This is a genomic window from Acidovorax carolinensis (assembly GCF_002157145.1).
GTDB classification, from domain to species: Bacteria; Pseudomonadota; Gammaproteobacteria; order Burkholderiales; family Burkholderiaceae_C; genus Acidovorax; species Acidovorax carolinensis.
In genome coordinates, this window is sequence record NZ_CP021361.1 from 1,528,630 (window position 1) to 1,642,508 (window position 113,879).

The window sequence follows — 113,879 nt, forward strand, 5'->3', positions numbered from 1 at the left end:
CGCAACGTCAGCCAAATTGAAAGCCGGCCAATGCGCTCCCTGCCAATGGAAATCCAGGAAGTCGACTACAGCCCCTCGCAACAGTCGGTCCACTGCATTACCCAGCGCCCCACCTAAGATTAGGCAATAACCAACGCCTTCCCATTTCGACACGCCCTGACGCAACAGGCGGATCAGCCAGAGCGAGACTCCCAGCGCTAGCGCGGCAAATCCGAAGCGCGCCCAGTCGCCTGCACCAGCCAGCAGGCTGAAAGCGGCACCGTTATTCCTGAAATGGACGAGATTGAAGAAGGAGGTTACAGCGACTTGGTCGCCATAACCGTAAAGGAGCGAGACGACGGCCTTTGCGAATTGATCGCCGAGTAGCACTGCGGCAGCCAAGCCATACCAGATGCCGGCCGCTCGAAGAACCGTCAACCTCCCTGCAACCGGCAGCATCGTCAGCAGCGAGCCAGCAAACACCAGGCTACCGGAGGCAATCCCCCAGCCGGCCAACACATCAGCCGGAAAGTGCATGCCCGCTGCAATGCGCGACCAGCCGACCAGAACGACATAAGCAACTAATACCATTCGCTGGCGAACACCGGCCAGCGGCCACAACGCCCCGACAACAAGTGCGGCGTAGGTGGAGTGACCGCTCGGTAGGCTATAGTGCGCCTCCACCGTGCCAAGCACGTGATCCAACTGACCAAATACCGCCGCCGGTCGCGGAAAATCGAGCCAGAGCTTCAAGATGGAGGTGATCGCAAATGCGATGCCGAAGCTGATCACGAATTGAAGAAGCTGCCGCCGAATCGCCAAGGCGCGCCCCGTCACCACCGTTGATCTTGACCATGCCCACAGTGTGAGCAGGACCAAAGGCGCAGTCCAGTAGTTGCCCAGGACGTTGCTGAAGAGCCAGGCCAGTGGCATCAAAATCGGCGGCGTGGCCTCGTTGATGAACTGAAACAAGGCGCCATTCAAGCCACCCCAATCATAGAGAACGGACTTCCAGCTCATCGGCGCAGGAGCCTCAAGCCGTTGCCGACCACCAGTAGACTGGCCCCCATGTCGGCAAACACCGCCATCCACATCGTCGCGCTGCCGAATACGGCCAACACCAGGAACACTGCCTTGATGCCCAAGGCCAGCGCAATGTTCTGCCACAGCACCGCATGGGTCTTGCGCGAGAGACGGATGGTGCTCGCCAGACGCCGCAGATCGTCATTCATGATGATGACATCGGCCGCCTCCATGGCGATGTCGGTGCCAGCGCCGCCCATCGCAAATCCGATGTCGGCCTGCGCCAATGACGGCGCGTCGTTGATGCCGTCGCCCACCATGGCGGTCATGCCATGCGCGCGCTGCAATTCGCCGATGGCGGCTTGTTTGTCCTGTGGCAGCAGGTCGCCTCGGGCGTCGGCAATACCGGCCTGAGCTGCGATGGCACGCGCCGTGGCAGGGTTGTCGCCGGTCAACATGACGGTTTTGACGCCCATCGCGTTGAGTTCAGCAACCGCTTGGGTTGAAGAGTCCTTCAAGGTATCCGCCACGGCGAACAATGCCAGCACCCGGTCTTCGGCGGCGAGCAGCGTGATCGTGCGACCGAGAGCCTCATGCTCTGCCAACTTGGCTTCGAGTTCGGCGCTGCACAGGCCCTGGTCATGAATCAGGCGGTGGTTGCCCAGCACGAAGCGCTGGCCTTGCAGGCTGCCTTGCACGCCTTTGCCGACCAAGGCCTCGAAGGCTTCCACATCCAGCCGCTCGCCAGCCAGCGATTCCGCTATGGCTTTCGATACCGGATGGTCGGAGCGTGCTGCCAAGCTTGCGCCGACTACCGCAGGGTCGAGATCCCCGGCGGACCAAGGCAGGGCTTCCCAGTGCACCAGACGCGGCTTGCCTTGCGTGATCGTGCCGGTCTTGTCCAGCGCCACGGCCTTGATCTGCCGGGCTTGCTCCAGATAGATGCCGCCCTTGATCAAGATGCCTTTGCGCACGGCGGCGGCAAGCCCACTGACCACCGTGACCGGCGTCGAAATCACCAAGGCGCACGGGCAGGCAATGACCAGCAGCACCAGGGCCTTGTAAGCCGCCTGCATCCAGGTCAGATCGGCCAGCAAAGGCATCAGCACCGCCACGGCCAACGCAATCCCGAACACGGCCGGCGTATAGATTGCCGCGAAACGGTCGACAAAGCGCTGCGTTGGGGCACGGATCCCTTGAGCCTGCTCCACCGCGTGGATGATGCGAGCCAGCGTCGAGTCGTTCGCTGCGGCGGTCACGCGGATCTCCAACGCACCAGTCTGGTTGATGGTGCCAGCGAACACCGGGTCACCCACGGCCTTGTCAACGGGAATGCTCTCGCCAGTGACGCTGGCTTGGTCCACGGCACTGTTGCCTGATGTCACCAAGCCATCCAGGGGCACCCGCTCGCCCGGTTTGATGCGTACGGTGGCGTCGATCGCAATCGACTTCGAGGCCTGGGCCTGCCAACTGCCGTCGGGCTGCTTCACCTCGGCTTCAGTCGGTGCAAGCGCCATCAGGCCCTTGATGGCGTTACGTGCCCGATCCACCGCACGCGCTTCAATCAGCTCCGCGATGGCGTATAGCGCCATCACCATTGCCGCTTCCGGCCATTGCCCGATCACGAAAGCACCGGTGACAGCCACGGTCATCAGCGCGTTGATGTTGAGCCGGCCCTGGCGCAACGCCTTGAGACCCTTGGTGTAAGTATCCAGCCCAGCCAACCAAATCGCGATAGCTGCGACGGCCATGCCGGCCAGTTTCCAGATCAGTAGATCCGGCGCGAAGAAAGACACAGCTTCCGCTGCGATGGCCATCCCCAGCGCAGCGCCCATCCGCCCAATGCCCACTTCGAAACCATGATCGTGGTCATGAGCGCCTTCGCCTGCATCCCCGTGCTCAGCCGTCGGGGTCAAAGGCTTGGGATCGAAACCGGCCTTGCGGATCGCTTCCAGCGCTTGAGGCAAGTCTTTCGGATTGGCGTCGATAGTCAGGGTGCGGGCGCCAAGTTGGAAGCTCAGGCGGCGGATGCCCGCCAAGGGCTCAAGGGCCCGGCGGATCTCACCCTCCTCGGAGGCGCAGTCCATGGTCGCGATCCGAAAAGTCGTAATCCCAGCCGCTTGCGCCGCAGGTGGAACCGGTGCAGCCATGGTCACATCGCTAGCGCAATGTGAACAGACAGATCCGCCGCACGATGCGATTTCAGATGTGGGCTTGGCAATAGTGTTCATGGAGGGCATTTGAAACCCTGTACCTGCTTCAGAGTCAAGTGCCTACAATGAAATTCTTGTTCTCGGCCCACCCACGGAAGTTGTCATGAAGATTGGTCAGTTGTCGGAAGTCGCGCGTACGCAGGTCGAGACGATCCGCTTCTACGAGCGCGAAGGGCTCTTGGCGGAGCCGAAGCGCACGGCGGGGAACTACCGCATCTACGATCAGACGCATCTGGATCGTCTCTTGTTCATTCGCCATTGCCGTGCCTTGGACATGACGCTGGACGAGATCCGGGTGCTGCTGCGTTTCCTGGACGCCCCCACCGAGAACTGCTCTGCGGTGAATGCTCTGATTGACGCACATCTTGGCCATGTGGCCGCGCGCGTCAAGGAGTTGCACCTGCTGGAAATCCAACTCAGATCGCTTCAGCAACGCTGCCAAGCGGGGCACGTTGTCAGTGAATGTGGAATTCTCAACGAGTTGACGCAGCAATCTCGAATTGGCCAGTCGGGGGCGCCTGAGTTGCTCGGACGGGGGCGTGGACTCTAAAAACGAGGTGAGGGGCGTGTCCGGAATTTTGTGTAAACGGTTCGGACTTCAATTAACGGAGAAGCGGTCTCCAAACTGAATGGTAAAGCGCGTCAGCGCAGCCTTCCAATCGCGGATGGGCATGGTCCACTTCTGACTGATGTTGCGCAGGGCCAGGTAGAACAGCTTGGTCAGCGCCTCATCGCTGGGGAATGAGCCTCGGTTTTTGGTCAGCTTCCTCAGCCCCATGTTCACCGACTCGATGGCATTGGTAACCGGCATGATGCGCTTTGGCGCCCCAGCGTCCCCGCCGATTCCAGCATATGGTGAGCCCATCCGGGACAGGGGCACCGGGAAGCATGAAACGTGGGCAGGCCGTTTTATACGATGAGCCGAGAGCTCGAGTTAGTAGCTGGCCGCCCCTGCGACCCGCCCGGTTGCGCTGCGCGCGCGAATCCGTAGTTGTCGTGCTGCCCACAGCTTCCATGGTGAGGTGTTCCAACCCACGCAAGGAGGTTGACCATGAGAGTGATTGGACTGGACGTCTCGCGCACCTTTGGCGAGATTGCCTACCTGGAGAATGGCCTGCTGCGCCCTGGCGGGCGAGTGGTGCTGCAACACGCCGAGCTCGAGCGCTTCGCACAGAGCTTGCGGGCCAGCGACGAAGTGGTTCTTGAAGCCACCGGCAATACGGCTGCCATCGTGACGGCTCTGAAGCCGCACGTGGCCAAAGTGGTGATCGCCAATCCGCTGCAGGTCCGGCTGATCGCAGAAGCCCGGGTCAAGACGGACAAGATCGACGCGGCGATCCTGGCGCAGTTGTACGCCAGCGGCTTTTTGCCGCAGGTGTGGATGCCCGACGAGCGAACGCTGACGCTGCGCCGTCAGGTGGCGCGCCGCTCGCAAATCGTCAGGCACCGGACACGGCTGAAGAATGAGATTCATGGCGTGCTGGCTTCTCACCTGATTCCCCATTGTCCCGCAACCGACCTGTTCGGCAACAAAGGCCGCGCCTGGCTTGGCCAGCAGCCGCTTCCGATGGATGAACGCCTGGCTGTGGAGCAGCGCCTGCGTGAACTCGATCGGCTGCAGGAGGACCTGGCAGCGATCGAGAACCTGCTGTGCAAATCCGTTTTGCAAGAGGAGCAAGTCAAACGGCTGCTGACCATCACGGGTGTGAACTGTATTGTGGCCATCGGCCTGCTGGCTGCGATTGGCGACATCGGCCGCTTTGCAAGCGCCGCCAAGCTGGTGAGCTACTTCGGGCTCAACCCGCGGGTGCGCCAGTCTGGCTTGCAGCCGGCCCAGCACGGACACATCAGCAAGGTCGGGCGCGCCCACGCCCGCGCGATGCTGGTGGAAGCCGCATGGTCGGCCGCCAACGCGCCTGGCCCGCTGCGCGCGTTCTTCCTTCGAATCCGGGGCAGGCGTGGCCAGCAAATCGCCGCTGTCGCAACAGCGCGCAAACTGGCGGTGATCGCCTGGCATGTGCTCACCGGGCAGGAGGACTTTGCGTGGACCCGTCCAGCGCTGGCAGCCAGGAAGCGTCGTGAACTTGAGCTGCGTGCCGGGCTGCCAGTCAAGAAAGGGCATCGCGGCCCGGCGGCCGACTACAACGGCAAGGAAATACGTGAACGCGAACACGCTGCAGCGCAGCTCGCCGAGCAAGCCTACACGCGCTTCGTCGCCAACTGGCAACCCAGAAACAAGTCTTCGCCACCCCCTTTGACCCCGTTGGGAAGATGACTTCTCCAAAAAGGTTGTCAATTTCATCCGTGGTGTAGATGACCTTGCGGATGTCGGGCGGGTAATCAAAGAACGGGGTCAGCCGAGCCCAGTTCCTGCGCCAGGACTGGCCAATGGGCAGGTACTCCTGGTCCCATTTTTCTTCAAACTCCCCGAGCATCAGTTCGGCCTCCTCCAGGGTGGCGGCGGCGTAAATGCAGCGCAGGTCAGCGGCCACCTCTTTCCTGCGTTTCCACGACACGTAGTTCAGGCTGTGGCGCACCATGTGCACGATGCACAGCTGCACCACCGCCTTGGGGAACACGGCCTCGATGGCTTCGGGGAAGCCCTTGAGCCCGTCAACGCAGGCAATGAAGATGTCCTGCACGCCCCGGTTGCGCAGTTCCGTCACGACCTGCAGCCAGAACTTGGCGCCCTCGGTCTGGGCCAGCCACAGGCCCAGCACCTCCTTGTTGCCTTCCATGGTGATGCCGATGGCCAGGTACACCGCCTTGACCCGCACCGCCCCTTCGCGCACCTTCACGTGGATGCAGTCCATGTAAACAATGGGGTAGATGGCGTCCAGCGGACGGGACTGCCAGGCCTTGACCTCCTCGCTGACAGCGTCCGTCGCCGATGAAATCAGGCTGGGCGAGACTTCAGCGCCGTACATCTCCTGCAGGTGGCTTTGAATCTCGCGCACCGTCATGCCGCGGGCGTACAGCGAGATGATTTTGTCGTCGAAGCCGTTCCAGCGGGTCTGGTGCTTGGGGATGAGCTGGGGCTCGAAGCTGCCATGGCGGTCGCGGGGCACCTCGATGGGCAATTCGCCGAAATCGCCCTTGAGGGTCTTCCTGCTCTTGCCGTTGCGGGTGTTGCCAGCTTCGTTGGCCACCGTTTCATGCCGGTCGTGGCCCAGGTGCTCGGTCAGTTCGGCGTCCAGCGCCTTCTCCACCAGCAGCTTGGTCAGCTGCTTGAGCAGGCCGTTCTCGCCGATGAGGTCTTCGGGCTTCTTGTAGTTGGCCAGCAGGCCAGACAGCAGTTCTTTGGGTACGTCGTGTTTCTTGGTGCTCATGGTGCTTACGGACAGGCCGGCTTGCGCCGGCAGTGGATTGTCCGTTTACACAAAATTTTGCACACCCTCGAGGTGAGCTCCATGGGCGCGTCTCGAGCGGAGCATTTTGGGGAGTTCCGGCTCACGCCTGCTCGTTGCCCACCCCGCAGCAGCGAGTCCGGGCCTCCTTTGCGCTACTTCAGGATGAAGCGGACAGACGCAACGGAGTTACCCGCCTTTGAGACTGCGATAACAGCTTTGGTACCCGCTGGGACTTTGAAACTGCCCGAGCTTTCCAGTTTGCCGTCACCAGCCTGAAGTTGGATGTCCTGCTTGTCGCTACCAGACAAAAGCGTGACCTTTGCGGTCATCCCCGCGACGGCAACGGGCTTGCCGTGGTCGCGCATATAGAGCTGCAACTTGTCCGCTGTGGCGACAAATTCGTATTCGACATCCTTTGCTTCAGCAACAGCGCCTCCGTGCATGGGCTTTGCATCGTGACCATGATTGTCAGCCGCGAAGGCCATGCCCGAGATCGACACCGCCAGGGTGAGAATGAGTTGGGAGAGTTTCATGGGATTACCTTTGGAAAGAGGTTTCAGGGAAGGAAAGGTCCCGCGATCAGCGGGACCTTCTACAGCTACACGGGAGTGGAAGCGACCGGGTGAGAAGGTTCGGCCGAAACATCCTCCTCTTCCTCATCGGGCCTGTGGGCCAGACGGTAAAGAATCGGCAGAACGAGCAACGTGAGCAGTGTGGAAGAAAGAATTCCACCGATCACGACGGTTGCCAAAGGACGCTGGACTTCAGCGCCGGTGCCAGTAGCGATTGCCATGGGAATGAAGCCCAGGGAGGCCACGAGCGCCGTCATGAGAACGGGGCGCAATCGTGTCAGAGCGCCTTCGCGGATTGCATCGTCAAGCCCAACACCTTCTTCCCTCAAGCTGCGAATGTAGGAAATCATCACCAGCCCGTTGAGCACGGCGACCCCTGAAAGCGCGATGAACCCAACGGCAGCTGAGATGGACATCGGAATGTCGCGAAGCCAAAGCGCCAGGATGCCCCCCGTCAAAGCGAATGGGATGCCGGTGAAGACCAGCAATCCGTCCTTGGCGTTTCCGAACATCGCGAACAGCAGTACAAAGACCAGCAGCAGGGACACTGGCACAACGATCTGCAGGCGCTTAGTGGCCGATTGCAGGTTCTCAAAGGTTCCGCCCCAGCTCGTCCAGTAGCCCGTAGGAATCTTGATCTGAGCCAAGCCTTGCTCGGCCTCCGCTACAAAGGAACCCACATCGCGTCCCCGCACGTTGGTGCTCACCACGATACGTCGCTTGCCGTTCTCGCGGCTGACCTGGTTGGGGCCGGGCGCAAGTTCGAATGTGGCGACTTCACCCAGTGGGATGAAATTCGTCCTGGCTTCCGCAGAACGCGGCAGCGGTATGGGCAGCCGCTTCATGCCTTCCAGGTCATTGCGCAGGGCCTCAGGGAGGCGAACAAGAATGTCGAATCGACGGTCTCCCTCGAACATGGTGCCGGCCTCGCGCCCGCCAATGGCAGTAGCCACGGTGTCCTGGATGTCAGCAACGTTCAATCCATAGCGCGCGGCCTTCTGCCGGTCTATGTTCACAGTGAGCATCGGCAGGCCCGTCGTCTGCTCGACCTTCACCTCGGATGAGCCCTGGATCTTCTGCAGCATTGCAGACACTTCTTCAGCAGACTTGTTCAACACTTCCATGTCGTCACCGAAGATTTTTACTGCCACGTCACTGCGCACACCCGAGATCAGCTCGTTGAAGCGCAGCTGAATGGGTTGAGAAAACTCATAGTTGTTGCCGGGAATTTTCCCAAGGATCTCCTGGATCGCCGCGAGCAGTTCGTCCCTGGTCTTGCGAGGCTCCGGCCATTCGTCCATCGGCTTGAGCATGATGTACCCGTCTGAGATGTTCGGCGGCATGGGGTCCGAGGCAATCTCCGCAGTTCCGGTCCTGGCGAAGATTCGTTCGATCTCGGGGAACTTCGCTTTCAAGGTGCTTTCGATCTGCTGCTGCATTGCAACCGACTGGGATAGGCTGGTGCCCGGAATGCGCAGTGCCTGAATTGCAAAGTCACCTTCATTGAGATTGGGAACAAACTCGCTGCCCATGCGGGTCGCGATCACTCCACACAAGATCACCGCGACGGCGGCGATGGTGAGAACGAGCGCTTTGGCGGACATTACGCGATCGAGCATGGGCGCATAGAGGCGCTTGGCATGGCCCAGGAGAAAATTCTCCTTTTCGCTAACCCGATTGCCGATGAAGAGCGCTACGGCTGCAGGGATGAACGTCACGGACAAAATCATCGCGCCCACCAGGGCGGCGACAACGGTGAATGCCATCGGGTGAAACATCTTTCCCTCAACGCCCGTGAGCGCGAAGATGGGCAGATACACCACCATGATGATCAGCTGTCCGAACAGCAAGGGACGGCGCGACTCCTGGGATGCCAGGAACACTTCATGGAAGCGCTCTGCTCGCGTCAGCGGTCGGCCGTGATGCGCCTGCGCATGGGCCAGACGCCGCACGCAGTTCTCCACGATCACGACAGCACCGTCAATGATGATGCCGAAGTCCAGGGCTCCTAGGCTCATCAGGTTGGCGCTCACCTTGTACTGGACCATGCCTGTGAACGTGAAGAGCATCGACAAGGGGATGACCATTGCCGTGATGATCGCTGCACGGATGTTCCCCAGAAAAAGGAACAGGATCACGATCACGAGAACGGCACCTTCTAACAGGTTCTTCTTCACCGTACTGATGGCCTTGTCGACGAGCACGGTACGGTCGTAGACCGTCACCGCGTGGACTCCTTCGGGAAGGCTCTTGTTGACCTCGACCATCTTCTTGCTCACGGCCTGCGAGACGGTCCGGCTGTTTTCGCCGATCAGCATGAACACGGTACCGAGAACCACTTCTCGCCCGTTGTCCGTTGCGGCGCCCGTTCGCAGCTCCCGGCCAATACCCACTTCAGCCACGTCCCGGATGCGCACGGGCACGCCGTTGGCACTACTAAGGATCACGTCGCCAATGTCTTCCAAGGACTTCACCTGTCCTGGTGCTCGAATGAGGTACTGTTCACCGCGCTTTTCGATGTAGCCCGCGCCCACGTTTCCGTTGTTGCGGTCCAGAGCGGTGACCACATCCTGCAGCGTCACGCCTAGTGAAGCCAGGCGCTCGGGGATTGGCGCTATCTGATACTCCTTGGCGAAGCCACCAATGGAGTTGATTTCCGTCACGCCAGGAACATTTCGCAGTTGCGGCTTGATGATCCAATCCTGGATCTCTCGCAGGTCCGTAGCGGTGTAGGGACTCCCATCAGGTTTCTTCGCGCCGTCTTTTGTTTCTACTGTCCAGAGATAGATTTCTCCCAGCCCGGTCGAGATGGGCCCCAGGGCCGGTGTGATGCCTGCAGGCAATTTGTCCCGAGCCTCCTGGATACGCTCGTTCACAAGCTGGCGTGCGAAATAGATGTCGGTACCGTCCTTGAAAATGACGGTTACCTGCGACAGTCCATACCGTGAAAGCGACCTGGTTTGTTCCAGGTTCGGCAAGCCGGCCATGACCGTCTCGATAGGGTAGGTGACCCGCTGCTCCGTCTCCAGCGGCGAGTAACCCGGTGCCTGCGTGTTGATCTGAACCTGTACGTTCGTGATGTCAGGGACAGCGTCGATGGGCAGCTTTTGATAGCTGAAAACGCCGAGCGCAGCCATGGCAAGGGCCGCAAGTAGCACCAACCATCGTTGTTCGATTGAAAATCGAATGAGTTTTTCAAACATGTATGGGCTCCGTGATCAGTGCGTGTGTTCGGCAGATCCCTTGCCGAGCTCGGATTTCACGACGAAGCTCCCCGATGAGGCGTAGGGCATGCCGGCCTTGAGGCCCTGAAGGACCTCGACCCGCTTGCCGTCGCTGCGACCAAGTTTCACTGGCTGGGTAATGAAGCCGCCGTTGACCTTGAGGAAGACAACGGGCTTGTCTCCAACGTTCTGCACGGCGTCAGCCGAGATCGTCACGGGCGCCGCCGTTTCTTCGGACACAACTTCAACGTTCACGAACAGGCCGGGTCGCCAAGCGCCCTTGGGATTTTCAAGAACCACGCGGGCTTTTGCTGTGCGGGTTTGCTCGCCGATCAGCGCCCCCACAAATGCGACGGTGCCAGTGGCGGAGGCGTCAAACGCCGTGGCCTTGATGGTGACCTTCTCGCCCACCCGCACCGACGGCAGGTCTTTTGCCGGAACGTTGATCTCCGCCCAGACCTGGGTGAGGTCCGAGATGGTGAACACGGCTGCATCTTCCTTCACGGCTTCGCCGAGACTCAGGTGCTTCTCGATGACGATGCCGTTGAAAGGTGCCCGCAGTTCGATGCGATTCAAACCGGACATCGACGAGGTGGACAGGCCCAGTGCACTCAGTTTCTGATTGGCGTTAGCCACAGCCACCTCCGCTTCGCTCAAGGCCTGCTTGGCCTGCAGATAGTCCTGCTCAGCCGAGACCTTCTGCTCCCACAGCTTCTTCTCCCGCTCGTAAGTGGTCTTGGCCAGCGCCAATCGCTTTTGAGCGGTCTGCAACTCGCTGCGCTGCTCTGAGGCGGTCGGGCTTGCAATGGCGGCCAGCACCTGCCCTTTCTTGACGACTTGGCCAAGGTTGGCGCTGACACTTTCCACCACTCCCGCAAGACGGGGGACAACGTGCGAAGTGCGGTCTTCGTTCAGCCGGATCTCGCCGGGCAAAAGCAGTGCCGTCTTGATGTTGGCTGCCGACGCGGTGTCCACACTGATCGATGCCGCCTTTATCTGGGCATCGGTCAGTTCGATCTTTCCTTCTTCCTTGCTCATCACGAACATGAAGGGCTCGGTGGTAGTCTGCGCAATGATCTCGATGTCGAACGCATGGGGTTCGGCAACGATCTCGCGACTGACCAGGTTGTCTTTTTCCGCAGCAAATGTCAGCTTTTGCTTTTCGTCCGTCGGGCGGGTCACTGTTGCCGTGACCGTTGCCGCGTTCAGGGTTAGCGCCTTGTCTTTGTCGAACAGCCAGATCCGCAGCCTAGGCTCGCCGCCGTCCTCTGAAAGCAGTGCCTCCAAGCTGAAATCCCCCTCTTTGAAGACGGTGCCGCCGTGGGCGCCCTTGGCTTCGCTCTTTTCGTGGTGTTCGCCGTCAGCATGGCCCTTGTCATCGTCGTGGCCCTTTTCACCGCCTTGGCCATGGTGCTCTCCGTCACCATGCCCCTTGGCCTCGGTGTGGCCTCCGTGACCGTGGCCATCGCCCTCGGCGGCCGCCGCTTTCGGCTTGCCTCCGCCCTGCAAGATGAAGGCTCCTGCCCCGACTCCCAATGCCAGGACGACGGCAATGGCGATCAAGTGCTTTTTGCTGATGGTGGATTTGATGGTGTTCATGGTCATTCTCAGTTCTGCGGTGCGGTCAGGCGGGGGGCGTGGGGGCCGCCGAGCAGGCGATCAACATCGGCTGCTGCACGATGTGCCTCGCCAAGTGCTTTGAGATATTGGGATTTGGCGGTGAAGTAGGTGCGCTGCGCATCGAGCACCTCCAGGAAATTGAACTTGCCGTTCTCAAAGCCAATGGTGGCTGCGTCATAAGCGGACTTCGCCCCCGGAAGCACGTCCTGCTGCAGAGACTGGATCTCCGCTGCGATTGTCGTAAGTCGCTCCCAGGCCTGCGCCACTTCGCTGTGCAGGCGCACGGTGGCCCCCTGCAACTCGTCTCGGGCCTTGTCCTCCAGCTTCAGTGCTTCGAGGAGATTGCCTTGGTTGCGGTCAAACACGGGCAGAGGCACAGAGACACCGAAAAGAAGGACATTTCGTTGTGTCTCGTTACTGCGCTGCATGCCAACGCTGACGGTGACATCCGGCACTCGCTTGCTTTGTTCCAGGTCGGTCAAGGCCTTGCGCCGATCCACCTCGATCCTTGCCAGGACAATCGCTGGCGAAGAAGAAATAAGGGACTGAAGATCGGCGAGTTTCGGGACAGGGGGGAGGTTCTCGGCCTTGCCCCCCAGGAGCGTGAAAGGCGCTTCGATCCTTCCCAATAGCGCGAACAGACGAGATAGGGCCTTGCGTTGTTCGCTCGCGGCCTGGGCGAGCTCGACGCGAATGCCCGCTTCCTCAACCCGGGCCTTGGACTCTTCGACAGGTGACACTTTGCCGGCGGCCACCCGCTTGGCGACAGTGTCGGTTGAAGACTTGGCCAGCGCCACGCTGTCCTTGGCGAGCACCAGGCGTTCTTGCGCAGTCAGCACGTCGAAATAGGCGGCAGCCACGTTGGCTCGCAAGGTTGCCTTCAGCTCGTTGAGCTGGGCTTGCGCCTGCTCGCGCGATTTTTCGGCTGCCTTGGTGCGCGCGGCACGCTTTCCTCCCAATTCCACCGGAAGGTTGAGCTGCCAACTTTGCGTGCGCGTTTTGGAGCGCGCGTCTTCCAGCGAGTAGGCGAGCTCTGGATTGGGGCGTGCGCGCCCTTGCAGAACTTGCCCCTCGGTTGCCTCCAACTGGCGCGTAGCCGCTGCCACCTCGGGATTTCCCTCCAAAGCCAATTCGATTGCCTTGGTTAGCGACAGTGGCGTAGCGGATGCTGTTACGGCAGTCTGAAGTGCTTCCTCGCCACCGACGGGCCGTTGTGACACGCCCTGCGAAAAGGCGCTACTGGAAGCGGCCAGCAATATGGCCGCCGCGCTAGCTGCGAGCCTGACTTTCTTGTGGCCGCGCCATGCGTCCGGCTTTCTTTGAAGGTAAATACCCTTGAACATCCGATTCTCCAGTGATTTCAAAACACGAAGGAATCGGCGGAGTGGCAACCGTGCAGCTGCCTGGCAACTCGTCACTCATCACAGCCGCGACACGCGCAACTACATCCGCCGGTGGGGCGGACACGAATGACTGAAGGAAGGAGAGATGCCCCGCCGATTAGGCGAGGACGGACCACTGAGGGCGGTCAGGGGGAGTGGGCGTTACAGCAGCCAACCGCTCGTTCGGCTGGGCACCCACACTACTGTCGTGAGAGGCGCCTTGCTTGGCATAGGAAAAGTTGAGGGCGCCGATGCCGGCGCCATGGCAAACCCAGCAATCGACATCAAACTGGTCGGCGCTTTGCCCATTCTTATCTGCTTGATCGATCACGCTCTTGGCCTCATGCTTGTGCTCATGATGCCCCACGTGTTGTGTCTGAGCCGTAGCGCGTTCATGCATGCAATAGGTAGCAACCGCAGACCAGCTGAACTGGAATGGTAGCAATGCAAGCATAAAAACAGCTATCAAGCGGCGCATTATTTGAGTCTAGCACGCGACCATGAAGTCTTCGTGTGGGGTACGGATGGACTCTGGATAGAGGCTATGCATTGAAGAATCAGCCACCCGATCCGTACAGTTCCTGGATACGCTGTTTTTCAGCGGCAGACATGTTCAGGTATTCCTGTTGCACCTGCTCACGGGTCTTGGAGGGGCCCGTTGCCTTGACAGGCAGAGCACCGCCGCGCGCGAGGATCGCCAGCGTGCCGTCCTTACGGGCGACGGCCACCGCCTGAAGCACGTCAGCACGGGACATCGTGCTCTGGAAATGGTCGGGATGGGTGGTAAATCCCACTTCGCCATCTGCGGGGTGATACAGCGAGGATGCAGATGCCAGGCTTGGAGCCGCGATGGCAAGGGCGATCAGGGAAAGCGTGAGGGGTTTGCGAACAATCATGGTTTTGTCTCAGGGTTCAGGGGAGCCCTTGGCGGCTTGCCTGAGCTATGCCTTGCGACACGGGGTGAACTTTAGAAAACGGCCAGCGACAAGGAGCCAACAGTCAGATGACAAATTCGTAATATTCGAATGCCCCGCATGCTTCGAGAATGGCGTCATGAAAATCTTGCTCATTGAAGACGAAGTCAAGCTTGCCGAGTACCTGCGCAAGGGTCTCGGCGAGGTCGGCTACGTGGTGGACGTGGCCCACAACGGCGTGGATGGCCTACACATAGCCCTCGAAGGCGGGCACGACCTGCTGGTGCTGGACGCAATGCTCCCAGGGATCGACGGTTTCAGCCTCCTTACCGCTTTTCGCAAATCCCGGCAGACACCCGTTTTGATGTTGACAGCGAGGGTGAGCGTCGAGGACCGGGTGCTGGGACTGCAGACAGGTGCTGACGACTATCTGGTCAAGCCCTTCGCGTTTTCCGAACTGAACGCACGCATCCAGGTGCTCCTGAGGCGCACCCATGGCGCACGGGATGCGGCAGAACCCACGCAACTGCGCCTTGCCGATCTCGAAGTGGACTTGGTGCGGCGCAAGGCGTTCCGTAGCGGTCAGAAGTTGGAGCTGACCGCCAAGGAGTTCCTGCTTCTGACGCTGTTCCTGCGAAGGAACGGCGAGGTGCTGTCTCGCACTGAAATTGCCGAGCAGGTGTGGGACATGAATTTCGACAGCAACACCAACGTGGTAGAGGTCGCCATCCGGCGCTTGCGCAACAAGATTGACGCGCCCTTCGAGAAGGTACTGCTTCACACAGTTCGGGGTATGGGTTACATCATGGAAGAGCGCAACGAATGAAGGCACTGATCCAACATCGCTCACTGCGCCAGAGGCTGTCGTGGTGGTTGGCGTTGCAAAGCTTTGCAGGCTTGTGCCTGGTCTGCCTGGCCGTGTATCTGGTGACCGAGTTCAACTTTCGCGATCGGCAAGAGGAAACGTTGGCGCAAAAGGAAAACGTCATTCGGCATCTGCTGGCGGATGGTAAAGAGCACAGGAATTCTGAAGACCTCGCTCACAAGCTCGACGATTTCCTGGTGGGGCATGGCGATCTATCGCTTGAAGTGACCCAGGCCGATGGGGTCGTGCTCTACGCGCACGCGCGCAACCAGAATGCGAAGACGGTATGGCGCCAACGGCAGTTCGAGGTGGAGCAGGTCGCGGGCTCGGCCTCGAAGAGTTTGCGCGTCCGGCTGTCGCTGGACATCCAAACCGACAATCAGTTGCTTCACCGGCTCGCAGTCACCCTGCTGGTGGCGGCTATCGGGGGAGCCGTCGTAGTTTCGCTGGGCGGCTTCTCTCTGGTCAACCTCGGGCTTGCGCCCGTGCGAAGGCTGGCCAGCCAAACGCGCGCACTGTCGGCCGGCAACCTGCATCACCGGCTCGATGGGGGTGAGCAACCTCTTGAGCTTGTGCCGCTGATTGACCAGTTCAATGCACTCCTGGCACGCATCGAGAAGGCCTACTCACAGATGGAGGGCTTCAATGCAGATGTAGCGCACGAGTTGTGCACGCCACTGGCCACGCTCATTGCCAACAATGAACTGGCGCTAAGGCGCCCTGAACAGACGGACATGCGGGAGGTCCTCGCCTCCAACCTGGAGGAACTGCATCGCCTGACCGGCATCGTCAACGACATGCTGTTCCTATCCCAGGCGGATCGGGGCGTGGGCGCACGCCGCGCTCCCGTAGCGAGCCTTGCAGCGGTGGCTGCAGACGTGCTGGACTACCACGAGGCGGCGCTGGCCGAGGCCAGTCTCACCGCCAAAGTGGTGGGCGATGCCCATGGCGCCTTTGACGCGCCGCTGTTGCGCCGGGCCCTGTCAAACCTGCTAGGCAACGCCACCCGATACGCAAAAAATGACTCAATCGTCCAGATCACCTTCAAGCCCTCTGATGAGGACCGCGTGCTGATCAGTGTCGCTAACTACGGAGATACCATCGATCCAGAGATACTTCCGCACCTGTTTGATCGATTCTTCCGCGGCGATCCCGCTCGCAGCCATGGGCAAAGCAACCATGGCCTCGGCTTGGCCATCGTTGGCGCGATCGCTCGCATGCACCAGGGTGAGCCGGTTGCATGGTCAGAGAACGGGGTGACGATTGTCGGGATGGAAATCCGCGCTCTGTAACGGGCTCTGGTGCCGGTGATCCCACTTACGCATCCATGAGCCCGAACTGTGCTTCTTAGGGGGGCCTGGATCGATTTTCTGATTTATGAGTTCGTGTTTTCCGACTGGCTTTTCTGCAATTGGCCGAAGCGACTCCATCGCACTTACTCCAATGCAGGATATTTGCCCATGTCTTCATGGTTGGACCTTGTCACCGCGATAAGGTCAAGGTCCGCAAAAGATGACAGAAAAGTCACCATGCTGTCCTCGTTCTGTTGGGTCGGGGTTTCTACGATGAACACATCTTCTCATCGCCTGGCAAAGGCATGGGAGATGCAAGTTTTATTGACTTCTATAAGGACCTTAGCCATGACTCAACATCGCCTCTCCCTTTCTTCCATGATTGCAGCAGTGGCCGCAGTGGTCACTCTGGGTCTACCGGGGATGGCTTCGGCAGCATACGAGCATCCTGCCAACAATGAAAAGGGCATCATCGTTCACCCGGAACACTGGAAGAGCGAGAAGACGCGAGAGCAGGTTATCGCGGAAACCAAGGCTGCCATGCAGCAAGGACGCCTGTCTTATGGCGAGAGCAACTACCCAATGCCTGTGCCTAATGTGGGTCCAGGGAAAACTCGTCAAGAAGTGATCAACGAAATGCTGAACGAGTCACCTGCCGAACGCGACGCGCGCCAGCGTCTCTACTACCCGGGTTGATAGCCCCCAATTGGGGCTCCAGCAGAGCACGTTGAATCCATTCTGTGGGATCGCTGGCGTCGGCCTGACTAACCTCGGGACAGCCCAGGCCGCCGTCCAATTTCCCATGACATCCCGCCGCCGCGCACGATGGCGGAAAGCTGTTGTCCCAGCCGTTGCTCTATCACTGGCTTCCACGGCACCAGACTGAAGCCCTTGCCGTCGTCCAGCATGGCGTAGCGTCCACTGACGAGCATGACGGAGCGCCGATAGATCCCAGCCACGCGCTGGCCGTCGACCAGGGGCCGATGCTCCAGCCCGGTTTCGGCGGCAATGTCCTTGGCGGCTTGCGCCAGTTCCCGGTTGCGCAGCGTGCTCAGCAGGTTGCGCGCCAGGACCACGCGCTGGCCACGCCGCTCGGCCAGCCCCTGTTCGGTCAGGAAGTCGGCACGCTTCTGTAGTGCCTCCTTGACCTCGCTGCCAAAGCCCAAATCGCCCAGCCCCTTGTCGCCGCCGATCAACTGCTGATCCAGCCAGGTGACCCCAATCACGCGGGCCTGCCGCTCAATGGGTAGGTGCGATTTCAGCTCCACGGCCACACCGCCCAAGCGTTGCGCATCGTATTGGCGGCCACGTTCGGGCAGGTCGTCGGGCACCTTCCACAGCTCCTCGGTCACACGTTCCACGATGCCGGCCCGGCGCAGCGCTTCGAGGCGGCGGACGTGGGCCGCAACGACTTCCTGCGGATCGCGGCCGGCCTGCACCTGCCCCTGGGCCACGGCCAGGTGATAGTCGGTGCGGTACAGGCCATCGCTGGTCAGCGCGGCGATATTGCGGTCAGCGGTCCGTACTTCGGCGGAACCGCGCACCTCCACCAGCGCGCCGGTCGGATAGTTTGCGGGTTCGTCGCGGGCATTGAGCGCGACATAGTGGGCCTTGCCGTCCGTGCCGTCGATGACCAGATAGCCCCGGTCGCGCAACTCGTCGGCCAACCCCTTGGCGGTCACGCGGCCAATGATGCTGCGCCCATCGTCGCCGGGCTCGAACACCGCCAGTTCGCGCGGCTGCCCGCTCATCGCCCGCTGCATGGTGCGGATGATGTCGCCGCGCTCGCCCAGGGCGCGCAAGGTCTTCTCGGCGTCGGCATGGATGACCCAGGTGCCAGGCTGCGTCTCGTCGGCCAGGCCCAGCCGCTGCAAGTGTTGCAGGCGGCCGATCAGCAGCAGGCGCTGGCGTCGCAATTTGGGTTCGTTGAAACGTTCGATCTGCACCCGGCCATCGTCGCCAGTCTCACGTTTCAGTGTGCGATCCAGGCTCGTCCAGCGCTCCTGCTCCACCTCGCGCTGCAGGCTCTGCTGGATCTCCAGTTCGGTGCGCGGCCCCAGCCATTCGGTCGCCAGTTCGGCGGCCCGATGGCGGAAGCCATCGGCGATGTAGTCGCCCGCGATGATGAGGTCTTTGCCGGTGTCGTCGCGCCCCCGCACGATCAGGTGGGTGTGCGGGTTGTCGGTGTTCCAGTGATTGACTGCCACCCATTCCAGCCGCGTGCCCAGGTCGGCCTCCATGCGGCCCATCAGGTGGCGCGTGTACGTCCGAAGATCGTCCAGTTCAGCGCCATCCTCGGGTGAAATGATGAAGCGGAAGTGGTGCCGGTCATCCTGGCTGCGTTCCTTGAACGCATCCAGATCGGCTTCGTCCGTCTGCGGCCCATAGGTGCGGCCCGGCTCACCATCGCGGCCCGCGCCATCGCGCTCGATGTAGCGCAGGTGCTTGGCAAGCGATTGCGGGCTGGCCTGGCGCTGGTTGACCAGCAGCGTCTTGATGGTGACGCGCCGGGACAGCTGCGTGAGTTTCGCACCGGCGAAGCGCGCCGCCGTATGCCCACGCCCCAGGCGCGAGCCGGGGCGCTTTCCGGTGCCGCCAGCCGACGCCGGGCGGCGCACCGAGGACTTGCCGCCGCTGGTTTTGCCAACCTGCTTGAGCACCTTGGAGACAAAGCTCTGGCCGCGGTTCTTCGGGGCCTTCGGAGGGTTTGGACGGATGCGGAAATCGTCGTCGCGGCGGTTGCTCATCGCTGTCTCCCTGGGAAGTCGTGGCGTGTCCGGTCGTGCGAAGTACGCGGACATGCCTGCATTGGCGCGGGCCTCGCGCCCCACGCGGCACGGCGGCGAAGCCGCTGTGTGCCGCGCCACCCCCACGTGCAGACTGGCTTTGCGGGCGGCTGGGTGCCGCCCCCTTTTGTCTTGCCTTCCGCCTTTGCCTCCCGCTTTCGCTCCCGGCAGCGGCGGCCCAGTGGCGCTGCGCTGCTTGCAGCCAGCCCGCCGGTGAACGCGGTCAGGGCCGCAGCCCGGGCGCGTTCAAGGCAAGACGCCTGCACGGTGGACGGCTGCGCCGGATGCAGCGCGAAGTGCAATGCGAACGCATTTGCACCGCACGCGCGGCGACACGGCAGCAGCCACTGGAAAGACACGCCTGATGGCACGACAAGATGCACGGCAACGTGCAGCGAATCGGCGGTCATCATGGATGTGACTCCAGCCAGACCGGATGCGCCACGCCGATCACGGCAGATGCGCTGACCGGCCCGAAATACCGGCTGTCGAACGACGCCGGATTGGTCGTGCTGAGAAGGAACAGTTCGCCAGGGCGAAGCCGCCGACACTGCGGCCAGGATGGCAGCGAGCGGCCCAGACGGTCGACTCGCAGCACGGTGGCCGAAGGCACGCCGTCGATGCGGACGCTACCGCCAGTGATGCACACCTCCTGCGATGCGACCGCACCCACGCGCTTGAGCAGCGGAACCCGCGTCGGCAGGTAGCCACGCTGCGCAGCCAGAGTGGCGGCCTCGGCCGGGAGCGGAACCAGCACGATGCTGCCCACGGACAACGGACGTGGCAGCGAGTCGGTCCGGTTGCTGGATGGATCGACGCGATACCAGCCGACCGCCACGCTGTCGGACGGGTTGTAGATCAGGCGCGGCAGCGGCGACACGAAGGACGCCCAGGCCAGCGCGGCGAGGCCACAGGCGGACAGCGCAGCCAGCACGATGCGAACGCGCAGGCGCGAGCGAGGATGCGGCGCGGCTTCTGCGGAATGTACGGCGGTGGAATGAGCCGTCATGGCAGCGCCCTCCCGGCCAGCCAGGCAGCGTGCCGCTCGGCGCTGTAGCCGGGCAGTGGCAAGCGCGCCGCGAGCCGGTTGCCCAGCGTGCGCCAGTACGCGGGCGATGCGGCGGCGGGCGCGATGCCCAGCGCCTCGATGGCGTCGATGCGTTCCAGTACGGCGCGCACGGCGTTCTCGCCCTCGGCGTGCAGCAGCAGGCGCGCGCCGGGCTGCACACCGGGAATGCGCTGCGCCGCATCCAAGGGCGTGCAAGCCTGCATCACCATGAGGTGCCAGCGGATCGTGCCGTAGTCGTTGGACTGCCAGCGGATGCGGCAGAACATGGCGTTCGGCAAGAAGATGGCTACGCTGCGCCAGCGGTCGAGCCGCAGAGTGCGCGCGGGATCACCAAAGCGCAGATAGAGCTTGAAGCGGTGCTCAAGGAAGGCCAGCGAAACGCGCGTCAGCGGCGTTGAGGCAGGCTGGCCGGTGAGCGCAGCAAGTGGTGGTGACGGTGCCGCCGTGGCTGCGGTAGCAGCAGGAAAAGTAGATGCGTTCATGGCGTGTTCTCCGGGAACTCCCGCTCCAGCAGTGCGCGCAGCAGATCGGCCACCGTCACGCCTTGCGTGAAGGCCGACACCTTGATGCGCGAGCGCATGGCGGGCGTGATGTCGAGGGTCAGGCGGGCGGTGTAGAGGTCGCCTTTCTGGAGCGCATCGGCATCGCCTTGGCGAATCCACGCCTCGGCGTGCGGATTCGCAGGCGGGCGAGCGCCGATGCCGACGCGCTTGACCGTGCGTTTGCTGTTGGGTGGCGGCTTCGCCGTCATGTCGGCCACCGCAACAGCTCATCGACCAGTGCAGTGATTTCGCGTGCGGCGGCGCTGTCGGGCGCCGTCTCGCGTGCGACCCGGCCGGCGGCCACGCTGTCTGCGAAGACGATGCGCTGGTGCACTTCCGAGCGCAGCGCAGGAAGTGGCTGCTCGGCCAGCGCGCCGCGTGCTTCGCGCCCAATCACCGTGGTGCTGACGCGCCGGTTGATGACGAAGGCCGCGCGCAGCGCAGGCCGGAACACCTGCGCCTCACGGATCAGCGCCACCATTTCCGCTGATGCCCACAGGTCGTAAGGGCTGGGCTGCACCGGGATCAGCACCCGCTCAGCCGCCAGCAGCGCGGAGCGCGCCAGGGCGGCGATCCTGGGTGGCCCATCAATGACGACGTGATCGGCCCGTCTGGCGAATTCTGACGCTTCCTGATGCAGGGTTTCGCGTGCCAGGCCCACGGCGCTGAACAGCCTTGGAAGACCTTGCTGGCTTCTGCGCTGCGCCCAGTCCAGCGCGGAGCCTTGCGGATCGGCATCCAGCAGGATGACGGATTGCCCTCGTATCGCCAGCTCGCTGGCGATGTGCGTGGCGAGCGTGGTCTTGCCCACGCCGCCTTTCTGGTTGAGCAAGGCGACGATCATGGCGCGGCCCTCCAAGCTGGAATGCTGGCCTGTACTTGCCTTGCAGAACGGGGTTGGTTTGGGCTTCTGGCTTGCTGCGCTTTCTGCCTTTCGGCGGTTGTCCACCGAAACGGCGCGCTTCTACTAAAAGTTAGAGAATTTAAGTTAGGTAAGTTAAGGGAGGCCGAAACCCGCGCCAGCATTGGCTTTGCAGCCGATTGGCACGCCTGATAGCACGATAGTCCCACGCCCGATAGCACGATACCTGGCACGCCTGATAGCACGAGCCCGTCCACAGGCCGCGCACCTGTTATCCCCGTGCCGTGTACGGCACGGGCCGGAAGGTCAGCAGCTCGGCTCCGGTGTCCGGCATCCGTTCGATGCCAAGGACATAGCCGGGCAACGATTGCCGCGCCACCAGAGCGCGCAGGTCGTAGGCGAAGTCGTAGGGCTTGGCCGTGCTGCCCGATTTGCGGTGCAGGTGCCGGAAATCGAACTGCCAGCCGCCGGGCTGATGTCCCCCATGCTTGCGCACCAGCCGGTACAGCCAGCGCTCGATCCCACCCGTCAGCCGGAAATACGCCGGGTCGATGGTCAGCACCAGGGCCGCATCCAGCACGCCCGCATAGAACCAGTCCGGCAGGATCAGCTCGATGCCCAGCGGCGTGCCGCCGGCATCGGCCAGTTCCTTCCACTCGTTGATCCACGAAAACCGATGCAATCGCCGCCCGGTCGTCTCCCGGATGGAGGTTGCCACCGTGGTGGACTGCAAGCGATCCAAGGCCGCTTTGAGGCGCTGGTAGTCGCGCAGCGACGTACCGCGCCCGACGAAGCGCAGGATCTCGTAGGGCGTGGCCTGCATCAGCCGCGACGGGCGCAAGCCCGCATCGCGCGCTTCGACGATCTGGCTGGCGGCCCAGATCAGGATGTCGGCATCCCAGATCGTGGCAATGCCGTGCTCGGCCGTCCCTTCCACGCGGATCGTGATGCCGCTGGCGCGGAAGTCGATAGGCGCAACACGCCGCGACTTCGCCAGCGAGAAGAACGGAAAGGCCATCAGGTCCTGGCTGTCGCGCGGCGCCATGTCGCCCGGCAAGGCGCGGAACAGATCGAGCTGTTCGCGCTCCTGCGAAGGCTTGGACATGGCTATGGCCACCCGCGCGCCAGCGATCAGCGCGCACGGCTGTCCGCCGAGTGCTGCTCGGCGTACTCGGGATCGGACGTGCTCTCGAAGCTGCGCTCCGCGGCCCAGGCATCGAGGTCGGCTACGGCGTACATGACGCGTCGGCCGAACTTGCGGAACTTCGGACCGCCTCCGATCACGCGCTGTTTCTCCAGCGTGCGCGGCGACAAGCGCAGGTAGTCGGCGGCTTCGTCGTTGGTCAAATAGCGTTGGGGTTGCGCAGCAGCCGTCGAGGGTGTGGCAGCAGGTCGCAAGGGAGCAGGACGCATGGTGAAAACCTCCATCGGTTAAAAGGCTCCGGCGACACAACGCAACCGGATGGAGGCAGTCTCAGAAAACGCGGCTGTTCTGCTCAGGGTCGATCTGCGCTGGATGCAGAACGACCCTTCTCAAGCGGCGGCAGTTGTGCTAGGCGGCGGTAGCCGCCGCGCATCAACGCATCGCCGCGCTGCACCAGGCGGCGCACCTTGGAGCGCAGGCCGCCGTCGCTGTACCAGTCGGCCGCCGCATCGACTCCGTACAACCCTTCGGCGATCCCGCGCAAAGAGGCGCCCGCCAGGGCCGCATCGAGCGCCTGCAAGGTGTGCAGTTCCTGCAAGACAGGCAGAGACGGCCGAGCCGATGCCATGGCAGCAGGCGCGACATCAGCGGCGGTCGAGAGCTGTTGCAGCATGGCGGCCAGACCTTGCAATTGCGCGCAGGCGCGGATGGCATAGGCGAAGGCCATGCCATCGGCTAGGCCAGGCGCGATAGCCAGCCGCAGGCTGTAGCCGGGCCAGCGCAGCACCAGCATCAGTCGCTTGCCGTCATGGATCAGGCATTTTCTGCCGGGCAGACTCCAGAACGCGAAGACGATGGCGTCCATTGGCGGATCAGCGTCAGGACAGAGCTGGAGCACGCCATCGTGGTCGGGGAACCAGGCTGGATGCGCGTCACGCGAATCCAGTTCTGGGTCTTCCAGCAGGCGCAAGCCCCAACGAGGCGCCGTATCGGATCCGCGACGACGGCGCAACCAGTCGAGCCGGTAATCGGGATTGCGGCGCAGGTACTCCCAGGCCAGCGCAGGACCATCGAGGTGCAGTATGTAGAGATACGCGGCTGTCGGATACCAGGGTTCGGTGTGATGCACGGCCATAGCGCAGGCTCCTGTCGAAGATCAGGAACGTCGCCACGGCCAAACATGCGGAGCTATCGCATCAGCATCAAAACATCATCAAAATCGGGGTAAGTTAACCATTGATATTCAAGATCGATTGGCTCCGGGGGTATTGCGAAATTCGTCCGAATGCGACGACCGCACGGCCACATAGAACCGCGCAGTACATAACACCATGCTCCAGCCCGCATGAAAGATCATGACTGCTTTAGCCACGGATGCACAGGTTGGATGCAAGAGTTCAGATTCAGACCAGCCAGGTCTTGAATAAGACTGAAATAGTCTCAATGCGCCCGGCTGCGCTGGAGCGCGAACGGTTCAATCGACGATGGAACCGTTTTCCTGGGCCAGCCGCAGATACTCCGACAGTGGCCGTACCGCCTGGAAATACCGATCCCGCATGACCGGCAGCTTGTTCGGGCCGACGATGGAGGCCAGGTCGGATAGCTTGATATGACCCAGCTCGGGCATGCCCAGCCCCAAGTCGACCAAGCCATGGGCGGTGTCCCGATCCGCCGGATTGAGCGAAGCCAGCAGCCAGGTCGCATGAGCATCCGGCGTGAAAAGCCGCACCACGGGCAACGGGTCAACGTACTGACCTTCAGCGCGGTCTTGGCCGTTGGTCAGCAGTTGCACGCGCTCGTCCTCGGTGATGAGTGTGTTCATGGTGGCCATCCTTTCGTCGGTGCACGAATCCGCCAAAATGTGAAGGCGCAAAACCGCATCGGTGGAAGTCAGGAAAGACACAAATGTGATTCTGCGGTTCTGCCGGAAGACACAGATGCGGATTTACTGATTTCCGCAAAAGCACAAAAAGAGCCCTATAGATTGTAGTCCTATAGGATGCAATCGAATTTCATCTTAGGTTTTGGGGAGAAACCTGAGGTGGAGGCAAAGCACTCATTAGCAACAGCATTGAAAACAGTCCGCAAGGCGCGTGGACTGAGCCAGGAAGCATTTTCCGACGTATCCAGCCGCACGTACATGAGTTCGCTGGAGCGGGACCTCAAAAGCCCGACCCTGAACAAGCTGGCCGAGCTGTGCGAGGTCATGCAGGTGCATCCCGTCACGCTGCTGGCGCTGGCCTATGCGGGCAAGAACCCGCAGCAAGCCGACCGGCTTCTGGCGCAGGTGCGGCAGGAGTTGGAGGCGGTGTTGAAGGCTATCAACGAATCGTAGCGCACCTGGGCGCTGGCTTGGCCGATCCGGCGCAAGCCGGTTCGGCACTCTTGCAGGGGTGCCAAGCCATGTGCGGCGGGGATGGGCCTTGCGCCGATCCCCAAGAGGCAAGCGAAGCGCGCAGTGCCGCAGGCGCGAAGGCGGAAGGGATTGACGCCGCATGGCCGTGAAGACATAGAGGCGGCACGGGGCGCAGACCGAAAGCCCGGCGGCGCATTGCACCGACACTCCCGAGGCAAGCGTTCGCCACTCCTGGAAATTCTTACATTTAATGTAAAGTGATACAAATTCTAGGGGCCGGGACAAAGGCGGCACGATGCAGTTGTTTGTCAGGCAGTAAGCATGCCCTAAGCACCGCTCACCTGTGTACTAACGGAGATTGAGAAAAATCATGGCATATCGAAATGGAAACTACACCGCCTTTTACGTAAATGAGCCGTTTGATCCCAGTCCGTTGGGTGCTAACGCAACAAAAGATTTTTGCTACTACAACACCCTGCGGATGTGGAAAGGTGCTGACGCGGCGTTCCCTTTTGTTGACTCGCATGAAAAGACTTACAGCGTCCGCGACGGTAGCAATTGGGATTTGACATTGAAGCCGCGACTCAGAGAGCGCATTCGGAGCTCAAAGAATATCGTCCTTTTTCTGAGTTCGATCACTGCAAATTCTTGTGCGCTCCGAGAAGAAATTGACTATGCAATTAATGACCAGGGACTCCCGGTCATTGTGATCTACCCCGGATATGACACAAAAGAAAGCCTTCTGGCCAATGGATTTCTGAAGAAAGAGGTGAAGAATCTTTGGGAGAAGCTGCCCGTCTTTAGGGATTCGATGGGAAAGGTGCCTACTCTTCACGTTCCGATGAATAAAGAGCTCATAAAAAAATCTCTGCAGGATAGCGACTTCATGGTTGGCAGCAAGAAAGAGTCCGGAATTTATCGATACAACCCGTAATTCAACCGATATAGCAGAGAAAATAGTTTGACCAACCTATGGCAAAAGTTAGCTTCGTTGACAAGCGAATTGTAAAGAAATTCCTTGAGATCACCTCCGCTGCCAGCGGCACGGTATCGGCAGTCGTTCTATTCGTTGATATTCCTGTCGAATGGAAATTGCGAGCCGGCTGGGCTTTCTTGATTCTACTGGCGCTCACCTATTTGGTGATATGGATCTGGTCGAACAATCTAAACAGCATCGACATAAACGTTGAAGGCAGTGATGTTACGATCAAGGTGGGTGACATTTTTCAGCAATCAGGATTGAAAGCAATCGCCTTCAATGAGTATTTCGACACACAGGTGGACAACAAGATCATCAGTGAAAAATCTCTTAATGGCATCCTGATAAAAAAGCACCTCGATATTTCTACCTCTGAGCTAGATCTTTATATCGAGAACTATGCTTTCGATGGCAGCGAGGTTTTGGAAATTGAAAATGACCGAAAACAAGGAAAGAGGCAAAAATATCAAATCGGGACAATTTGTCTCTACAAAGATTATCTACTGACGGTGTTCTCCAAGTTCGACGAGAACAACAAAGCTCTTCTGACGATGCCAGAGTATCTTGAATTCCTGATTAATTTCTGGGACAGGGTAAATAATTTATATGCCCAAAAGAGTGTCTCCACTACGATTTTTGGCTCAGGAATTACTCGCATCAAAGGGCATAAGAATATCGCCGATGAGGATCTTTTGAAGATAATGTTGTGGACGTTCAGAATCAGCGAAATGCGATTCAAGTATCCTGCGAAGCTAACCATCATCATTCACAAGGACAAGATTGGCCAGATCAATCTTCTCGACATTAAATCGGTGAGAAATGGTGTGTGATTTTTGCCGTGGCGGCCATACATGGGCGCCACGCACAGCGCGGCGGAGATGGGCCTTGGGCCGATCTCCTGTGGAGGCAAGCGGAGCGCGCAGCGCCGCAAGCGCGAAGACGAGAGGGATTGAAGCCGAATGGCCGTGACGGCAAAGGCCGGCACGGGACGCAGTCCGAAAGCCCGGCGGTGCGTTGCACCGACACGTCCTGCATGTGCCTTTACAGACCCAAGCTGTTCTCCAGCTACTAGGCAATGCTTGGGCCCAAAACAAGCGGTCGACAAACGATTGGTATTGCGCAGCGCTGCATCAGCAGCACAGCGCCCCGCCGCAATGGGCGGGGCGCTGCGCGGACTTCAGGCCGCCTGTGGCTTGCTGCGCGACCAGATCAGGGTGTGCGTGCCGTCTTCTTCCTCAATCAGGCGGGCATAGACCGTCGCCGGAAACGAAGGGTCATCGAGGGTGCAGGACACGTAGGCTCGGCCGGCCTCGCTGGTCTTCTTCCACGCCGCGCCCACGTCGTAGCCGGATGCCTGGATGCGGAAGTCCGGGGCGTTCTCGTTGCCGCCCTTGTCGTTGGAAACCAGCTTGGCCTTGACGTTGAGCGTCAGGGTGCGAAGCGAGCCGGTGAAACCGTCTTTGTCTGCGGTGAAGGTGCCGATGGTTGCCATGATGAATTTCCTTTCGGTTGAACAAGGTTCGCGCCCATCGCGTCCTTGTTGTGATCCGGCCGGCGGGGGACGGGCTGGCTGCACCGCTTGCGGTCGAAACGCAGTGGAGAGCCGGGAGGCGAAAAGAATTTGTCCCGCGAGGAATGCGCTGAACGCAGTGACAAAGCAGGGGAAATTGTTTTCGATGAACGGTTGCAGCCATGAAGCCCGAGGCGCAGCCGCGCCACCGCCAGGATTCACAACGAGACAAGGACGCCTTGGGCCGATCCGCTCCGAAAGGAGTTATGGCCGACTCGGCATCCCCGCACGAAGGCTTCACCGACTCGTTCCCTGACGCGGGCCAGGTCAACGCTCCAACGACTGACCAGAAAGCCCCTGCCGCACCTTGCGGTGTCGGTCTTGAGGCGTGGCGTGGAAGTCCCATAGCTAGGCCGGGCGTTGTGTCCGTGAACTGTCCTTCGTGACGTAACGGGCGAGAACCGCCAGCGTCGAGGACGGCACGCATTCGCACAACCTGCCTCAGCAAGCCCCGGCGTATGCGCCGCATCCAACCCATCGCGGCGGGGCGCTGGCCAGGCCGATCCGGCGGAAGCCGGTTCGGCGGATTTGCAGGGGCGCCAAGCATCGCGCGGCGGGGATGGGCCTGGCGCCGATCCCCTGGAGGCAAGCGAAGCGCGCAGCGCCGCAGGCGCGAAGGCGTGAGGGATTGAAGCCGAATGGTCGTGATGGCAAAGACGGCACGGGGCGCAGCCCGCAAAGCCCGGCGGCGCATCGCGCCAGCACGCTCAAGCGTCCTGAGCACCCAACAAAAAATTCGCACATCGAGCGACGACAAAGATCACCCGTTATGCGTCCTATGCCATCATCAAGCCGGTCGTCGCATTGCAATTGAGGCAGTCACTCCGTACCAGCAATAGCTTGGATCAAATGAATAGCGGGAGATCTTTCTCTACGAGGCTTATCAACTTGGGAGCGATCTGACCACTGATCTTGACGGTGCCGTTCGCGGCAAATGCAATTTGCCCTCGCAGTCCACTCAAGACGAGTTCAAACACTGCAAGCTCGACCTTGTACTTTAAGCCCGCGAGAACCTCCATGCTCTCAACCACCATCCCCTCGTTCGACACGAACTCCATTCGAGCGACGAGATTGTCAGCGAGAACCGCACCAACGACCTTCAAACCTATGAGCTTAGAAGAATCGACGGAATTGAAAACGGAAGAGGGGCGCTCCTTGTCGAACGTCACCGGTTTCGCAGTAAAGCCCATGCCGGCCAAGGTTTCGAGCGCATTGAGGAGATCGCGAATGTTTCTTCCAGCATTCTCAATTCTCAGGAAGATCAGGTCACCCAGTTCTACAACTGCAAAATCGGTAAAGCTTACGCTGTCTATCTGCTCGTAGGTCGGTGCCCCTTCGGCATCCAGCTTGGTTACGACGACTCGTGATCGCCAAAGATACCGGTAAGAGGCACCACCACTTGGTGCTCGCGCAAACCCGTGAGCGGCTGCAGACTCGAAAGGGCAGTTGGCGACAATCGCCGCCAAATCCCGAGCGCGGGCTGGTAGTTGAATACGAAACCACCGATACCTGATCTGCATCACTCGCTCCCGGTGTCAGTATCCTGAAATTCAACTCTCAGCGCCGCAACCAGGTCTCGGGCCTTCGACTCAATGACCCGCGAAAAAGCATCAATTTCATGCTTGTATGGTTGTCGTCGTCGTGTCGAGATTTTTCCCTCTTCGACTGGGAACACGCCACTCAAGATGAATGAAAATCCCGTGCAATCCTTGAGATCAGAAAAGCCCGCCTCAATGTCGTAAACATTGCCTGCTCCCATGGTCTCGGTTGCAGTCCACCCCATCTTGATGATGTAGTAATTTTCTTCATCAAGGAGTCCATTCAGAATTTCCGATCGACTGACCCCGTTGCCGCGAAGAAAAACTCGTTCCACATGGGTCTCAGAACCCTCGGCATCCTCTTCTTCTCCGTCCTGCTCAGGCTTCGCTTTGAATACGTAGACGTCAGTCACGTCACGCCGGACAAAGCCAGGCAGTGAACTCGCCAGCTCGTGAAAGAACTTGGATCGAAGCTTTGCCCACGGAATGTCAAACAACGCAACGACAACCTTGGTCAATGGCTCCGAGGTCGATTTCTCAACCTTTGCTAATAGCGTTTCCCGGACTCCGTTGAGGTAGTCGTTCTGCGTATTTCGCACAACATACCCTGCCGGGGATTTGACGAATTCAATGGTTCCATCACGAACTTGAACTTGCGAGAACTCGCTGCGTTTGTAATCGATCTGGGAATATTGAACTCGAATGCTGAGATTGTCGCCTTCTCGCGTCACTTGCACTGTGTCGCCGCTTGCCTCCATTTCTTTCTTCAACTGCTCAACGACGCCTTGCAGTTCGTCGGTATCACTTACCCCCGATACATCCATTGACGTCGTGCGCTCACGTCTCACGACGACGCCGAGTCTGGCCGCAATCTCCTTGTGGTCGTAGTAGTCGTGCGTCAGCGTTGAGAAGTATTTCGCAAGGTCTTCTCGCGATGTCTTCTTGCTGACCACGATATTGCGGCGTTGAAACAGCCGGATGACGGTCGGTGTATCAACCTTGTGCTGATTCAATGCATCGAAGACATTTTTATCACTTGCGTAGTAAAGCGATGGGCCATGAGCCCGCTTCTTCATTCCCGCCATCCCATATCTTCCGGATTATACGTGCTGGTAACGCTTGTAATCCTTTCAATCTGGATCTTCGCGAGAATTTCCTCGCGTGCAGGATCAAACCCCCAGGCCTTTACATATTTCTTCTGGGCTGTGAGGAAGATGGATTTGAGATCATTGGGTGCGTCTGGGTCAGTGACGCGCAGCAAAATTCGCTCACCGGACTCCAGCATCTGGAACCTCGACAAGCTGTCGAGAAAGTACTCAAACTCTTCTGGGCTGGATGCAGGTGCGTTGTAGTAGATGATGTAGCCCGCACTCTGACTATCCGTTGCGGCGTGCTTGATGATGATGTATGGTGAAGTCAGCGTCTCTACAGTCGCCGGCTGCGCCCAAACATCCCCCTGTCGGCGTGACATCACCAAATCAGGGTAGTAGAACGTGTATGTTTGCGGCAGTTCACCTTCGCCTTTCAGGCGGAGAACGTCGTTCGCTATGCTGTACAGGCGCTGAATGTCTTTTGGCCCAAGGTAATGCAGCTGAGTTCCAGGTGCCACAGGAAGTGCTTGCAGATCGACCTTGTCGATGGCCTCATAAAATGGCTTGTCGTAGCCATTGTCATGATTGTGAACGAATAGCAGCCCACGAACCTCATACGCCTCTGATTCGTCAACGGAGTATTTTGACCTCCAAGAATCTGAGCCTCGCGCACAGTCAATCGTCATGCACAGTGATTTGAAGGCACTGCGCAATCTAGTAGAGTTAATTGAATCAGCGGCATAGCTCTTTAAATCGGTGTGGAGATAAACCGTCTTGCCTAAATATGGATCTTGGTACAAGAAAACAACGTCACCGGGGTGGGTAGCCTTTGGCTTTCCACCTTCGCCAAGGTGCTTTTCATTGGAGCACTCAAAGTTGTCATCCATCTTGGGATGAATTCCCCACAAGAAATGCTTCAAAATATCCTTTGAAAGCCTCGGTGCGATCTCACCAATGTTTATTGTCTCCGCCACAACTCCTCCTTCTTGTTTGGCTGCTACGGAGGCCTGGGCACCAGCTACGCCCTGCCACCAATAAGCAGGGAAATTAGAGCATATTCCACACGTGCAATTGCGCTACGAAGCCCCATTCTCTTGGGTAGAACGTGCCCGAGGCATCGCGCCGCACCGCAATGCCTTCAACGCCGCCGCTTGCCTCTGGGCGCAGGCGGCGGCGCGTGATGTTCCGGCAGCTTGGCTTCTGTACCGGGCGCGGCTACCGCCGCGCCCGGATTTTTGTATTCATCGGCCCCACGGCGAGACGCTGGGGCCGGTGCTGGGATGACGGCTATTCCTTCGTCTCGATGATCCACCATACGGCACGCGGCCAAGAGCGGCCCGTGATGGGGTGCATGTCCGTGCGGTCGGCGCGGGCCGTCCAGCCCGAAGGCAGGCGGTGGCCGCGCACCGTGCCGGGCGCATAGACCGCCGCCATGCGCGGGCGGCTGGTGTTGGTCGTGGGCATGGTCTGGCTCCTTGCAGGAAGCGCCCCGGCCGAAACCGGGGCGCTTCCTGCGGCGAGGGTCACGCGGCCAATGCCTCTGCGGGTTCATCCGCCACGGTGGCGGCTTCTTCCGCATCGTGCTGCTCCGCATCCTGCGGGCCTTCCTCGGGCGCGTCCTCCTGCGTGCCTTCGGCCTTGAAGATGGCGGGCATCCAGCCCGTGCCATCGGCCAGCCGCTCGGCTTCGCTGGCAATGTCGACCTTCTTGAGTTTCGCTAGCCGGGTGACATGCTCCGGCGCGAACTCGCCCACGGCTTGCAGGATGACGACCTTCGGCACATGCCGGAAATACCCCTCGGCGGTCGGCTGCCACCATACGGCCATGTCCAGCCCCACGGCCTGCGCCAGTCCCGCGCCCGGCTGGTGTGGTGTGGCGCGGTGCGTCACCACGTCCGCCGTGGACGCCGCGCACACGGCCAGCAGCTTCACCAGTTCGCCTTGCTCCATCACCAGCAGCGCGGCGAACAGTTCGGCGCTGTCCTTGGGCAGCTTGCCGCCCCATGCTTGCTGAATCTCGCGCAGCGCCACGGCGGCGGACGATTCCGGCCAGTCCGGCGCCATGCCTTCCAGCCGGTTCTGCACGGTCAGGCGCACACCCAGCGGTTGGTCTTGCCCGTAGGGGCGTTCCTGCAGGACGGTTTGCACCATGCCATGCGCCAGCGCGGCCAGCGCCACCTGCGGATGCCGGGCGACTTCGATTTGCAGCGCGGCAGTGCGGTGGGCGCTCAACCGTTGCGCCAACCGGTCGGACATGGCGGGTGCTTTCGCTTCGTCTGCCGTGTCGCCTTCGTCGTTGTTCTCGGCTTCCTCGCTGCCGAAACCCTGCCGTAGCCGTTCCAGCGTGCGCAGCGCCTTCGCTTCGGCCTCACGCATCAACCCGCGATGAATCACGATCTGCCCGTTGCGGTCGATGGTGACGATGGCCCCGGCTGCGGCCTTCACGCTCGTGCTGTAGCCCTGCAAGCCATCTTCCAACGCCTGCAATTGCTCGCCCAGGGCTTCGCCTTCCTCCTGCAAGGCTTCGGCCTTGTCCTCGTCGTCGGCCTCCATCGCGGCATCGAGGGCTTCGGCCACCTCCCGCATCTTGGCTTGCAGCTTCTCGATGCGCAGGGCTTCGCGCTTGCTCGGCTCGCGTCGCTCCCTCGGGGCACGCTGGAAGGCTTGCAAATCCGCATAGATGGCGGCGGGCGCAATATCCACCCATGCCCAGCCTTCGGACTTCACCTCAGCGGCGATGCCCGCCAGCCTGTCTTGCGCCAGCCGTTCCAGCAATGCGGCATCGGTCAAATACACGCCCGCGTCACCTTCTGCGAACAGGTCACGGCGAACACCGCCGCCCGCCTGTTCGTAGGTGTCCAGCCCGACGAAGCGCACCAGCGGATGCCGGTAGGCGTCTATTTCCCGTTCGGTCAGGCGTTCGCGCAGGTTGTGCGGGCTGCGCTGCCACGTTGGCGCATCGTAGAACGCGGCTTCCTGCGCGGCGTGGTCGTCGGTGATCGCAAGCGCCATCAACTGATCGAGCGTCACGGTATCGGCTCGATAGTCGGCCATCAGCCGGGGCGAAACATTCGCCAGCTTCAAGCGCCGCTGTACCACCAGCGGCGTAACGCTGAAATCCGCTGCAATGTCTTCAATCGGTCGGCCTTCGGCCACCAGCGCGGCAAAGGCTTCAAACTGGTCTGCCGGGTGCATGGCTTCGCGCTGCACGTTCTCGGTGAGGCTGGCGGTGCGCGCCGTGCCATCGGCCACCAGCAGGCAAGGCACTTCCCAATCCTTGGCGATGCGGTGCTTCTTCGCCAGCAGCTTCAACGCGGCCAGCCTGCGGCCACCGGCCACCACCTCGTAATGCTCGCCACCTTCAACATGTTGATTGGCGGGAATCACGATGAGGTTTTGCAGCAGGCCCACGCGCTGGATGCTCGCGGCCAGTTCTGGGATGGACATGCGCGGGGTCTTGCGCACGTTGCGGCCCGTGGGGCGCAGCACCAGCCGCGACAGCGGAACCAGAATCATGTTCTTGCTCGGGTCTGCGGCTTGCAGCACGTTGGCGGCAGTGACGGCGTGGGCTTCGGTGTGGTTAACGGCGTTCATGGTGTATCTCCAATCAAGTGAAACAGACAGGGAATGGAGGGGAAACCGCCCCTCCGGCGGGGGACGGATCAGGCTTTGAGTGCGCGCATGCCATCGGCCAGCAGCCATAGGGCGCGGTTCAAGCGAACGTCGGAATCAATGCCTTGCACGGGGCGGGTCTGCTGCCTGCGGCCATTGGCGCTGCGGCCATGCAATCCGCCTTTGGTCAGGTTCTCTTGCGTGCGGTTGAACACGCTCCACAGGTCCGGGCGGCGGTCATCGAAGCGGCGCGGCATCAGGATTTGGTTTTCCGTGATGGGCGCGGGCTTGTCCGGGTCGTCGTACTTCAACGCCAGCGCGGCGCGGGCGAACACTTCGGATTCGCCATCGTCCAAGGTGATGCCGCGCATCAGGTCGCGGGATTCCTTGACCCGCTCGAAGCCGCTCAACACCTCGTAAGCGCCCTCAATGACGTGCCCGGCCACGTTGCCTTTGTGGGGTGCGCGCACATCGGCCACGGTGTCACCGCACACCAGCCCATTGCTGCACACGAAACGGAACATTCCGGCCAGCATCTGATAGCTGCTGGTGCCGTCATGCGAGTTCAGCAGCACGATTTCGTTAGCTTCCGCGCCATTGATCTGGCTGGCATGGCGCAGGCGCAGCATGTGTTTCGTGTGCTCGCGCTTGCCTTCATCGCGCACGCGGGTCTGCGCCACCATGAAGGGCTGGAAGCCTTCCTTGCGAAGCTCGGTCAGCACCGCCGCCGTGGGGATGTAGCTGTACCGCTCTGAGCGGCTTTGGTGCGGGGCGTCCGCGAAGATGGACGGGGCCACCCTGCGAATCTGGTCATCCGACAGCGGGTAGTCGCTGCGAAGCGTGGGGGAATGGGAAGCGAAACGGGTTGCAAGCATGATCTTTCTCCTGACAAAGTTGGCTGTTGAAGAAAACCGCATACCGGATTCCTAGATTCGAAGCCCAGCCTTCCGGCTGTTTGGTGCGGTCGGCACGAAGAACCCGGCTGGCCTCGTTGCCACCGTCTTTCCTGAGTTCATCGCCCGCGACGGAAGGGAGCCCATGGATGGGGGCCGTCAAGGAGACAAGCGCGGGGTTGGTGCGGCCCGCAGGCGCAGCCGAGGACACGGTCCTGCGCGCCTTGACGGCACACGGCCGCGGGCTACAGTCGCGAGCAAGGTGATGGAGTCAGGAAAGATGGCTGGACAGGCAACGGCCGCCAATCTGTGCCGACCGCACGGCAAGCGAAGCGCGCAGGCCCGAAGCTGGAAGCCGGGCCGGAGACGTCAGCCGAGCGGAGCGAGGGAACGATGGAAGCCCGAATGGGGCGAGACCCCGCAGGGGGCTCGATGCGAAGCACGACAGCGCGACCGACCATCTCCCAGGTGGCCGGGGACGCCCGGACTTCAACGCTGGATGAGCAAGATGCCCAGGACAGACACCATGTCGCAGGCATCGGGAAACTGGCTCTACTGCTTTTTGCGGCAGTGGCTTTGTGGCAGAGCCGGCACAGCCGGTTCGGCGGTATCGAGGGGCGCCAAGCTGCGCGCGGCGGGGATAGCCCGCAGGGCTTTCCCCTGGAGGCAAGCGAAGCGCGCAGCGCCCCGTCAGGGGCGCGAAGGCATCAAGCCGAGTCGCCAGGGCGCAGGCTGGATTCCGAAACCGGCATCCACGGCGATGACGAGTTCAGCAGGTAGCGCGCACCGCGCGCGTACAGGCCAGAAAGCCCGGTTAGCCGGTAGAACCCGGTGACACGGTGCAGGAACTGTGCGCCAAACTCGTTGGTGTAGATCACCGCGTCGCCGATCTTGAAGCGCAAGGGCCGACCGTTCTCCGGCGCGAATGGCTTGAGCGTATCGTGCTCTGCCGTGATTTCGATGATGTAATCGTGATGGCTGCTCATGGCATTGATCTCCTTCGACAGTTGAGAAAGCACAAGGAGCGCCTGGCGGCGCTCCAAGGGCGAGATCAGACAACGATCCGCCCGGCCAGCCGCGCATCGCGCGCGTAGGCGCTCAACCGCTTCTTGGCGCGGAACGACAGGTCGCGCTCGATCGGCAGGCCCAGCCTGCCGCGCACCGTCGCCAGCTCGCCCAGGCTAACCCAGCCGATTTCCGGCATTCCCAGGCCCAGGTCGCAAAGACCAAAGGCGTGGTCATGGTCATCGGGACCAATCTCGGTCAGCAGCCAGGTCGCGCCGGCGTCCGGCGTGAACAGCTTGACCACGGGCGCCGGATCGAAGTCCGGGTTGTCCAAGGATTCGCGGCCGTTGGCCAGCAGCACGATGCGCTGCGCGGCAGTGATGAGTGCGATGTTCATGGTGAACTCCTGAAAGGTTGCCGGGCGGAATTGCCCGACCCTTCCGGGGCACGGCGCAGCGCAAGCAGTCAGGGGTCAACGACGGCCGCCAGGACGCAAGCGCCATCGGCGCGCAGCCCTTGACGGCGAGAACGCCGTGGCACGATGAAGGGAACAGCAAGACCGCATCCCTCGCAACTCCACACACCCCGGCTTTCGGCAAGTGCGCAGCACGCGCAGGCCCTCGAGGGCCGGAGTTGCATCGCTGGACGAAGCAAAAAAGGGGGCCGAAGTCCCCTCGGTTAGATCAGGCCGCGTTCGGCAAAGGACGTGATGTTGCCGCCCGCCACGATGATGTGATCCAGTGTGCGGACGTCCACCAGCACCAGCGACTCCTTGAGCCGCTGGGTCAGCGCCTTGTCGGCGCCGCTCGGCTCGGAATTGCCACTCGGATGGTTGTGCGAAACGATGACCGCCGCCGCATTGAGCCGCAGTGCCTCCTTGACCAGCTCGCGCGGATTCACCGATGCGCTGTCGATGGTGCCTCGGAACATCTCGGCGTATTCGATCAGGCGATCCTGCGTATCGAGGAACAGCACCGCGAACACTTCGTGCTCGAAGCCGGCCAGCTTGGCGCGCAGGTACTCCTTGACCGCAGTCGGCGAACTAAAAGCCGCGCGCAGGCCCAAGAGGGCCGGAGGCGTCAGGGGTCAAAGCCGGATGACAGCCATTTGTTCGATGGCGTTGACGGGCGCTAGGTCATGAGCGCATTGCGTCTTGGCTCAGAGATCGCGCAGGAGCTTGGCTTTCAGTACATCGTGACGATGAATGAAGCCGATGCCTTCAAGGAAACCATCGATGGCTTCGACCTCAACGACTATGTGCTGCCTAAACGTTTGACCGATGCCACCGAAAACGGTGGATTGTTTGGCATAAGGTTTGGATAAATAGATTGGTAGCAATTGGAATCTAGGCGTGGCGGCCGTCGCTGGCCTCCAATGGAAATAAAATGGATAAGAAGACCAAGGGATCGTGGCTGATCCATCACACCAATACCTTCGTGCTGCCATCCAGCTTGCGGTGAATCAGCGATACCAGCGTCAGGATGTCCAGCGCGTCCTGTTCGGACATGGGCCAATGCGTCTTGGGTGCATGGGCCAGCGGATTGCGCACGGCGCCGAACAGGCCGATCAGCAGGTTGGCAAAGCCTTTCTGCTCGCTCTTTTCGGACTCGGTGGTGAGTGGGCCCAAGACGAGAATGGGTTGCTGGCCCGCGAATGCCTTGTTCACCAAGTCAGCGCCATCGCCGTTCAGGCCCGACAGCAGGCGAATCCGCTCCGCAACGCCTTTCGTTGCCTCGAACACCGCATGGAAATAGTTTTCATCCAGCAGCTCGGCACGGCAATAGTTCAGCACTTCCGCGTGGACGACGCGACTTTCCAGCGCGGCCTTGAGTCGTCCCGCGCGGGCGCGCGCGGCATCGAGCGTCGTGGCCTTGTCGGCGTGCCCGACCTTGCCGTCTTCGCGCACATAGAAACCGGAGAAGGCAAGGACAACATTCAGTTCGTCACGCCGCCATGCAAACGTCGCAGGGTCGCGGGCGTAGTTCACCGGGTTCATCGCGCGATTGATGAACATGATGAGATGGTTGCCGAGCTGGTGGTGGTTCTGCGCGCCGGCCAGCGCATTGAACAGCCGCTTCCACTTGGTCATGCCGGGCGACGTGTCGGCAACCTCGATTTCTTGCAGTAGGCGATCGATCTGCGTTCCGCTCAGGCCGCGCTCGGTATCGGCGAGCACGCGGCACGCGGCTTCAAGGTGCTGTGAGCTGAAAGGGTCAATTCGGGTCGCCAATACTGTCTCCCTCGCCAGGCATCAGATGATGGCCTGCAAGCCCTTGTCGGCGATGACGTTGAGCAGTTTGAGCGCTGGCCCCGTGGGATGGGTGTCGCCTTGCTCCCACTTGCGCACAGTCGAGGCCGATGTGTGCAAATGAAGAGCGAACACCGGCTGGCTGAACTTCAAGGCTTCGCGCAGGCGTTTGATGTCAGCAGCATTGAACTCCCGCACCGGCGGCGGGCAGATCGCGTCGAACTCGCGCATCGTCACCTTGCTGATCGCTCCCGCTTCGTGGAGCGCAGACAGGTCGTCACGCAGGGATTCAATGATCTTGCTCACAATGCACCTCCAATAACACGCCCGACTGCAACGCCTTCGACAAGGCTTCGGCGGACAGTTCCAGGAACACTTTGCCGGCGAACTGCAGCGCCTTCTTTTCGTCCTGTGTGATGTTTGCCTTGTCGCTCTTGGGGAACCCATACAGGAACACGTAGCAGCTACCGAACCGGGCCGACAGCAGCGTGCGGTAGCCGCCGCTCTTGCCACCGCCGGGGCGGGCCACCCGCTTCTTGTAGAGGAAGCCGCCCAAGTCCGCGTCAATCAGACCGCTTTCCATCTCCTGAACCGCCTTGCACAAGGCGGCATCAGGCAGCTTTTCGCCCGCCTGCCACCGCGCAAAGTCCCTCCGCTTGAGGACGATGGTCATCTTGACCTCCAAACTATACCCGAAACGGGCACACTTTTCCAGTCGCCAGCGCGATGTACGGGCGGGGAGGGCAGCCGAGCCGATTGGCTTGACGGCGACACGGCAATCAGGGGCGCCATGGCGAGTTTCTGGTTACTGATCATGTGGTTACCTCTTTCGGTTCTTGGCGCGTGCTGACGACCGACTTGCGCCGGCTCGCCACCAACTCGGCCGCCTTACGCACCGGGTCGTCCTCGGTGTGGACGTAGCGCATGAACATCGCCACGGTCTTGTGCGCGGTCAGCGCCATGCCGACCTTGACGGGGATACCGGAATTGGCAATGTCGGTCGCTGAGCGGTGGCGGATACCGTGGGTGCCGACCTTCGGTACTCCGGCGCGATCAAGGATGCGCCGCCATGCCTGATAGTAAGAATGGGGGCCGAGTGGCTTGTCATGGTCGAGGATAGCCGGGCAGACGTAGGGCGACTGGTCATAGCGAGGCGCGTTCGTCAGTAGCTGGCGGACTTCCTCGCTCAACGGCTTGGACATATCGCCCGTCTTGCTGTCCGGCCAGACAACCCGGCCATTGGGCAAGTCGAGCCAATCCCACTGCAACAGCAGGATCTCCGACATTCGGGCCGCGAACTCGAATTGCAGCCGGACGGCCAGCAGATAGATCGGGTGTTCCAGTCCCTCGGCCTCGGCCTTGTCCAAGTAGGCGAACAGGCTGGCCATCTGTTCGTCGGTGATGAGCCGGGTCGAGCCTTTTTCCGGGTACTTGGGCACGTGGCGGCAGGGATTGGAGCCATCGGGCCGATAGCCCCACAGTTCGGCAAGGTTGAACATCTTTCGGACGAGCGACAGCACGCGGTTGGCCTGGGTGGGTGACTTCTCCATGCGCTTCATCAGCGCGGTGATGTCGTGGCGCGTGACCTCGTGAACCTTCTTGCTACCGAAGGCCGGGATGACAAAGCTGTCGATCTGGTACTGGTAGCCGGCCTGCGTGCTGGGCTTGTTGTGCGGCTTGGAGTGGTCGTCCATGAACCGGCCGCACAGTTCCTTGACCGTCGGCGCCTTGCGGGCTTCGGCCTTGTCGTGGCCAGGGTCGCCGCCGCGCCGGACTTCGGCCAGCCAGTCTTGCGCCAGCGATCGTGCTTGTTCGACCGTCAGCTCGCCGAATTGGCCGAGTGCCGGCTTGCGCCGCACGCCGGAGTTTGTGCGGTACTGAACCATGAATACCTTGCGCCCGGTTGGTGTAACCTTGCACAAGAAGCCCGGAACGAGCGTATCCCGGAGTTCCACGTCGCAGGTCTGCGCCTGCGCCGTGTCAACGACGGACTTTGTGAGTTTGATCTTCGCCATGAGGTGCTCCTGAAAGGCTCCGATTCCAGGGGCCGGCTAGGAGCCAAGCGTAAGGGAACCGGGGCGGATTGCATCGCGCACCGGGATATGATGGGAGTCATTGGCCTCGGGGAAAACCTGCCACAGCAAGCCTCATCCAAGCCTAGCGTTAACCCGGCGCGGATGTCATGCTCTGGCTTAAAATCCGCCGCTTTCCTGAAAAGGGGCGTGCCGGTTCGACCCCGGCTCGGGGCACCACTACGATTCAATCATGTCAAGTTACAACGCTCCCTTTGAAATCCACGTCCACGGACAGGTCCAGTTGCGTGCCGATGCCAGCTTCGACCAGCTCCAAGAGGCGCTCAAACCCCTCTGGAAATACGCCGGAGCCCGCTCGCTGGCCGATGGCGCGGCGAGCGCATACGAGGAAGAGCCTGGCATCAAGTTCGATGCGCAAGACCACATGCTGCAAATTTGCTGGACGGTGCGTGGCGACGAGGATTTTCGCCAGTCGCTCGACGAGATGTGCATGAGCCTCAACGAACTCGCTGAACTCGGTGCCGCCATCGAGGTCACGTTCTATGACGCCGATTTTGATGAAGACGAGGAAGACGATGGCACCGAGTCGCGCGACGACTTCGTGATGCTGTTCGTGGGCCCCACGCCAGCGGCCATCATGCAGGTGCAGCGTGATTTGCTGGTGCAGGATGTCGTGAACATGATGGAGCGCCACTTTGACGGCGCCGAGTTGGGCGGCGTGGTGGCCGAAATCGACAAGCTGTTCACGCAGCGTTTCGACGCCCTGGTCAATTCGCTCGAAATTGGCAAACCTCCGCGTGGCTCGGGCGGGCCTGGCGGCTCGGGTGGCGGCCACGGCGGCGGGCGCCGGCCGCGCCACCTGCACTGAGAACGCAGTTTCAGCGGCTGCGGCGCGCTACGGGTTTCATCCTGCGTGCTGCCCGGCGCAGCCTTTGCCGGTGATTTCATGAAAACCGAATTGCCCTATCTGCGCACCTACCCCGAGTCGCTGCAAGACCAGGCCCGGCAGTTGCTGGGCGAGGGGCAGCTCGGCGCTGTGCTGCTGCGCAAGTATCCCCAGCCGCATGCGGTGCGCAGCGACAAGGCCCTGTACGACTACGCTGCAGAACTGAAGGCCCGCCATCTGCGCAACGCAGGCACGGTGAACAAGGTCGTTTTTGACAGCAAGATCCATGTGGTGCGCCATGCGCTGGGCTTGCATACCTCGGTGTCGCGCGTGCAGGGCAATCGCCTGGCGGCCAAGCACGAGATCCGCGTTGCCGCCATGTTCAAGCAGGGTCCGGACGAGTTCTTGCGCATGATCGTGGTGCACGAATTGGCCCACTTGCGCGAAAAAGACCACGACAAGGCGTTCTACAAGCTGTGCGAGCACATGGAGCCGCAATATCACCAGTATGAGTTCGATGTGCGCCTGTACCTCACGCACCTGGAGCACGCGGGCGAGCGTCTGTGGGCGGTGGAATAGCTATCTATTCAATAGCTGCTCGCGCTTTATCAGTAAGCGCTGCGGGCTGATTTGACCTGAATTCAGGGAATGGCGACGGTGTCACAGCAGTCGGGGGGCAGCTGCAGCCAGCGCTCTGCTGCCGCCTGCAGGGGGCCCAGTGCCCCCGTGGTGAGCAGGCGCACGGATGCGGTCGCGTTGGTGACCGCATCCTCGGGGGCCAGCAGCGCATCCTTGTGCAGCAAACGCCGCGTCTGCCGCGCCACCGGCTCGCCGGTTTCGATCAGCCGCACCTGCGGGCCGACCAATGCACGCAGTTCGTCGGCCACAAACACATAGTGCGTGCAACCCAGCACCAGCGTGTCGATCTGGCCGGATTCGGTGCCAAATGGGCCCATGGCGCTGATATAGCGTGCGCAAAGCGCTCTTGTTTCTGTAGTTAGAGGATCGGCGGGCAAGGGCTGCGCCGTGCTGTTTTCAATGGCGCGGGCCAGGCCATCGCAGGGCTGGACCACGAACTCTGCCTGCCCCGCCACCGAGGCCAGCAGCCTGGAAAATTTGTCGCTGCTCAGCGTGCCGCGCGTACCGATGACGCCAACGCGCCCGGTCTTGCTCAGCACTGCTGCGGGTTTGAGTGCGGGCTCCAGCCCCACCGCCGGCAGGTCGGGCTGGCTGCTGCGCACTTCATGGATGGCGGCGGCCGTGGCCGTATTGCAGGCCACCACCAGTGCCTTGATGTGGTGCTGCTCGCGCAGGTAGCGTGTGATGGCATGCGTGCGGGCGCTCACGAAGGCGTCGCCCCGCGCATCGCCATAGGGCGCATTGCCGCTGTCGGCCAGATAGACAAAGCGCTCGTGGGGCAACTCGGCCCGCAGCGCCTGCAGCACGCTCAGGCCCCGATGCCACTGTCGAAAACGCCAATGGGTTGCGCAGCTCGGTTCATGGTGTCAGGGCGGATAAGAAAAAGGGGGCATGGCGGCACTCCACCCGGGGTGCGCGGATGGCGCAGCCGCGCTTTGGGCGGACCGCCATGCCCGGTGGCATCAGGCTGCTGCGACTTCGATGCCCTTGAATTCGCCCGTGGCGATGCGCTTTTGCCACTCGGCCGGGCCGGTGATGTGGGCGCTGGTACCGCCGGAATCCACTGCCACGGTCACGGGCATGTCGACCACGTCAAATTCGTAGATGGCTTCCATGCCCAGGTCTTCAAAGCCCACCACCTTGGCGGTCTTGATGGCCTTGCTGACCAGGTAAGCGGCGCCGCCCACGGCCATCAGGTAGGCGCTCTTGTGGTTCTTGATGGACTCGATGGCCACGGGGCCGCGCTCGGCCTTGCCGATCATGGCAATGAGGCCGGTCTTCTCGAGCATCATGTCGGTGAACTTGTCCATGCGCGTGGCGGTGGTGGGGCCGGCGGGGCCCACGGCTTCGTCGCGCACGGGGTCCACCGGGCCCACGTAATAAATCACGCGGTTGGTGAAGTCCACGGGCAGCTTCTCGCCCTTGGCCAGCATGTCCTGGATGCGCTTGTGCGCGGCATCGCGGCCCGTGAGCATCTTGCCGTTGAGCAGCAGGGTGTCGCCGGGCTTCCAGCTGGCCACTTCTTCCTTGGTGAGGGTGTCGAGGTTGACCTTCTTGCTCTTGTTGTAGTCGGGCGTCCAGTTGACGTTGGGCCACAGGTCCAGGCTGGGCGGCGTGAGGTAAACGGGGCCCGAGCCATCCATCACGAAGTGCGCGTGGCGCGTGGCGGCGCAGTTGGGGATCATGGCAATGGGCTTGCTGGCCGCGTGCGTCGGGTACATCTTGATCTTGACGTCGAGCACCGTGGTCAGGCCGCCCAGGCCTTGGGCGCCGATGCCCAGGGCGTTGACCTTTTCAAACAGCTCCAGGCGCAGGGCTTCGACCTTGTCGAGCGCAGGGCCACCGGTCTTGGCCGCTTCGGCCTTGGCCTGCAGCTCGTACATATCGAGGTCGTCCATCAGGCTTTCCTTGGCCATGAGCACGGCCTTTTCAGCCGTGCCGCCGATGCCGATGCCCAGCATGCCGGGCGGGCACCAGCCGGCGCCCATGGTGGGCACGGTATTCAGCACCCAGTCCACCACGCTGTCGCTGGGGTTGAGCATGTACATCTTGGATTTGTTTTCCGAACCGCCGCCCTTGGCCGCCACGGTGATGTCCACGGTGTTGCCGGGCACGATTTCGGTGAAGATCACGGCGGGCGTGTTGTCCTTGGTGTTCTTGCGGTCGAACTGCGGGTCGGCCACCACGCTGGCGCGCAGGGTGTTGTCGGGGTGGTTGTAGCCACGGCGCACGCCTTCGTTGATGGCGTCGTCCAGGCTACCGGTAAAGCCTTCCCAGCGCACGTCCATGCCCACCTTCAGGAAGACGTTGACGATGCCGGTGTCCTGGCAGATGGGGCGCTGGCCGGTGGCGCTCATCTTGCTGTTGGTGAGGATTTGCGCAATCGCATCCTTGGCCGCGGGGCTTTGTTCGCGCTCGTAGGCGCGGGCCAGGTGGGCAATGTAGTCGGCGGGGTGGTAGTAGCTGATGTACTGCAACGCGGCGGCGATGGACTCGATCAGGTCTGCTTGGCGAATGGAGGTCGTGGTCATGGCAGGTGGGGTCAGTGGGGAAAATCGCGAACCCCGAATTATCCCCCTGCCGACTTGCGCGGTGCTGTCAGGGGTTGATGGAGGGCCACGTGGGCGGCGGTCGCGGCCACGGTGGTGGCGCAGGACCGGGTTCCGTGGGTATGCTGCGCCCTGGTGTTCCGATCCCTTCACTCCATTCGCTCGCCGAGCGGCAAGGCACAACTGTGACGACATCCCGACCCGACGCGACCGCATTCCGCACCGAAAAAGACACTTTCGGCCCCATCGACGTGCCCGCCCAGCGCCTGTGGGGGGCGCAGACCCAGCGGTCGCTGCAGCATTTTGATATCTCGGGCGAGCGCATGGCGCCGGAACTGATTCGCGCCCTGGCCCAGGTCAAGCGCGCCAGCGCCTATGTGAACAACGCGCTGGAACTGCTCGATACCGCCAAGACCACAGCCATTGTGGCGGCGGCCGACGAGGTGATCGCAGGCGGCCATTTGCAGGAGTTTCCGCTGGTGGTGTGGCAGACCGGATCGGGCACGCAGACCAACATGAACATGAACGAGGTGCTGGCCAACCGCGCCAGCGAGCTGCTGGGTGGCCCGCGCGGCGAGGCGCGCCTGGTGCATCCCAACGACGATGTGAACAAGAGCCAGTCGAGCAACGACGTGTTTCCCACGGCCATGCACCTGGCCGCCGTGGATGCGCTGATGCACCGGCTGTTGCCCGCCTTGCAGCAGCTGCGCGCCACGCTGGCCGCCAAGGCGGCGGCGTTTGATGGCATTGTCAAGATTGGCCGCACCCATCTGCAGGACGCCACGCCGCTCACCCTTGGGCAGGAAATTTCAGGCTGGGTGGCGCAGCTGCAGCATGGCGAGCAGCATGTGCGCGGCGCGCTGCCCCATTTGTGCGAACTGGCCCTGGGCGGCACCGCCGTGGGAACCGGGCTTAACGCACCCGCCGGTTATGCCGCGGCGGTGGCCCGCGAACTGGCCGATCTGACGGGGCTGCCCCTGGTCACCGCGCCCAACAAGTTCGAGGCCCTGGCCAGCTGCGACGCGCTGGTGCATGGCCACGGCGCACTCAAAACCCTGGCGGCCAGCCTGATGAAGATCGCCAACGATGTGCGCTGGCTGGCCAGCGGGCCGCGCAGCGGGCTGGGTGAAATCACGATTCCCGAGAACGAGCCGGGCTCGTCCATCATGCCGGGCAAGGTCAACCCCACGCAGTGCGAGGCGCTGACCATGCTGTGCGCCCAGGTCTTGGGCAACGATGTGGCCATCAACATTGGGGGCGCGTCGGGCAACTTCGAGCTCAATGTGTTTCGCCCCCTGGTCATCCACAACTTTTTGCAGAGCGTGCGCCTGCTGGCCGATGGCATGGCCAGCTTCGACCACCATTGCGCCCAGGGCATCGAACCCCACCGCGCGCGCATGGCCGAGCTGGTGGAGCGTTCGCTGATGCTGGTGACTGCGCTCAATCCGCACATCGGCTACGACAAGGCCGCGCAGATTGCCAAGAAGGCGCATACCGAAGGCAGCAGCCTGCGCGACGCGGCCATTGCCTCGGGCCATGTCACGGCCGAGCAGTTTGATGCCTGGGTAGTGCCGCAAGACATGGTGGGCCGTTAGCCTGCATCCGCCAGCGTGCATTGCACCGCACGCCGGCAGTCATGCGGCGCTGCATTTACGCTATAAAAATATAGCTAATGGCGCTTATTGGTAAAGCGCTAGGGCCTTATTTGGCTGCGAAGTGGCGGTTTATTGCGCTGCGGCAAGCGCCTGGGTAATCCAGCCGTCAAAAGTCTTCTGGTGCGCCCTGATCCAGCCGTCGGTGTGGCGTGCCACATCGCTGGCCTTGTTTTCGCCGCGGCTCATGCGCAGGTTCTGGGCGTTGATGTCAGCCACCGGCAGCTGCATCACCTCAAACAGCCGGGCGGCCACCGGGTTCTGGTCGGCAAAAGCCTTGTTGGCCACGATGTGCTGCTGGTTCACCTTGAAGCCGTAGTTCTTGCCATTGGGCAGGCGGGTGTCGTCCTGCGCTGCGGTGGTGGGTGAATCGGGCACCTCCAGCCAGACCACATCGGTGCCCGGGCGCAGCACGGCGCTGACCCAGTAGGGCGTCCAGGTGTAATAAAGGACGGGCTGGCCTTGCTTGAAACGGGCAATGGTGTCGGCAATCAGCGCGGCATAGCTGCCCTGCCTGTGCGTGATGGCGCTATCCAGCTGATAGGCCTTGAGGTGGCGTTCGATGGCCAGCTCGCAGCCCCAGCCGGGGTTGCAGCCGGTCAGGTCGGCCTTGCCGTCGCCGTCGGTATCAAACAGCTTGGCCAGCTGGGGGCCTTTGAGCTGGGCGAGGTTGGTGATCTGGTAGCGCGCGGCGGTCTTCCTGTCGATCAGGTAGCCCTGGGCGGCGTTGCCGGAGTACACGCCCTTGCGGTAAAGCTTGGTGTCGCCGCCGCTGTTCTTGTAGAAATCGGCGTGCAGCAGGTTCCAGTGGGTGGCCATGAAGGTGGCGTCGCCGTTGGCAATGGCCAGGTGCTCGGTGGCGGGCTCCAGGTCTTTCATGGGCTGCACGTCGTAGCCCAGTTTTTCCAGGGCGCGCGCAACCAGCAGGGTCTGGAAGGCCTCTTCAGCGAGCGAGCTCTTGAGCGGCTGCACGCTTACGCCCTCGCCGGGCAGGTTTTGTGCATGGGCGGCACCCCCCAGGCCTATGGTCAGCAGGCTGGTGGCGAGGGCGGCGTGGGCGAAAAGTGGGCGGTGTGGCATGGCTGCGGACTCCTGGAATGCGGGGACGGGAAATGGATGCATGGTCGTGGTGACGCGAGCCTCAGCGCCGGGCCGGCGCTAACTGGGCCGGGGCTTCCGGTGCGCCCGAAGCGGCGGCCGGTGTGGTTCGGCGCAGCAGGCGCCACGCCAGGCCAGCCGGGCCGGTCTGCCACCAATGGCGCACGCCCCGGCGCGGCCGGCCCATGGCCTGGGTGATGCGGTCCAGCGTGACGGCCAGCAGCACAATGCCCAGGCCGCCCACGGTGGCCAAGCCCATGTCCAGGCGGCCAATGCCGCGCAGCACCATCTGGCCCAACCCGCCCACGGCGATCATCGAAGCGATGACCACCATCGACAGCGACAGCATCAGCGCCTGGTTGACGCCCGCCATGATGGAAGGCAGCGCCAGCGGCAGCTGCACCTTGACCAGCAACTGCCAGGGCGACGCGCCATAGGCCCGCGCGGCTTCGATGAGGTCGGGGCGCACCTGGCGCAGCCCCAGGTTGGTCAGGCGCACCAGTGGCGGCAGCGCGAACACGATGGTCACGATCACCCCCGGCACGTTGCCAATGCCAAACAGCATCACCACCGGCACAAGGTAAACGAAGGCGGGCGTGGTCTGCATGGCATCGAGAAACGGGCGCATCCAGCGCTGGGCGCGGTCGCTGGCCGCCAACGCAATGCCCAGCGGTAGACCGATCACGATGCAGAACGCCAGCGAGGTCAGCACCAGCGACAGTGTCACCATGGCCTCGGACCAGATGCCCAGCATGGCCACCACCAGCAGCGAGACCACGGTGCCCATGGCAACGGCGCGGCCTGCAAACTGCCACGCCAGCAGTCCCAGCAGCGCCACCATGGCCAGCGTGGGCACGCTGGTCAGCAGGCCTTCCACCCAGGTGAGCGTGCCGTCAATCGGCGCGCGCACAGTCTGAAAGAAGGGGCGAAAGTTCTGCACCACCCAGCCCAGGCCCTCGTTGATCCACGATTCGACGGGCAAAGAGCCATCCCACAGTTGCTGGATATGCCAGCCAGTGGGGGCGGCATCGGTGCCAGCCAGTTGAGCTGTCACGGCGTCTGCCGGGCGTCCAGCCAGCTGCCGGCGCTGTCGCTGGCTTCAGTGCCGGTAGGGGCCGCGCCCCAGGGGTCCGAGATCTCGGCAGGGGCTGCGGTGCTGGGTGCATCGGGCGCCGTCGCAGGCAAATCCCAGGGTGTCACGGCCGGGCTGGATTCGCTGGCCGTCGCCCACGGATCGGTATCGGCAGGTGGTGGCAACGGCGGTGACTCGGTCATGGGCAGTGCATCGTTCATGCGAGGATCCTTTCTTGTGCGAGGTTTTCCACGGACGGCGCCGAGGGAGGAACCGGTGGTGTGTCGCGGTCCAGAAATTTCAGCAAGGTGGTTTTGCTGATGGCACCCTGAAAGTGCCCTGCAGGCCCTACCACCGGCACGGCGCAGGGCGCCTGCGCCACTTGGCCGAACAGGTCGGCAACGGCCGCGTCGGCGGCAATGGGTTCCACGTCGGGCAAAAATGCGTGTTGCAGGCCCAGCGGCCCCACATGGCCGTCGAGCGCGGTGCGCAGCGAATCGGCCGACACGGTGCCCAGGTAGCGCTGCGTGGGGCTGACCACATAGGCAAAGTCGCGGTCCTGGTCTTCAAGCTGCTTGAGCGCGGCGCGCGAGCCGCGGTCGTTGTGCTCGGACACCACCGTGAAGCGCTCGCGCGCAATGTCGCCGGCCTTGAACACGGCGGCGGCATCCACGCCGCGCACGAAGCTGCGCACATAGTCATTGGCCGGGTTGCGCAAAATTTCGTCGGGCGTTCCCACCTGCACCACCTGGCCGTCTTTCATGATGGCGATGCGGTCGCCAATGCGCATCGCCTCGTCCAGGTCGTGCGAGATGAAGACGATGGTGCGTCGCCGCACCTGCTGCAGGCGCAGCAGCTCGCTTTGCATCTCGGTGCGGATGATGGGGTCGAGCGCGGAGAACGCCTCGTCCATGAGCAGGATGGACGGATCGGACGCCAGCGCGCGCGCCAGGCCCACGCGCTGCTGCATGCCGCCCGAAAGCTCGTCAGGATAGCTGGCGCCCCAGCTGGCCAGGCCCACCTGCTCCAGCGCCAGTGCGGCCTGCGTCTGGCGCTCGGCCCGGCCCACGCCCGCCAGCTCCAGCCCCAGCGCGGTGTTGTCGAGCACGTTCATGTGCGGCATCAGTGCGAAAGACTGGAACACCATGCTGATGTCCTTGCGCCGCAGGGCGCGCAATTGCCCGCTGGTCAGGCTGCTGATGTCGGTGCCGTCCACCAGAATGCGGCCCGCGGTGGGCTCGATCAGCAGGTTGAGCATGCGCACCAACGTGGATTTGCCGGATCCCGACAGGCCCATGACCACGAAGATTTCGCCTGCTTCGATGGTGAAAGTGGCGTCGAACACGCCGATCGAGTTGCCGGTGCGCTCCAGAATCTGCTGCTTGCTGAAGCCCTGGCGTACGAGTTCCAGAGCCTTGTGAGGTGCTTCGCCGAAGACTTTGAACACATGGTCGATGGTGATTTTCTTGGCCACGCTGGTGGATCTCCCTTGTTGTTGAACGGGTGGAACACAGCCCTGCCCGCCATTGGCGGACAGGTTCGAAACCCAAGCGAAGCCCTGATGCGGCGGCCTACCCTGGCTGCGATCAGCGGGGGACGGCACGAGAGAGAAGAACACTGGCATTGCCAGGTAGGCCCGAATGGCACGCAAGGTGGTGCGCAAGGGCCTGGGGGTGTGTTCCAGCAGCGGACTCAGGGAGGACGACGCTTGGGCCACGGCTGCCACCGGGCGCAGGCACGGTGGCGGGGCATCAGGGCCGAAACTTCGGCGGACTGGAGCGACCGCGAGGGCCACGCCAGTGAGACATTTCGTCCCGGGTGGGGAGAATTACCTGCGCTGCAGGTTGTGAATCAGCCCTGAAGTATATGAATTCAGTGTTTTCGAGTCAAAACACTGGTTATTCAAAAAAACGTATAGGCGCAGGTACGCGGCATCCACGCGTCGCCGCCCGCTCCCGCCGCATGGCAGGCAGTGCTCCTGTTCCTCAGTATCGTTGCTACTAAAAAAATAGCTGCTAGCGCTTTATATATATACGCTAGCAGCCAATTTGACTGAAAATCAAGGCTCAATGCTTGTCGTGGCCGCTGTTGAGCAGCTTGTCGGTGTAGGCGATGGCCAATGCGCTGGTGAGGAAGACCACATGGATGATGGTCTGCCACATCAGCACCTTCACGTCGTAATTGGCGGCGTTGATGAAGGTCTTGAGCAGGTGGATGGAACTGATGCCGATGATCGACAGGCCCAGTTTCACCTTCAGAACCGACGCATTCACATGGCCCAGCCACTCGGGCTGGTCGGGGTGGTCGTCCAGGCCCAGCCGGCTTACAAAGGTTTCATAGCCGCCCACGATCACCATGATGAGCAGGTTGGAGATCATCACCACGTCGATCAGTGCCAGCACGACCAGCATGATCACGGTTTCGTTCAGCGAGGTGATCTGCACCTCGGGCTTGTAGCCGATGCTCGTCACCAGCGCCTGCAGCGCCGTCTGGCTGCCAAAAACGGCTTCGACCAGGTGCGACAGTTCCAGCAGAAAATGCCACACATACACGGCCTGCGCCGCAATCAGCCCGAGATAAAGCGGCAACTGGAGCCAGCGGCTGGCAAATATCAGCGCGGGCAGGGGACGCAGGGGAGACGGGGCTTTGGGCGTTGGGGTGGACATGAAGGCCTGTGCAGGAAATGGAATGACGCCGGATTTTAGGTTGCGCGCGGGCGCCCACGCTGTAAGCTGAAGTCCGTCAGTGGCTTGTAAGTGGGGTGGCAGACAGTACCGCCCAGTTCCATCAGACCCAGGAGACAACACCATGAGTTCGCCCAATTCCTCTATCGAGTCCGTGCTGGTTGAAAACCGCGTGTTCCCGCCCTCGGATGCAGTGGTCAAAGCCGCCCGCATTTCGGGCATGGCCGGTTACGAAGCGCTGTGTGCCGAGGCCGACAAGGATTTCGAAGGCTTCTGGGCCCGCCTGGCGCGTGAGAACCTGCAGTGGACCAAGCCCTTCACCCGCACCCTGGATGAATCGAATGCGCCGTTCTTCCAGTGGTTTGCCGATGGCGAACTCAACGCATCGGCCAATTGCCTGGACCGCCACATCGGCACCGCCACCGAAAACAAGACGGCCATCATTTTCGAGGCCGACGATGGCGCCGTGACCCGCATCACCTACAAGGAACTGCTGGCCCGCGTGAGCCAGTTTGCCAACGCCCTCAAGGCCCATGGGGTGGAAAAGGGCGACCGCGTGCTGATCTACATGCCCATGACGATCGAGGGCGTCATCGCCATGCAGGCCTGTGCGCGCATTGGCGCCACGCACAGCGTGGTGTTTGGCGGCTTCAGTGCCAAGGCGGTGCACGAGCGCGTCATCGATGCGGGTGCCGTGGCCATCATCACGGCCAACTACCAGATGCGCGGCGGCAAGGAGCTGCCGCTCAAGGCCATCATCGACGAAGCGCTGGCCACAGGCGGCTGCGACACCGTGCGCAACGTGTTTGTGTACGAGCGCACGCCCACCGCATGCAACATGGTCGAGGGCCGCGACAAGACCTTCGCCCAGGCACTGGCCGGCCAGAGCACCGACTGCCCGCCCGTGGCCGTGGGCGCCGAGCACCCGCTGTTCATCCTCTACACCTCGGGCTCCACCGGCAAACCCAAGGGCGTGCAGCACAGCACGGGCGGCTACCTGCTGTGGGCCAAGCTCACCATGGACTGGACGTTCGACCTGCGTCCCGACGACATCTTCTGGTGCACGGCCGATATCGGCTGGATCACGGGCCACACCTATGTGACCTACGGCCCGCTGGCCGCTGGCGCCACGCAGATCATCTTTGAAGGCATTCCCACGTTCCCGAATGCCGGGCGCTTCTGGCAGATGATCGAGCGCCACAAGTGCTCCATTTTCTACACCGCCCCCACGGCCATCCGCTCGCTCATCAAGGCGGCCGAGGGCGATGCGGCAGTGCACCCCGCACGCTCCGATCTGTCGAGCCTGCGCATCCTGGGCAGCGTGGGTGAGCCCATCAACCCCGAAGCCTGGATGTGGTACTACAAACATGTGGGTGGCGAGCGTTGCCCCATCGTGGACACCTTCTGGCAAACCGAAACCGGTGGCCATGTCATCACGCCGCTGCCCGGCGCCACGCCGCTGGTACCCGGCAGCTGCACGCTGCCGCTGCCCGGCATCACCGCTGCCATCGTGGACGAAACGGGCAACGACGTGGCCAATGGCGCGGGCGGCATCCTGGTCATCAAGCGCCCCTGGCCCAGCATGATCCGCACGATCTGGAATGACCCCGAGCGCTTCAAGAAGAGCTACTTCCCCGAAGAACTCAAGGGCTACTACTTGGCCGGCGATGGCGCCGTGCGCAGCGCCGACCGCGGCTACTTCCGCATCACCGGCCGCATCGACGACGTGCTCAACGTCTCTGGCCACCGCATGGGCACGATGGAAATCGAATCGGCCCTGGTCTCCAAGACCGATCTGGTGGCCGAGGCCGCCGTGGTGGGGCGCCCGGATGATTTGACCGGTGAGGCCATCTGCGCCTTCGTCGTGCTCAAGCGTTCGCGCCCCACGGGCGAGGAAGCCAAGCAGATCGCCAACGAGCTGCGCAACTGGGTGGCCAAGGAGATTGGGCCCATTGCCAAGCCCAAGGACATCCGCTTTGGTGACAACCTGCCCAAGACCCGCAGCGGCAAGATCATGCGGCGCCTGCTGCGCAGCATTGCCAAGGGTGAAGCCATCACCCAGGACACCAGTACGCTGGAAAACCCCGCAATTCTGGACCAGTTGTCGCAAACCAACTGATCCAGAGGGCGCTGTGCACACAGCGCCAGCGGGCAGCGCTTGTCGGATTCGGGGGCACTCATATCGCGCAGCGATGTGACGTGACCACAAAATCCTCTTTGTTCGGTCACCGCGCGTCATCGAAGCGATGGACACACTGATCCAGAAGGGCGCCGTGGTCGCCCGAGCGCATGTGCTTGCGCTGTAGGACGGCGCCGGTTCATTGGCAGACCTCCATGCTGTTGGGGTGGCCATGAGGTACAACACAGCATCCGCATCCCGGCCATCTTGGCTGGGGTGACGCCTGTTTACCGGAGTACTTTCATGCAAATGCGATCGACCCTCTTGCTTATCATCGTGCTGGCCATCGCCGCCCTGGCTGCGCTGAATTGGGACCTGCTGGCCGCTTCTTCCATGGTTTCGGTGGGGTTGATGACCTTCGAGGCCCCCTGGGCTTGCTGATGCTGGGCCTCACCACGCTGCTGGGCGTGTTCGGCGTGGCATACGTGCTGTCTTTGCAGGGCTCGGTGCTGATGGAGGCTCGCCGCCACACCAAGGAAATGCAGGCCCAGCGCGAACTGGCCGACAAGGCCGAGGCGTCGCGTTTTACCGAACTGCGCAGCTTTCTCGAAGCCCAGCATGTTCAGGCCCATGCAGCGTTGCTGGAGCGCCTGAACAACCTGGAGTCACACCTGACGGCACGGGCTGAAGAATCTGACAACACCACGGCCGCCTATGTGGGGCAACTGGAGCAACAACTGCGGGGCCGCCCGGGAAGCGGCATGGTGTGACGGAGGGCAGCGCCAAAAACAAAAGCCGCGCTCCCTGATGGGAAGGCGCGGCCAGAGGATGCAGAGCCGTAACTCCGCAGCGGCAAATTGCCGAATTAGTTCTGCGTCAGAACCCAGGCAGCCAGCTTCTTGCTGTCGGCTTCAGAAACCTGGGCATTGGCCGGCATGGGAACAGGACCCCACACGCCAGAACCACCCTTGATGATCTTGGCGGCCAGCTTGTCCACCGCGTCTTTTTGTCCGGCGTACTTGGCAGCCACATCCTTGTAAGACGGGCCAACCATTTTCTTGTCCACTGCATGGCAGGCCATGCAGTTTTTCGATGTTGCCAAGGCCAAGTCAGCCATTGCGGGAGCTGCGACCGACAATGTCATGGCAAGAGTGATCAGGGTGCGCTTCATGGTGGGGTTTCCTGCGGTTGAGTTACAGTGCTTATAACGAAATTGTAGTGACTTGGGTTGACTTTGCCATGCCTTTTGTCAATTCATTCATCGAATGTGCGCTTTTTGGAGTTGAACATGTATTTGTTGGTCCTCGGTCTCGTCCTGTCATTGCTGAAATACCTTGAAGTCGGACCGGTTGCCGCGTGGTCGTGGTGGTGGGTGTTGTCGCCGTTTGCCATCACGGCCCTGTGGTGGGCATGGGCCGACGCCACGGGTTACACCAAGCGCAAGGCCATGGAAAAGATGGACCAGCGCAAGCAGGACCGCATCAACAAGCACAAGGAAGCCCTGGGCATTCAGCCACGCAAGCCGCGTTGAATCGAGCGCCAAGTGCATTTCTGCGCTTGTGTGCTGGAGAGTGCTTGGCAAGTGCCTGCGCAAGTTTGCATCACCCCCATGAACAGCGCCCGGAGCACTATGCACCGGGCGTTTTTGTATGTCGGGAGCTATCAGCGCAGAGCGCTTCGCGCGCGCGCAGGCTCGACCGTTCGGGCGGACTGATCAATCAATAAGCGTCCAGCACCGCCCCCTTGCTGGCACTCGACGCGTTGAATGCGAACTTGGCCTGTACGCCGCGCGTGTAGCGCGGGGCGGGGCCGTCCAGCCAGCGCGGCGCCTGGCGATCTCTTCTTCGCTCACGTTCAGCTCCAGCAGTAGCTGGCGGGCGTCGATGGTGATGCTGTCACCCTCGTTGACGAAGGCAATCGTGCCGCCGGCTGCGGCTTCGGGCGCGACGTGGCCGACCACCATGCCCCAGGTGCCACCCGAGAAGCGGCCGTCGGTGATCAGGCCCACGCTCTCGCCCAGGCCGGCGCCGATCAGGGCACCCGTGGGGGCCAGCATCTCGGGCATTCCGGGACCGCCCCTGGGACCCAGGTAGCGCAGCACCATGACGTCGCCCGCTTTGATCTTGCCCGCCAGGATGGCTTCCAGCGCCGATTGCTCGTCGTCAAACACGCGGGCCGGGCCGGTGATGACGGGGTTCTTCAGGCCCGTGATCTTGGCCACGGCGCCTTCGGGGCTCAGGTTGCCCTTGAGGATGGCCAGATGGCCCTGGGCGTACATGGGGTCGCTGATGGGGCGGATCACGTCCTGGTCGGCGCGCGGCTGGTCAGGCACGTCCCTGAGCACTTCGGCAATCGTCTTGCCTTCGATGGTGATGCAGTCGCCGTGCAGCAGGCCCGCATTCAGCAGAATTTTCATGACCTGCGGAATGCCGCCCGCGCGGTGCAGGTCTACGGCCAGGTACTTGCCGCTGGGCTTGAGGTCGCACAGCACAGGGGTCTTCACGCGCACGCGCTCGAAGTCGTCAATGGTCCATTCCACGCCTGCCGCGTGCGCAATGGCCAGGAAGTGCAGCACCGCGTTGGTCGAGCCGCCTGTGGCCATGATGACGGCCACGGCGTTCTCGATGGATTTGCGGGTCACGATGTCGCGCGGCTTCAGGTCTTTCTTGATGGCCTCGATCAGCACCTTGGCTGACTCCCTGGCCGAGTTCATCTTCTCGTCGTGCGGGTTGGCCATGGTGGACGAGTAGGGCAGGCTGATGCCCAGGGCTTCGAACGCGCTGCTCATGGTGTTGGCGGTGTACATGCCGCCGCACGAACCGGTGCCGGGGATGGCGCGTTTTTCGATTTCCTTGAGGTCAAAGTCGGTGAGCTTGCCCGCCGCGTTCTCGCCCACAGCCTCGAACACGCTCACGATGTTCAGGTCCTTGCCCTGGTAGTGGCCGGGCAGGATGGTGCCGCCGTACACGTAGATGGCGGGCACGTTGGCGCGCAGCATGCCCATCAGGCCGCCGGGCATGTTCTTGTCGCAGCCGCCCACGACCAGCACGCCGTCCATCCACTGGCCGCCCACGCAGGTCTCGATGCAGTCGCTGATGACCTCGCGGCTCACCAGGCTGTATTTCATGCCTTCGGTGCCCATGGCCATGCCGTCGCTGATGGTGGGGGTGCCGAACACCTGGGCGTTGCCGCCCGCTTCCTCGATGCCTGCGATGGCCGCGTCCGCCAATCGTTGCAGGCCGCTGTTGCAGGGCGTGATGGTGCTGTGGCCGTTGGCCACACCCACCATGGGTTTCGAAAAATCACCTTCTTCATAGCCCATGGCGTAGTACATGGAACGGTTGGGCGCGCGCGACTTGCCTTGCGTGATGTGGGCGCTGCGGTGGTTGATGGGCTGGATGGGAATGGATTTTGGGGCGACCATGGTTTGTCTCGTTGTGGAATGGATCGGAAAGGGGCCTTTGAAGCCCTGGGCGTTCGCTGTGCCAGTGTGAACCGGCCAGGGGTGGGGTTGAGGCCGCCGTGCCCATCACCCCACGGGCAGGTCGGAGATAATTGCCCGGACTCTGCCCCCTGATTCCCGCCCAACCCTTTACCTCACATCACGATGCCTGTTTACCGCTCCAAAACCTCTACCGCCGGTCGCAACATGGCAGGTGCGCGCTCGCTCTGGCGTGCCACCGGCATGAAGGACGACGATTTTCAAAAGCCCATTATTGCGGTGGTCAACTCGTTCACCCAGTTCGTGCCCGGCCATGTGCACCTGAAAGACCTGGGCCAGTTGGTGGCACGCGAGATTGAAGCGGCGGGCGGTGTCGCCAAAGAGTTCAACACCATTGCCGTGGACGATGGCATCGCCATGGGCCACGACGGCATGCTGTATTCGCTGCCCAGCCGCGACATCATTGCCGACTCGGTGGAATACATGGTCAATGCGCACTGCGCTGACGCCATGGTCTGCATCTCGAATTGCGACAAGATCACGCCCGGCATGTTGATGGCCGCCATGCGCCTGAACATCCCCGTGGTGTTTGTCTCTGGCGGCCCCATGGAGGCCGGCAAGGTCAACAAGACCGACCCCACCACCCACGCCGTCACCTTCAAGAAGCTCGACCTGATCGACGCCATGGTGATGGCGGCGGATGACAAGGTGTCGGACGCCGACGTGGCCGAGATCGAGCGCTCTGCGTGCCCCACCTGTGGCTCGTGCTCGGGCATGTTTACCGCCAATTCGATGAACTGCCTGACCGAGGCGCTGGGCCTTTCGCTGCCGGGCAACGGTACCGTGGTGGCGACGCACGCCGACCGTGAGCAGCTCTTCAAACGCGCCGGCCGCCTGGTGGTGGAGCTGTGCAAACGGTATTACGAACAGGAAGACAGCCGCGTGTTGCCACGCTCCATGGGCTTCAAGGCGTTCGAAAACGCCATGACGCTGGACATTGCCATGGGCGGCTCGACCAACACCATCCTGCACATCCTGGCGATTGCGCAAGAGGCTGAAATCGATTTCACGATGGCCGACATCGACCGCTTGTCGCGCGTTGTGCCGCAGCTGTGCAAAGTGGCGCCCAACACGGACAAGTACCACATCGAAGACGTGCACCGCGCGGGCGGCATCATGGCCATCCTGGGTGAGCTGGACCGTGCCGGAAAGCTGCATACCGACACGCCCACCGTGCACGCCAAAACCATGAAGGATGCGCTGGACGAATGGGATATTGCCCGCAACCCGTCGGATGCGGTCAAGACCTTCTACATGGCTGGCCCCGGCGGCGTCCCTACGCAGGTTGCCTTCAGCCAGAACGCGCGCTGGCCCAGCCTGGACCTGGACCGCGCCAAGGGCTGCATCCGCTCGGGCGACCACGCCTTCTCGCAAGAGGGGGGGCTGGCCGTGCTGCGCGGCAACATCGCGCTGGACGGCTGCGTGGTCAAGACCGCCGGTGTGGACGACTCGCTGCTGGTGTTCGAAGGCACGGCGCATGTAACCGAGTCGCAAGACGAGGCCGTGGCCAATATCCTGGCCGACAAGGTCAAGGCCGGTGACGTGGTCATCGTGCGCTACGAAGGCCCCAAGGGCGGTCCCGGCATGCAGGAAATGCTGTACCCCACCAGCTACATCAAGTCCAAGGGCCTGGGCAAGGCCTGTGCGCTGCTGACCGATGGCCGCTTCTCCGGCGGCACCTCGGGCCTGTCCATCGGCCACGCCTCGCCCGAGGCCGCTGCTGGTGGCGCGATTGGCCTGGTGAAGAACGGCGACCGCATCCGCATCGACATTCCCAACCGGTCCATCAACGTGCTGGTGTCGGATGAAGAGCTGGCCCGCCGCCGCGCCGAGCAGGACAAGCTGGGCTGGAAGCCCGCGCAGCCGCGCCCGCGCAAGGTGTCCGCCGCGCTCAAGGCCTACGCCAAGCTGGTGATGTCGGCCGACAAGGGTGCCGTGCGCGACCTGTCGCTGCTGGACTGATACCCCGGCGCGCAGGCGCCGTGTGCCCGAACCCGCCGGACCACCCGCTGGCGGGTTTTCTTTTTTTGCGCTCTTTTATTAATAGCTTGAAGCGCTTGATACAAAAGCGCTGAGGGGCAATTTTCCTAGTAATTGCCAGGCATTGCCACCCAGGGTCACGGCCCCGTGCGCCGCGCCGGGCACAATACCGCCCACCATGCTGACTTACCCGCACATCGATCCCGTTGCCCTGCAAATCGGCCCCTTGGCCGTCCACTGGTACGGCCTCACCTATCTCGCAGCCTTTGGCCTGTTCATGCTGCTGGGCATCCGCCGCCTGCGCCATGAACCCTTTGCATCCATCACCGGGCCGGGCGCCTGGTCGCGCAGGGATGTCGAGGACATTCTTTTTCTGGGCGTGGTCGGTGTGGTGGTTGGGGGACGGCTGGGCTACTGCCTGTTCTACAAACCGGGTTACTACCTCACCCATCCGCTGGAGATCTTTGCCGTGTGGCAGGGCGGGATGAGCTTTCATGGCGGACTGCTGGGCGTGATTGCAGCCATGCTGTGGTTTGCCCATTCGCGCAAGCGCCCCTGGCTGCAGGTGGCCGATTTCGTGGCGCCCTGTGTGCCCACGGGTCTGGCGGCCGGGCGGGTGGGCAATTTCATCAATGGCGAGCTGTGGGGGCGTTTTGCCAGCCCCGATCTGCCCTGGGGCATGGTCTTCGCGCACAGCGGCTCGATGCAGCCGCGCCATCCCTCGCAGGTGTACCAGTTCTTGCTGGAGGGCCTGCTGCTGTTTGTGCTGCTGTGGCTGTATGCCCGCCGTGAGCGCCGCCAGGGCCAGGTGGCGGCGGCGTTCTTGGTGGGCTACGGCATCTTCCGTTTCATTGCTGAGTATTTCCGCGAACCCGATGCCTTTCTGGGGCTGCTCTCGCTGGGTATGAGCATGGGCCAGTGGCTGTGCCTGCCCATGATCGCGGGCGGCGTAGGCCTGTGGGTGTGGGCGCAACGCCAGCCCGTAGCGCCACGGAATGCGCCACGTAAATCCACATGAAATATGCCGCTGGCGCTATTGCATCAAGCGCTGGCAGCTATTAAAATCATAGTTACTGCCGCGCGCTGAGTTCGGCCACCTGCTGGCGCAGGGCGGCGTTCTCGGCCGTCAGCTCGGCCACGCGTTGCTGCAGGGCGGCCACCGTGTCAGGTTCCGCGTCACCCGCTGGCGCCACTGTTTCTTCGCGCGGCTTTCGCTTGGCGTCACGCACGCGCTTGGCCGCCTGCTTGAGTTCGTCCTTGCCGGCGATGGCTGCCGCCACCTGCTCTTCGGCCGGCAGGCTGGCCACGGCGGCGGCGGCATTGAGCGAGATGGTGCCGGACTTGACCGCCGCCACCAGTTCGGGGGCCGCCTGCTTGCGGATTTTCTCGATCATCACCACCTGGCTGCTGCTCAATCGCGCAGCCCGGGCAATGGCTTCGCGGCTGTTCAGGGGGGCGGGCGCCAGCTCCAGGGTAGCGGGGGCCTGTGGCTCGGCGTTGCCTGCCGTTTCGTCGTGCTTGGTGGGCGTTGGCGCAGGGCCGGCGGCTGCCAGGGCAGCGGCGCGCCGCTCGGCCACGATCTCGCGTTTGCGCAGTGCCAGCACGCCGCGCTGAAAGTCCGAAACGCTGCGCCGGCCCAGGTGCTGGTCAATCATCCACAGGTGTACGTCTTCCATCGACTGAAAGCGCGTGTTCTGTACCGTCTGGAACTGCAGGCCATGCTTTTGGCAGATGCCATAGCGGTTGTGCCCGTCCACCAGCACATCGCCCCACAGCACCAGGGCGTCGCGGCATCCCTCGGCCAGCAGGCTGCGCTCCAGGGATTCATGCTCCTCCGGGGTCAGGGGGTCGATATAGGCTTTGAGGTCTTCGTTGATGACGATGTTCATGGATCGCGATGTGGGGGAGCAGGGCAGGGGCGGCATTGTAGGTGCACGGTGCGCCTCACCGGCAAGGGTGGCCTGCGAGCCGGCCAGGTGGGCAGACAAAACGGCAAGCTGGCAAGGTGCCCCACATCACACTGCGGGTCGCCATGTTGCTTTGGCGCATCGGCTGGCGACCTTGATGGAGCCTGCTGGTAAGCCCTGATGTACTTTTGGCGTGTCATTTCCAATAATTACGAGAAATTACGTCTAATGCACCGCGTTGAGGTCATGTTTGATGGGGTTGCGAGACGATAAGACGCTGGGCTCCTGCTGAGGTGTGTGCCACCCGCAGGTGCTCCGGCCAACCCAGGAGCCTTTGCCCGCCATGCGCACCGTTCCCAATTCCCTGCACGACGAAGCCGCATCGCGGCTGCGCGAGCAGATTTTTGCGGGATCGTTGCCGCCGGGCAGTTTCCTGGACGAGGCCGCCCTGTGCGAGCGGCTGGCCATATCGCGCACCCCGCTGCGCGAGGCGCTCAAGGTGCTGGTGGCCGAAGGCTTGCTGCGCCACGAGCCGCGCCGCGGCTGCTTTGTGGCCGAGGTCACCGAGCGCGATCTGGACGAAATCTTCCCCGTGATCGCGCTGCTGGAGGGCCGCGCTGCGCATGAGGCCACCTGCCGGGCAGGCGATGCCGATGTGGCGGCGCTGGAGGTGCTGCACCTGCGCCTGCAGCAGTGCGCTGCCGAGGGGCGCATTACCGACTACTACGTGGCCAATCACGCCATCCACGAGGCCTTCATCACGCTGGCGAACAACCGCTGGCTGGCCCAGGTGATCGGTGATTTGCGCAAGATATTGCGCCTGGCCCGCTTGCAGCAGTTGCATGCGCCGGGTCGCCTGCAGCAAAGCCTGGCAGAGCACCTGGCGGTGTTTGACGCCCTCAAGCGCCGCGACAGCGACGCCGCCGAATCGGCCATGCGCACCCATCTGCTGCACCAGCGCGAAGCGCTGCGTGACGTGGCCCGCAATCAGCAATCCAGGTTGAACCCATGACCAACACCACCGAATGGATTACCCGCAGTGTCTCGCGACTGCGTTCCGGCGCAGCCTCCGCCGACAAGGCGACCAAGGCGCCCAAAGCCGCACCCGACAAGCAGGCCCCCAATGGCGCCGCCAAGGCGCCCGTGCCGCGCTCCACCCATGAGCGACTGCAGGCCACGCTGCGGCGCGGCAACGAGTCCCTGTCGCCGCGCGCCCTGCGCCGCCTGCTGGCCGATCTGCAGGAAGTGGTGGCCCCGCAAGTCAGCGAGCTCGAGGGCGGACGCCGCGCCCAGGCTGTGGCCGCGTGGTATAGCCAGGCAGAGCCCGAAGAGCGGCGCGACATGTGGCTGCTGCTGTGCGAGCAGTTCGCGCCCGATGCCACGCGCTTTCAGTCGGCACGCCAGCGCTACGAAGCCGCCGCCGGCACGGCCGACGAAATGCAGGCCGAAATCAGCCTGCGCCGGTCACTGGTGTCGCCGCGCACGCGGCTGATGCAGCGCTTTGCGGTGTTCCCCGAGGGCATGCGCTTCCTGGTGGACCTGCGCGCCGAGCTGCTGCCCCAGCTCAAATCCGACAAGCGCCTGGTGGCCCTGGACGCCGACCTGGAACACCTGTTCTCCACCTGGTTTGACGTCGCTTTTCTGGAACTGAGGCGCCTGTCGTGGGACTCGCCAGCCTCGCTGATCGAGAAGCTCATCAAGTACGAGGCCGTGCACGACATCCGCAGCTGGGCTGACCTGAAGAACCGGCTCGATAGTGACCGCCGTTGCTATGGTTTTTTTCACCCGCGCCTGCCCAACGAGCCGCTGATTTTTGTGGAAGTGGCATTGGTGGACCGCATATCCAGCAGCATCACGCCGCTGCTGGACGAGGCGGCGGCACCGGCCGACCTGAAAAAAGCCACCACCGCCATCTTCTATTCGATCAGCAACACGCAGCCAGGGCTGCGCGGCGTGAGCTTTGGCGATTCGCTCATCAAGCATGTGGTGGAAACGCTGACGGCCGAGTTTCCGCGCCTGCGCACCTTTGCCACGCTGTCGCCGATTCCGGGCTTTCGGGCCTGGCTGGGCAAGAACGCCGGGGCCATGCTGCAGCGCCTGGACGACAAGCGCCGCGCCGAACTGGGTCGTGCTGTGGGTGCCGAGCCGCCACTGGCCGCGCACCTGCTTGCCGCAGCGGACAAGGCATTGGAGCTTGATGCGCGCTCGCCCGTGCGCCAGGCCTTGGTGGAATGTGCCGCTTACTATCTGGGCCGCGAATTGCAGGACGGCAAGCCCGTGGATGCGGTGGCGCGTTTTCACCTGGGCAACGGCGCCCGTGTCGAACGCCTCAACTGGGCCGGCGACCCTTCGGCCAAGGGAATGAAACAATCGTATGGCCTGATGGTGAACTATCTGTACGACCTCAAACGCATCGACAAGCACCGCGGCATGCTGGCGCAAGGCAAGGTACCGATGTCGGGGGACATCGACAGCCTGTGCCGCGGTTGATGGGCAACACGCAGGCGTTTTCTCTTTCCACTTTTACAACGACGACAGGAGACGAAATGAAACAACACAGCATGCAACGCCGCACGTTGCTCGCAGGGGCCGCTGCCACGGGACTGGCCATGGCTTCGGGCGGAAGCTGGGCGCAGGCAGCGTGGCCAGTCAAGCCGGTGAACTTGGTGGTGCCGTTTCCCGCAGGCGGCGGCACCGACGCCTTTGCGCGACCGCTGGCCGCGCAGTTTTCCAAGGTCACGGGCAAGACGCTGGTGATTGACAACCGGGGCGGGGCGGGCGGCACCGTGGGCGCCAGCTACGCGGCCAAGGGTGCCCCCGATGGCTACACCCTGTTCATGGGCGCGGTGCACCATGCGATCGCGCCATCGATGTACCCCAAGCTCGACTACGACATCGAGAAAGACTTCATCCCCCTGGCGCTGCTGGCCAATGTGCCGCAGGTGCTGGTGGTCAACCCCAAGGCCGTGCCGGTCGGCAACTTCCAGCAGTTCCTGGAGCACGTCAAGCGCAACCCCGCCAAGCTCAACTACGGTTCGGCGGGCGCTGGCACCTCGCACCATCTGGCCGGCGAGCTGTTCAAGCAGCAGACGGGCACGTTCATCACGCACATTCCGTACCGCGGTGCCGGTCCGGCGCTGCAGGACCTGATTGCCGGCAACGTGGACATGATGTTCGACGGCCTGGGTTCATCGGCCACGCACATCAAGAGCGGCCGCATCAAGGCGCTGATGGTATCGGGCAGCCAGCGCAACCCGGCCTTTCCCGATGTGCCGTGCGCCGCCGAGGTGGGCCTGCCCGACTACACCGTCACCACCTGGTACGGCCTGTGGGCGCCCAAGGGCACGCCGGCCGATGTGCAGGCGCGCATCATCGAAGACATCCGCCGCATCGGCACCGCGGACGAAATCAAGGCCATCTGGGCCAGCAACGGTGCTGACTACGGTGGCATGACGCAGGCGCAGTTTGCAAAATTCGTCAGCTCTGAGGTCCGGCGCTGGGCGCAGGTGGTAAAGGCCGCCGGCGCCAAGCTCGACTGAATAAGAAAGGCACTGCATGCCCGGGGAAGTTGTCGCGGCGCGGGCCGCAGGAGCGGCCGGCGATGCGGGTGTGGTGCAGGTCACGCTGCGCCACACCGGCCGGCTCAACGCGATGTCGCGCGCCATGTGGCGCCAGCTTCGCTCTGTTTTTGAGAGCATTCAGCGCAATCCTGATGCGCGCTGCGTGCTGATTGAAGGTGCAGATGGTGCCTTCTGCGCCGGCGGTGACATTTCGGAATACCCGGCATTCCGTTTTGATGCTGCGGCGTTGCGCGACTTCCACGAGAACGACGTCTGGGGTGGCCTGCAGGCCATGCTCCAGTGCGATGTGCCCATCGTGGCGCGCATCGACGGCGCCTGCATGGGCGCTGGCGTGGAGATTGCCAGCTGCTGCGATATCCGCATTGCGGGCACCAGCGCGCGCTTTGGCGCCCCCATCGCCCGGCTGGGCTTTCCCATGGCGCCGCGGGAAGCGCAGCTGGTGGCGGGTGCGGTGGGCGATGTCACAGCGCGCCAGATGCTGCTGGAGGCCGCCACCTTTTCTGCGTCCGACATGCTGGCGCGTGGATTTCTGAGCCGCGTCACCGAGCCGGCCCTGCTGGCCGCCGATGCCCTGGGCACGGCCTGCCGCGTGGCCGCCCTGGCACCACAAGCCGCACGCATGAACAAACAGACATTTCGGGCATTGAAATCGCCTGTAACGCCCTATGGTAAAGCGCAAGCAGCTATTGAAAACATAGTAAACGGCACGCCCGACCCCTACGCCTATGCCGACAGTGCCGAGCACCACGAAGGCATCGCGGCCTTCCTGGCCAAACGTCCCCCTGTTTTCTGACTCGCCATGAAACAACCAAACCACAACGCCAACCTGTTTTGCGCCCTGCGCGCCGCTTTTCCCCGCGATCTGGACCAGATCGCTGTAGAAACCACCTCGCCCCAGGGCGAACCGCTGCTCTATACCTGGCGCGACCTCGACCATGCCAGTGCCCGCATCGCCAATCTGCTCGCTTCGCTCAAGCTGCCAGAGGGCAGCCGCATCGCGGTGCAGGTGGAAAAATCGGTCGAGGCCATGCTGCTGTATCTGGCCACGCTGCGCGCGGGCTATGTGTTTTTGCCGCTCAACACGGCCTACCAGAGCGGCGAGATCGAATACTTTGTCGGCAATGCCGAGCCCGCCGTGGTGGTATGCACGCCCGGCAACTTCGGCTGGGTTTCCAAGATTGCCTTCAAGGCCGGCACGCAGCATGTGTTCACGCTGGGCGACGACCGCACGGGCAGCCTGCTTGAGCGCGCCGCGCACCAGGCCGACGATCACCAGCCTGTGGTCAAGCAGGTGGATGACCTTGCCGCCATCCTCTACACCAGTGGCACCACGGGCCGCAGCAAGGGGGCCATGCTGACGCACGGCAACCTGCTGAGCAACGCCGTGACGCTGAAGGACTACTGGGGCTGGACGGCTACCGGAGGGCCTGACGGCCGCGGCGACGTGCTCATCCACGCGCTGCCCATCTTCCATGTGCACGGCCTGTTCGTGGCCATCCACGCCGCGCTGCTCAACGGCAGCAAGATGATCTGGATGGCGAAGTTCGACCCCAAGGCCGTGCTGGCGGCCATGCCGCGCGCCACCGTGTTCATGGGCGTGCCCACGCTGTATGTGCGGCTGCTGGCCGAGGCAGGACTGAACAAGGACGCCACGAAGAACATGCGCCTGTTCATCGCAGGCTCGGCGCCGTTGCTGATCGAGACCTTCAATGCCTGGCGCGAGCGTACCGGCCACACCATTTTGGAGCGCTACGGCATGAGCGAGACGATCATGCTCACGTCCAACCCGTACAGTGCCGACGCGCGCCACGGTGGCCAGAGCGAGCGGCGCGGCAGCACCGTGGGCTTTCCGCTGCCGGGGGTGGGCTTGCGCGTGGTCGATGACGCGGGCAAGGCCTTGCCGGTGGGCGAGATTGGCAACATCCAGGTGCAGGGCCCCAACGTGTTCAAGGGCTATTGGCGCATGCCCGAGAAGACGGCCGAAGAGTTCACCCAGGACGGCTGGTTCAAGACGGGCGATGTGGGCAAGGTGGACGAGCGTGGTTATGTGAGCATCGTGGGGCGCAGCAAGGACCTCATCATCAGCGGCGGCTACAACGTCTATCCCGCAGAGATCGAGAGCGCCATCAACGACATGCCGGGCGTGGCCGAAAGCGCGGTGGTGGGTGTGCCGCATCCCGATTTTGGCGAGGTGGGCGTGGCAGTCGTCATCGCCAAGCCGGACGCAAAGCTCGATGGCGAGGCCATCGTGGCGCAGCTCAAGTCGCAGCTGGCCAATTTCAAGATTCCCAAGCGCTGCTTTGTGGCAACCGAGCTGCCGCGCAACACCATGGGCAAGGTGCAAAAGAACCTGCTGCGCGAGCAGCACAAGGGGCTGTTTGCCTGAGCGTCGGTCCGCCGTTCATGGAAAACGGGGCCTCAAGGGCCCCGTTTTGCTTCATTTTTAATAGCTGATGGCGCTTTTTGTATAAGCGCTAGCGGCATATTCTGTGCTTAACGCAGCACCAGCACCGGAATGTGCGAGTGCGTGAGCACATGCTGCGTTTCGCTGCCCAGCAACAGGCGCTTGATGCCCTTGCGGCCGTGCGAGGCCATGACGATCAGGTCGCACTTGTGTTTCTTGGCGGCAGAGATCACGGCTTCGGCCACCAGGTCGGACTTGGCCACCACGGCCTTGACCGTCACGCCTTCGGCGCTGCCCTGGGCCTTCACCTTGTCCACGAGTGCCTGGGCCGCGTCGCCCCATTGCTGCTCGATGCGCTTCACGTCAATCATGTCCACCGGCATGCCGCCTTCGAAATAGCTGCGCGGGTAACGTGGAACCACCTTCAGTGCCACCACCGTGGCGCCCGACAATGCGGCCAGCGAAAGGCCGGTTTCAACCGCCTTGTTGGAAAGTGCTGAACCATCTGTGGCAACCAGAATGCGTTTGTACATGCTTGACTCCTCGAAATTGGGATTGTTAGAGCTTAAAGAGGACCATGGTTTGCGGCTTGATCCATGTCAATGTACGTGTCATGCTTCGTCTGTAGGCTCGAACCATGTCCACGAACTCCTCCACTTTGCCAGATATGGCGGCCCATGTGCTGCTGGATGACCCGCAGGAGTGGTCCGCGTTCGGGCGCCTGCGCCGGCCGGCGGGCAGTGGTGCCCAGGATGCGGTGGCCGCGCAGGATGCTCCTGGGGTGCTTGCCCCCGTCTCGCCCGGTGCGGTGTGGGAGTCGAACGTGGTGCTGGAGGGCATGCATTGCACCGCCTGTGCCCTCACCATCGAAGACGCGCTGCGCGCGGTTCCCGGTGTGGAGCAGGTGGATGTGAGCGCCGCCACGCACCGCGCCCGTGTGGTGTGGCGGCCGAGTCAGGTGCTGCCGTCGCAGTGGATGGCCGCAGTGCAGAAAGCGGGTTACCGGGCCTTGCCGGCGATGGATGCCCATGCGCGCGAGCAGCGCCTGCGCGAGAGCCGGCTGGCGCTGTGGCGCTGGCTGGTGGCGGGCTTTTGCATGATGCAGGTCATGATGTATGCGTGGCCCGCCTACGTGGCGCAGCCGGGCGATCTGACCGGTGAAATGGAGCAGCTGTTGCGCTGGGCTTCCTGGGTGCTGACGCTGCCTGTGGTGTTCTTTGCCTGCGGCCCGTTCTTTACCAGCGCGCTGCGCGACATCCGCCTGCGCCGCATCAGCATGGACCTGCCGGTGGCCCTGGGCATGGGCATCACGTTCGTCGTGAGCACCGCCGGCACATTTGACCCTGCGGGGATCTTTGGCCGCGAGGTCTATTACGACTCGCTGACCATGTTCGTCTTTTTCCTGCTGACGGGCCGCTGGCTGGAGCTGCGCCTGCGGGACCGCACGGCCGGTGCCCTCGAGGCCGTCATGAACCGCCTGCCCGACAGCGTGGAGCGGCGTAGGGCCGACGGTGCCTTTGCGCGCGTGGTCACGCGCCGGCTGGCCGTGGGGGACACCATTCGCGTGCTGCCGGGCGAGGCTTTTCCTGCCGATGGCTGCATCACGCGGGGCAGCACCCAGGTCGACGAGGCCCTGCTCACGGGGGAGTCCACGCCCGTGGCGCGGCCCCTTGGCAGCCAGGTGACGGCGGGCAGCTACAACCTGCAGGCTCCGGTGGAGGTACTGGTGCAGGGCATTGGGGGCCAGACCCGATTTGCCCAGATTTTGGCGCTGATGGAAAGCGCTTCGCTGCAAAAGCCGCGCCTGGCCCAGCTGGCGGATCGGATTGCACGGCCGTTTCTGCTGGCCGTGCTGCTGGCGGCCGGATTGGCGGTGGCCTGGTGGTGGCCGTCCGACCCGGGGCACGCATTGATGGTGGGTGTGGCCGTGCTTATCGTCACCTGCCCCTGCGCCTTGTCGTTGGCTACACCGGTGGCCATGCTGACGGCGGCCGGCACGCTGGCCCGCCACGGCGTGCTGGTGCGCAACCTGCAGGGGCTGGAGGCCCTGGCCAGCGTGGATACCCTGGTGTTCGACAAGACCGGCACGCTCACCCGCGACGGCATGGCTGTGCAGACCGTGCGCTGCGCGCCGGGGCTAAGCCGGGACGATGCCTTGGCGCTGGCGGCTACGCTGGCGCGGCAATCCATGCATCCTGCCTCCCGCGCCATTGTGGAAGCGGCGCCAGTGACGAGTGCGCGCTGGAGCGCCGCGGCTCTGCGCGAGGATGCCGGCCTGGGGTTGACTGCCGAAATACACGACGCACAGGACGCTGTTCCCCCGCGTTTGCTGCGGCTGGGCTCGGCCCGCCATGCCGGCGTGGCTGCGCAGGACGGCGGAGAGGCGCTGCAGGTGGTGCTTTCGGGGCAGGGGAGCGATGGCCAATTCACCGAGCTGGCTCGGTTCGATGTCACCGAGGACGTGCGGTCCGAGGCCCCCGACGTGGTGCGTGCCTTGCAGCAGGCGGGAGTTTCCGTGCAAATCCTGTCGGGAGACCGGCTGGGTGCGGTGCAGCGGGTGGCGGCGCAGGCGGGCATAGCCCAGGCCCAGGGCGAATGTACCCCCCAGGACAAGCTGGCCGCCCTGCAGCGGCTCCAGGCTAAGGGGCACCATGTGGCCATGGTGGGCGATGGCCTGAACGATGGCCCGGTGCTGGCCGGGGCGAATGTGTCGTTTGCCTTTGGCCGCGCGGTGCCGCTGGCCCAGGCGCGCGCTGATTTTGTGGTGCTGGGCGGCAGCCTGTCGCTGGTTCCGCAATCTGTGCTGCTGGCGCGCCTTACCCTGCGTGTGGTGAGGCAGAATCTGGGATGGGCTGCGGGATACAACGCGGTGTGTGTTCCCTTGGCACTGGTCGGCTGGATGCCGGCTTGGCTGGCGGGGCTGGGCATGGCACTCAGTTCGCTGCTGGTGGTGCTGAACGCTGCCCGGTTGTCGCGCGCCCTGCCGGGCATGGCGGGAACGAACCAGCCAGAGCCCGTGAAAGGCCCAGACCCAATGACCTCTGCTTCCCAATCTTCTCTGGAGCCGGTCTGATGGACATCCTTTATTTGCTGATCCCCTTGTCCGTCATCTTGGTCCTGATGGTTCTCGCGGGCCTGTGGTGGGCGATCTACCACGGCCAGTTCGAGAGTGTGGAGCAAGAAGGCGAACGCATTTTTCGGGACGATTGACATGCATCAATGTTGAATAACCCTACTTGAACAAAACTATTCCGGTAATAAAACGAGGTGCCCGATGGATTCTCCAAAAACAATGACTGCGCACTACAGCGACACGGTTGTGCGTCAGTTTTCTATCATGGCCGTGGTATGGGGGGTGGTTGGCATGCTGGTGGGCGTATTCATCGCCGCCCAGTTGGCTTGGCCAGAACTCAATTTCGGCATTCCCTGGCTGAGCTACGGGCGCTTGCGTCCGCTGCACACCAACGCGGTGATCTTTGCGTTTGGTGGTTGCGGACTGTTCGCCACCAGCTATTACGTAGTGCAGCGTACCTGTCAGACGCGCCTGTTCGCGCCTTCGCTGGCTGCGTTCACGTTCTGGGCCTGGCAACTGGTCATTGTGGCGGCGGCGATCAGCTTGCCCCTGGGCTACACCCAGGGCAAGGAATATGCTGAGCTGGAATGGCCGATTGACATCCTGATTGCGGTGACCTGGGTGTCCTATGCCATCGTGTTTTTTGGCACCGTGGGTACGCGCAAGGTCAAGCACATCTATGTGGCCAACTGGTTCTTCGGTGCCTTCATTCTGGCGGTGGCCTTGCTGCACATCGTCAACAGTGCATCCATTCCTGCCGGCTTCATGAAGAGCTATTCGGCCTATGCGGGCGTTCAGGATGCGATGGTGCAATGGTGGTACGGCCACAATGCCGTGGGCTTCTTCCTCACCACGGGCTTCCTGGGCATGATGTACTACTTCATCCCCAAGCAGGCGGGCCGTCCGGTTTACAGCTACCGCCTGTCCATCGTCCACTTCTGGGCGCTGATCTTCACCTACATGTGGGCAGGCCCACACCACCTGCACTACACCGCGCTGCCAGACTGGACGCAATCGGTGGGCATGGTGTTCTCTCTCATCTTGTTGGCCCCCAGCTGGGGCGGCATGATCAACGGGATCATGACCCTGTCGGGCGCATGGCACAAATTGCGTGACGACCCCATCCTGCGTTTCCTGATCGTGTCGCTTTCGTTCTACGGCATGTCCACGTTCGAAGGCCCGATGATGTCCATCAAGACCGTCAACGCCTTGAGCCACTACACCGACTGGACCGTAGGCCATGTGCATTCCGGTGCCTTGGGCTGGGTGGGGTTGATCACGATGGGCTCGCTCTACTACCTGGTTCCTCGTCTGTTTGGCCGGGAAAAGATGCATTCCATCAAGGCGATTGAGCTGCACTTCTGGATGGCCACCATCGGCATCGTGCTGTATATCGCCGCGATGTGGATTGCCGGCGTGATGCAGGGCCTGATGTGGCGTGCCATCAATGCGGATGGCACCTTGACCTATACCTTCGTCGAAAGCGTCAAGGCCACCTATCCGTTCTATGTAATCCGTGTGGCCGGCGGTCTGCTGTATCTGGGCGGCATGATCATCATGGCCTGGAACGTGTGGGCAACCGCTATTTCGGGTCGTTCTGTCAAGGTGGCCATCCCCGCCGTGAACGCTGCCCACGCCTGAGCCCCAAGGAGCCTATTCATGTCTGACAACAACCAAAATGCTTCTGGCGGCTTCACCCACGAGAAGGTGGAAACCAATAACTTCCTGATGATCGTGCTGATTCTGCTGGTGATCGCCATTGGCGGTCTGGTGGAAATCGTGCCCCTTTTCTTCCAGAAGTCCACGACCGAGGCGGTCAAGGGCGTGGAGCCCTATAGCTCCATGCAACTGGTGGGCCGCGACATCTATATCCGCGAGGGTTGCTACAACTGCCACTCGCAGATGATCCGTCCGTTCCGCGCCGAAACCCTGCGCTATGGCCACTACTCGGTGGCTGGCGAGTTTGTCTATGACCACCCCTTCCAGTGGGGCAGCAAGCGCACGGGCCCCGATCTGCATCGCGTGGGTGGCAAGTACAGCGATGAATGGCATCGCATCCATTTGAACAATCCGCGTGACGTGGTGCCAGAGTCCAATATGCCCGCGTATCCGTGGCTCGAGAAGAACGCCATTGATCCGGCGGATGTGGCTCCACGCATGAAGGCTTTGCGGACTGTCGGCGTACCTTACACCGACGAGCAGATCGCAGCGTCTGCCGCCGACGTCAAGGGCAAGACCGAGCTGGATGCCCTGGTTGCGTACCTTCAAGTCATGGGCCGCGCGCTCAAATAAAGGAGATTTGCCATGGACATCACGACCATGCGCATCGTCGCCACTTTGGCATCGATGGCCTGCTTTATTGGCATCTGGGTTTGGGCCTACAGGGGCCGCAACAAGTCCCGGTTTGATGAGGCAGCCCGGCTGCCTTTCGAGCAAGATTGACCTTTACCAGAACGAGAACACCCCATGAGTGACTTCACCAGCAATTTCTGGTCGGTCTTTGTGACCACGCTGACCCTGGTCGGCATCATCGCCTGCGGCATCCTGCTTTGGATGGCAGGCCGCAAGAAGGTGATGGCCACATCCGACAACACCACCGGCCACGTTTGGGACGAGGACCTGGTCGAAATGAACAACCCCCTGCCGCGCTGGTGGGTGTGGCTGTTCGTCATCACCATCATCTTCGGTCTGGGCTATCTGGCTGCCTACCCCGGTCTTGGCACCTTCACGGGCAAGTTGAACTGGACGCAAAAGGGTGAATACGAGGCCGAAATGGCCAAGGCCAAGACGGAAATCGAACCACTGTATGCACGCTTCGCGTCGATGAAGCCGGAAGACGTCGCGGTCGACCCGCAAGCCCATGCCATTGGCGAGCGCCTGTTCATGAACAACTGCGCCCAGTGCCACGGTTCGGATGCGCGCGGCAGCAAGGGATTCCCCAACCTGGCAGACACCGACTGGCTGCATGGCGGCACCCCCGAGAAAATCCGCGAAACGCTGGAAAAGGGGCGCATCGGCAACATGCCTCCCATGGCTGCCGCAGTGGGTTCGCCGGAAGATGTGCGCAATCTGTCGCATTACGTGCTGAGCCTGTCGGGCAGTCCGCATGATTCTTTGCGGGCATCGCTGGGCAAGTCCAAGTTCGTCTCATGCGCCGCCTGCCACGGCATGGACGGCAAGGGCAACCAGGCGCTGGGCGCGCCCAACCTCACGGACGACATCTGGTTGCACGGTTGGGGCGAAGCGGCCATTACCGCCATGATCAACAATGGCAAGGTGAACCAGATGCCTGCGCAAGCCGACAAGTTGACCGACGCGCAGATCGGCGTGTTGGCATCGTATGTATGGGGCTTGTCCAACAAGCCCGTAGCAGCCCGCTGAAATCGGGGCGACCCTGCCGCATCCCGCTGGGGTCGCCCTCTGAAGTGTTCGTTTTTCTGCCTCCACCGCCTGCACCATGACATCATCTGACAGGCCTCCGCGCAAGGTCATCCCCATTGCGGCGGCCACACCCGAGCCATCGGCAGAGGGTGAATTCGTTTCCCTCTACGAAGCGCAAAAGAAGATTTATCCGCGGTCGATCAGCGGGTACTTTGCGCGCTGGCGCTGGGTCATGGTGTTTCTTACGCAGCTCGTTTTTTATGGGTTGCCGTGGCTTGAGTGGGGCCAGCGCCAGATGGTGCTGTTTGATCTGGGTGCCCGCCGGTTTTATATTTTCGGATTGGTTCTGTATCCGCAGGATTTCATCTACCTGACGGGGTTGCTGATTATCTCGGCGCTCTCGCTGTTTCTGTTCACTGCGGTTGCCGGTCGGTTGTGGTGCGGGTTTGCGTGTCCACAGACGGTCTATACCGAGATTTTCATGTGGATAGAGCACAAGATCGAGGGTGATCGCAGTGCGCGTCTGCGACTGGATGCGAGCCCCTGGACGTTTGAAAAGATCCGCAAGAAGTTCTTGAAGCAGGCCGTGTGGGTGGCAGTGGCACTTTGGACCGGTTTTACCTTTGTCGGTTATTTTGTGCCGATTCGGGAGCTGGGTCCTGAGCTGTTGGCTTTTTCCGGCGGCTGGCAGATTTTCTGGGTGTTTTTCTACGGATTCGCCACCTACGGCAATGCCGGCTTCATGCGGGAACAGGTGTGCAAATACATGTGTCCCTACGCCCGTTTCCAGAGCGCAATGTTCGATCGGGACACGCTCATCGTCACCTACGACGAAGCCCGTGGCGAGCCGCGTGGTCCACGAGTCAAGACCGTGGACTACAAGGCCAAGGGCTTGGGCGATTGCATCGATTGCACCTTGTGTGTTCAGGTTTGTCCCGTGGGCATCGACATCCGCAAGGGCCTGCAGTATGAATGCATCGGCTGCGGTCTTTGTGTGGATGCATGCAACACCGTGATGGACAAGATGCATTACCCCAGGGGGTTGATCCGTTATTCGACCCAAAATGGTGTCCTGCATCGCTGGAGTCAGTCGCAAATTTTGCGACATGTCTTGCGTCCTCGCGTGCTCATCTACACCGCGGTTCTGATTGCCTTGTGTGTGGGCATGTTGGCCAGCCTGGCAACACGCACCCCCTTGAAGGTCGATATAGTGCGTGACCGTGCTGCCTTGTCCCGCATTGTTGCGGGCGGTAAGCTCGAAAACGTGTATCGGTTGCAGATCATGAATGCCACAGAGGCTGCGCAGCGCTATCGCATTGCAGCGAGCGGGCTCGATGGCCTTGAAGTGGCATCGGAGCGGGAGATTGAAATTGGTGCCGCAGAATCCCGCTGGGTGGCTGTGCGGCTCCAGATACCCTATGGATCGGCCGCTCCGGGCTCTCACACGATTCATTTCGATATTTCGGCACCGGAAAGCGGTGGCAAAGTTACCGAGAAATCCATTTTCCTGGTGCCACGTTAGGTGAAGGTCGCTTAATGGCTCCAGGGCGTCTTGCGAACTGTATTGCTGACAAGCTGAGAAATTTTTATGTCATCCAGCCCCGTTGTTACTCCTAAATCGCAGCCCTGGTGGAGATTTGGTCATGTCTGGCTGGTGATTGCCGGGCCGGTCATTGTGGTGATCGCCGGCTTTGTCACGCTGTGGCTGGCTGTCAGTCGGCCTGACCCCGTCGTAGAGGAAGACTATTACCGCAAGGGAATTGAGATCAACCAGACGCTCGCGCAGCCTGAAAAAAGTTTGGCTCCCGCAGTCAAGGCCCGTAACCACGCGGCGACACCTGCTGGGGATCAACCTCGCTGAGCTTTGATGCTAGCCTGGTGTAGGCAAATCCCCTCAGCAAAACCTTAGGAGACAACACAATGTGGACGCAACGCCTGATGTGGATTGCATGGCCTGCCTTTTTGGTAGCAGGCGTTCTGGAAATGCTGGTTTTCGCCATGGTGGATCCGCAGGATCTGCATTGGTTTGGTCAGCCGTTGACGCTGTCGCGCCAGGGCGTTTATACCCTTGCGTTCTTTGTTTTCTGGATCATTACCATGGTTGCCAGCGCGCTGACGACCCTGCTGTCTATGTCACCCTTTGAACTCAACCGCTGCCCTGTGGCCCCGCAGGCACGCCCGGATGATTGTCACAAGGCTTCATCGTGCCCCTAAGAGGCACATTTCTGTATGACGATCAGTGGCAGGCCTGCTGATTGTTAACGATGCGCTTGAGGGCCTCGGTATCCAGAATGCGGACATGGCGCTGTTTCACTTCCACGGTGCCTTCTTCCACAAATTTCGAGAACGTGCGGCTCACGGTTTCCAGTTTGAGTCCCAGGTAACTGCCAATTTCTTCCCGCGTCATCCGCAATACCAGTTCGGATTGCGAGAACCCACGGGCGTGCAGGCGTTGCACCAGATTGAGAAGGAACGCCGCAAGACGCTCTTCGGCGCGCATGCTGCCGAGCAAAAGCATTACACCGTGCTCGCGAACGATTTCGCGGCTCATGATCTTGTGAACATGGTGCTGCAGGGCGTTGACTTCGCGCGACAGTTCTTCGATGCGATCAAAGGGCATGACGCACACTTCGGCGTCTTCGAGGGCGATGGCGTCGCAGGTATGGTGATCGTTGACGATGCCGTCGAGCCCAATAATCTCACCGGCCATCTGAAAACCCGTGACCTGGTCACGCCCATCTTCCGTGGCGACGCAGGTCTTGAAAAATCCTGTGCGAATGGCATAGAGAGAAGTGAATGACTCTCCATTGCGAAAGAGGGTACCGCCACGCTTGATCTTTCGTCGCACGGCCACGATGTCGTCAATGCGTTGCAACTGCTGTTCGTTCAAACCTACGGGCATGCACAGTTCTCGCAGGTTGCAGTTGGAACAGGCGACTTTGATGGTTTGCGGATTCATGGACACTGGAACCTGGTTGGGCCGGGATAATTGGCTGATATCTGTTGGGACGCAATTGTCCCGCGCTGCGCGCCCGGCGGCTGATATGAATCAAATTGTCACCGCTGCGTCCCTTCATGTTCTTGATTAAAGTCAAGGACGTCGGTCGAAGGGTACGGCACAGTATCAATGCACGCAAGGATATTTTCCCATGACCGCTGTTTCACCAGAACTTCTGCGCCGTTTTGACGTGCCAGGACCTCGTTATACCTCCTATCCCACCGCAGATCGGTTTGTGGAGGCGTTTGGGCAAGAGGACTATGTGCTGGCGCTCTCGCAGCGCCGGGTGGGTACCACGGCCATGGCGCTGCCGCTGTCCCTGTACGTCCACATTCCGTTTTGCGAATCGCTGTGTTACTACTGCGCTTGCAACAAGATCATCACCAAGCACCATGACCGTGCCGATGTGTATTTGCGCTATCTGAGCCGCGAAATTGATCTGTACACGGCCCACTGTGGCACCGGGCAGGTAGTCAGTCAGCTTCACTTGGGCGGGGGCACGCCAACCTTTCTGTCGGATGACGGCCTGCGGCAGCTCATGGCAACGCTGCGTCGCAGCTTCTCGCTTGCTCCGGGCGGCGAATACTCCATTGAGGTCGATCCCCGCACAGTCACTGCCGATCGCTTGGCAGTGCTGGCTGAGCTGGGTTTCAACCGGCTGAGCTTCGGCGTGCAGGATTTCGATACCGAGGTGCAGAAGGCGGTGCACCGTATCCAGCCGGCAGATCAGGTGTTTGCGCTGGTGGAGGCATCCCGCGCCCTGGGCTTTGAGTCCGTCAACGTGGACCTGATCTACGGGCTGCCACGCCAGACGCCCGAGTCGTTTGACCGTACATTGGCACAGGTGGTGCAATTGCGCCCCGACCGGATTGCCTTGTACGCCTATGCCCATCTACCCGATCGTTTCAAGCCGCAGCGGCGCATCATATCGACTGAGTTGCCTGCAGCGTCTGCCAAGGTGACCATGCTGTCGCGCTCGCTGGACGCATTCATGGACGCGGGTATGTCTATGTGGGCATGGACCACTTTGCCCTGCCCACCGATGCTTTGGCTGTTGCCAAACGGCAGGGGCGACTGCATCGCAACTTTCAGGGCTACAGCACCCAGCCCGATTGCGATCTCATTGGCCTGGGCGTGTCAGCCATCGGCAGGGTGGGTGCCACCTACAGTCAGAACGCCAAGTCGCTGGAGGAGTACTACGACCACCTGGACCAGGGGCGCTTGCCCGTGGTGCGAGGATTGGCCCTGAACCGTGACGATCTGGTGCGCAGGGCTGTCATCATGGCGCTCATGTGCCAGGGCGAATTGCAGTTTGAACCCCTCGATCAGGCGTGGCTCATTGATTTTCGGAAGTATTTCGCTCCCGAACTGGAGCAGTTGGAGACCATGGCCGAGCAAGGGCTTGTCGTGTTGAGTGCCGAGGGCGTCAAGGTGACCTCCATGGGCTGGTTTTTTGTGCGCGGCATCGCGATGGTGTTTGACCGCTATCTGCAGGCTGACCGCAATCGGGCGAGGTTTTCGCGCATCATCTAGGGTGACCATTCCAACGGAGTATCAGGTTTCATGCTTGCGCCCCTCGCCGTAACGGCCTTGCTCATGGGGCTCGCCGGTGGGCCTCATTGCTTGGCCATGTGCTCTGCACCTTGCGGTGCGCTCGTGGGTCAAGCGACGACCTGTTCGACCACAGGTGATGCCAGCAACACCACCTCTCGGCCGGTACTGTGGCGTCCCCAGGGTGGGGTGCCGCGCCGGTTGCTTGCGTTCCACGTCGGGCGGCTGTCGGGCTATGCCGGGGCGGGCGCCCTTGCGGCGTTAGCCATGGACAGTCTGGCTTGGCTGACGCAGCAAACCATGGCCCTGAGTCCGGTATGGACCCTGATGCATGTCGCGGTCATGGCCTGGGGGTTGATGATGATGGTGCAGGCGCGCCAGCCTGCCTGGGTGGAGCAGGCCGGTCGCACGGCCTGGCGCCGTGTGCAACCCCTTGTCCGTGCACCGGGCGGGCTGATGGTGGCGGGAGCGCTTTGGGCGCTCATGCCCTGCGGATTGCTTTACTCTGCGTTACTGGTTGCAGCGCTCAGTGGGGGCGCGCTTCAGGGCGCTGCCACCATGGCGCTGTTTGGTGTGGGCAGTGGCCTGTGGCTGGTGGGCGGCCCTTGGGTGTGGGGCAAGTTGCGTTCACACCTCAATGCCGCGCGGGTCAATTGGGGAACGCGGCTGGCGGGCGCATTGTTGGTGGGGGTGGCAGGCTGGGCTTTGTGGATGGACCTGGTCTATAAGCCCTCGCTCTGGTGCCGGTAGTCGATAGTCTCCGGGCTCGAGCGGGTAGCTCTGGGCAGCAGCCTCAGGTACTTTTGACGGTTCTGTGTCGCAGAGTTGCCCGACGCTGCAGCTTTTTGGCTGCGAAGCGCGCGCTGGATGGCGAAATGGCGATAATTGCTGTAACTGTTGGTGGAATTCATATCACCATGTTTCGCCCCCTGTGTCGTGAATTCTTCGCTCCTCATTGATATCAGCCAGCTTCGTGTCGGCATGTACGTTCAGCTCGATTTGGGCTGGATGCGTCACCCGTTCCCGGTGAGCAGCTTTCGCATCGTGTCCGCAGACCAGATCGCCACCCTCAGGGAGCTGGGTCTCAAAGAGGTGCGTTACTTCCCCAAAAAAAGCGATCCTGAACTGTTTGCGCCGGATGCGGTCCCCGGCGACGCGCCCGACACCCTTGCTGCGGAATTGGGCGCAGACGCAGTGACCGTGGTTTCTGCTGACGAGGATTCCATCGCGGACCAGAACCGTGCCCACCTGCAGCTGCAGAACCGGGTGCTGGCCGCGTGCAACCAGCGCTTCGGCGAAGCCACCCGGCAATACCAGGCGGTGGAGCGTGCGGTCGCAGAGCAGCCCGGCTTGGCTCGCACCCAGTGCGAGGCGGTGGTGTCGGATTGCCTGAGGGAGTTGCTCGCGAACGGCGACTCCGTGATCCGTCTCCTGTCAGAGGGCGTGGGCGAGAGCAGCGCACTGCATCCGGTCAACGTGATGGTCATCAGCCTCTTGCTGGGCAAGGCGCTGGGCATGAAAAGCCCTGAACTGCACGAACTCGGTATCGCTGCGCTGCTGCACGATCTGGGCAAGCTCAACGTGCCGACCGCCGGCTTCATGCCGGCCGAACGGCAGCGTTATGAGTCCCATGTAGGGCAGTCAGTCACCTTCGCGCAATTGATGGGCTTGTCTGATTCGGTCTTGACAGCGATTGCGCAGCACCATGAAATGGCAGACGGCAGCGGATTTCCCTTGCATCTTGTGGGCGAGGACATGGGACGTCCGGGCCAGATTTTGGCCTTGGTCAACCACTACGACCGGATGTGCAATCCCGCGGCAGGTGTGGATGCCTTGACGCCCCACGAAGCCCTGTCGGTGATGTTTGCCCAGCTCAAATCCCGCTTTGATCCGGTGGTGCTCGGCGCCTTCATCCGCATGATGGGCGTGTATCCGCCGGGATCGGTGGTCCAGCTTGTCAACGACCGCTACGCCATCGTGGTGTCGGTCAACTCGTCCAGGCCGCTTCGGCCCAAAGTGATCGTTCACGATTCCCGGGTTCCCAAGGATGAGGCACCGGTGCTGGACCTGGAGGCGATGCCTGAACTGGGCATACGTCGCAGCCTGAAACCTGCCCAGTTGCCGCGCGATTCCCTCGACTACCTTTCGCCCCGTCAGCGGATCTGCTATTTTTTTGAGCGCGCGGTGGATCCCGGTCCTGACGAGGCGCAAGCGTGAGCCAGTTGCCACCGCAGTCTTGGCTGGACGGCCTGCTGGAGGCGGTGTGGCTTGTGGATGGCAACAGCTTACTTATCCTGCAGGCGAACAGGGCGGCCGAGCAACTGGCCGGCAGGTCCGCAGTTGACATGGTGGGCAAGCCGGTGACATGCCTGGCGGCAACGCCCGAGGATCACGCATTCTGGGCTGGGCCCCTTGCCACCCTTTTGGAGGGCATTCGCTCGCATACCAGTGTGTTGCGGCCAGATGGCTTGCTGGTGCCAGTCGATCGCAGTGTGAGCTGTGTGGACCAATGCACTGGTCATGCGGTTCTCATGCTGACGATGCTCGATCGCAGTAGCCAGGAGGCCACAGAACAGGAGTTGGAGACCCTGCTTTCGGAATTGCGCGCCACCCTCGACTCCGCTGCGGACGGCATGCTGGTGTGCGGTCTTGACGGGCGTGTGCGCGCCTTCAACCAGCGGTTGGCGCAAATCTGGAGCATTCCCCGCGACCTCCTGGTGCAGCGCAACGACACTGCGGTGCATGACCATATGGCCTCAAGAGTGGTGGATCGCCAGGACTACCAGGAACGCCTGATTGCCATCGAGCGTGAGCCGCTGCTGGAGACCGCCGACATCCTGCAGTTGCACGGTGGCATGACGGTGGAGCGTCGCGTTGTGCCCCAACTTCACCAGGGCCGCCCCGTGGGGCGCGTGTATTCGTTCAGGGATATCACCCGCCAAGCCGAGATGCAGGCCAGCTTGCGCCTGGCTGCACGGGTTTTCGATTCCAGCCTGGATGCGATTTTCATCGCAGACAGCCGGCACCATTTGATGCGCATGAACCCCGGTTGCGAGCGATTGGTAGGCCCCTGTGCAGACGCTTTCGTGGGGTGTATGGCGGCGTCCCTTTTCGGTAACGGGTCGGATTCCTCGTTCATGGAGCAGGTACTGGCGGGTTGGAATAGCGACGGCTACTGGGAGGGTGAGCTCTGGCTGCCCCGCGACAACGGCGCCTACTGCGCCGTGCAACTTTCCTGGGTGGCCCTGCGCGATGACGAAGGCCGACTGGTGCAAAGCATTGGCTTCATGCGAGACCTTACGTTGCAGCATGCTGCCCAAAAACGCATTGAAGAGCTCGCGTACAGCGATGTTCTGACCGGTCTGCCCAACCGGCTGCTGCTGTCTCAGCGCGTGGATACCGCAATCCAGGGCGCTCGTGCCAGCGACACGGGTTTTGCCATCCTTTTCCTGGACCTCGACCGGTTCAAGATCATCAATGACTCTCTCGGTCATCCTTTTGGGGATCGGGTATTGCAGTTGGTCGCCGAGCGTCTGCAGGCCTGTCTGCGACAGACGGACATGCTCTGCCGCCTCGGTGGCGATGAGTTTGTGATCTACCTGCATGGGGCCGACGCCGTTGTGGCGGAAAGCGTGGCGCGCAGGATCCTGGATGACATGCTCAGCCCCTATTTGCTCGATGGCATGGGGTTCTCCATCCAGTGCAGCATCGGCATGGCGTTGTATCCGCAGGACGGGGCCACTCTCGACGACCTCATCAAGCAGGCTGATACAGCCATGTACCGTGTCAAGGATCGGGGGCGTGGCAGCTATGGCTTCTACCAGCCGCAGATGAACGCGAACCTGTTGTCTCGAATGAAGCTCGAGCACGCCATGCGCCAGGCGCTGGGTGAGCAGCGTCTGGACGTGCATTACCAGCCCCAGGTGAATCTCCTTACCGGCAGGATCGTTGGGGCGGAAGCGCTCATCCGCTGGACGGATCCCGAGTTTGGTGCGGTGTCACCCGCACAGTTTGTGCCCTTGGCCGAGGAGTCGGGCTATATCGTGACGCTGGGGGCGTGGGTCATGGAGCAGGCCGTGCGCGAGGCCGCCCAATGGATGCACGAGGGCATGCCCATTTTGGTGTCCGTCAATGTGTCTGCCCTGGAGTTTCGCCAGACTGATTTTGTTGAACGCGTGACCCGTCTGCTGGCCGTGCACCAGTTGCCACCGACCTTGCTGGAACTGGAGCTGACCGAAACCATCCTGCTGCAGGACGCGCAGGAAATGGAGCTGCGATTGGGCGCCCTTGCAGGGCTTGGTGTGGGACTGGCGATTGACGACTTTGGTACGGGCTACTCCAGTCTGGCCTACCTGAAGAAGCTGCCCATCCACAAGCTCAAGATCGACCAGTCATTTGTGCGGGGCCTGCCCGAGGACGACGGCGACCGCGCCATTGTCAGTGCCATCATCAGCATGGGGCATGCGCTGCGTATCGAAGTGGTGGCAGAGGGGGTGGAAACCACCACCCAGCGTGCCGTGCTGCAGCAGATGCAGTGTGAGCATTTTCAGGGGTTCCTGTGCTCACCTGGCCTGCCCGCGGCCGAGTTCCGCCAGTTGTTGGGCAAATCCACCCACGGACTGGCGCAGTTTGCGCCAGCGACGCCGATCATTTAAATCGCGACCATGTTCTCCGGCCGGTGCATGGACCGGACCGCCGCATGATGCGGCCGCCCACGCATCGCTGGGTGCTGGTTCAGAAGGCCGACAAGCCTTTCCAGAGCATGTAGGCTGCCAGCATGAGAAGCAGGCTGGCAAAAACGCGTTTGAGCTGTTTGACCGGCAGTTGGTGCGCAGCCCGGGCACCCAGGGGCGCGGTCAGAACGCTGCACGTGGCAATCACTGCCAGAGCAGGCAGCCAGATATAGCCCAGCGAGGCAGGGGGCAGGTCCGCCACGGATTGACCGCCCACCGCATAACCCACCACATTCGCCAGGGCAATGGGAAAGCCGAGTGCCGCGCTGGTGGCAACCGCATTGTGAATGGCCACGTTGCACCAGGTCATGAACGGCACGCTGACAAACCCACCGCCCGCGCCCACCAGGCCGGACAGGAAGCCAATCAGCCCGCCCGCCACGAGTTGCCCACCGGTTCCCGGCATCTGCCGGGACGGCGCCGGCTTCTTGTCCAGAAACATCTGAAAGGCCGAGAAGCTCACGAAAAGCCCAAAGAAGATCGCCAGAAATGCACCCTTGAGCAGCGCGAAAACACCTAGGCTCGCTACCAGCCCGCCCAGCACGATGCCGGGCGCCAGCCGACGCACGATGTCCCAGCGCACGGCTCCCCGCTGGTGGTGTGCGCGAACGCTGGAAACCGAGGTGAACATGATGGTTGCCATGGAGGTGGCAATAGCCATCTTGACGGCAAGACCGGGTGCCACGTGCTGGTGACCCAGGATGTAGGTCAGAAAAGGCACCAGCAGCATACCGCCGCCAATGCCGAGCAGCCCCGCCAGAAAGCCGGTGCCCAGACCGAGGACTCCGAGTTCAACAATCAGAAGGGGGTCGAGCATCATGGGAAAGAATTCGGGAAGTCTGAATGTGCCGCATCGGCGCCGCATGTTTGAGCGCCGACGGAGAAGAAAAGAGGGTGTCTGCAAGTGCCACCGGACCGGCATCCTGAACCGGGGGTTCAGGTGGGCGAGGGCAGCCAGGCGTTGGGTTCATCTGACGCGAGATGATCACGCTCACCGGGCAATGTACCAAGCCCGTGCTCAGTGAGCATTGGTTCAAGGAAATATAAAGCCCGGCAGCACCGCAGACGCCGCTATTGTAGGCGTTGGCCGCGCGAACTGCAGGCACTGCGCGATGTAAAGATGGCAACCGACGATGCGCCGCAGGGCTTGCCTCAGAGCAGTCGTCCGTCATCGCCCAGGGCCTCATCCAGTCGCTGCACGAGCGACTGCAGCCGCTGGGTATCGGTGCTTGCTTCAAGCGGCTGGCTGGCGGGCCCACTGGCATGGGTTGGGGTGGCTTGAGGGGCAGGCGCAGCCGCCAGAGCGGTGGCATCGCGGTCGGCGATGTCAAACGCAAGGTTCAGTGCGGCCAGCACCGCAATGCGTTCGCGCGACCGCACCTTGCCGGCGTCGCGTATGCGCGTCATGGCGGTGTCCACACGCTCCACCGCCTCCAGCAGCCGGGACTCGTGCCCTTCGGGGCAGGACAGCAGATAGCTTTGCTGCAGGATCTGCACCTCGATTTGCTTCATTCGGAATCCTTGGGGGGCGGAGCGGGAGGCAGGCGTTCCAGCAATGCATCCACGCGGGCGCGGGCAGCGCTCAGGCGCGATTTGAGGGAGTCGCGCTCCTGCGTGAGGGCCGCCACCTGGGTGGTCAGCAGGGCGTTGGTGCGTTGGAGTTCCGCGTGGCGCAAGAGCAGCCGCTCAACGCGTTCGGCGATCTGGTCGATGGTGGAGGGAGCGTCCATACAGCCCGCGATTGTAGGGGGGCGCACCCGGAATGCCCTTAAAATCACGCCGTTGGTGCTCGCGGTGTGGTTCACATACCGCAGTTCAACGGGAAGCAGGGAGGTTTCACCAAACATGGTGCGCCCAGCCTGCGCTGCCCCCGCAACGGTCAGCGGACGAATCATTCGATTCCCTCTCCATTCACAAGCCACTGGGCGCCTTGAACAAGCGCCTGGGAAGGCATTGGAGGGCGTTCCGCCAGCCCGGATACCGGCCAACACGGTGGTTGCGTGCGCCTTTTAGGCAAACGCAACCTTGTCTCCCACATGCTGGCGGGGAAGCCGGCTCGGGTTGTTTGTTGACGATGATTCCTATGAAAAACCGTAACCCTCGTGCGCGCCGTGTTGCGCCGCTGTGCCTGCGCCCTTGCGTGCTGGCTGTTCTGTCTTTGGTGTCCGCCCACGCGGTGCAAGCGCAGTCGCTCGCTGCACCCATGCTGCTGGCGCAAAACGCGCGCATGCCGTCACTGCAAGACACCGTGGTGACCGCCACGCGCACCGAGCAGCCCCTGGCCGATCTGGTGGCCGATGTGTCCATCGTGGACCGCGAAACCATCGAAAGCAGCGGTGCCACGGGCCTGGCCGATGTGCTGGCACGACTTCCGGGCATCGAGATTTCGCGCAACGGTGGCGCAGGCAACGCCAGCAGCGTTTTTCTGCGCGGCGCCGAGTCGCGATTCACGGCGGTCTATATCGACGGCGTGCGCATTGACTCGCAGTCCACCGGCGGCGCGCAGTGGGAGCAGATCCCGCTGTCGCAGATCGACCGCATCGAAGTGCTGCGTGGCCCGGCCGCTGCGGTCTATGGATCGGACGCGATTGGCGGCGTGATCCAGCTTTTCACCCGCCGGGGCGAAGGCCCCGCCAAGCCCTATGTGGGCGTGGGCATTGGCAATCAGGGCACCCGCAAGATCGAGGCCGGTGTCAGCGGCTCGGCCGGGCAGGACGGTGCGTTCGATTATTCGCTGGGCATTGCGCGCGAAATCAGCGATGGTTTTGACGTCAAGGTCAGCGGTGCCCATAACCCCGACCGCGATGGCTATCGCAGCACCTCTGGCAATGCCCGGTTGGGCTTGCGCATCAATGCCCAGCATCGCCTGGATGCGACGCTGCTGGCCAGCCGCATGAACGCGGGCTATGACAATACCTCCTTCAGCGCGGCCAGGCCCGTAGATGACCGCAGCCTGAACCGCCTGCGCACGGCAGGGCTTACCTGGGCGGCGCAATGGTCGGACGCCTACAGTACGCGTGTGTCGGTCACCGATTCGGTCAACCGCTACGAAACCACGCCTTCGCCTTACCTCACCGAGACCAAGCTGCGTGGCTACCTTTGGCAAAACGATTTGCGCTGGGGTTCCCATCGCTTCAGTGCAGCCCTGGAGCGTCGTGAAGACACGTTGCACAACGATCCCATTGACCGCAGCCGGTCACAGGATGCGCTTGCGCTGGGCTATGGCTTTAACGCGGGGCGCCATACTGTGCAACTCAATGCTCGCCATGACTCCGACAGCGAGTTCGGTGGCAAGGACACGGGCAGCGCGTCCTATGGCTACGCGTTTGCTTCGCACTGGCGCGCCACGGCCTCGGTGGGCACGGCGTTCCGGGCACCCACGCTGTACCACCGGTTCAGCGAATACGGCGTGGCCACGCTGCAACCCGAGAGCAGCCGCAACGCCGAGCTGGGTCTGCGCTACGCGCAAGACCGCAGCAGCTTCTCGGTGGTGGCCTACAGAAACCGGGTCTCCAACCTGATCTCGTTCGTGGGCGCAGGCACGTGTGCATCGCCCTTCGGTTGCTATGCCAACACGGCCCGCGCGCAGTACGAGGGCGTGACCTTTGTCGGGTCTTACCACCTGTCGGGTGTGCAGCTCCATGGATCGCTTGATGTGCAAAATCATCGTGACCTCGACACGGGCAAGCAATTGGCCCGACGGGCCAAGCGCCATGCCACGGTCGGCGCCGACACGCGCATCGCCGGCTGGACGCTGGGCGCCGAAGTGCAGGCCTCGGGCCGCCGCTTTGACACTGTGGCCAACACCAATGTGCTTGGGGGATATGCGCTGGTCAATCTGTACGCAAGCACCCGTCTTGCCCGCGACTACACCGTGCTGGCCCGCATCGACAACCTGGCCGACAAGGACTACCAGCTGGCCCGCACCTACGCCACGCCGGGCCGCACGCTGTATGTCGGCGTGAAGTGGGCACCGCAGTGAATATGGCCCCCGCGCTCTCTCACTCCGTGTGGTCGCTGCCCCCCGAGGGGGCGCAGCCTTGCTTGGGGCGGCCCGGCGCGGCGGCTCAGTCTCTTGTCGGGACGCGCTCAGCATGACCACACCGCCATCGGCCCGCTGCCCCGCGCTTCTGATTGCCGCACCCGCTTCCGGTCAGGGCAAGACCACCGTCACCGCGGCCCTTGCGCGGCTGCATGTGCGCAGGGGTCTTGAGGTGCGGGTGTTCAAGTGCGGGCCCGATTTTCTGGATCCGCACTGGCACCAACTGGCCAGCGGTGCCCCGGTGCACCAGCTTGACCTGTGGATGACCGGCCATGCCGATTGCGTGCGGCGCCTGCATGCGGCGGCGCAAGAGGCCGATCTCATCCTCATCGAGGGCGTGATGGGACTTTTTGACGGCGATCCCAGCGCCGCCGATCTGGCACAGCGTTTCGGTGTACCGGTGCTGGCTGTGGTGGACGCGTCTGCCATGGCAGGCACCTTTGGTGCGCTGGCGTTTGGCCTCCAGCACTACCGCCCGGGCCTGCCCTGGGCGGGCGTGCTGGCCAACCGGGTGGGCAGCGCGCGCCATGCCGGCATGTTGCAGGCGGGCCTGCGGGAGCCCCAGGATTGGCTGGGTGCCTTGATGCGGGTGAGCTCGGGCACCGACATGGGAACCGCCCGGGCTGCCGGGGCCTTGCTGCCCGAACGGCATCTGGGCCTGGTGGCGGCACACGAGTTGCGCGACAGCCAGCAGCGCCTGGATGCCGCCGCCGATGCGCTGGCGGCCACGCCGCTGGGGCAGATGACGGCCCAGGACCTGCAGCGCTGGGCGGTGGATTTCCCCGCGCCCGCGCACACGGATGCGGTGCCTGGCTTGCTTGCGGGCCGCACGGTGGCCGTGGCGCGCGATGCCGCGTTCTGCTTCATCTACACCGCCAACGTGCAGTGCCTCACGCAGATGGGTGCGCGCGTGGTGTTTTTTTCGCCTCTGCATGACGCAGCGCTGCCCGAATGCGACGCCGTGTGGCTGCCCGGTGGCTACCCCGAGCTGCACACCGCGCCAATCGCGGCCAACACCGGCATGCAGGCCAGCCTGCGTGCGCATGTGGCTGCAGGCAAGCCGCTCTGGGCCGAGTGCGGCGGCATGATGGCGCTGTTCGAATCCATCACGCTGGCCGACGGCAGCATGGCCCCGCTGTGGGGGTTGCTGCCCGGCCGCGTGACCATGCAAAAGCGGCTGGCGGCGCTGGGGCCGCAGCAGCTGGACGTGGCGGGGCACACCCTGCGCGGCCACACGTTTCACTATTCGACCAGCGACAGCAGCGCCACCGTGGTGGCCCGCACGACCCGGCCGGATGAAGCGCCCGCGCCGGATTCTGGCGAGGTGCTGTACCAGCAGGGCAGCATCCACGCCAGCTACTTTCATGCGTGGTTTCCGTCCAGCCCCGAGGCTGTGGCCCATCTGCTCGACGCAGTGCCCGTATGACCATGCCGCACGTACCCATCACCACCGAACTCATCCTGGGCGGTCAGAAAAGCGGCAAGTCGCGCCGCGCCGAGCTGGTGGCGCGCGACTGGCTGGCGCAATCGGATGAACACCGCGCTGTGCTCATCGCCACGGGCCAGGCCTGGGATGATGAGATGCGCGAGCGCATCGCGCGCCACCGGCGCGACCGCGCCGAGCGTGTGCCGGGCCTGCAGACCATCGAGGAACCGCACGACGTGGCCGCCGCCGTGTCGCAGCACAGCACGGCACAGACCCTGGTGGTGGTGGACTGCCTCACGCTGTGGCTCACCCACTGGACGATGCCCATGGGGCTGGAAGACATGAATTTGGAGCAAAAACAGGCGCTAGCGCTTGACTGGAAAGCGCAGGTAGCTATGTTTTTGGAAGTGATTCGGCAGCCCCCGGGGCCCGTTGTTCTGGTGGGCAACGAAATCGGCCTGGGGGTTATCCCGATCGGTCGCGAAGTGCGCGCCTTTGTGGATGCCCTGGGCACGCTGAACCAGCAGGTGGCACAGGTGTGCCCCCGCGTCACCCTCATGGCCGCCGGGCTGCCATTGACTTTGAAAGAACCCCGTTCATGAAACCGACTCCCGTGCGCCGCATCCTGTGGGTGATTGCGATTCTTATTGCGCTGGGCTTGCTCATGGCCGGGCTGGCGCAGGCGCAGGCGCAGCCGGTGCACATCACCGATGACCGGGGCCGCGCCGTGGCGCTGCCGCGTTCGCCCCAGCGCATCGTGAGCCTGCTGCCCTCGCTGACCGAAAGCGTGTGTGAATTGGAGCAGTGCCACCGCCTCGTTGGGGTCGACCGCTATTCCAACTGGCCCGACGCTGTGGTGGGCAAGCTGCCTAAAGTGGGCGGCGGGCTGGACCCGAGCATTGAGGCCATCGTGGCCCTCAAGCCCGATGTGGTGTTGATGTCTGTCAGCTCGCGCGCCAGCGACCGGCTGGAGGCGCTGGGCATCACGGTAGTGGCCCTGGAGCCCAAGACCCACGCCGATGTGCGCCGCGTGCTCGGCGCCGTCAGCGACCTGCTGGGCGTGCCCCGCGCGCAAGGCTCCGACCGCCTCTGGCGCGTGATCGATGCGGGTGTGCAGGCGGCGGCGCAGTCGCTGCCACCCAGGGCCAAAAATGCGCGCGTGTACTTCGAGGTGAGCCGCGGGCCTTATGCGGCGGGCGAGGCATCGTTCATCGGCGAATCGCTCACCCGGCTGGGGGTGCGCAATGTGGTGCCCGCATCGCTCGGGCCTTTTCCCCGTCTGAACCCCGAGTTCGTGGTGCGCGCCAACCCCGACATCATCATGATCGGCAACCGCAGCATGCAGGCCATGGTGCCGTACCCCGGCTGGGCCAGCATGCGCGCCATCCGTGAGAACCGGCTGTGCGTGTTCGGCCCCGGCGATTCCGACGTGGTGGTGCGCCCGGCCCGCGCATGGCCGAGGCCGCCCGCATCATGGCGCGCTGCCTGGTGGAAAAAACACCCCCTGAGTCGCCTGCGGCGCCTTCCCCCTATCCTGCGGGAGGGGGACGCACCCAGTGGCCTGGCAAAGCCAGTTCCACGGGTGCACTGGCCTCGGCCGTGCCTGTCGCAGCTGCTGCCAACATTGGAAATAGCGACAAGTGAATTCGTCCACCAATTACGTCGGGCAAAGCCGCCGCGCGGCATGGTGCGCCGCCTGGCTGCTGCTGGCCAGCGCCGTGCTGGCCCTGTGTGGCGCCAGCGTGGGCAGCACGGGTTTCGACAGCGTGCTGCGCATGCATGGCGACCCCGTGGCCTGGCAGATCGTGTGGGACATCCGCCTGCCGCGCACGCTGGGCGCCTGGCTGGCGGGCGCGCTGCTGGGCCTGTCGGGCGCGGTGGCGCAGGGGCTGTTTCGCAACCCGTTGGCCGACCCATACCTGCTTGGCAGTGCCTCGGGCGCAGCGCTGGGCGGGGCCGTGGCCATGGCGCTGTTTGGCGTCTCGCCGGTGGCGGCCCATTGGTTGGCGCGCATCGGCATCACGGGCATGGCTTTCGTGGGCGCGGCGGGCGCCGTGGTGCTCACGCTGCTGCTGGCCAAGGGCGTGCAGCACACGCTGCGCCTTTTGCTGGCGGGCGTGATCGTGGGCGTGGTGCTGGGTGCGCTGCGCGACCTGGTGGAGCTGGCTTCGCCCGACATCCTGCAGGCCATGCAGGCTTTTACGCTGGGTAGCACGGCTTTTGTGGGCTGGATGGCCTGCGTGCTGATGGCCGTGGCCTTTGGTTTGTGCTCGGTGGTGGCGTGGATGCTGGCGCGCGCGCTGGACGGCCTGACGCTGGGCGAGGCCACGGCCGCCAGCCTGGGTTTGCCGCTCATGCCCATGCGCGCCGGTCTGGTGGCCGCCATGGCGCTGGCCACGGGCACGGCCGTGGCGCAGACCGGGTTGATCGCCTTTGTAGGGCTGGCTGCGCCGCACCTGGTGCGATCCATCGTGCGCGTGACGCATGAGCGGCACATCGTGCTCTCCAGCCTCATGGGCGCGGTGCTGCTGCTCGCGGCCGACATTCTGGCGCGCTGGCTGCTGGCGCCGCAGGAGTTGCCTGTGGGCGTGCTCACGGCGGCGCTGGGCGGCACCTACCTGCTGTGGCTCATGCACCGGCGCACATCGCAAGGTGGGGCACTATGAATTCAGTAGCTATCAGCGCTTGCAAGATAAGCGCCAGCATCGGAAATCGCTCAATATTGCAGGGCATTGACCTGCAACTGCCCGCCGGGCGCTGGACCAGCATCGTCGGCCCCAATGGCGCGGGCAAGTCCACCCTGCTCAAGGTGCTGGCGGGCCTGCTGCCGCGGGCTGCGGTGCAGGGCGATGTGCAGTTGCTGGGCCGCCCGCTGGCGCAGATCCCGGCACGCGAGCGGGCCCGGCAACTCGCCTGGCTGGGCCAGAACGAAGGCTCTGCCGACGACCTGACGAGCTATGACGTGGCCATGCTGGGCCGCCTGCCGCACCAGGCGTGGCTGGCACCGCCGGGTGCGGCCGACCACGCGGCGGTGGAGCAGGCGCTGCGCACTACGCAGGCCTGGGACTGGCGCCACCGCCCGCTGTCGCAACTGTCGGGCGGCGAGCGCCAGCGCGTGCTGCTGGCCCGCGCCCTTGCCGTGCAGGCGCAGGTGCTGCTGATGGACGAGCCCCTGGCCAACCTCGACCCACCGCACCAGACCGACTGGCTGCACACCATGCGCGCGCTGGTGGACGCCGGTGGCACGGTGGTCAGCGTGCTGCACGAGGTGTCGCTAGCGCTGCAGGCCGACGACATGGTGGTGATGGCGCAGGGCCGCGTGCTGCACCAGGGCGCCTGCGATGCGTCCGAGACCCACGCCGCGTTGGAGCAGGTGTTTGACCGCCGCATCCATGTGCGGCATCTGGATGGCATGTGGATGGCGCTGCCGTCCATACATCGCCATGACAACAAGACCAAGGAAATAGACGCATGAACATCGAATCGGGTTTTGCGCAGGTCGCGCAGTCGCTGCTGTGGCCCGTGCTGGCACTGGTAGGGCTGGCGTTTGTCTACGCGCTGTGGTCGGGCGGCGCCACGCTCATGGAGGCCTGGCAGCGCTGGCGCCAGCCGCAGTACCGCTCGCTGCGCGTGGCCCCTGGCTTGTCGATGGAAGAGCTCGAGCTGCAGCTGGTGCGCCAGGTCGAGCCCGTGCGCCTGCTCAGCCGCCTGTCGCCCATGCTGGGGCTGATCGCCACGATGATCCCGCTCGGCCCCGCGCTGCAGAGCGTGGCGGCGGGCAACGGCCAGCAGGCGCTGGTGGTGTTCAGCGGCGCGTTTGCCGGCGTGGTGCTGGCACTGGCCGCCGCGTCGGTGGGGCTGGTGGTGTACTCGGTGCGCCGCCGCTGGCTGCTGGCCGAACTGCTGGTGGTGCGCAAGGAGCGCGGGGTGGCGCAATGACCCTGAGGCACCTGAGCGTCCTGGCCGAGGACGACGACGACCCGATGCTGTCCGCCGTCAATCTGGTGGACGTGTTCCTGGTGCTCGTCGTGGCGCTGCTCACGGCCGTGGCCGTGCAGACCCAGACCAGCGCCAATGAAAGCGTCACCATCATCCGCAACCCCGGCCAGCCCGACATGGAAGTGGTGGTGCGCGAGCATGGCAAGGAAGTGCGCTTCAAGGGCGCGGGCAGCGCAGCGCAGGGCAGGGCGTGCGCGCGGGTGTGGCCTACCAGCTCGAAGACGGCAACATCGTCTACATCCCTGAAACGGGCGCTGCGCCAGCCAGTGCCTCGGCCAGCGGCGCACCCGCCACGCCATGAAGACGCTGGTCCTGCGCGTGGCACTGTGGTGTCTGCTGCTGGCTGCGCCACTGGTGCAGGCCGCACCGGCGGAGAAGGCGCACAGAGCCGACGGCGCCGACAAGACAGCGCCCGTGCTGCTGTGGCTCACCTCCGACATCACCACGGCCCGCGCACGGCCATGGTGCAGCGCCTGGCCGCCGAGGCGGGCCTGGGCTTTGTGCACATCGACTACCCGCTGGCCGGCCCGGCGGTACTGGATGCCGCCCAGGCCCAGAAGCTGGAGAGCGCTCTGGCCGGCGCTGCGCTGGTGTGGGTGGATGCGCCACATGCCAGCGTGGAGGCGCGCTTGCGCCGCATGGTGGGCGCGCAGCTCGATGTCCGCGCCGCACGCGCCCCGGGCCGCGTGGTCTGGGTGTCTGCGGGTACGCCCGTTGTTGACCTGTCTGCGCTGGAGGCTCCCGCCCGCATGGTGGCCTACCTGCAGGCGGGCGGCCCGAGCAACCTGAAGAACGCCGTCGCCCTGGCACAGGCCGTGGTGCGGGGCACAGCTCTGCCCACCGTGCCCGCGCCAGACATCCTGCCCCCCGTGGCATCTACCACCCGACGCGCCCGCCTGCTGCCCACGCCGCCGCGCTGGAGGCCTGGCGCCAGGGCCAGCCCGCGCTGCGCAGCCTGCCCGCCGTGGCCGTGCTGGTGCATCGCCACCACTTCATCGACGGCAGTACGGAGTGGCTCGATGCCTGGCTGCGCACCTTCCGCCAGCAGGGCCTGTTCGCCTATGCGGCCTTTGGCCAGCAGGTCACGGCGCAGACGCTGGCCGAGGTGCTGGAGTTGCCCCCCGTGGGCGGTGCGGGCACCGGCCCGGCCGCCTGCATGCCTCGGCCCTGGTGCTGCACCAGCTCGTGCCCCAAGCCGCCGCGCTGCAGCCGCTGCTGGCGCGCTGGGGCGTGCCGCTGCTCGCCACCCAGCCCTACCGCGCGGGCGATGCCGCTGCGTGGGAGGCCAGCGACACGGGCCTGTCTCTGTCCGATGTGCCGTTCTATCTCGCGCAGCCCGAGGCTGCCGGCGCCATCGATCCGGTCCTGGTCGCCGCCACGGCGCCGAGGGGCAAGACTTTCGCTTCATCGAGCGCCAGGCCCAGGCCGTGGCCGCCAAGGCGCGGCGGCTGATCGCGCTGCAGACCCAACCCGCCGCCGACAAGCGCCTGGTGGCCATGGTCTACAACTACCCGCCGGGTGGCACCAACTTTGGCGCCTCGTTCCTCAACGTGCCGCGCAGCCTGAAGCAGGTCTCCAGCGGCCTGGCGCAGGCGGGCTACCGCACGCAGCAGGTGCCTGAGCAGGGCTGGATCGACGGCCTCAAGCCGCTGCTGGCCGCCTACTACCCTGGCGCCGACCTGCGCGCGCTGCTGCAAAGCGGTCAGGCCGCCGCGCTGCCGCTGGCGCGCTATGAGCAGCACCTGGCCACTTTTCCAAAGGCCGTGCGCGAGCGCATGAACGCGCACTGGGGCGCCCCGAAAAGAGCCGCTACGTGGTCGAGTGGCAGGGCGAAAAGGTATTCGCCATCCCGCGCCTGCAGGTGGGCCATCTGGCCGTGCTGCCCCAGCCCCCGCGCGAAGAAACCCTGCGCCTGGGCCAGAACCCGTTCATGCACAAGAGCAAGGCGCCGCTGTCGCACCATTACCTGGCGGTGTACCTGTGGGCGCAGCGGGAGGCCGATGCCCTCATTCACTTCGGCACCCACGGCACGCAGGAATGGGCCGGCGGCAAGGCGCGTGCGCTCGATGTGCATGACGACGCGCTGCTGCCATTGGGCGACCTGCCCGTGGTCTACCCCTACATCGTGGACAACCTGGGCGAGGCCCTCACGGCCAAGCGCCGGGCCGCGCCGTGCTGGTAAGCCACCGCACGCCGGTGTTCGCCCCGGCCGGCTTCGAGGCGCGCATGGCCCACATGCACGAGGTGATGCACGAATGGGAGACGGTGGACGAAGGCCCCACGCGCCGGGCGCTCGAAAAGCAGCTGGTGGCGCAGTTTGTGGAGCACCAGCTGCACCGCGACCTGGGCTGGAGCGCTGACCGCATCGCGGCCGACTTCCACGGCTTTCTTGAAATCCTGCACCCCTACCTGGACCAGCTCGCGCAAAGCTCGCAGCCCAAGGGCCTGGCCGTGTTCGGCCGCGTGCCCGCGCCCGAGCAGCGGCTGGAGACCACCCTGCAGGCGCTGCGCAAGCCGCTGATCGAGGCGCTGGGCGAAGACATCGACGAAGCCTTCCTCATCCGGCACGATGCGGTGCTGGCAGCCCGCCCCGCACGCTGGCTGGAAGTGGCCTTGAAGGATGCGCAGGCCGCCAGCGTGCTGGACCTGCGCCCCGTGCTGCCTGCACAGGCGGCAACGCCGGGTGCGGCGGGTACATCCGACTTGGTGCGCGCCGAAGACCATGTGCCCAACCGCGCCGCGCGCAAGCCCATCGACACGCCCGCGCTGCTGCAACTGGCACAGCGCGCGCAAGAGCTGGAACGCCTGCTGGCCACGGAGGGCGAGCTGCCCGGCCTGCTGGCTGCGCTGGAAGGGCGCTACCTGCCCGCCGCCTACGGTGGCGACCCCATCCGCAACCCCGACAGCCTGCCCACAGGCCGCAACCTCACGGGGCTGGACCCGAGCCGCCTGCCCACGCGCCAGGCCTATGCCGTGGCACAGACGCTGTTCAACGACTGGTTCAAGGACTACCAGGCACGCCATGGCGGCCAGGCACCGCAGCGCATGGCCCTGTCGCTGTGGGCGGGCGAAACGCTGCGCCACCAGGGCATCATGGAAGCGCAGGCGCTGGTGGCGCTGGGCATGCGCCCGGTGTGGGACGACGCGGGCCGCCCCGTGCGCGTGGAGACCATCGCGGCCGACGAGCTCAAACGCCCGCGCGTCGATGTGCTCATGAGCATTACCGGCTCGTACCGCGACCAGTTCCCGGCTCTCATGGCGCTGCTCGACCGCGCCGTGGCCCAGGCCGCCACTGCCGAGCCCGGCAATGTGATCGCACGCAATACCGAGCAGATCGGCCAGGAGCTGCGCAAGCAAGGCGTGCCCCGGGCGCAGGCCGAGCAACTGGCGCGCGTGCGCTCGTTCGGCAATGCGGTGGGCGACTATGGCACCGGCCTGTCGGACGCGGTGCAAAGCGATGGCCTGCAAACCAACGATGCGCGCCTGGGCCAGATGTTCCTCGAACGCATGAGTCAGCCTTACCTGGATGGCGAGCCGGTGACGGGCGTTGTGGGCGGTGTGGCGGCCCAGGCATTGGGCGCCCACCTGCGCCGCACCGATGCCGCCATCCTCTCGCGCAGCTCGAACCTGTACGCCATGGTCAGCTCGGACGACCCGTTCCAGTACCTGGGCGGCCTGTCGGCCGCAGCCCGCGTGGCCGGGCGAGCGCAGGGGCTGGAGCTGCATGTGGCCCAGCTGCAGGATGCAGGCGAGCCCACTACCGAAACCGCGCAGCGCGCCATTGCGCTGGAGATGCAGTCGCGCTACCTGCACCCCGGCTGGCTGCAGGCCCAGAAGGCCGAGGGCTATTCGGGCACGCTGCAGGTGCTCAAGGCCGTGCAGTTCGCCTGGGGCTGGCAGGCCGTGGCGCCCGATACGGTGCGCAGCGACCATTGGCAAAGCTTCTACGACGTGCTGGTGCGCGACAAGCACCGGCTCGGTCTGCCCGAGTGGCTGAAGGAACACCCGCAGGCCTACGCCCAGTCGCTCGAACGCTTGGTGCAGGCGCAGCGCCAGGGCTATTGGCAGGCCGATGCCGACACGCAAAAGCAACTCGCGCAGATGTACCAGGAGCTGACGCGCGCGGCGCCGCTGGCGGCCGAGCTGCCCAGCGTGCGCCGCTGGGTCGAGCATGCCGTGCAGGGCGCCGCCCCTGCACCCGTCGGCGTGGCCGCGGCCACGCCGCGGTTGCCTGCAGCTGCGTTGGCGCAGCCCGCGCCACTGTCCGCCGATCTGCCTGCACCTGCGCCCCAGGCCAACCTCCATCCGGTCGCGCCCGATCTGCCCGCCATGGGCGTGCTGCTGGAGCGCCAGCCCGAGCGCGAAGCCACAGTGACCGAAATCACGTTGTTGGAACGCATGGCTGGCATCGTGGCGCTGCTGGTCATGGCCCTGGTGGTGCTCGCTGGCGCTGCCTGGCAGGCCCGCCGCCCATCTTCCCTGTCCCCAAAGCCGCAACGGGCCGCGATGTGACGCCCGACCACTCTGAAAGAATGAACGCCATGCAAATTGAAACACCTCCCACCGAGAAGCGCTATGAAAAACCGAGGGCGAGCGCCGTGGCCTGGTGATCGTCAACACCGGCGATGGCAAGGGCAAGAGCACTGCCGCCTTTGGCCTGGCGCTGCGTGCCCATGGCCGCGGCAAGTCCGTGAAGATCTTCCAGTTCATGAAGGTGCCCACGGCGCGGTTTGGCGAGCACCGCATGTTCGAGCAGATCGGCATTCCCATCGAGGGCCTGGGCGACGGTTTCAGCTGGAAGAGCCAGGATCTGGAGCACTCCGCACAACTGGCGCGTGACGGCTGGGAGAAGGCGCGTGTCGCGATTCTGTCGGGTGATTATTTTCTGGTGGTGCTCGACGAGATCACCTACCCGCTCATCTATGGCTGGCTGCCGCTCGAGGGCGTGCTGCAAACGCTGCGCGACCGGCCTAAAGATGTGCATGTGTGCCTGACCGGCCGCCGCTGCCCGCCCGAGATCATCGAGCTGGCCGACACCGTGACCGAGATGCAGCTGGTCAAGCACGCGTTCAAGGCGGGCGTGCCCGCGCAGCGCGGCATCGAGGACTGATGGTGACGGCGGTGGAGGGCGCAGGCAGCGCCAACCATTCCTCCCAGGCCTTTGCGCCCGGCGATGCCCGGGCCGTGTACCGGGCGATCTTTGAACGGCGCGACATGCGCCACTTTGCCGGCGGCCAGGTGGCGGACGAAACCCTGCGCCGCCTGCTGCAGGCCGCCCACCATGCGCCCAGCGTGGGCTTCATGCAGCCGTGGCGCTTCGTGCGCGTGACCAACGCCGCATTGCGCCATCAGTTGCACGATCTGGTGGAGCAGGAACGCGTGCTTACGGCCCGCGCCTTGGGCGAGCGCGAGGACGAATTCATGCGCCTGAAGGTGCAGGGCCTGCTGGATGCCGCCGAGGTGCTGGCGGTTTCGCTGGCCGATGGCCGCGCAAAGCACATCTTTGGCCGCCGCACGCTGCCGCAGATGGACCTTGCCTCGGCCGCCTGTGCCATCCAGAACCTGTGGCTGGCGGCGCGCGCCGAGGGCCTGGGCATGGGCTGGGTGTCGCTGTTCGACCCCACCGCCGTGGCCCGCGTGCTGCAGTTGCCCGAGGGTGCCGAGCCGATCGCCTTGCTGTGCCTGGGGCCGGTGCAGGCGTTTTATGCCGAGCCCATGCTGGCCCAGGCCCGCTGGGCCCAGCGCCAGCCGCTGCAGGCGCTGGTGTTCGACAATGCCTGGGGACAGGCCAGCAGCCTGTTCCCGGAAGGACCAACGCCATGAATCTCGAAGCGGTAGGGATGTTGCCCCAGTCCATGGTGGCGGCGCTGCTGGGCGCGGTGGCGCTGCTGCTGGCGGTGTGGCTGGACCGCCTGCTGGGCGAGCCGCCCGCGCGCGCGCACCCCGTGGTGTGGATGGGGCAGGTGCTGCGCTGGTGGGGCGAGCGGCTTGCGCCGCTGTCGCCCAGGTCGGCCGATTGGAAGTGTTTTTGGGCTGCAGCGCTTGTCTGGTGTGCGCTGGCAGCTATGGTTTTTGTAATCTTCTGGGGCCTGCAATGGGCCGCGCTGCAACTGCACTGGGTGCTGGCGGCGGCGCTGATGGCGCTGCTGCTCAAGCCCTTGTTTGCCTGGCGCATGCTGTGCGACGAAGTGCTGGCGGTGGAAGACGCTCTGGCCCGCTCGCTGCCCGAGGGGCGCGAGCGCCTGTCGCGCCTGGTGAGCCGCGATGTGGCGCAGCTCGATGCATTGCAGGTGCGCGAATCGGCCATTGAATCGCTGGCCGAAAACCTCAACGACTCGGTGGTGGCGCCGCTGTTTTGGTTTGCGTTGCTGGGCCTGCCCGGCGCCGCGCTGTACCGCTTTGCCAACACGGCCGATGCCATGTGGGGCTATCCGGGCATGCGCGGCGGCCGTTACTGGCAATGGGCGGGCAAGTGGGCCGCCCGCGCGGACGATGTGCTGTCGTGGCTGCCCGCGCGCATCACGGCGCTGCTGCTGGCGCTGTCCGCACGGGGCCTGCCGCTGCGCACCCTGGCGCGCCAGGCGCGCAAAACCCCCTCGCCCAACAGCGGCTGGCCCATGGCGGCGATGTCCATGGCACTGGGGGTGCGGCTGGCCAAGCCGGGCGTTTATGTGCTCAACAGCAAGGGCCGCAAAGCCGGACCGCTTGACACGCGGCGCGCGGAAAAGCTGGTGTCCACGGTGGTGATGGCGCTGGTGCCGCTGGCGGCGGTGGTTCACTGCCTGGTCGTGGTGGCGACCGGCGCATGACCAACGTGGTGGCGGTGTTGCCCATGCATGGTGGCCCCGATGCGGCGGGCGTGCCGCTGCACGATTTTTCGACCAACAGCAACGCCTGTGGCCCGTGCCCCGAGGCGCTGCACGCCGTGCAGGCGGCCGACGCCACGCGCTACCCCGACCCGGCCTACGCCGCGCTGCGCGAGGGTCTGGGTGCTTTTCATGGCGTGCCCCCGGCGCGCATCGTGCTGGCGGCCAGCGCCAGTGAATTCATTCACCGCATTACCGCGCTGGCGGCGCAGCAGGGTGCGGTGCAGGTGGCCTTGCCCGCACACAGCTATGGCGACTATGCCCAGGCGGCACAGGCGCGTGGCCTGCCAGTGGTGCGGGGCGGCGTCGTCGCCGCTGCGGGTTTGCAATGGGCCTGCGAGCCCTCTAGTCCGTTGGGCTGTACCGACCCTGCTGTGCATAGATGGCGGCATGGGGCCACCGCCCCAGTGCTGCGCGTGCTGGACTGCGCCTACGCGCCGCTGCGGCTGGACGAGGAGGGCGCCTGGACGGGCGTGCCCGCGTTGCAGCTGCCACCGGCCTGCTGGCAGCTGTGGACGCCCAACAAGGCCTTGGGGCTTACCGGGGTGCGCGCAGCCTACGCCGTGGCGCCCGCAGGCATGGATGCGCAGGTGCTGGCCCTGAATGCCCTGGCCCCCTCGTGGCCCGTGGGGGCGCATGGCGTGGCGTTGTTGCAGGCATGGATGGAGCCTGTGGTGCAGCAGTGGCTGGTGCACAGCCTGGGTAGCCTGCGCGACTGGAAAGCGCGCCAGCAGGGGTTGTGTGCGGAGTTGGGCTGGCAGGTGCAGCCCGGCAGCCTGGCCAACTATTTCTGCGCCCTGCCCAATGGCTCCCATCCGCCGCAGGCCTTCGCGCACATGCTCGACGGGCTGCGCAATGCGGGCATCAAGCTGCGCGACTGCGCTTCGTTTGGCTTGCCGGGGCAAGTGCGGCTGGGCGTGCTGCCACCCGCCTCACAGGACGCACTGGTTGCCGCGTGGCGCGCAATGGTGGCGACCCTTCCCAACCAGAAAGACATGGCATGACAACGACTGTTTCGGCTCGCCCACTGGCCCGCTGCGTGATGGTGCTGGGCACTACCAGCGGCGCTGGCAAAAGCTGGCTGACCACCGCCCTGTGCCGTTACTACAGCAACTTGGGACTCAAGGTCGCGCCGTTCAAGGCGCAGAACATGAGCAACAACGCGCGCGTGGTCGAGGGTATCGACGGCGCCTGGGGCGAAATCGGTTCCGCCCAATACTTTCAGGCCCTGGCCGCAAACGCCCGGCCCGAGGTGCGCATGAACCCGCTGCTGCTCAAGCCCGAGGCCGACACGCACAGCCAGGTGGTGCTGATGGGGCAGGTGAGCGCCGAACTCACGGCCATGCCCTGGCGCGGCCGCAGCGAAAAGGTCTGGCCGCAGATCGCCGCGGCGCTCGATGCCTTGCGCGCCGACAACGATGTGGTGGTGATCGAGGGCGCTGGCTCGCCCGCCGAAATCAACCTGCACGCCAGCGACATCGTCAACATGCGTGTGGCGCGCCATGCGCAGGCCCGCTGCCTGCTGGTGACCGACATCGACCGGGGCGGCGCGTTTGCCCACCTGTATGGCACCTGGGCGCTGCTGCCCGAGGACGAGCGTGCGCTGATCCACGGCTTTGTGCTCAACAAGTTTCGCGGCGACGCGGCCCTGCTGGCGCCCGCCCCGCAGATGCTGCAACAGCTGACCGGTGTGCCCACCGTGGCCACCATTCCCATGCAGTGGCAGCACGGCCTGCCCGAAGAAGACGGTGTGTTTGACGACCGCAGCGTTGCCGCCGGGGTGGTGACAAAAACCATTGCCGTCATCGCCTACCCGCGCATCAGCAACCTCGACGAATTCCAGCCGCTCAAGAACATGCAGGGAGTGCGCCTGCAGTGGGTGCGCAGTCCGGCCGATGTGGCGCTCCTGCAGCTCCGCGACTGGATCGTGGTCCCCGGCTCCAAGGCCACGGCGGCCGACCTGGCCTGGTTGCGCGCGCAGGGGCTCGATAGCGCCATTGCCGCGCACGCCGGGCGCGGCGGCGCAGTGCTGGGTGTCTGCGGCGGCCTGCAGATGCTGGGCGAGGCGCTGATCGACCCCGAAGGCATCGACGGCAACGGCCCCGGCCTGGGCCTGCTGCCGCTGGTCACGGTGTTCGAGCCCGCCAAAACGGTGCGCCACACCGAGGCGCGCTTTGGCCAGCTGGCGGACGGTCCCTGGGCGGCACTGTCGGGCGTGCCGGTGGCCGGCTACGAAATTCACCACGGCCAGACCGCGCAGCACACCGCCATGGCGGCCAAAGGCGACGTGGCGCGGGCGGCCATTCCCGGCCTGGCCTGGCAAAACCGCGCGGGCAATGTGCTGGGTTTGTATCTGCATGGCCTGTTTGAAGACTCGGCTGCCTTGCAGGCGCTGTTTGCCACGTCCGGCAACGCGCCCGTGCGCACGCTCGATGCCGTGTTTGACGGCCTGGCCGATGCGCTTCAGGCGCACTTTGCGCCGGGCGTATTGCAATCCCTGATCCATTCCTGAGCCATTTTTTTCATGACCTTCAACTGCACGATTCCTGTCATTTCCGACCTGCACGACACCGCGCTGACGGCGCGCCTGCAGCACCGCATCGACCACAAGACCAAGCCCCTGGGCGCGCTGGGCCGGCTGGAGCCGCTGGCGTTGCGCATCGGCCAGATCCTGGGCAGCGAGTCACCCCAGCTTGAGCACCCGCAAATGCTGGTCTGCGCGGCCGATCATGGGTTGGCGGCGCGCGGCGTGTCGGCCTACCCGAGCGACGTGACCTGGCAGATGGTCGAAAACTTTCTGGCCGGTGGCGCCGCCGTGAGCGTGCTGGCGCGCCAGCATGGCCTGGCGCTCACCGTGGTGGACTGCGGCGTGGCGCGCGACTTTGCGCTGCGCCCTGCCGTGCCCGGCCAGCCACAGCTGCTGGTGCGCAAGGTGGCGCCGGGCACGCACGACGCATCCACCGGCCCCGCGATGACGGCCGCGCAATGCGCCCAGGCGCTGGCCAACGGCATGGACGTGGTGCGCAATCTGCCCGGCAACGCGCTGCTTCTGGGCGAAATGGGGATTGGCAACACCTCGGTGGCCTCGCTGTTGCTGTCGCGCCTGTGCGGCATACCTTTGGACGAGTGCACCGGCGCCGGCACCGGCCTGGACGCGGCCGGCGTCGCGCGCAAGCGCGCCGTGCTGGCGCAGGCATTGCAGGCCAATGAGGGCGCGGTCGAACCCCTCGACGCCCTGGCCGCGCTGGGTGGTTTCGAGGTCGCCACACTGGTGGGCGCCGTACTGCAGGCTGCGTCGGAGCGCCGTGTGATCGTGGTCGATGGCTTCATCACCAGCGCCGCCGTGCTGGTGGCCGCGCGCCTGCAACCCCACGTGCTGCAGCGCTGCGTGTTTGCCCACGGCTCGGCCGAGCCCGGCCATGCGCACCTGCTGGCGCACCTGGTGCCACATCCGCAGGCCCGGCCGCTGCTGGACATGGGCCTGCGCCTGGGCGAGGGCTCGGGCGCGGCGCTGGCCTGGCCGCTGTTGCAGTCGGCCTGCTGCATCCTGCGCGAAATGGCCAGCTTCGAGGCGGCGGGGGTGGCCACGCAGTCGGCGTGATGGTTTTGACGCGGTGGTGCGCTAGCAGTAGTATTACAAATGTAATTACAAAGGCCACCATGCACACCCTCAAACTTACCCAGGTCGGCAACTCCGTCGGCGCCATTTTTCCCAAAGAGCTGCTCGCGCGCTTGCAACTGGAAAAAGGCGACGAGCTGTACGTGACAGAAACGCCCGACGGCTTGCGCATCACGACGCATAACCCCGAGTTCGAAGCGCAGATGCGCGTGGCACGCGAGATCATGAAAGAGCGCCGGGCTGTCTTGCACGAGCTGGCCAAATGAGGCGCGAATGGGTCTGGCTAGATCGCGCAGTCGTTGTCGCCATCCACGAGATGCAACTGGCCGAGCACGGTGGCGGCGCCGGCGTGCGCGATGCCGGCCTGCTCGACTCGGCCCTGGGCAAACCGCTCCAGCTGCAGGCGTATGGCGATCCACCACCTGACGCCGCAGCGCTGGCGGCGTCCTATGGCTACGGTATCTCGCGCAACCACCCGTTCATCGATGGCAACAAGCGCACCGGTTTTGTGGCTGCCGAACTTTTTCTACGCCTTAATGGGCAGGTGCTGGGGGCCGACGATGCGTCGTGTGTGCTCACAATGCTCGCCGTTGCCGCCGGCGACATGTCGGAAGAAGGCTTTGCGGCGTGGCTGCGTATGCACAGCGCTGCACGGGCATGAGAAGGTTTTGATCGATTCCAAGCCATTTATGGTTCTAGCGCTTGTGTAGCAAGCGCATGAAGCTATTGAAAATATAGCAATCAAGTGCGGGCATACCGCCATGCCAGCGCATGCACGGCGGTGTGGGCGAGGCGCCTGGAAGGCGGCCGTCACCCCGCGCAGGTCTGGTTGCGGCCCCGCTTCTTGGCCTGGTAGAGCGCAGCGTCGGCGCGTGCCAGCATGGCGTCCAGGGTGTCCGTCTGACCCTGCCAGCTGGTCACCCCGATGCTGAGCTGGCAGTCAAGCGGGTGCCCTGCCTGAAGCAGCGCGTGGATGCGTTGTGCCACATGGTGGGCTGCCGGGGCATCGGTGTCGGGCAGCAGAACCAGAAACTCTTCGCCACCGTAACGACCCAGGCGGTCTTCGCTGCGCAATGCAGACTTGGTGCACGCAGCGAAATGGACCAGCACCGCATCGCCATGCTGGTGGCCATGGGTGTCGTTCACCGCCTTGAAGTTGTCCAGGTCGAGCATCATGATCGACGGCCCGTGGCCATAGCGGCGGGCGCGGTCCAGTTCCTCCTGGCACAGCTGCATCACGGCGCGGCGGTTCAGTGTCTGGGTGAGCGAGTCGTGTGTGGCCAGGTGCTCCAGTTCGGTGCGCACCCGGTCGGTCGCCAGCAAGATGGCGCCAATGGACAGCATCAGCACCGTCATCACATACGCGCCCATGTATATCGTCTGGAAAGGTGAAGGCTCCATGACGCCGTTGCCGGCCCGGCCCATGAGGACCGAAGTGAAGCGCGCCATCAGCACCAGGATGTGCAGCGCCAGCACGACCTGCACCAGCCGTGTGGGAAAGCCCTTGCCCCCATGTCGCAATTGAAAGCGCAGGTGCGCGCCATACAGCACCGCCATCAGCAGCGAGAAGATGGCGACGCGCATTGCATAACTGGGCGTTACGTAAGTCAGCCATGTAATCACCAGCGTGGATGCGACCGCGACGCTGCCCCACAAGGCCCATCCACCACCATGTCCCAGGAATCGGCGGCTGCCGATGTAATAGACCGTGGCGCCCATCAGCAGCGCCTGGTTGGCCAGAACGACTGAGAGAAATTGGGGGAGCTCACCACGGCTGCTGAAGAGCAGCATTGACACGAGCCAGAGCACGGGAGCAGCAGCCCAGTAGTCCAGCCCGCAGATGCCAGGGGGTAATTGCTCCGCATGAACAACAGCACCACCGCCATCGTCGTGGACATGAACCCCGCCATGACAATGAGGGTGTGCGGATCGAGTTGCATCTTCCGGTAGGGGCAACAGGGACGGGCTGTAAACAAATGTTTGATTCAGTATAGCCAGACAGCCCTTTTTGGGCGAACAAATTTGGGGGGTGGCTGCCTGCGTGCGGCGGGAGTGCTTGGTTGGCTGCCAATCTCGAGAACGCACGGTCAAAAAAAGCCGCCCCCTTGCGGTGGCGGCTTTCGGGCTGTGAGCGCAGGGCTGTTCAGGCGGGGGTGGATACACGCTCCATGCGCGTCAGTGGCAGGGCTTCGTCGGCACTGGCGGCGTTCTGCATCACGAAGTTGAACTTCGTGCGCGTGAAGGGCGCGCTGATGCCCAGCGATTCGTAGCCTGCAGGCGCCACGTTTTTCTCCAGGGCCACGATCAGGCCATCGCGCGTGGCGAAGGCAAAGTCGTCGTCGATGTAAGTGTCGCCGGGGATGTTGACCTGTGTGGTCAGCGTGCGCATGCCGGGTGCCGCCACCAGAAAGTGGATGTGCGCGGGGCGGTTGCCGTGGCGGCCCAGGGCCTCGAACAGCTCGGACGTGGGGCTGTTCGGGGGAATCGCGTAGCCAGGTGGCAGGAACGAGCGAAAGCGGTACTGGCCCTTGGCTCCCGTCTCGATGCGGCGGCGCAGCTCGTAGGGCTTCATGCCGGGGAAGAAGTGCGAATAGCCGCCCAGCTCATTGGCGTGCCACACATCCACCGAGGCGTGGGGCACAGGCTGGCCGTTCAGGTCCTGCACCTGGCCCTCCATCACGAACACTTCGCCCTTGGGCTCGCCCTCATCGAGGCGCACCTCGACCTGGGACATGGGTGCACCCGCCACAAACAGCGGGCCTTCGATGGCGCGCGGCGTGCCACCTGCGCGGCCCGCCTTGGCGTCGGCCTCGTCGGCACGGATGTCGAGCAGGCGGTCAAAACCGAGGCCCGCGGTGATCAGGCCCGTCTGGCCCGCCGCGCCCAGGCGCGTGAGCCAGCCGGCGGCGGCCCAGAACTCGTCGGGGGTCACATCGAGTTCGTCGATGGTCTTGAACAGGTCGGTAACGATGCGCTCGGTGAGCTGGCGCACGCGCGCATTGCCGGGGGCGATCTTCTTGGTGTTGACCAGTGCAAGCAGTTGGGCTTGGGTGAGTTCGGACATGGATGTCTCCTCGGTGGAATGGGGTAGAATGAATGCAGGGAGGGTCAGTCGAGCTTGATGCCGCGCTCGGTGATCAGCTTGGTCCAGCGCTCGGACTCGCGGGCCAGGTGTTTGGCCAGCTCGTCGGGGGTGGAGCCCACGGGCTCGGCGCCGATGGTTTCAAAGCGCTTGACCACGTCGGGGTCTTTCATCGCGGCCAGCAAGGCCTTGTTGAGCTTGCCGACGATGGCCTTGGGTGTGGATGCGGGCATGAACACGGCAAACCATGGTGACACCTCGTAGCCGGGCACGCCGGCCTCGGCCAGGGTGGGCACCTCGGGCAGGGTGCTGGAGCGCTTGGCCGTGGTCACGCCCAGGGCGCGCAGCTTGCCCGACTGGATGTGCGGGCGGGCCGAGGTGATGCTGTCAAACATGTAGTTGATCTGGCCGCCCAGCAGGTCGGCCACCGCCGGGCCGCTGCCCTTGTAAGGAATGTGCAGCATGTCCACATTGGCCAGCGAAGTGAAAACCTCGCCCGCCAGGTGGATGGAGGTGCCGTTGCCGGCCGACGCATAGGTGAGCTTGCCGGGTGCGCTGCGGGCCGCGGCGATCACGTCCCGGGCGGTCTTCACATCGGGCTGGGTGGCGTTGGTGACCAGCACATTGGGCACCACGGCCAGCAGGCTGACGGGGCAAAGTCCTTGATCGGGTCGTAGCTCAGCTTGCCGTACAGCGGCTTGTTGGTGGCCATGCCGATTGAGGTGATCATCATCGTGTAGCCGTCGCCGGGCTGCTTGGCCACGAAGTCGGCACCAATGTTGCCACCCGCGCCAGGCTTGTTTTCGATGACGAAGGGCTGGCCCAGCGACTTGGCGGCCTTTTCGCCCAGCGTGCGCGCGATGGCGTCCATGGCGCCACCGGGCGGGAAGGGAACCACCCAGCGGATCGGCTTGTTGGGCCATTCGGCGGCCGCAGGCTGGGCGTGGGCAGTCAGGCCCAGGCCGGCCAGGGCCAGCAGGGCCAGGAGGTGACGTTTGGTGTGCATCGTGTTTGTCTCGTGGGGTTGGATTGAGGGGCTTCAGATGGCCGAAGGGTGCTGCGCCAGCGGGGTGACGGAGATCTTCATGAACGGGAACAGCGGCAGGCCTTGCAGCAGCTGGTGCAGTTCGTCGTTGGACGCCACATCAAAGATGCTGTAGTTGGCATATTCGCCCACCACGCGCCAGATGCTCTTCCAGCGGCCGTCGCGCTGCAGGTCTTGCGAATAGGCCTTTTCGCGGGCCTTGATCTCGTTGGCTTGCTCCACGGGCAAGTCGCGCGGAATGTTCACATCCATACGAACCAGAAACAGCATCGGTTTTCTCCTTAAACGGGGGTGGTGGTGTGTGCGGCCATATCAACGTGCACGGCGGTGAGGCCCTGGCGGGCGCGGTCAAAGCGCTCCAGCTGGGGCAGCGAAATGTCGACGCCAAAGCCCGGGCCGTCGGGCAGTTGCAGCTCGAAATCGACAATCGGCATCTGCTGCTCGACGATGTCGTCCACCAGCAGCTGCGGGCCGAACAGCTCGCAGCCATGGTGCTGGCCGCCCAGCGTGGAAAACACATGGGCCGATGCGGCGCTGCCCAGCGATGTCTCCAGCATGGTGCCGCCGTACCACCCGATGTCGGCCGCTTCGGCCACAGCGGCCACCTTGCGGGTGCGGATCAGGCCGCCGTGCTTGGCCACCTTGAGCGAGAACACATGGCTGGCTTTCTCGCGCGCCAGCATCATGGCGTCTTGCGGGGTGCACACGGTTTCGTCGGCCATGATGAGCGCGCCATCGAGCGTGGCCGTGAGGCTTTTGAGCGCCTCCACGTTCCACTGCGCCACGGGCTGCTCGATCAGCGTCACGCCGGCTTCGACCAGTTGCGGCAGATAACGGCGCGCGGTGTTGCCGTCCCAGGCCTGGTTCACGTCCACCGTGAGCGTGGCCTTGCCCTGCAGGCCGCGCGCGATCTGCGACACATGGGCCACGTCGGCCTCGGGTGTGCGGGCGCCGATCTTCATCTTGAAGATGCGGTGGCGTTTTTGCGTGAGGCGCAGATGGGCCTCCTGCAGGTCGCGCTCCACGTCGCCGCTGGCCAGCGTCCAGGCCAGGGGCAGGCTCTGGTGCACCTTGCCGCCCAGCAGTTGCCAGGCGGGCAGGTCGAGCGTGCGGGCCACGGCGTCGATCAGCGCCATCTCGACAGCGCTCTTGGCAAACGCATTGCCTTTGCAGGCCTTGTCCATGCGCGCCAGGGCGCCTTCAAAACCGCCCGCGTCCTGGCCGATGAGCGCGGGGGCGAGGTAGTTTTGAATGGCGTGCAGGATGCTTTCGGGTGACTCTTCGTTCCACGACGGGCCGCCAATGGTGGCCGCCTCGCCGAAGCCCGTGGCACCGTTTTTGAGCCACACCTGCACGATGACCGGACTCTGGCGGCTGATGGAGCCAAACGACAGCTTGTGCGGGCGGATCGTGGGAATGTCCAGAATCCGCGCCTGCAGGCGTTCGATGGTGAAGCGGCTATGCATTGCTGTGTACCTTTTTTGGGGACCAGAAAAATGGCGTTGGCCCATCTTGGAGCCAGCAAAAAAGGCAAGGTTAGATTTAATCCGTATGACGTTCCAATGATTTATTTGCAACTTATCATTCGATTGAATCGAACGAATAAATGGGAGCGTCCTCAATGGAAATCCGGCAGTTGCGCTACTTTCTCGACATCGCTCAGACCGAGCACCTCACGCAGTCGGCGCAGAACCTGTTTGTCACGCAGTCCACGTTGTCGCACGGCCTGCGCCAGCTGGAGCAGGAGCTGGATATCCAGCTTTTTGACCGCCTGGGCCGGGGCTTGCGGCTGTCACAGGCGGGGGCGGCTTTCCGCGTGCACGCCGCCCGCGCGCTGCAGGAGATCGAGGCCGGGCGTATGGCGCTGGCCGACATGACCGGGCTGCAGGCGGGCGTGCTCACCGTGGGCGTCATCCCCACCTTCTTGCACACCCTGGTGCCGGCCGCGGTGGCGGCCTTCAGCATGGCCTATCCCAAGGTGAACATCGTGGTGCGCGACCTGCGCGCCGGGCCCATCGAAGAGCAGCTGGTGGAAGGCTTGCTCGATGTGGGCATTGCCTTTCACCCCACGCAGCGCGAGGAGATCGAGACCGAACCCCTGTTCGAGGAGCGCATGCAGCTGGTGGTGAACCGGGCCCACCCACTGGCGCGCCGCCGCAGCCTGGCCGTCAAGGCCCTGGCCCAGGTGCCGCTGGCCATGCTGCCGCGCACGTTCGCCACACGCCGCCTGATTGACGACAGCCTGCGCGCGGCCGGCGTGCAGCCCTGGGTGCGGGTGGAGATGGAATCGGTGGAGGGGCTGATCGATGTGTGCCGCTGGGGCGAGCTGGCCTGCATCGTGCCCGAGCGCGCCGCGCGCCAGGCGCCGGACATGCAGGCCATCCAGCTGCATTCGCCGCAGATGGTGCGCCACGCCGGCATTCTGTGGCGCCGCGGCGCATCCCGCAGCCGGGCGGCCGTGGAATTTGCGGCCTTGCTCGGGCCAGAGCATCGGCTTACGGGTGGGCGTTCAAACATTTGAATGAAAATGCCTTTTGCGCTTATGGATAAAGCGCCTATAGCTATTTTAATAATAGCAATAAAGGGTTGAAAGCACGCGCTGTGCAAGCTGCGCCGATGGATCCGCTTTTGGCAGCGTCATCGGCAGCGCCGTCAGCCGGGCTAAGGCGCGCTGGTCTTGGGCTGAAAGTCGCAATACGGCGCCACCAGGCATTCCCAGCAGCGCGGCTTGCGCGCCTGGCACACATAGCGGCCCAGCAGGATCAGCCAGTGGTGCGAATCGACGGCGTAGGCGGGGGGCACGCGCTTCATCAGCTGCATCTCCACCGCCAGCGGGTTCTTGCCGGGGGCCAGGCCGGTGCGGTTGCTGACGCGAAAGATGTGCGTGTCCACCGCCATGGTGGGCTGGCCGAACGCCACGTTGAGCACCACGTTGGCCGTTTTGCGGCCCACGCCTGGCAGGGCTTCGAGCGCCTCGCGCGTGCGCGGCACCTGGCCGCCATGCTGCTCCACGAGGATGCGGCAGGTCGCCATCAGGTGGCGCGCTTTGCTTTTGTAGAGGCCAATGGTCTTGATGTAGCCCTCCAGACCCTCCAGGCCCAGGGCCAGAATGGCCTGCGGCGTGCCTGCCACCGGGAACAGCTTGCGCGTGGCCTTGTTCACGCCCACATCGGTGGCCTGCGCCGACAGCAGCACAGCCGCCAGCAGCTCGAACACGGTGGTGTATTCAAGTTCGGTGTTGGGCAGCGGGTTGGCGGCCTTCAGGGTGGCGAAAAAGGGTTCGATGTGCGCGGTTTTCATGGCGGGCAGTGTAGGGGTTGATGGTTCCAAGCTGCACGCATCCGTGCCGCATGCCAATTGGCGACAATGCGGTATTCACCGTCCACTGAAAGCACCGTCCATGCAATTTGCCGATCGTCTGAACAACGTAGAAACCTCTGCCATCCGAGAGCTCTTCAAGCTGCTGGGCAAGCCCGGCATCATCAGCTTTGCCGGGGGCTTTCCCGACAGCGCCATGTTCGACGTGGACGGTATTCGCGCTGCCAGCAATGCCGCTCTGGCCGAGGAGCCGGGTGCTGCCCTCCAGTACGGCGCCACCGAAGGGTACCAGCCGCTGCGCGAGCAGCTGGCCGCCTTCATGGCAAGCAAAGGGGCCCCGGATGTGGCGCCCGATCAGCTCATCGTCACCACCGGCAGCCAGCAGGCGCTGGACCTGCTGGGCAAGACCATGATCGGCCCCGGCGACAAGGTGATCGTCGAAGGCCCCACCTTTCTGGCCACCATCCAGTGCTTTCGCCTGTATGGCGCCGAGGTCATCAGCGCGCCCATCGATGGCGATGGCGTGCAGGTGGATGCGCTCGAGCAGCTCATTGCCGAGCACCGCCCCAAGCTGGTGTACCTGATCCCCACCTTTGGCAACCCCAGCGGCGCCACGCTGAGCCTCGCGCGCCGCAAAAAGGTGCTGGAGCTGGCCGTGAAGTACCAGACCCTGGTTGTGGAAGACGATCCCTATGGCGACCTGTATTTTGGCGAGGCGCCACCGCCCAGCCTGCTGGCGCTGTCCAGCGAGGTGCCCGGCAGCCGCGCGCTGCTGGCCCATTGCGGCTCCCTGAGCAAGGTGCTCAGCCCCGGCCTGCGCATTGGCTGGCTGATTGCCCCGCCAGAGCTGCTGGCCAAGGCCGTGATGTGCAAGCAATTCAGCGACGCGCACACCAGCACATTTGCCCAAGCCACGGCGGCGCAATACCTCAAGGCCGGCCGCATGCCCGCCACCCTGGCGAATGTGCGCAAGGTCTATGCCGAGCGCGCCCAGGCGATGTGCGACGCACTGCGCAAGGAACTGGGTGACGCCGTGGAGTTTGTGCAACCCAAAGGAGGCCTGTTCGTGTGGCTGCGCCTCACCGGTGCGGGCGGCAAAGTGGCTGATGCCAACGTGCTGGCCAAGTCCGCCATCGAAAAAGGCGTGGCCTTTGTGCCCGGCACGCCGTTCTTTGCCCAGAACCCCGACCACGCCACGCTGCGCCTGTCGTTCGCCACGGCCGATGTGGACAAGATCCGCGAGGGCGTGGCACGCCTGGCGCAGGCGCTCTGACAACGCCATGCAAGACAACAACACCCGCGATGCGCGAGACATCCAGCAGCGGCTGGAGGGCCTGGAGATCAAGGCCAGCTTCATGGAAGACCTGCTGGACCAGCTCAACCTGACTATTTACCGCCAGCAGGAGCTGATTGACCGGCTCACGCACGAGGTCATCCAGCTGCGCCAGCAGGCGCCCGAAGGCGGCTCGAACGGCCCGCGCAACCTGCGCGACGAATTGCCGCCGCATTACTGAACCTCGGGCCCAGGATCGTGTACACGGTTCGACAGGACCCGGAACAACCCCCAAGCTGCCTTCATGACTTCTTCCGCCAGCATCGCGCCGCCACCGGGGCAGGCGCTGTACCCCCACCTGCTGGCACCGCTGGACCTGGGCTTCACCACCATCCAGAACCGCGTGCTCATGGGCTCCATGCACACGGGGCTGGAGGACGGGCGCGACCTCACGCGCATGGCGGCGTACTTCCGTGAGCGGGCCGAGGGCGATGTGGGGCTGATCGTGACGGGCGGCTTTGCGCCCAACATCGCGGGCTGGGCCAAGCCGTTTGCGGGCACGCTGGCGACCTCGGGCGCGGCCAAACGCCACCGGGTGGTGACCGACGCGGTGCATGGCGCGGGCGGCAAGATCGCGCTGCAGATCCTGCATACGGGCCGCTACGCCTACCACCCGCTGGCCGTGGCGCCCTCGCGGCTGCAGTCGCCCATTTCGCCGTTCACGCCGTTTGCGCTGTCGGCGCGCGGGGTGGAGCGGCAGATCCGGGCGTTTGTGAACTGCGCCGTGAAGGCGCGCGAGGCGGGCTATGACGGCGTGGAGGTGATGGGATCGGAGGGCTACTTCATCAATCAGTTCCTGTCGCAAGCCACCAACCTGCGCACCGACGCCTGGGGCGGCGACTACAGCCACCGCATGCGCCTGCCGGTAGAGATTTTGGCCCGCATGCGCGAGGCCGTCGGGCCGGACTTCATCATCATTTACCGTCTGTCGATGATCGACCTGGTGCCCGGCGGCAGCGCGTGGGATGAAATCGTCACGCTGGGCAAGGCCGTGGCCACGGGCGGCGCGAACATCGTCAACACCGGCATCGGCTGGCACGAGGCGCGGGTGCCCACCATAGCCACCAGCGTGCCGCGCGCAGCGTTTGCGTGGGTCACGCAGAAGATGAAAGCCGAGTTCGCGGCGGCGGGCATCACCACGCCGCTGGTCACTTCCAACCGCATCAACACGCCCGAGGTGGCTGAAGCCGTGCTGGCCGACGGCTGCGCCGACATGGTGTCGATGGCGCGGCCCCTGCTGGCCGACGCGGCCTTTGTGAAAAAGGCGCGAGAGGGCCGGGCCGACCGCATCAACACCTGCATCGCCTGCAATCAGGCCTGCCTGGACCATGTGTTCCAGAACAAGACCAGCAGCTGCCTGGTGAACCCGCAAGCCTGCCATGAGACGGAGCTGGTGTACCGGCCGACCTCAGCGCGCAAGCGCATTGCCGTGGTGGGCGCAGGACCCGCGGGCCTGACGGCCGCCACGGTGGCGGCCGAGCGTGGGCACGAGGTGCATCTGTTCGATGCCGCTGTCGCCATCGGTGGCCAGCTCAACATGGCCAAGGTGATTCCGGGCAAGGAAGAATTCCATGAAATGCTGCGCTACCTGGCCACGCGGGTGGAAGACACGGGTGTGCACCTGCACCTGAATCAGCGCGTGCAGGCCGCCGACCTGGCGGGCTGCGACGAGGTGGTGATCGCCACGGGCGTGGAGCCGCGCGACCCCAAGATCCCCGGCCAGGACCACGCCAAGGTGCTGAGCTACATCGACGTGCTGCGCCACGGCAAGCCGGTAGGCGAGCGTGTGGCCATCATCGGCGCGGGCGGCATCGGCTTTGATGTGGCCGAATTCTTGACACAGGGCGATCACCCGTCCACCACGCTCGATCTGCCCGCCTGGAAGGCCGAATGGGGCATCACCGACCCGGCCGAAGCGCGCGGCGGCCTGGCCCCCAACGGCCCGCGCGTTACGCCCCCTGCGCGGCAAGTGACGCTGCTGCAACGCAAGAAGGGCAAGCTTGGCGCCGGTTTGGGCAAGACCACCGGCTGGATCCACCGCACCACGCTCAAGATGAAACAGGTGCAGATGGTGAGCGGCGTGAACTACGAGCGCATCGCCGATGAGGGTCTGCTGGTGTCCTACGGTGACCAGCGCGAGGACCCCACCTGGATCGCCTGCGACACCGTGGTGCTGTGCGCCGGACAGGTGCCGCTGCGCAGCCTGGCAGAGGCGCTGGAAGCGGCGGGCCGCAAGCCGCATCTCATTGGCGGCGCGCTGGAGGCGGGCGAGCTCGATGCCAAGCGCGCCATCGACCAGGCGGCGCGGCTGGCGGCACGGCTGTAGCCCCAAGCCATTGCGATGCGCGGGCCGCAGTAACATGCAGTGCCGGTCTGGGCAGAGGGTGCCGGGCCGGTGATTTCCGCCCTTACCCGCACTCCAGGCCCCGTTCCATGCAATACCGCAACCTTGGCAAAAGCAATCTCCAAGTCTCCCGTCTGTGCCTGGGCACCATGATGTTTGGTGACCAGACCCCGCGTGACGAAGCCGCCGCCATCGTGGCCGACGCCCATGCCCAGGGGGTGAACTACATCGACACGGCCGATGTGTACACCAAGGGTGCTTCTGAAACCATGCTGGGTGAGTTGTTGCGCGGCCAGCGCCACGACTGGGTTCTGGCCACCAAGCTGGGCAACAAGATGTCGGAGCGCATGAACGAGTCGCACTATTCGCGCAGCTGGATGCTGCGCGAGGTCGAGGCCAGCCTGGGGCGGCTGCAGACCGACCATGTGGACATTCTGTATCTGCACCGCGACTACAACGGCATGAACCTGGAGGAGCCCCTGCAGGCGCTCGATGCCATGCTGCGCGCGGGCAAGATCCGCTACTGGGGTGTCTCCAATTTCCGGGGCTGGCGCATCACGGAGCTGGTGCACCTGGCCCGGCAGATGGGTATGCCCGGGCCCGTGGTGTGCCAGCCCTACTACAACCTGCTCAACCGCATGCCCGAGGTCGAGATATTGCCGGCCTGCGCCCACCATGGCCTGGGCGTGACGCCCTACAGCCCGGTGGCGCGCGGTGTGCTCACGGGCAAATACCTGCCCGGCCAGCCACCCGTGGAAGGCTCGCGAGCCGCCCGGGGTGACAAGCGCATCGCCCAGACCGAGTGGCGCGAAGAGTCGTTGCAGATCGCCCAGAC

Annotated in this window: 97 protein-coding genes, 1 other RNA gene, 15 pseudogenes and 1 riboswitch (2 of these 114 only partly in view); of the genes and pseudogenes, 59 read left to right on the forward strand and 54 right to left on the reverse strand. The window is 63.6% G+C overall.

What is annotated here, in order from left to right; genetic code table 11:
- On the reverse strand, positions 1–999 hold the 5' portion of the coding sequence (lspA, locus tag CBP34_RS07175) for a signal peptidase II (RefSeq protein WP_026435753.1). It extends 81 nt beyond the left edge of the window; only the first 999 of its 1,080 coding nucleotides appear in the window; it begins with the start codon at positions 997–999; its stop codon lies off the left edge, out of view.
- Complete coding sequence (locus CBP34_RS07180) at positions 996–3,089, reverse strand: heavy metal translocating P-type ATPase (RefSeq protein ID WP_034711971.1); 2,094 nt, start codon at positions 3,087–3,089, stop codon at positions 996–998. Before CBP34_RS07180 ends, lspA begins: the two co-directional genes overlap by 4 nt.
- A 229-nt stretch (positions 3,090–3,318) precedes the next feature.
- On the opposite strand from CBP34_RS07180, the gene cadR reads away from it, so the two are divergent.
- Complete coding sequence (gene cadR, locus CBP34_RS07185) at positions 3,319–3,765, forward strand: Cd(II)/Pb(II)-responsive transcriptional regulator (protein WP_026435751.1); 447 nt, start codon at positions 3,319–3,321, stop codon at positions 3,763–3,765.
- A 48-nt stretch (positions 3,766–3,813) separates the two neighbouring features.
- Here cadR and CBP34_RS07190 read toward each other — a convergent pair.
- Positions 3,814–4,020, reverse strand: a pseudogene (locus CBP34_RS07190) (transposase); the annotation flags it as partial.
- A gap of 261 nt (positions 4,021–4,281) precedes the next feature.
- Here CBP34_RS07190 and CBP34_RS07195 point away from each other — a divergent pair.
- The gene (locus CBP34_RS07195) at positions 4,282–5,490 is read left to right on the forward strand and encodes an IS110 family RNA-guided transposase (protein ID WP_418134720.1); all 1,209 of its coding nucleotides are present in this window, start codon (positions 4,282–4,284) and stop codon (positions 5,488–5,490) included.
- 10 nt (positions 5,491–5,500) lie between these two features.
- Here CBP34_RS07195 and CBP34_RS07200 read toward each other — a convergent pair.
- From CBP34_RS07200 to CBP34_RS07230, 7 genes and pseudogenes are all read right to left on the reverse strand, one after another.
- Positions 5,501–6,544, reverse strand: a pseudogene (locus tag CBP34_RS07200) (IS256 family transposase); the annotation flags it as partial.
- Between the two features lie 173 nt (positions 6,545–6,717).
- Positions 6,718–7,098 (reverse strand): hypothetical protein, encoded by a 381-nt coding sequence (locus tag CBP34_RS07205; protein WP_026435748.1) that lies wholly within the window; start codon positions 7,096–7,098, stop codon positions 6,718–6,720.
- A gap of 65 nt (positions 7,099–7,163) precedes the next feature.
- Positions 7,164–10,340, reverse strand: a complete 3,177-nt coding sequence (locus CBP34_RS07210; RefSeq protein ID WP_026435747.1) for a CusA/CzcA family heavy metal efflux RND transporter — start codon at positions 10,338–10,340, stop codon at positions 7,164–7,166.
- Between the two features lie 15 nt (positions 10,341–10,355).
- Positions 10,356–11,966, reverse strand: coding sequence for an efflux RND transporter periplasmic adaptor subunit (locus CBP34_RS07215; RefSeq protein WP_026435746.1), 1,611 nt, complete (start codon positions 11,964–11,966; stop codon positions 10,356–10,358).
- Between the two features lie 2 nt (positions 11,967–11,968).
- On the reverse strand, positions 11,969–13,324 hold the full coding sequence (locus CBP34_RS07220) for a TolC family protein (protein WP_026435745.1): 1,356 nt from the start codon (positions 13,322–13,324) through the stop codon (positions 11,969–11,971).
- A 157-nt stretch (positions 13,325–13,481) separates the two neighbouring features.
- On the reverse strand, positions 13,482–13,841 hold the full coding sequence (gene czcI, locus CBP34_RS20330) for a cation efflux protein, CzcI family (RefSeq protein ID WP_026435744.1): 360 nt from the start codon (positions 13,839–13,841) through the stop codon (positions 13,482–13,484).
- A gap of 79 nt (positions 13,842–13,920) precedes the next feature.
- On the reverse strand, positions 13,921–14,259 hold the full coding sequence (locus CBP34_RS07230) for a DUF4148 domain-containing protein (protein ID WP_026435743.1): 339 nt from the start codon (positions 14,257–14,259) through the stop codon (positions 13,921–13,923).
- Between the two features lie 157 nt (positions 14,260–14,416).
- Between CBP34_RS07230 and CBP34_RS07235 the strand changes: the two genes are divergently transcribed.
- From CBP34_RS07235 to CBP34_RS07245, 3 genes are all read left to right on the forward strand, one after another.
- Positions 14,417–15,103, forward strand: coding sequence for a heavy metal response regulator transcription factor (locus CBP34_RS07235; protein ID WP_026435742.1), 687 nt, complete (start codon positions 14,417–14,419; stop codon positions 15,101–15,103).
- The gene (locus CBP34_RS07240) at positions 15,100–16,434 is read left to right on the forward strand and encodes a heavy metal sensor histidine kinase (protein WP_026435741.1); all 1,335 of its coding nucleotides are present in this window, start codon (positions 15,100–15,102) and stop codon (positions 16,432–16,434) included. Before CBP34_RS07235 ends, CBP34_RS07240 begins: the two co-directional genes overlap by 4 nt.
- A 348-nt stretch (positions 16,435–16,782) precedes the next feature.
- Positions 16,783–17,130, forward strand: coding sequence for a DUF4148 domain-containing protein (locus tag CBP34_RS07245; RefSeq protein WP_026435740.1), 348 nt, complete (start codon positions 16,783–16,785; stop codon positions 17,128–17,130).
- A gap of 68 nt (positions 17,131–17,198) precedes the next feature.
- On the opposite strand, the gene CBP34_RS07250 is transcribed toward CBP34_RS07245, so the two are convergent.
- The 9 genes from CBP34_RS07250 to CBP34_RS07300 all read right to left on the reverse strand — a co-directional run bounded on the left by CBP34_RS07250 (position 17,199) and on the right by CBP34_RS07300 (position 24,659).
- Entirely contained in the window at positions 17,199–19,181 is a 1,983-nt protein-coding gene (locus tag CBP34_RS07250) for a relaxase/mobilization nuclease domain-containing protein (protein ID WP_026435739.1), read from the reverse strand.
- Positions 19,182–19,629: 448 nt separating this feature from the next.
- A complete protein-coding gene (locus tag CBP34_RS07260) occupies positions 19,630–20,229 on the reverse strand; it encodes a S26 family signal peptidase (protein WP_086911997.1) in 600 nt (199 codons plus the stop codon).
- Positions 20,226–20,771: a DUF2840 domain-containing protein gene (locus CBP34_RS07265; protein WP_086911998.1), complete on the reverse strand. Its 546-nt coding sequence runs from the start codon at positions 20,769–20,771 to the stop codon at positions 20,226–20,228. Before CBP34_RS07265 ends, CBP34_RS07260 begins: the two co-directional genes overlap by 4 nt.
- A complete protein-coding gene (locus CBP34_RS07270; protein WP_086911999.1) occupies positions 20,768–21,040 on the reverse strand; it encodes a chromosome partitioning protein ParB in 273 nt (90 codons plus the stop codon). Before CBP34_RS07270 ends, CBP34_RS07265 begins: the two co-directional genes overlap by 4 nt.
- On the reverse strand, positions 21,037–21,675 hold the full coding sequence (gene parA, locus CBP34_RS07275) for a ParA family partition ATPase (protein ID WP_026435735.1): 639 nt from the start codon (positions 21,673–21,675) through the stop codon (positions 21,037–21,039). Before parA ends, CBP34_RS07270 begins: the two co-directional genes overlap by 4 nt.
- Positions 21,676–21,964: 289 nt before the next feature.
- Positions 21,965–22,798, reverse strand: coding sequence for a replication initiator protein A (locus CBP34_RS07285; protein ID WP_034711961.1), 834 nt, complete (start codon positions 22,796–22,798; stop codon positions 21,965–21,967).
- A 26-nt stretch (positions 22,799–22,824) separates the two neighbouring features.
- On the reverse strand, positions 22,825–23,106 hold the full coding sequence (locus tag CBP34_RS07290; protein ID WP_026435733.1) for a helix-turn-helix transcriptional regulator: 282 nt from the start codon (positions 23,104–23,106) through the stop codon (positions 22,825–22,827).
- 83 nt (positions 23,107–23,189) lie between these two features.
- Positions 23,190–23,972: a DUF2285 domain-containing protein gene (locus CBP34_RS07295; protein ID WP_026435732.1), complete on the reverse strand. Its 783-nt coding sequence runs from the start codon at positions 23,970–23,972 to the stop codon at positions 23,190–23,192.
- Positions 23,973–24,311: 339 nt separating this feature from the next.
- Positions 24,312–24,659: a DUF2958 domain-containing protein gene (locus CBP34_RS07300; RefSeq protein ID WP_026435731.1), complete on the reverse strand. Its 348-nt coding sequence runs from the start codon at positions 24,657–24,659 to the stop codon at positions 24,312–24,314.
- A 219-nt stretch (positions 24,660–24,878) separates the two neighbouring features.
- Between CBP34_RS07300 and CBP34_RS07305 the strand changes: the two genes are divergently transcribed.
- The 3 genes from CBP34_RS07305 (at position 24,879) to CBP34_RS07315 (ending at position 27,002) form a co-directional block, all read left to right on the forward strand.
- On the forward strand, positions 24,879–25,172 hold the full coding sequence (locus CBP34_RS07305; RefSeq protein WP_026435730.1) for a helix-turn-helix domain-containing protein: 294 nt from the start codon (positions 24,879–24,881) through the stop codon (positions 25,170–25,172).
- 391 nt (positions 25,173–25,563) lie between these two features.
- Entirely contained in the window at positions 25,564–26,127 is a 564-nt protein-coding gene (locus tag CBP34_RS07310) for a TIR domain-containing protein (RefSeq protein ID WP_026435729.1), read from the forward strand.
- Positions 26,128–26,165: 38 nt separating this feature from the next.
- Complete coding sequence (locus CBP34_RS07315; RefSeq protein ID WP_026435728.1) at positions 26,166–27,002, forward strand: macro domain-containing protein; 837 nt, start codon at positions 26,166–26,168, stop codon at positions 27,000–27,002.
- 347 nt (positions 27,003–27,349) lie between these two features.
- Here the strand turns inward: CBP34_RS07315 and CBP34_RS07320 are convergent, their stop codons facing one another.
- From CBP34_RS07320 to radC, 10 genes and pseudogenes are all read right to left on the reverse strand, one after another.
- The gene (locus CBP34_RS07320; RefSeq protein ID WP_026435727.1) at positions 27,350–27,664 is read right to left on the reverse strand and encodes a DUF736 domain-containing protein; all 315 of its coding nucleotides are present in this window, start codon (positions 27,662–27,664) and stop codon (positions 27,350–27,352) included.
- A 923-nt stretch (positions 27,665–28,587) separates the two neighbouring features.
- A complete protein-coding gene (locus CBP34_RS07330; RefSeq protein ID WP_034711958.1) occupies positions 28,588–29,262 on the reverse strand; it encodes a hypothetical protein in 675 nt (224 codons plus the stop codon).
- Complete coding sequence (locus tag CBP34_RS07335) at positions 29,262–30,365, reverse strand: hypothetical protein (RefSeq protein WP_026435725.1); 1,104 nt, start codon at positions 30,363–30,365, stop codon at positions 29,262–29,264. The genes CBP34_RS07330 and CBP34_RS07335 overlap by 1 nt, the downstream gene beginning before the upstream one ends.
- A complete protein-coding gene (locus tag CBP34_RS07340; protein ID WP_086912000.1) occupies positions 30,353–31,345 on the reverse strand; it encodes a PD-(D/E)XK nuclease domain-containing protein in 993 nt (330 codons plus the stop codon). Before CBP34_RS07340 ends, CBP34_RS07335 begins: the two co-directional genes overlap by 13 nt.
- 313 nt (positions 31,346–31,658) lie before the next feature.
- Positions 31,659–31,835, reverse strand: coding sequence for a hypothetical protein (locus tag CBP34_RS19645; protein WP_167372727.1), 177 nt, complete (start codon positions 31,833–31,835; stop codon positions 31,659–31,661).
- Positions 31,836–31,894: 59 nt separating this feature from the next.
- Positions 31,895–33,964, reverse strand: coding sequence for a ParB/RepB/Spo0J family partition protein (locus CBP34_RS07345; RefSeq protein WP_026435723.1), 2,070 nt, complete (start codon positions 33,962–33,964; stop codon positions 31,895–31,897).
- Between the two features lie 68 nt (positions 33,965–34,032).
- Positions 34,033–34,860 (reverse strand): DUF932 domain-containing protein, encoded by an 828-nt coding sequence (locus CBP34_RS07350; RefSeq protein WP_026435722.1) that lies wholly within the window; start codon positions 34,858–34,860, stop codon positions 34,033–34,035.
- Positions 34,861–35,582: 722 nt separating this feature from the next.
- On the reverse strand, positions 35,583–35,861 hold the full coding sequence (locus tag CBP34_RS07360; RefSeq protein WP_026435721.1) for a hypothetical protein: 279 nt from the start codon (positions 35,859–35,861) through the stop codon (positions 35,583–35,585).
- A 65-nt stretch (positions 35,862–35,926) separates the two neighbouring features.
- A complete protein-coding gene (locus CBP34_RS07365; RefSeq protein WP_086912001.1) occupies positions 35,927–36,277 on the reverse strand; it encodes a DUF2958 domain-containing protein in 351 nt (116 codons plus the stop codon).
- A gap of 281 nt (positions 36,278–36,558) precedes the next feature.
- Positions 36,559–36,933: pseudogene (radC, locus tag CBP34_RS07370) on the reverse strand (RadC family protein); the annotation flags it as partial.
- A 45-nt stretch (positions 36,934–36,978) separates the two neighbouring features.
- Here radC and CBP34_RS07375 point away from each other — a divergent pair.
- Positions 36,979–37,203: pseudogene (locus CBP34_RS07375) on the forward strand (DUF2326 domain-containing protein); the annotation flags it as partial.
- Between the two features lie 97 nt (positions 37,204–37,300).
- On the opposite strand, the gene CBP34_RS07380 reads toward CBP34_RS07375, so the two are convergent.
- The 4 genes from CBP34_RS07380 to CBP34_RS07395 form a co-directional block, all read right to left on the reverse strand.
- The gene (locus CBP34_RS07380; RefSeq protein WP_026435718.1) at positions 37,301–38,110 is read right to left on the reverse strand and encodes a TIGR02391 family protein; all 810 of its coding nucleotides are present in this window, start codon (positions 38,108–38,110) and stop codon (positions 37,301–37,303) included.
- A gap of 21 nt (positions 38,111–38,131) precedes the next feature.
- The gene (locus CBP34_RS07385) at positions 38,132–38,434 is read right to left on the reverse strand and encodes a helix-turn-helix domain-containing protein (RefSeq protein WP_026435717.1); all 303 of its coding nucleotides are present in this window, start codon (positions 38,432–38,434) and stop codon (positions 38,132–38,134) included.
- Positions 38,418–38,801 (reverse strand): type II toxin-antitoxin system RelE/ParE family toxin, encoded by a 384-nt coding sequence (locus tag CBP34_RS07390; protein ID WP_026435716.1) that lies wholly within the window; start codon positions 38,799–38,801, stop codon positions 38,418–38,420. The genes CBP34_RS07385 and CBP34_RS07390 overlap by 17 nt, the downstream gene beginning before the upstream one ends.
- 139 nt (positions 38,802–38,940) lie before the next feature.
- Positions 38,941–40,143: a tyrosine-type recombinase/integrase gene (locus CBP34_RS07395; protein WP_026435715.1), complete on the reverse strand. Its 1,203-nt coding sequence runs from the start codon at positions 40,141–40,143 to the stop codon at positions 38,941–38,943.
- A 250-nt stretch (positions 40,144–40,393) separates the two neighbouring features.
- Here CBP34_RS07395 and CBP34_RS07400 point away from each other — a divergent pair, with 250 nt between their 5' ends.
- Positions 40,394–41,029 carry a DUF6806 family protein gene (locus CBP34_RS07400; RefSeq protein WP_086912002.1) on the forward strand — a complete coding sequence of 212 codons (636 nt, stop codon included), beginning with the start codon at positions 40,394–40,396 and terminating at the stop codon, positions 41,027–41,029.
- Between the two features lie 78 nt (positions 41,030–41,107).
- Positions 41,108–41,626: a M48 metallopeptidase family protein gene (locus CBP34_RS07405; protein WP_086927051.1), complete on the forward strand. Its 519-nt coding sequence runs from the start codon at positions 41,108–41,110 to the stop codon at positions 41,624–41,626.
- Positions 41,627–41,688: 62 nt separating this feature from the next.
- Here the strand turns inward: CBP34_RS07405 and murI are convergent.
- Both murI and CBP34_RS07415 read right to left on the reverse strand, forming a co-directional pair.
- Positions 41,689–42,548: pseudogene (gene murI / locus CBP34_RS07410) on the reverse strand (glutamate racemase).
- A gap of 100 nt (positions 42,549–42,648) precedes the next feature.
- Positions 42,649–44,217, reverse strand: a complete 1,569-nt coding sequence (locus tag CBP34_RS07415) for a fumarate hydratase (RefSeq protein WP_094097664.1) — start codon at positions 44,215–44,217, stop codon at positions 42,649–42,651.
- Between the two features lie 203 nt (positions 44,218–44,420).
- Between CBP34_RS07415 and fumC the strand changes: the two genes are divergently transcribed.
- The gene (gene fumC, locus CBP34_RS07420) at positions 44,421–45,830 is read left to right on the forward strand and encodes a class II fumarate hydratase (RefSeq protein ID WP_094097665.1); all 1,410 of its coding nucleotides are present in this window, start codon (positions 44,421–44,423) and stop codon (positions 45,828–45,830) included.
- 129 nt (positions 45,831–45,959) lie between these two features.
- On the opposite strand, the gene proX is transcribed toward fumC, so the two are convergent.
- From proX to CBP34_RS07445, 4 genes and pseudogenes are all read right to left on the reverse strand, one after another.
- Positions 45,960–46,967: a glycine betaine/L-proline ABC transporter substrate-binding protein ProX gene (proX, locus tag CBP34_RS07425; protein WP_094097666.1), complete on the reverse strand. Its 1,008-nt coding sequence runs from the start codon at positions 46,965–46,967 to the stop codon at positions 45,960–45,962.
- Positions 46,968–47,028: 61 nt separating this feature from the next.
- Positions 47,029–48,278: pseudogene (gene proW, locus CBP34_RS07430) on the reverse strand (glycine betaine/L-proline ABC transporter permease ProW).
- Complete coding sequence (proV, locus tag CBP34_RS07440) at positions 48,275–49,531, reverse strand: glycine betaine/L-proline ABC transporter ATP-binding protein ProV (RefSeq protein WP_094097669.1); 1,257 nt, start codon at positions 49,529–49,531, stop codon at positions 48,275–48,277. The pseudogene proW and the gene proV overlap by 4 nt, the downstream one beginning before the upstream one ends.
- A gap of 592 nt (positions 49,532–50,123) precedes the next feature.
- Positions 50,124–50,723 (reverse strand): TIGR00645 family protein, encoded by a 600-nt coding sequence (locus tag CBP34_RS07445; protein WP_086912009.1) that lies wholly within the window; start codon positions 50,721–50,723, stop codon positions 50,124–50,126.
- A gap of 142 nt (positions 50,724–50,865) precedes the next feature.
- On the opposite strand from CBP34_RS07445, the gene acs reads away from it, so the two are divergent.
- Entirely contained in the window at positions 50,866–52,860 is a 1,995-nt protein-coding gene (gene acs / locus CBP34_RS07450) for an acetate--CoA ligase (RefSeq protein ID WP_086912010.1), read from the forward strand.
- 303 nt (positions 52,861–53,163) lie between these two features.
- Positions 53,164–53,630, forward strand: a pseudogene (locus CBP34_RS07455) (LapA family protein).
- Between the two features lie 95 nt (positions 53,631–53,725).
- On the opposite strand, the gene CBP34_RS07460 reads toward CBP34_RS07455, so the two are convergent.
- Complete coding sequence (locus tag CBP34_RS07460; protein WP_086927059.1) at positions 53,726–54,031, reverse strand: c-type cytochrome; 306 nt, start codon at positions 54,029–54,031, stop codon at positions 53,726–53,728.
- A gap of 117 nt (positions 54,032–54,148) precedes the next feature.
- Here CBP34_RS07460 and CBP34_RS07465 point away from each other — a divergent pair, with 117 nt between their 5' ends.
- Positions 54,149–54,391 carry a TIGR04438 family Trp-rich protein gene (locus tag CBP34_RS07465; protein ID WP_094099102.1) on the forward strand — a complete coding sequence of 81 codons (243 nt, stop codon included), beginning with the start codon at positions 54,149–54,151 and terminating at the stop codon, positions 54,389–54,391.
- A gap of 187 nt (positions 54,392–54,578) precedes the next feature.
- On the opposite strand, the pseudogene ilvD (CBP34_RS07470) reads toward CBP34_RS07465, so the two are convergent.
- A pseudogene (ilvD, locus tag CBP34_RS07470) lies at positions 54,579–56,284 on the reverse strand (dihydroxy-acid dehydratase).
- A 183-nt stretch (positions 56,285–56,467) separates the two neighbouring features.
- Here ilvD (CBP34_RS07470) and ilvD (CBP34_RS07475) point away from each other — a divergent pair.
- Together ilvD (CBP34_RS07475) and lgt are read left to right on the forward strand one after the other, a co-directional pair.
- Positions 56,468–58,324: a dihydroxy-acid dehydratase gene (gene ilvD, locus CBP34_RS07475; RefSeq protein WP_086912014.1), complete on the forward strand. Its 1,857-nt coding sequence runs from the start codon at positions 56,468–56,470 to the stop codon at positions 58,322–58,324.
- A 196-nt stretch (positions 58,325–58,520) separates the two neighbouring features.
- Positions 58,521–59,360, forward strand: coding sequence for a prolipoprotein diacylglyceryl transferase (gene lgt, locus CBP34_RS07480; RefSeq protein WP_086912015.1), 840 nt, complete (start codon positions 58,521–58,523; stop codon positions 59,358–59,360).
- 52 nt (positions 59,361–59,412) lie between these two features.
- Here the strand turns inward: lgt and CBP34_RS07485 are convergent, their stop codons facing one another.
- Complete coding sequence (locus CBP34_RS07485; RefSeq protein ID WP_094097670.1) at positions 59,413–60,231, reverse strand: plasmid replication/partition related protein; 819 nt, start codon at positions 60,229–60,231, stop codon at positions 59,413–59,415.
- A gap of 361 nt (positions 60,232–60,592) precedes the next feature.
- Here CBP34_RS07485 and CBP34_RS07490 point away from each other — a divergent pair, with 361 nt between their 5' ends.
- From CBP34_RS07490 to CBP34_RS07510, 5 genes are read left to right on the forward strand one after another with little or no spacing between them, the layout of a single operon-like run.
- Positions 60,593–61,261, forward strand: coding sequence for a GntR family transcriptional regulator (locus CBP34_RS07490; RefSeq protein WP_094097671.1), 669 nt, complete (start codon positions 60,593–60,595; stop codon positions 61,259–61,261).
- Positions 61,258–62,739, forward strand: a complete 1,482-nt coding sequence (locus CBP34_RS07495; protein WP_094097672.1) for a malonyl-CoA decarboxylase — start codon at positions 61,258–61,260, stop codon at positions 62,737–62,739. Before CBP34_RS07490 ends, CBP34_RS07495 begins: the two co-directional genes overlap by 4 nt.
- 56 nt (positions 62,740–62,795) lie before the next feature.
- Entirely contained in the window at positions 62,796–63,788 is a 993-nt protein-coding gene (locus CBP34_RS07500; RefSeq protein ID WP_094097673.1) for a Bug family tripartite tricarboxylate transporter substrate binding protein, read from the forward strand.
- Between the two features lie 16 nt (positions 63,789–63,804).
- Positions 63,805–64,623, forward strand: coding sequence for an enoyl-CoA hydratase/isomerase family protein (locus CBP34_RS07505; protein WP_086927067.1), 819 nt, complete (start codon positions 63,805–63,807; stop codon positions 64,621–64,623).
- A 6-nt stretch (positions 64,624–64,629) separates the two neighbouring features.
- Positions 64,630–66,216, forward strand: a complete 1,587-nt coding sequence (locus tag CBP34_RS07510) for a malonate--CoA ligase (RefSeq protein WP_086927068.1) — start codon at positions 64,630–64,632, stop codon at positions 66,214–66,216.
- Between the two features lie 107 nt (positions 66,217–66,323).
- On the opposite strand, the gene CBP34_RS07515 is transcribed toward CBP34_RS07510, so the two are convergent.
- Complete coding sequence (locus tag CBP34_RS07515; RefSeq protein ID WP_026435695.1) at positions 66,324–66,767, reverse strand: universal stress protein; 444 nt, start codon at positions 66,765–66,767, stop codon at positions 66,324–66,326.
- Between the two features lie 104 nt (positions 66,768–66,871).
- Between CBP34_RS07515 and CBP34_RS07520 the strand changes: the two genes are divergently transcribed.
- The 9 genes from CBP34_RS07520 to CBP34_RS07560 all read left to right on the forward strand — a co-directional run bounded on the left by CBP34_RS07520 (position 66,872) and on the right by CBP34_RS07560 (position 74,902).
- On the forward strand, positions 66,872–69,307 hold the full coding sequence (locus tag CBP34_RS07520; protein ID WP_094097674.1) for a heavy metal translocating P-type ATPase: 2,436 nt from the start codon (positions 66,872–66,874) through the stop codon (positions 69,305–69,307).
- On the forward strand, positions 69,307–69,444 hold the full coding sequence (gene ccoS, locus CBP34_RS07525) for a cbb3-type cytochrome oxidase assembly protein CcoS (RefSeq protein WP_086912023.1): 138 nt from the start codon (positions 69,307–69,309) through the stop codon (positions 69,442–69,444). Before CBP34_RS07520 ends, ccoS begins: the two co-directional genes overlap by 1 nt.
- A 64-nt stretch (positions 69,445–69,508) precedes the next feature.
- Entirely contained in the window at positions 69,509–70,948 is a 1,440-nt protein-coding gene (gene ccoN, locus CBP34_RS07530) for a cytochrome-c oxidase, cbb3-type subunit I (RefSeq protein ID WP_086927070.1), read from the forward strand.
- Positions 70,949–70,966: 18 nt separating this feature from the next.
- The gene (gene ccoO, locus CBP34_RS07535) at positions 70,967–71,599 is read left to right on the forward strand and encodes a cytochrome-c oxidase, cbb3-type subunit II (protein ID WP_086912025.1); all 633 of its coding nucleotides are present in this window, start codon (positions 70,967–70,969) and stop codon (positions 71,597–71,599) included.
- Between the two features lie 12 nt (positions 71,600–71,611).
- Positions 71,612–71,749: a cbb3-type cytochrome oxidase subunit 3 gene (locus CBP34_RS07540; RefSeq protein WP_026435691.1), complete on the forward strand. Its 138-nt coding sequence runs from the start codon at positions 71,612–71,614 to the stop codon at positions 71,747–71,749.
- Positions 71,750–71,773: 24 nt separating this feature from the next.
- On the forward strand, positions 71,774–72,688 hold the full coding sequence (gene ccoP, locus CBP34_RS07545; RefSeq protein WP_086912026.1) for a cytochrome-c oxidase, cbb3-type subunit III: 915 nt from the start codon (positions 71,774–71,776) through the stop codon (positions 72,686–72,688).
- 76 nt (positions 72,689–72,764) lie between these two features.
- The gene (gene ccoG, locus CBP34_RS07550) at positions 72,765–74,210 is read left to right on the forward strand and encodes a cytochrome c oxidase accessory protein CcoG (protein ID WP_094097675.1); all 1,446 of its coding nucleotides are present in this window, start codon (positions 72,765–72,767) and stop codon (positions 74,208–74,210) included.
- A gap of 66 nt (positions 74,211–74,276) precedes the next feature.
- Positions 74,277–74,549: a FixH family protein gene (locus CBP34_RS07555; RefSeq protein WP_086927072.1), complete on the forward strand. Its 273-nt coding sequence runs from the start codon at positions 74,277–74,279 to the stop codon at positions 74,547–74,549.
- A gap of 59 nt (positions 74,550–74,608) precedes the next feature.
- The gene (locus CBP34_RS07560) at positions 74,609–74,902 is read left to right on the forward strand and encodes a hypothetical protein (protein WP_094097676.1); all 294 of its coding nucleotides are present in this window, start codon (positions 74,609–74,611) and stop codon (positions 74,900–74,902) included.
- Between the two features lie 22 nt (positions 74,903–74,924).
- Here the strand turns inward: CBP34_RS07560 and fnr are convergent, their stop codons facing one another.
- Positions 74,925–75,647: a fumarate/nitrate reduction transcriptional regulator Fnr gene (gene fnr, locus CBP34_RS07565; protein WP_094097677.1), complete on the reverse strand. Its 723-nt coding sequence runs from the start codon at positions 75,645–75,647 to the stop codon at positions 74,925–74,927.
- 190 nt (positions 75,648–75,837) lie between these two features.
- Here fnr and hemN point away from each other — a divergent pair.
- From hemN to CBP34_RS07585, 4 genes and pseudogenes are all read left to right on the forward strand, one after another.
- Positions 75,838–77,219 (forward strand): annotated as a pseudogene (hemN, locus tag CBP34_RS07570) (oxygen-independent coproporphyrinogen III oxidase).
- A 30-nt stretch (positions 77,220–77,249) separates the two neighbouring features.
- The gene (locus CBP34_RS07575) at positions 77,250–77,987 is read left to right on the forward strand and encodes a sulfite exporter TauE/SafE family protein (protein ID WP_094097678.1); all 738 of its coding nucleotides are present in this window, start codon (positions 77,250–77,252) and stop codon (positions 77,985–77,987) included.
- Between the two features lie 186 nt (positions 77,988–78,173).
- Positions 78,174–79,454 (forward strand): HD-GYP domain-containing protein, encoded by a 1,281-nt coding sequence (locus tag CBP34_RS07580; RefSeq protein ID WP_094097679.1) that lies wholly within the window; start codon positions 78,174–78,176, stop codon positions 79,452–79,454.
- Complete coding sequence (locus CBP34_RS07585; protein ID WP_094097680.1) at positions 79,451–81,892, forward strand: sensor domain-containing protein; 2,442 nt, start codon at positions 79,451–79,453, stop codon at positions 81,890–81,892. The genes CBP34_RS07580 and CBP34_RS07585 overlap by 4 nt, the downstream gene beginning before the upstream one ends.
- 79 nt (positions 81,893–81,971) lie before the next feature.
- On the opposite strand, the gene CBP34_RS07590 is transcribed toward CBP34_RS07585, so the two are convergent.
- The 4 genes from CBP34_RS07590 to CBP34_RS07600 form a co-directional block, all read right to left on the reverse strand.
- Positions 81,972–82,787 carry a sulfite exporter TauE/SafE family protein gene (locus CBP34_RS07590; RefSeq protein WP_086928680.1) on the reverse strand — a complete coding sequence of 272 codons (816 nt, stop codon included), beginning with the start codon at positions 82,785–82,787 and terminating at the stop codon, positions 81,972–81,974.
- Positions 82,788–82,861: 74 nt separating this feature from the next.
- A non-coding RNA gene (gene ssrS / locus CBP34_RS20465) (6S RNA) lies at positions 82,862–83,041 on the reverse strand.
- An 81-nt stretch (positions 83,042–83,122) separates the two neighbouring features.
- Complete coding sequence (locus CBP34_RS07595; RefSeq protein WP_094097681.1) at positions 83,123–83,482, reverse strand: cell division protein ZapA; 360 nt, start codon at positions 83,480–83,482, stop codon at positions 83,123–83,125.
- Complete coding sequence (locus tag CBP34_RS07600; protein WP_086927079.1) at positions 83,479–83,700, reverse strand: DUF904 domain-containing protein; 222 nt, start codon at positions 83,698–83,700, stop codon at positions 83,479–83,481. The genes CBP34_RS07595 and CBP34_RS07600 overlap by 4 nt, the downstream gene beginning before the upstream one ends.
- A 36-nt stretch (positions 83,701–83,736) precedes the next feature.
- Positions 83,737–83,973, forward strand: a riboswitch (cobalamin riboswitch).
- Positions 83,974–84,053: 80 nt separating this feature from the next.
- On the opposite strand from CBP34_RS07600, the gene CBP34_RS07605 reads away from it, so the two are divergent.
- From CBP34_RS07605 to CBP34_RS07685, 19 genes and pseudogenes are all read left to right on the forward strand, one after another.
- Positions 84,054–85,952 carry a TonB-dependent receptor domain-containing protein gene (locus CBP34_RS07605; protein ID WP_094097682.1) on the forward strand — a complete coding sequence of 633 codons (1,899 nt, stop codon included), beginning with the start codon at positions 84,054–84,056 and terminating at the stop codon, positions 85,950–85,952.
- Positions 85,953–86,064: 112 nt separating this feature from the next.
- Positions 86,065–87,438 carry a cobyrinate a,c-diamide synthase gene (locus tag CBP34_RS07610; RefSeq protein ID WP_094097683.1) on the forward strand — a complete coding sequence of 458 codons (1,374 nt, stop codon included), beginning with the start codon at positions 86,065–86,067 and terminating at the stop codon, positions 87,436–87,438.
- On the forward strand, positions 87,435–88,040 hold the full coding sequence (locus CBP34_RS07615) for a bifunctional adenosylcobinamide kinase/adenosylcobinamide-phosphate guanylyltransferase (protein WP_086927081.1): 606 nt from the start codon (positions 87,435–87,437) through the stop codon (positions 88,038–88,040). Before CBP34_RS07610 ends, CBP34_RS07615 begins: the two co-directional genes overlap by 4 nt.
- Positions 88,037–88,941 (forward strand): annotated as a pseudogene (locus CBP34_RS07620) (ABC transporter substrate-binding protein); the annotation flags it as partial. The gene CBP34_RS07615 and the pseudogene CBP34_RS07620, both read left to right, overlap by 4 nt.
- A 137-nt stretch (positions 88,942–89,078) precedes the next feature.
- The gene (locus CBP34_RS07625) at positions 89,079–90,104 is read left to right on the forward strand and encodes a FecCD family ABC transporter permease (RefSeq protein WP_094097684.1); all 1,026 of its coding nucleotides are present in this window, start codon (positions 89,079–89,081) and stop codon (positions 90,102–90,104) included.
- A complete protein-coding gene (locus CBP34_RS07630; RefSeq protein ID WP_094097685.1) occupies positions 90,101–90,913 on the forward strand; it encodes an ABC transporter ATP-binding protein in 813 nt (270 codons plus the stop codon). The genes CBP34_RS07625 and CBP34_RS07630 overlap by 4 nt, the downstream gene beginning before the upstream one ends.
- Entirely contained in the window at positions 90,910–91,377 is a 468-nt protein-coding gene (locus tag CBP34_RS07635) for a hypothetical protein (RefSeq protein ID WP_094097686.1), read from the forward strand. The genes CBP34_RS07630 and CBP34_RS07635 overlap by 4 nt, the downstream gene beginning before the upstream one ends.
- A gap of 44 nt (positions 91,378–91,421) precedes the next feature.
- Positions 91,422–91,535, forward strand: a pseudogene (locus CBP34_RS20335) (DUF2149 domain-containing protein); the annotation flags it as partial.
- 92 nt (positions 91,536–91,627) lie between these two features.
- Entirely contained in the window at positions 91,628–91,738 is a 111-nt protein-coding gene (locus tag CBP34_RS20340; RefSeq protein WP_335622273.1) for a hypothetical protein, read from the forward strand.
- Positions 91,739–92,311: 573 nt separating this feature from the next.
- Positions 92,312–92,467 (forward strand): annotated as a pseudogene (locus tag CBP34_RS20345) (hypothetical protein); the annotation flags it as partial.
- Positions 92,468–92,667: 200 nt separating this feature from the next.
- Positions 92,668–95,949 (forward strand): annotated as a pseudogene (gene cobN / locus CBP34_RS07645) (cobaltochelatase subunit CobN).
- Positions 95,950–95,978: 29 nt separating this feature from the next.
- A pseudogene (gene cobO / locus CBP34_RS07650) lies at positions 95,979–96,547 on the forward strand (cob(I)yrinic acid a,c-diamide adenosyltransferase).
- Entirely contained in the window at positions 96,547–97,260 is a 714-nt protein-coding gene (gene bluB, locus CBP34_RS07655) for a 5,6-dimethylbenzimidazole synthase (RefSeq protein ID WP_094097687.1), read from the forward strand. The pseudogene cobO and the gene bluB overlap by 1 nt, the downstream one beginning before the upstream one ends.
- Positions 97,257–98,246, forward strand: a complete 990-nt coding sequence (gene cbiB, locus CBP34_RS07660) for an adenosylcobinamide-phosphate synthase CbiB (protein ID WP_208616378.1) — start codon at positions 97,257–97,259, stop codon at positions 98,244–98,246. Before bluB ends, cbiB begins: the two co-directional genes overlap by 4 nt.
- Positions 98,243–99,307: an aminotransferase class I/II-fold pyridoxal phosphate-dependent enzyme gene (locus CBP34_RS07665; protein WP_236748533.1), complete on the forward strand. Its 1,065-nt coding sequence runs from the start codon at positions 98,243–98,245 to the stop codon at positions 99,305–99,307. The genes cbiB and CBP34_RS07665 overlap by 4 nt, the downstream gene beginning before the upstream one ends.
- Before the next feature lie 38 nt (positions 99,308–99,345).
- Positions 99,346–100,815: a cobyric acid synthase gene (locus tag CBP34_RS07670; RefSeq protein ID WP_086927087.1), complete on the forward strand. Its 1,470-nt coding sequence runs from the start codon at positions 99,346–99,348 to the stop codon at positions 100,813–100,815.
- A 12-nt stretch (positions 100,816–100,827) separates the two neighbouring features.
- Positions 100,828–101,904 carry a nicotinate-nucleotide--dimethylbenzimidazole phosphoribosyltransferase gene (cobT, locus tag CBP34_RS07675; RefSeq protein WP_094097689.1) on the forward strand — a complete coding sequence of 359 codons (1,077 nt, stop codon included), beginning with the start codon at positions 100,828–100,830 and terminating at the stop codon, positions 101,902–101,904.
- 59 nt (positions 101,905–101,963) lie between these two features.
- Positions 101,964–102,188: an AbrB/MazE/SpoVT family DNA-binding domain-containing protein gene (locus CBP34_RS07680; RefSeq protein ID WP_086912047.1), complete on the forward strand. Its 225-nt coding sequence runs from the start codon at positions 101,964–101,966 to the stop codon at positions 102,186–102,188.
- Positions 102,185–102,583 carry a type II toxin-antitoxin system death-on-curing family toxin gene (locus CBP34_RS07685; protein ID WP_094097690.1) on the forward strand — a complete coding sequence of 133 codons (399 nt, stop codon included), beginning with the start codon at positions 102,185–102,187 and terminating at the stop codon, positions 102,581–102,583. Before CBP34_RS07680 ends, CBP34_RS07685 begins: the two co-directional genes overlap by 4 nt.
- Before the next feature lie 149 nt (positions 102,584–102,732).
- On the opposite strand, the gene CBP34_RS07690 is transcribed toward CBP34_RS07685, so the two are convergent.
- The 5 genes and pseudogenes from CBP34_RS07690 to CBP34_RS07710 all read right to left on the reverse strand — a co-directional run bounded on the left by CBP34_RS07690 (position 102,733) and on the right by CBP34_RS07710 (position 107,515).
- On the reverse strand, positions 102,733–103,713 hold the full coding sequence (locus tag CBP34_RS07690; RefSeq protein ID WP_236748534.1) for a GGDEF domain-containing protein: 981 nt from the start codon (positions 103,711–103,713) through the stop codon (positions 102,733–102,735).
- Between the two features lie 352 nt (positions 103,714–104,065).
- The gene (locus tag CBP34_RS07695; protein ID WP_094097691.1) at positions 104,066–104,986 is read right to left on the reverse strand and encodes a dioxygenase family protein; all 921 of its coding nucleotides are present in this window, start codon (positions 104,984–104,986) and stop codon (positions 104,066–104,068) included.
- A gap of 44 nt (positions 104,987–105,030) precedes the next feature.
- Positions 105,031–106,010: pseudogene (locus CBP34_RS07700) on the reverse strand (Bug family tripartite tricarboxylate transporter substrate binding protein).
- A gap of 33 nt (positions 106,011–106,043) precedes the next feature.
- On the reverse strand, positions 106,044–106,319 hold the full coding sequence (catC, locus tag CBP34_RS07705) for a muconolactone Delta-isomerase (protein ID WP_005799879.1): 276 nt from the start codon (positions 106,317–106,319) through the stop codon (positions 106,044–106,046).
- A gap of 11 nt (positions 106,320–106,330) precedes the next feature.
- Positions 106,331–107,515 (reverse strand): muconate cycloisomerase family protein, encoded by a 1,185-nt coding sequence (locus CBP34_RS07710; protein WP_094097692.1) that lies wholly within the window; start codon positions 107,513–107,515, stop codon positions 106,331–106,333.
- A 155-nt stretch (positions 107,516–107,670) separates the two neighbouring features.
- On the opposite strand from CBP34_RS07710, the gene cynR reads away from it, so the two are divergent.
- Entirely contained in the window at positions 107,671–108,570 is a 900-nt protein-coding gene (gene cynR / locus CBP34_RS07715) for a transcriptional regulator CynR (RefSeq protein ID WP_094097693.1), read from the forward strand.
- A gap of 140 nt (positions 108,571–108,710) precedes the next feature.
- Here the strand turns inward: cynR and nth are convergent, their stop codons facing one another.
- On the reverse strand, positions 108,711–109,349 hold the full coding sequence (gene nth, locus CBP34_RS07720) for an endonuclease III (protein ID WP_094097694.1): 639 nt from the start codon (positions 109,347–109,349) through the stop codon (positions 108,711–108,713).
- A 100-nt stretch (positions 109,350–109,449) separates the two neighbouring features.
- Here nth and CBP34_RS07725 point away from each other — a divergent pair, with 100 nt between their 5' ends.
- The 4 genes from CBP34_RS07725 to CBP34_RS07740 form a co-directional block, all read left to right on the forward strand.
- Positions 109,450–110,640 carry an aminotransferase-like domain-containing protein gene (locus CBP34_RS07725; RefSeq protein ID WP_094097695.1) on the forward strand — a complete coding sequence of 397 codons (1,191 nt, stop codon included), beginning with the start codon at positions 109,450–109,452 and terminating at the stop codon, positions 110,638–110,640.
- A 7-nt stretch (positions 110,641–110,647) separates the two neighbouring features.
- On the forward strand, positions 110,648–110,881 hold the full coding sequence (locus tag CBP34_RS07730) for a SlyX family protein (RefSeq protein WP_086912056.1): 234 nt from the start codon (positions 110,648–110,650) through the stop codon (positions 110,879–110,881).
- Between the two features lie 63 nt (positions 110,882–110,944).
- The gene (locus CBP34_RS07735; RefSeq protein WP_094097696.1) at positions 110,945–113,026 is read left to right on the forward strand and encodes an NADPH-dependent 2,4-dienoyl-CoA reductase; all 2,082 of its coding nucleotides are present in this window, start codon (positions 110,945–110,947) and stop codon (positions 113,024–113,026) included.
- 107 nt (positions 113,027–113,133) lie between these two features.
- A protein-coding gene (locus CBP34_RS07740) for an aldo/keto reductase (RefSeq protein ID WP_094097697.1) crosses the window boundary here: on the forward strand, positions 113,134–113,879 show its 5' portion. It continues 250 nt past the right edge of the window; the window shows 746 of its 996 coding nt (coding positions 1–746); it begins with the start codon at positions 113,134–113,136; its stop codon lies beyond the right edge, outside the window.

Coding starts and splice junctions, on each gene's coding strand:
- CBP34_RS07365 (WP_086912001.1), bottom strand. CDS start 36,277: ATGAACATCGCACTCATCACTGCCGCGCAGCGCATCGTGCTGCTGGCC.
- CBP34_RS07485 (WP_094097670.1), bottom strand. CDS start 60,231: ATGAACATCGTCATCAACGAAGACCTCAAAGCCTATATCGACCCCCTG.
- CBP34_RS07600 (WP_086927079.1), bottom strand. CDS start 83,700: ATGGACGCTCCCTCCACCATCGACCAGATCGCCGAACGCGTTGAGCGG.
- CBP34_RS07290 (WP_026435733.1), bottom strand. CDS start 23,106: ATGCGTCCTGCTCCCTTGCGACCTGCTGCCACACCCTCGACGGCTGCT.
- CBP34_RS07360 (WP_026435721.1), bottom strand. CDS start 35,861: ATGAGCAGCCATCACGATTACATCATCGAAATCACGGCAGAGCACGAT.
- CBP34_RS07490 (WP_094097671.1), top strand. CDS start 60,593: ATGCGCACCGTTCCCAATTCCCTGCACGACGAAGCCGCATCGCGGCTG.
- CBP34_RS07265 (WP_086911998.1), bottom strand. CDS start 20,771: ATGAACGCATCTACTTTTCCTGCTGCTACCGCAGCCACGGCGGCACCG.
- CBP34_RS07335 (WP_026435725.1), bottom strand. CDS start 30,365: ATGGCGGGAATGAAGAAGCGGGCTCATGGCCCATCGCTTTACTACGCA.
- CBP34_RS07285 (WP_034711961.1), bottom strand. CDS start 22,798: ATGTCCAAGCCTTCGCAGGAGCGCGAACAGCTCGATCTGTTCCGCGCC.
- CBP34_RS07735 (WP_094097696.1), top strand. CDS start 110,945: ATGACTTCTTCCGCCAGCATCGCGCCGCCACCGGGGCAGGCGCTGTAC.
- catC (WP_005799879.1), bottom strand. CDS start 106,319: ATGCTGTTTCTGGTTCGTATGGATGTGAACATTCCGCGCGACTTGCCC.
- CBP34_RS07615 (WP_086927081.1), top strand. CDS start 87,435: ATGACCATGCCGCACGTACCCATCACCACCGAACTCATCCTGGGCGGT.
- CBP34_RS07505 (WP_086927067.1), top strand. CDS start 63,805: ATGCCCGGGGAAGTTGTCGCGGCGCGGGCCGCAGGAGCGGCCGGCGAT.
- CBP34_RS07560 (WP_094097676.1), top strand. CDS start 74,609: ATGTGGACGCAACGCCTGATGTGGATTGCATGGCCTGCCTTTTTGGTA.
- ccoN (WP_086927070.1), top strand. CDS start 69,509: ATGGATTCTCCAAAAACAATGACTGCGCACTACAGCGACACGGTTGTG.
- CBP34_RS07500 (WP_094097673.1), top strand. CDS start 62,796: ATGAAACAACACAGCATGCAACGCCGCACGTTGCTCGCAGGGGCCGCT.
- ccoO (WP_086912025.1), top strand. CDS start 70,967: ATGTCTGACAACAACCAAAATGCTTCTGGCGGCTTCACCCACGAGAAG.
- CBP34_RS07415 (WP_094097664.1), bottom strand. CDS start 44,217: ATGACCACGACCTCCATTCGCCAAGCAGACCTGATCGAGTCCATCGCC.
- CBP34_RS07320 (WP_026435727.1), bottom strand. CDS start 27,664: ATGGCAACCATCGGCACCTTCACCGCAGACAAAGACGGTTTCACCGGC.
- CBP34_RS07665 (WP_236748533.1), top strand. CDS start 98,243: ATGACCAACGTGGTGGCGGTGTTGCCCATGCATGGTGGCCCCGATGCG.
- CBP34_RS07295 (WP_026435732.1), bottom strand. CDS start 23,972: ATGGCCGTGCATCACACCGAACCCTGGTATCCGACAGCCGCGTATCTC.
- CBP34_RS07330 (WP_034711958.1), bottom strand. CDS start 29,262: ATGCAGATCAGGTATCGGTGGTTTCGTATTCAACTACCAGCCCGCGCT.
- CBP34_RS07510 (WP_086927068.1), top strand. CDS start 64,630: ATGAAACAACCAAACCACAACGCCAACCTGTTTTGCGCCCTGCGCGCC.
- lgt (WP_086912015.1), top strand. CDS start 58,521: ATGCTGACTTACCCGCACATCGATCCCGTTGCCCTGCAAATCGGCCCC.
- CBP34_RS07210 (WP_026435747.1), bottom strand. CDS start 10,340: ATGTTTGAAAAACTCATTCGATTTTCAATCGAACAACGATGGTTGGTG.
- cadR (WP_026435751.1), top strand. CDS start 3,319: ATGAAGATTGGTCAGTTGTCGGAAGTCGCGCGTACGCAGGTCGAGACG.
- CBP34_RS07460 (WP_086927059.1), bottom strand. CDS start 54,031: ATGAAGCGCACCCTGATCACTCTTGCCATGACATTGTCGGTCGCAGCT.
- bluB (WP_094097687.1), top strand. CDS start 96,547: ATGGTGACGGCGGTGGAGGGCGCAGGCAGCGCCAACCATTCCTCCCAG.
- CBP34_RS07540 (WP_026435691.1), top strand. CDS start 71,612: ATGGACATCACGACCATGCGCATCGTCGCCACTTTGGCATCGATGGCC.
- CBP34_RS07215 (WP_026435746.1), bottom strand. CDS start 11,966: ATGACCATGAACACCATCAAATCCACCATCAGCAAAAAGCACTTGATC.
- ccoS (WP_086912023.1), top strand. CDS start 69,307: ATGGACATCCTTTATTTGCTGATCCCCTTGTCCGTCATCTTGGTCCTG.
- CBP34_RS07300 (WP_026435731.1), bottom strand. CDS start 24,659: ATGAACACACTCATCACCGAGGACGAGCGCGTGCAACTGCTGACCAAC.
- ccoP (WP_086912026.1), top strand. CDS start 71,774: ATGAGTGACTTCACCAGCAATTTCTGGTCGGTCTTTGTGACCACGCTG.
- CBP34_RS07405 (WP_086927051.1), top strand. CDS start 41,108: ATGAAAACCGAATTGCCCTATCTGCGCACCTACCCCGAGTCGCTGCAA.
- CBP34_RS19645 (WP_167372727.1), bottom strand. CDS start 31,835: ATGCCCACGACCAACACCAGCCGCCCGCGCATGGCGGCGGTCTATGCG.
- ccoG (WP_094097675.1), top strand. CDS start 72,765: ATGACATCATCTGACAGGCCTCCGCGCAAGGTCATCCCCATTGCGGCG.
- czcI (WP_026435744.1), bottom strand. CDS start 13,841: ATGCGCCGCTTGATAGCTGTTTTTATGCTTGCATTGCTACCATTCCAG.
- CBP34_RS07240 (WP_026435741.1), top strand. CDS start 15,100: ATGAAGGCACTGATCCAACATCGCTCACTGCGCCAGAGGCTGTCGTGG.
- CBP34_RS07605 (WP_094097682.1), top strand. CDS start 84,054: ATGAAAAACCGTAACCCTCGTGCGCGCCGTGTTGCGCCGCTGTGCCTG.
- CBP34_RS07235 (WP_026435742.1), top strand. CDS start 14,417: ATGAAAATCTTGCTCATTGAAGACGAAGTCAAGCTTGCCGAGTACCTG.
- parA (WP_026435735.1), bottom strand. CDS start 21,675: ATGATCGTCGCCTTGCTCAACCAGAAAGGCGGCGTGGGCAAGACCACG.
- CBP34_RS07520 (WP_094097674.1), top strand. CDS start 66,872: ATGTCCACGAACTCCTCCACTTTGCCAGATATGGCGGCCCATGTGCTG.
- ilvD (WP_086912014.1), top strand. CDS start 56,468: ATGCCTGTTTACCGCTCCAAAACCTCTACCGCCGGTCGCAACATGGCA.
- CBP34_RS07400 (WP_086912002.1), top strand. CDS start 40,394: ATGTCAAGTTACAACGCTCCCTTTGAAATCCACGTCCACGGACAGGTC.
- CBP34_RS07260 (WP_086911997.1), bottom strand. CDS start 20,229: ATGACGGCTCATTCCACCGCCGTACATTCCGCAGAAGCCGCGCCGCAT.
- CBP34_RS07635 (WP_094097686.1), top strand. CDS start 90,910: ATGAACATCGAATCGGGTTTTGCGCAGGTCGCGCAGTCGCTGCTGTGG.
- cobT (WP_094097689.1), top strand. CDS start 100,828: ATGACCTTCAACTGCACGATTCCTGTCATTTCCGACCTGCACGACACC.
- CBP34_RS07495 (WP_094097672.1), top strand. CDS start 61,258: ATGACCAACACCACCGAATGGATTACCCGCAGTGTCTCGCGACTGCGT.
- CBP34_RS07250 (WP_026435739.1), bottom strand. CDS start 19,181: ATGAGCAACCGCCGCGACGACGATTTCCGCATCCGTCCAAACCCTCCG.
- CBP34_RS07270 (WP_086911999.1), bottom strand. CDS start 21,040: ATGACGGCGAAGCCGCCACCCAACAGCAAACGCACGGTCAAGCGCGTC.
- CBP34_RS07630 (WP_094097685.1), top strand. CDS start 90,101: ATGAATTCAGTAGCTATCAGCGCTTGCAAGATAAGCGCCAGCATCGGA.
- CBP34_RS07220 (WP_026435745.1), bottom strand. CDS start 13,324: ATGTTCAAGGGTATTTACCTTCAAAGAAAGCCGGACGCATGGCGCGGC.
- fnr (WP_094097677.1), bottom strand. CDS start 75,647: ATGAATCCGCAAACCATCAAAGTCGCCTGTTCCAACTGCAACCTGCGA.
- cynR (WP_094097693.1), top strand. CDS start 107,671: ATGGAAATCCGGCAGTTGCGCTACTTTCTCGACATCGCTCAGACCGAG.
- CBP34_RS07695 (WP_094097691.1), bottom strand. CDS start 104,986: ATGTCCGAACTCACCCAAGCCCAACTGCTTGCACTGGTCAACACCAAG.
- CBP34_RS07205 (WP_026435748.1), bottom strand. CDS start 7,098: ATGAAACTCTCCCAACTCATTCTCACCCTGGCGGTGTCGATCTCGGGC.
- CBP34_RS07345 (WP_026435723.1), bottom strand. CDS start 33,964: ATGAACGCCGTTAACCACACCGAAGCCCACGCCGTCACTGCCGCCAAC.
- CBP34_RS07180 (WP_034711971.1), bottom strand. CDS start 3,089: ATGGACTGCGCCTCCGAGGAGGGTGAGATCCGCCGGGCCCTTGAGCCC.
- CBP34_RS07310 (WP_026435729.1), top strand. CDS start 25,564: ATGGCATATCGAAATGGAAACTACACCGCCTTTTACGTAAATGAGCCG.
- CBP34_RS07710 (WP_094097692.1), bottom strand. CDS start 107,515: ATGCATAGCCGCTTCACCATCGAACGCCTGCAGGCGCGGATTCTGGAC.
- CBP34_RS07515 (WP_026435695.1), bottom strand. CDS start 66,767: ATGTACAAACGCATTCTGGTTGCCACAGATGGTTCAGCACTTTCCAAC.
- CBP34_RS07690 (WP_236748534.1), bottom strand. CDS start 103,713: ATGCTGCTCTTCAGCAGCCGTGGTGAGCTCCCCCAATTTCTCTCAGTC.
- CBP34_RS07590 (WP_086928680.1), bottom strand. CDS start 82,787: ATGCTCGACCCCCTTCTGATTGTTGAACTCGGAGTCCTCGGTCTGGGC.
- nth (WP_094097694.1), bottom strand. CDS start 109,349: ATGAAAACCGCGCACATCGAACCCTTTTTCGCCACCCTGAAGGCCGCC.
- proX (WP_094097666.1), bottom strand. CDS start 46,967: ATGCCACACCGCCCACTTTTCGCCCACGCCGCCCTCGCCACCAGCCTG.
- CBP34_RS07670 (WP_086927087.1), top strand. CDS start 99,346: ATGGTGCTGGGCACTACCAGCGGCGCTGGCAAAAGCTGGCTGACCACC.
- CBP34_RS07390 (WP_026435716.1), bottom strand. CDS start 38,801: ATGACCATCGTCCTCAAGCGGAGGGACTTTGCGCGGTGGCAGGCGGGC.
- CBP34_RS07445 (WP_086912009.1), bottom strand. CDS start 50,723: ATGTCCACCCCAACGCCCAAAGCCCCGTCTCCCCTGCGTCCCCTGCCC.
- CBP34_RS07725 (WP_094097695.1), top strand. CDS start 109,450: ATGCAATTTGCCGATCGTCTGAACAACGTAGAAACCTCTGCCATCCGA.
- CBP34_RS07465 (WP_094099102.1), top strand. CDS start 54,149: ATGTATTTGTTGGTCCTCGGTCTCGTCCTGTCATTGCTGAAATACCTT.
- CBP34_RS07315 (WP_026435728.1), top strand. CDS start 26,166: ATGGCAAAAGTTAGCTTCGTTGACAAGCGAATTGTAAAGAAATTCCTT.
- cbiB (WP_208616378.1), top strand. CDS start 97,257: ATGAATCTCGAAGCGGTAGGGATGTTGCCCCAGTCCATGGTGGCGGCG.
- CBP34_RS07730 (WP_086912056.1), top strand. CDS start 110,648: ATGCAAGACAACAACACCCGCGATGCGCGAGACATCCAGCAGCGGCTG.
- CBP34_RS07680 (WP_086912047.1), top strand. CDS start 101,964: ATGCACACCCTCAAACTTACCCAGGTCGGCAACTCCGTCGGCGCCATT.
- CBP34_RS07575 (WP_094097678.1), top strand. CDS start 77,250: ATGCTTGCGCCCCTCGCCGTAACGGCCTTGCTCATGGGGCTCGCCGGT.
- CBP34_RS07230 (WP_026435743.1), bottom strand. CDS start 14,259: ATGATTGTTCGCAAACCCCTCACGCTTTCCCTGATCGCCCTTGCCATC.
- CBP34_RS07245 (WP_026435740.1), top strand. CDS start 16,783: ATGACTCAACATCGCCTCTCCCTTTCTTCCATGATTGCAGCAGTGGCC.
- acs (WP_086912010.1), top strand. CDS start 50,866: ATGAGTTCGCCCAATTCCTCTATCGAGTCCGTGCTGGTTGAAAACCGC.
- CBP34_RS07685 (WP_094097690.1), top strand. CDS start 102,185: ATGAGGCGCGAATGGGTCTGGCTAGATCGCGCAGTCGTTGTCGCCATC.
- CBP34_RS07610 (WP_094097683.1), top strand. CDS start 86,065: ATGACCACACCGCCATCGGCCCGCTGCCCCGCGCTTCTGATTGCCGCA.
- CBP34_RS07555 (WP_086927072.1), top strand. CDS start 74,277: ATGTCATCCAGCCCCGTTGTTACTCCTAAATCGCAGCCCTGGTGGAGA.
- CBP34_RS07595 (WP_094097681.1), bottom strand. CDS start 83,482: ATGAAGCAAATCGAGGTGCAGATCCTGCAGCAAAGCTATCTGCTGTCC.
- CBP34_RS07395 (WP_026435715.1), bottom strand. CDS start 40,143: ATGGCGAAGATCAAACTCACAAAGTCCGTCGTTGACACGGCGCAGGCG.